Here is a 114,571-nt window from a genome sequence, read left to right as displayed (position 1 = left end):
CCGGCCTACTCCGCCGACGTGGAGGCCGAGTTGGCCGCCATCGCCCCGGGCGAGCAGGTGGTGGTGCGCGGCATGGGCCTCGCCTCCGTCGACCTCGTCGCCCTGCTCACCGAGGGCCGCGGCGGCCGCTTCGAACCCTCCGGGGACGGTCCGGGCCTGCGCTACCGCCCGTCCGGCCGCGAACCGGTGCTCCACCTCGGCTCCCGGCGCGGCGTGCCGTACCACTCCAAGACCGACTACCGGCTCCAGGGGCCGCCCGCGCCGCTGCCCCGGTACTTCGACGCGGCCGCCGTGGACGCCCTGCTCGCCACCGGTCGGCCGCTCGAACTGCGCCGCGACGTCTGGCCGTTGATGGCCAAGGAAGTCGGCTTCGGGCACTACCACGAGCTGTTCCACGCCCACCCCGAGCGCACCGCGCTGCCCTGGCCCGAGTTCCTGGCCCGCTACGACCGGCACGGCTGGTACTCCTCCGAACTCGCCGCCCTCGTCACCGAGGCCGTCCCCGACCCGGCCGACCGGCTCGACTTCGAGCGGCTCGACCACCCCCTGGCCGGGCTCGAACTCGGCTCCGCCGAGGAACTCCAGGCCCACCTGCGGGGCTACATCACCGCCGACGCCGACCGCCGGCGCGACCCGGCGCACAGCGCCGACCTCGGCGCGTTCCTCGCCCTGCTCTCCCTGTTCGGCCGGCTCCCCCGGGTGCTCGCCAGCGGCCGGCTCACCGCCCGCTCGGTCGCCGAGGAGGTGGACGAGTGGTTCTTCGGCTTCTTCAGCTTCCTCGCCTCCGGTCCGCCCGGCTTCCGGCTGCGCCAGCTGCTCGCCCTCTCCGAGGCCGGAGTGGTGCGCTTCCTCGGCGCCGGCGTACGGGTCGAGCGGGACGAGGCCACCGGCACCTGGCGGGCCACCGGCGCCACCGTGCCCGGCCACACCGTCACCGCCACGGCGCTGGTCGAGGGGTACCTGCCGAAGCACGCGCTCTCCCGCACCCTCGACCCCGTCCTGCGCCAACTGCACCGCGCCGGACGGCTCGTGGAGGAGGTGGTCAGCGACGGCGAACACACCCACCGCTCCGGCCTGGTCACCATCGCCCCCGCCGACAGCCGGCTGCTCGACCCCGCCCTCGGCGGCGCCCCGCACCCCCGCCGCACCGCACTCGGCCCGCACACCAGCCTGCGCTCGGCGGCCGCCTTCGCCCGGCCGCGCACCGACGCCCCGGCGTTCCGGCAGAACGACGCCACCGCCCGGGCGCTGCTCCGGGCCCTGGCCGCACTCCCGGCGGCACCGGCGCTGGCGGCGTGACGGTGCGTGCCGCGCGGACGGTGCGGGCGGTGCGGGCGGTGCGCGCGGCGCGGGCCGTCCGTGCGGCGCGGGCGGTGCGCGCTCGGGGGCCGCGCCGCCTCAGGGGCCGAAGATCTCCTCCACCAGGTCCTCGTCCGAGACGTGGTCGGGGGCCTCGAACACCACGTCGGCGGCGCCCTTCAGGCCCATCCCGCGCTCGAACGCGTTGATGCAGCCGCGGGCTTCCTGGTCGGTGGCGAAGTCCCACACCCGCAGCCGCCGGACCAGCACCAGCGCCTCGATCCGGCTCATCCGCGGCGCCCGGCGCCTCACCGGCCCCTTGCGGCCGGCCTGGGCGAGGCGCTGCTGGTAGCCGGCCAGCTGCTGCCAGGCCTGGAGGGTGCTCGGGTGGTGCTCGCCGAACGCGCGGGCGAGGTCGGGCAGCAGCGCGTGCAGCAGCGCCACCGCGCTCTGCAGGTCGCCTCGGTCGGCGTGGTGGACGGCGACGTCGTGCCGCGCCTTCAGGACCCGGCCGTCCAGCGCGCCCCAGACGGCGTGGAGGTCCGGGAGGAGTTCGTTCATCAGCCGGATCGCCGTCACCACCGAGCCGCTCTCGCCGATGCACCACACCAGGTGGTGGCGGGCGCCCAGGGTGTCCGGATCGGTCGCGCCGAGCGCCGCGCGCATGTCCTCCACCAGGGCGGACAGCAGCCGGATCGCGCCGTCCAGGTCCCCGGTCCGGCTGAGGTACCAGGCGAAGTCCCGCCAGGTGCAGAGGGTGTCGCGGTCGGCCGCGCCCAGCGCGGTGACGCACTCCTGGGCGATCGCCTGGAGCTGGATCGCCGCCTCACCGGGTGTCGCGGCCCGGTAGGCGGCCGTACGGCGCTCGCGCAGCCCGGCCCGTACGGCCTCGGCGGACGGCGGGGCGGCGACCACCGGCGGGGTGGTCAACGGCGACAGCACCGACGGCGCGGGCACCACCGGCGCAGCAGGCGGCACCGGCGCAGCAGGCGGCACGGGCGCAGCGGGCGGCACCGGCGCAGCGGGCGGCACCGGCGCAGCGGGCGACACGGGCGCAGCGGGCGGGACGGCCGGAGGTGCCGGCGGCGGGGCCGGGAGCGGCGGCTGCGCCGGGGGCGGCGGCGCCGCCGGTTCCGCCAGCCGCCGCTCGACCGCACGCGCGTCGGCCGGCCGGTCCGCCGGGTCCTTGGCCAGCAGCTCCGCGACCAGCCCCGCCACCTGCGGCGGCAGCCCGAACCGGGCCGGGTCCAGCGGCGCCGGCGGCTCGTTGAGGTGCTGGTACATCAGCACCGGCGTCGAGTCCCCGGTGAACGGCCGTGCTCCGGTGAACAGTTCGACCAGCACGCAGCCGAGCGCGTAGAGGTCGGCCCGCCCGTCCACCCGGCCGCCCGTCCACCGCTCGGGCGCCATGTACGCCGGACTGCCGACGATGGTCCCGGTGGTGGTCAGTCCGCCCGCGCCGGTGTCCAGTTGGGCGATCCCGAAGTCCAGCACCTTCAGGTGCCCGGCGTCGGTGATCATGATGTTGTCCGGCTTGATGTCCCGGTGCACCATGCCCGCGTCGTGCGCGGCCGCCAGCGCGGCGCTGATCTGGCGCCCCCAGCGCAGGCTGAGCGCGGGCTCGGGCACGCCCGCCCGCAGCACCTCGGTCAGGGTGCGGCCGGTGAGCAGCTCCATCACCAGGTAGGTGACCTCCTGGCCGGCGAGCTCGCACTGTCCGAGGTCGTGCACGGTGACGATGTGCGGGTGGGAGAGGTTTCCGGCCGCGCCGGCCTCCCGGACGAAGCGCAGCGCGGCCTTCGCGTGGTCGCCGCCGTGGTGCCCGATGACCTTGACCGCCACCGGCCGTCCCACCCGGGTGTCCTGGGCCCGCCACACCACCCCGAAGCCGCCCTGTCCGAGCTTCTCCCGCAGCTCGTACCGGCCGTCGAGGACGTCACCGACTCGCACGCGCCCCTCCCCTCCCGTCAGGACGTCCGTCCCGTCATGACGCCCAGACTCTACCGACGGCCCTCCCGCCGGCCCGGCCCAGGTGGAAGGATGGGCGCGGGCCCCGCGACGGTGCGGCGGCTCGCACCAGCAGAGCCCGAGGAGCGCAGTCATGGCCAAGCAGGCCCCGCAGAGCGACCCGGCGCAGGACGCCCCCGAGGTGTCCGCGCCCCAGCACGCGGCCGCCGGTCTGCCCGCCGTCGGCCACAGTCTGCGGATGGCCGCCGAGCAGATGGGTGCCCGCCGCACCCTCGCCACCCTGCTGAAGGTCAACCAGCCGAACGGTTTCGACTGCCCCGGCTGCGCCTGGCCCGAGCCGGACCGGACGCACACCGCCGAGTTCTGCGAGAACGGCGCCAAGGCCGTGGCCGAGGAGGCCACCGAGCGCCGGATCCGGGCCGAGTTCTTCGCCGCCCATCCGGTCGCCGAGCTCGCCGAGCGCTCCGGCTACTGGCTCGGCCAGCAGGGCCGGCTCACCCAGCCGATGCTGCTCGACGAGGGCGCCACCCACTACACGCCGGTCTCCTGGGACGACGCCTTCGCGCTGATCGCCGAGGAGTTGCGCGCGCTGGACACCCCGGACGGCGCCGCCTTCTACACCTCCGGCCGCACCAGCAACGAGGCCGCCTTCGCGTACCAGCTGTTCGCCCGGCGCCTGGGCACCAACAACCTGCCGGACTGCTCCAACATGTGCCACGAGTCCTCCGGTTCGGCGCTCACCGAGACGCTCGGCGTCGGCAAGGGCAGCGTGAGCCTCAAGGACCTCTACCAGGCCGACCTGATCATCGTGGCGGGGCAGAACCCGGGCACCAACCACCCCCGGATGCTCTCCGCGCTGGAGCGCGCCAAGCGGGCGGGCGCGACCATCGTCAGCGTGAACCCGCTGCCGGAGGCGGGCCTGGAGCGGTTCAAGAACCCGCAGCACGCGCGCGGGCTGGTCGGCCACGGCACCAAGCTGACCGACCTCTTCCTGCAGATCCGCCTCGGCGGGGACCTCGCGCTGTTCCGCGCGCTCAACCGGATCATCCTGGAGCAGGACGGCGTCGACCGCGCCTTCGTGGCCGAACACTGCCACGGCTTCGAGGAGTTCGAGGAGCAGGCGCTCAAGACCGAGCCCGCGGACGTGCTGGCCGCGACCGGCCTGCCCTGGGAGCAGATCGAGGAGCTGGGCCGCCTGGTGCTGGCCTCCGAGAAGGTGATCGTCTGCTGGGCGATGGGCCTCACCCAGCACAAGCACGCCGTCCCCACCATCCGCGAGGTGGTCAACTTCCTGCTGCTGCGCGGCAACGTGGGCCGCCCGGGCGCCGGGGTCTGCCCGGTGCGCGGGCACAGCAACGTCCAGGGCGACCGGACGATGGGCATCTTCGAGCGGCCGACGGCGGCCTTCCTCGACGCCCTGGGCAGGGAGTTCGCCTTCGAGCCGCCGCGCGCGCACGGCTACGACTCGGTGGACACCATCCGCGCGATGCGCGACGGCAAGGTCAAGGTGTTCTTCGCGATGGGCGGCAACTTCGTCGCCGCCACCCCGGACACCGAGGTCACCGAGGCCGCGATGCGCCGCTGCCGGCTGACCGTGCACGTCTCCACCAAGCTCAACCGCTCGCACGTGGTCACCGGCGCGCGCGCCCTGATCCTGCCCACCCTCGGCCGCACCGACCGGGACGTCACGGCGCACGGCCCCCAGTTCGTGTCGGTCGAGGACTCGATGGGCCAGGTCCACGCCTCCCGCGGCGGCCTGCGCCCGCCCGCGCCCGGCCTGCTCTCCGAGACGGCGATCATCTGCCGCCTGGCCCGTACCGTCCTCGGGCCGCAGGACAGCGTGCCGTGGGAGGACTTCGCCTCCGACTACGACACCCTGCGGGCCCGGATCGCCCGGGTCGTGCCCGGCTTCGAGGACTACAACGAGAAGGTCCGCCGCCCCGGCGGCTTCACCCTCCCGCACGGCCCGCGCGACTCCCGCACCTTCCCGACCGCGACCGGCAAGGCCAACTTCACGGTCAACCCGCTGTGCGCGCCCGAGGTCCCGCCGGGCCGGCTGCTGTTGCAGACGCTGCGCTCCCACGACCAGTACAACACCACGGTCTACGGCCTCGACGACCGCTACCGCGGCATCCGGGGCGGCCGCCGGGTGGTGCTGGTGAACCCGGCCGACGCCGCCGAGCTCGGCCTGGCCGAGGGCCAGTACGTCGACCTGGTGAGCGAGTGGACGGACGGCACCGAGCGCCGCGCCCCGCACTTCCGCGTCGTCCACTACCCCGTGGCCCGCGCGGGCGCCGCGGCCTACTACCCGGAGACCAACGTCCTGGTGCCGCTCGACTCCACGGCCGACATCAGCAACACCCCCACGTCCAAGGCCGTCGTCATCCGCTTCGAACCCGACTCGGGCGGGGGCGGGGAGCGGGCCGAGCGGAACTGACGGGCCGAGCAGCACGGAGGCCGCCCGACGTCCGGGGACGTCGGGCGGTCTCCGCCGTCGGTCAGTGCAGCAGACCGCCCAGCGGCAGCGTCGCCGTGGCGCTGCCCGGGGCCGAGGCGCCGGCCGAGCCCGTGGTGCTCGGCGAGCCCGTGGTGCTCGGGGTGCCGGCGGTGGTCGGCGAGCCCGTGCCGCCGCTCGGGGTCTGGGTCGGGGTGCCGGTCGGGGTCTGAGTCGGCGCCGGCGTCCCGGTCGGGGTGCCGGTCGGGGTCCCGGTGGGCGTGCCGGTCGGGGTCTGGGTCGGGGTGCCCGGGTTGCTCGGAGTGGCGGTGCCGGGGTCGGTGGGCGTGCCGGAGCCCGAGGGCGTGCCGCCCGGCGTCGCCGGGGTGGTCGGCTGCTGGGCCGCCGGGCCGCCCGGGGTGGGCGCGGGCGTGACCTGGTTGGCCGGGCTGGGCGCGATCGGGGTGACGGAGTCCCAGCCCTTCGGCAGGTCCGGCACCTTCCAGGCGCCGCCGGCGTCGTCCGCCGCTCCGTCCGGGTCCGGCCGGACGGCCCCGAGGATCGGCATCGAGCCGATCGGCGAGACCTTGATGAACGCGCCCGGCCGCGGGGCCTGGACGATCAGTCCGCCGCCGAGGTACATCCCGACGTGCGAGGCGTCCTGGAAGTAGATCACCAGGTCACCGGGCCGCAGCTGGTTCAGCGGGACGTGCTGCAGTTGCGCCCACTGCTCCTGGCTGGTGCGCGGGATGGGCTTCCCGGCGTGCAGCCAGGCCTGCGAGGTGAGGCCCGAGCAGTCGTAGGAGTCCGGGCCGGTGCCGCCCCACAGGTACGGCTTCCCGAGCTGCGCCAGCGCGAAGGCGACCGCCGCGCGCCCGGCCAGCGAGGGGGTGCGCTCGCCCTTGCCGAGGGCGCCGGAGGCGAGGAAGGCGAGCTGGGCCTCGTCGGCCTTGGCCTTCTCGAGCTGCTCCAGCTCGGCACGCTGGGCGCCGGTCAGCGAGGAGACCAGCTGCTCGACCGAGGCGAGGTCGGCGGCGACCTTGGCCTTGGCGGCGTCCTGCTGGGCGACCAGCGCCCGGGAGGTGTTGAGCGCCTCCTCGGTCTGCTTCTTCAGCCCGTCCAGCGCGTCCCGGTCCGCCCGGAGCCGGTCCAGGAACTCGGACTGCGATCGGCTGGCGGTGGCGAGCAGCTCGGCGATGGTGACCGCTTCGTACGGGTCCTTGGAGAGCAGCAGTTCGGCGTAGGCGGAGGCGGAGCCGTTGCGGTACTGGGCGGCGGCGAGCTGGGAGGCGATGTCCGTTCCGGCGTCGACCTGCTTCTGCTGCCGGTCCAGTCTGCCCTGGAGGTCGGTGAGCGCGGCCTGCTGCTCGGCGACCTTGGCCACCGCGCCGTTGTACTGCTCGGTGGCGGCCTCGGCGCTCTGGTAGAGCCCGTGCAGCTGGTCGAGCAGCGGCCCGAGGGTGGCCTTGGCCTGGGCCAGTGGGTCCGCTCCGGGCGACACCGCGACGCCCGCTCCCGGATCGGGTGCGGCGTGGGCGGCCTGGGCGGCGGCGGGCAGCGCGAGCGCGGCGGTCGCGAGGACGGCTCCGCACCGCAGGGCCGCCCGCACCCAGGGGCGTACGCCCGTCGACTCCGTCCGCTCTGCAGCCCCGCCCATGGGTGGTCCTCCCCGACCTGTCCTGCCCTGTCGTCGACCCGTGCCGGATCCCGCCGATCCTCCCACGGGTGACCGCGCCGGAAACAGGGCGCACCCGGGCCAGGAGGTTAATTCTCGACCGGGATGTGAGACAGGTCTCAGCAAACGGGGGCGAAACGGGGTTTTCTTCGCGAATGCCCAGCTCAGACCGCCCCTTGCCACCCCCAGGAAAGTTTCCGGACACCCGGCGGCCACCATCGGAACCACGATTCCCGGCCCAGTTCACCTTCCGTTCACTCAGCCACCCTACGGTCACGGCGTCATCAACGTCCGTGCGACAACTACGACGATTGTTTGGGTATGGAACACATCTCGTTCCTGGTAGCCGTTGTGATCATCGCGGCGCTCGCCTTCGACTTCACCAACGGGTTCCACGACACCGCCAACGCGGCCGCCACCGCGATCGCGACCGGGGCCCTTCGTCCGAAGGTCGCGGTCACCATCGCGGCCCTGCTCAACTTCGCCGGTGCGTTCCTGTCCGTGAAGGTCGCCACCACCATCTCCGGCGGCATCGTCAACGAGAAGGCCGGCGTCCATCCCGAGATCATCTTCGCCGCCCTGGCCGGCGCGATCCTCTGGAACCTGCTGACCTGGCTGCGCGGCCTGCCGTCCAGCTCGTCGCACGCCCTGTACGGCGGCCTGATCGGCGCCACGATCGTCGGCGTCGGCATGAACGGCGTCAACTTCGACACCGTGATCACCAAGATCATCATCCCGGCGGTCGCCTCCCCCTTCGTCGCCGGCCTCGCCTCCTGGGGCGCCACCAAGCTGGCGTACGCGATCACCCGCAAGGGCGCCACCGGGACCATCGAGAAGGGCTTCAGGACCGGTCAGGTCTTCTCCTCCTCGCTGATCTCGCTCGCGCACGGCACCAACGACGCCCAGAAGACGATGGGCATCATCACCCTGACCCTGGTCTCCGTCGGCGCCCTGCCGCACGGCGCGCTGCCCCCCACCTGGGTGATCGTCTCGGCCGGCGCCGCGATCGCGCTCGGCACCTACATGGGCGGCTGGCGGATCATCCGCTCGATGGGCAAGGGCCTGGCGGACATCCGCCCGCCGCAGGGCTTCGCCTCCGAGTCGGCCGCCGCCACCGTCATCCTGACCTCCTCGCACATGGGCTTCGGCCTCTCCACCACCCAGGTCTGCTCCGGCGGCATCATGGGCGCGGGCCTCGGCGGCCCGAAGGGCGAGCTGCGCTGGAGCATGGTCCGCCGCATGGTCTACACCTGGGGCCTGACCCTGCCGGCCGCCGCACTGGTCTCCGGCAGCGCCGCCCTGCTGGCCCGCCAGGGCAGCTGGGGCGTGGCCCTGGTCGGCGCGGCGCTGGTGGCCGGTTCGGGCGCGATGTGGATGATCTCCCGCCGCCAGCCGGTCGGCGCGGACAACGTCAACGACGTCGCCGAGGTCACCCCCGTCGAGGTCGCCGCCCCGGCCGGCGCCGCCCCCACCCCCGCCTCGACCACGGTCGCGGCCTGAGCACCGCGGCTGAGGAGCACTCACCATGCACATCAAGTGGAACGCCCTGGCCCAGACCGCCGGCATCAGCTTCGGCGTCACCGTCGCCGTGGTCGCCGTCTTCGCCCTCGGCATGCTGGCGCTGTCCCGCCGTGAGGCCGCGCTGAGCGCCCGCGAGGGCGGGGCCGGCCGGGCCTCCGGCGGCGGGCCCGCCCTGCTGGCCGGCGCGTACGCCTGCTTCGCGCTCTGCGCCGCCGCCGTGGTCTACGGCCTGGTGCTGATCGCCGCGCCGTAGGTCGGCGACGCCGAACGGGCCGGGGAGTGGTCGCCACTCCCCGGCCCGTTCGCGCATCCCGTCCCGACGGCCGCCTCCGCCGACCGGGCGGCCCTCCCGGCGTCAGTCCTCCTGGGTGGTCGGTTCTCCTGGCCGGTCAGTTCTCCTGGGTCGTCTTCAGCGCGGTCTCCCGGATGAACAGCACGGTGACGAAGGACAGCGCCGCGAACGGGGCGGCCCACAGGAAGACGGTGCCGACGCCGTGGCCGAAGGCGTCCGTCACCAGCGGGACGATCGGGGCCGGCAGCTTGGCCAGGTCCGGGATGCCGCCGCCGGCCGCCGCGTGCCCGGCCGGGACGTGCGCCGCGGCCAGGTTCGCCGCCAGGTAGTCGCCGACCTTGGTGGTCATCAGCGCGCCGAGCGCGGAGACGCCCATCGCGCCGCCCATGGTGCGGAAGAAGGTGACGACCGAGCTGGCCGCGCCGAGCTCGTGCCGGGGCACCGTGTTCTGCACCGCGAGCACCAGGTTCTGGCTGGTCAGGCCGAGGCCGATGCCGGTGATCGCCATGTAGACGGAGAGCAGCACGTAGTCGGTGTCGGCCCGGGCGGTGCCGAGCAGTGCGAAGCCGATCGCGAGCAGCGCGGTGCCGGAGACCAGGTAGGCCTTCCACTTGCCGTACTTGGTGATCAGCCGGCCGGCCACCGCCGAGGACAGCGCCAGGCCGATGATCATCGGCAGGGTCATCAGCCCGGCCATGGTCGGGGACTTGGCCCGGGCCAACTGGAAGTACTGACTGAGGAAGGTGGTGGCGCCGTACATCCCGACGCCGACCAGCACGCTGGCGATCGCGGCCAGGGTGACGGTGCGGTACCGGAAGAGGCCCGGCGGGATGATCGGCTCGGCGGCGCGGCGCTCGACCGCGACCGCCAGGGCGCCCAGCAGCAGGCCGCCGCCGACCATGGCCGCGGTCTGCCAGGAGATCCAGGGGTAGTTCTTGCCGGCCAGCGTGATCCAGATCATCAGCAGGCTGACGGCGCCGGTGATGACCAGCGCGCCCACGTAGTCGATCTTCACCCGGCGCTTGACCACGGGCAGCTTGAGGGTGCGCTGCACCACCAGGATCGCGGCCAGCGCGAACGGGATGCCCACGTAGAAGCACCAGCGCCAGCCCAGCCAGGAGGTGTCCACGATGACGCCGCCGATCAGCGGGCCGCCGATGGTGGCGAGGGCGAAGACCGCGCCGAAGTAGCCGCTGTAGCGGCCGCGCTCGCGCGGCGGGACCATCGCGGCCAGGCAGATCTGGCCGAGCGCGACCACACCGCCGGCGCCGATGCCCTGGAGGGCGCGGCAGGCGATCAGCTCACCGGTGTTCTGCGAGAGGCCGGCCAGCGCCGAGGTGGCGATGTAGATCAGCAGGGCGATCTGCAGCAGCAGCTTCTTGCTGGCGAGGTCGGAGAGCTTGCCCCAGATCGGGGTGGAGGCGGTCAGGGTGAGCAGGGCGGCGGTGATCACCCAGGTGTAGGCGGACTGGCCGCCGTGCAGGTCGGTGAGGATGTGCGGCAGGGCGTTGGAGACGACGGTCGACGAGAGCACGGCCACGAACAGGCCGAGCAGCAGGCCGGACAGCGCCTCCATCACCTGCCGGTGGGTCATCGGTCGGTCGTCGACCCCGGTTCGTGCTGTCGATTCGACTGTCACGGTCATCTGGGTCCTTCGGCGGGAGGAGGGGGTACGCGGGCGGCACAAATTCGTTGCCTTAAGCAACCATAATCTCGATGGTTGACTAAGGCAACTTTCTTCAAGCCCCGGCAAAGCCCTCGGCTCCTGCGGCACGCCGTCCGGCGCGCCCTGCGACTCCTGGTGCACCGTGCGTGAGAGTTCGGTCACGCCGACGCGGCCCCGCCGGGCCGGCAGCCCCCTCGCCCTCCACCGCCACCAGGGCTTCTCCGCCGCCGCGGCGCCGGTACCGCCCGGTCGCGACCGGCCCCCGGCGGTGCGGAGGTTGAGGACAGCTCAACTACTTCATAGTATTAAGTATCCGATTTCGCCTGATACGCAAGGAGATGTGGATGACCGCCCCCGGGCAGGGTTTCGTCGCGGAACTGAAGGGCGCGGTCACACCGCGTGCAGCACTGCTGGTGATCGGCGTGCTGCTGCTGCAGCTCGGCTTCATCGCCTCGTACGTCGGAGCGCTGCACCACCCGACCCCCCACAAGCTGTCGATCGCGGTGGTCGCCCCGCCCCAGGTCACGCCGAAGCTGGTGCAGGCCCTCGAATCGGTACCGGACGAGGCCGCCAAGCCCGTCACCGCGCCGGACGCCGAGACGGCCACCCAGCAGATCAAGGACCAGAAGGTCTACGCCGCGCTGGTCGTGAACCCGAACGGCACCGAGGACACCCTGCTGGTCGGCAGCGCCCGCGGCACCTCCGCCGCCAAGGCCGCCGAGAGCATCACCACCGCGCTGGACAAGTCCCAGGGCCGGACGGTCAAGGTCGAGGACGTCGTGCCGCTGGCCAAGGGGGACACCAACGGGCTCACCGCCTTCTACCTGGTCATCGGCTGGTGCGTCGGCGGCTACCTGGTCGCCTCGATCCTCGGCATCAGCGCCGGCTCCAAGCCGGCCAACCTCCACCGCCTGCTGATCCGCCTCGGCGTGCTCGCGCTGTACTCGGTCGGCGCCGGCCTCGGCGGCACGCTCATCGCCGGGCCGATCCTGGACGCGCTGCCCGGTTCCGTCCTGGCCCTGACGGCCATCGGCGCCCTGGTGGTGTTCACGGTCGGCGCCTTCACCATGGCGCTGCAGTGCCTGTTCGGCATCATCGGCATCGGGCTCGCGGTCCTGGTCTTCGTGGTGCTGGGCAACCCGAGCGCCGGCGGCGTCTACCCGGCGCCGATGATGCCGCCGTTCTGGCGGGCGATCGGCTCGCTGATCCCGAACGGCGCCGGCACCAGCGCCACCAAGTCCATCGCCTACTTCGGCTCCACCAACCTCGGGATGCCGATCGCCGTCCTGGTGGTCTGGGCCCTGGTCGGCATCGGCGTCGCCTTCCTGGCCGTGCTGCGCGGCCCGCGCTCCGGCAGCCGCGAGGTCCTGGTGGAGACCACGGCGGCCTGAGCCTCCCGCTCCCGACCCGCGCCCCCGGCCCCGACGGCCGGGGGCGCGGTCGTGCGCGCGCGGGCGGGCTCGGCCCTCAGCCGCCCGTGAGCGGCGCCGGATCGGCGACGATGGCGGGCACCGCGCGGGCCGCCGCGCCTCGGACGTAGGCCGTGCCCGGACCGGGCGCCCCTTGGCCGAAGGAGAACGACGGCACCCGCACGGCGCGCGTGGCCGACGGTGGTCCTCCCTCAGCCGCCCGTGAGCGACGCCGGATCGGCGACGATGGCGCGCACCACGCCGACCGCCGCGCCGAGCAGCGGCCCGCGCCGGCCGAGCTTGGAGACGGTCAGCCGGTCCTCCGCCCACGGCCGCACCGTCACCCGGGCGGCCAGCTCGCGCCGCATCGCCGGCAGCAGCCAAGGGGCCAGCCGGGCGTAGCCGCCGCCGAGCACCACTTCGGCCGGATCCAGCAGGTTGACCCCGCCGGCGGCCGCGATGCCGAGCGCCGCGCCGGCCCCGGCCAGCGCGCTCAGCACCGGCTGGTCCCCGGCCGCGGCGCGTTCGGCCAGCAGCGTCACCCAGTCGCCCTGCGCACCGCCCAGCCCGGCCGCCCGCAGCACCGCCCCCTCGCCCGCGTACTGCTCCAGGCAGCCGCGCGCCCCGCAGGCGCAGCGCGGCCCGTCCGGCCGCACCGGGACGTGGCCGAACTCGCCCGCGTAGCCGCGGGCGCCGCGCAGCAGCCGGCCGCCGACCACGATCGCCGCACCGACCCCGGCCTCGGCGGAGACGTAGAGGAAGTCCTCCGGGCCGTGGTCGAGCCACCGCTGGGCCAGTCCGCCGAGATTGGCCTCGTTGTCCGCCTGGATCGGCAGCTCGGCCAGGCCTTCCCCGGCCGCGCGCAGCGCCGGGCGCAGCTCGGGGCCCAGCGGCACGTCCTGCCAGCCGAGGTTGGCGGCCCGCTGGAGCACCCCGCTGCCGCCGACCAGTCCCGGCACGGCCAGGGACAGCCCGGCCGGGCGCAGGCCCGACTCGGCGACGGCGGAACGCACCAGCCGGGCGAGGTCGGCCATCACGGCGGCGGGCGGGCGGGCCCGGTTGGCGACCTCCTGGCGCCGCCAGGAGCGGACCTCGCCGCGCAGGTCGACCACGCAGGCGCCCAGGTGCCGGACGCCGATCTCGGCGCCGAGGCCGCCCGGTCCGAGCGGGTTGAGGCCGAGCGCGGTGCCGGGGCGGCCGACCTTGCCGCTGGGCGCGGCGGGCCCCTCCTCGACGACCAGTCCGGCGGTGATCAGCTGCTCGGCGAGCGAGGAGACGGCCGCCCTGGTCAGCCCGGTCTCGGCGGCGACCTCGGCGCGCGAGCGCGGGCCGCGCGCGATGACGCCCAGCACCAGGGCCAGGTTCGCCCGGCGCATCCCCTGCTGGCTGGCCGGTCCGGTCCGCCCGGCGTCCGGCTCCCCGCGCATCGCGTTCATGCGCTCCACCTCGTGTCCTGGGGAACGTCCTGCGGGATCCCGGGTGCAGCGTAACCGGGCTCCGGCCCCGGGGGAGGGCCCGGTCGCGCCCGCTCGACGGAGCGGGTGAAGACCCAGCGGCGCATCGCCCAGAAGCGGAAGAGCATCGCGACGAACGTCCCGACGACCATGCCGCTGACGAAGTCGGCGATCTCCTGGGTGAGCGGGCCGACGTACGGCTCGCGCAGGTCCAGGGCGTACCGGGAGAACACCAGCGGCAGGTCGTTGACGCCGATCGCCACCGCGCTGACCAGGAAGAACAGCAGGGCCTCCCGCCCGCGCCCGGCGGCGCGGAAGGCCCAGCTGCGGTTGAGCAGGTAGGAGACGACGGTGGCGAGCACCGTCGCCACCGTCAGGGCGACCACCGGCTTGTGCTCCAGGACGGTGAACTTGAGCTCGAAGTCGACCACCACGGTGAGCACGAAGCAGGCCGCGCCGACCAGCAGGAACTTCACCAGCCGGCGGTGCCGCACCAGGGCCGGGCGCAGCCGGGCCGGCACCCGGGCCAGGACGCGCTGCGTGGGGGACGGCATCTCCGCAGTGTGGCACGGGGAGATGCCGTCGGCCCCACGAGCGCCGAACCGCCCGCGGCGGCGGTTACGCGGCCGCGACCAGCACCTCGGCCGGCTCCAGGGCCAGCTCGAGCACCTCCCGCACGTCCGACACCGGGTGGACGGTGAGCCGCTCCAGCACCTCGGCCGGCACGTCGTCCAGGTCGGCCTCGTTGCGCTTGGGGATGATCACCGTGGTGACCCCGGCCCGGTCGGCGGCGAGCAGCTTCTGCTTCACCCCGCCGATCGGCAGCACCCGCCCGGTCAGCGAGACCTCGCCCGTCATCGCCAGGTCGGTGCGCACCTTGCGGCCGGAGAGCAGCGAGGCCAGCGCCGTGGTCATGGTGATGCCGGCGCTCGGCCCGTCCTTGGGGATGGCCCCGGCCGGGATGTGCAGGTGCACGCCGCGGTCGCGCAGCGAGGTGACCGGCAGTTCCAGCTCGGCGCCGCGCGAGCGCAGGTAGGAGAGCGCGATGTGCGCGGACTCCTTCATCACGTCGCCCAGCTGCCCGGTGAGGGTCAGCCCGGTGCCGCCGGTCTCGGCGTCCGCGAGCGAGGCCTCGATGTAGAGGACGTCGCCGCCGGCGCCGGTGACCGCCAGGCCGGTGGCCACTCCGGGGACGGCGGTGCGCCGCTCGGCGGGCTCCTGGGCGGACTCCGGCACGTGGTGCGGCCGGCCGATCAGGGCGCGCAGGTCCTCCGCGCCGACCGCGGCGGGCAGTTCGCGCTCGCCCAGCTCGGCCTGTGCGGCGATCTTGCGCAGCACCCGGGCGATCGAGCGCTCCAGGTTCCGTACGCCCGCCTCCCGGGTGTACTCCCCGGCGAGCTTGCGCAGCGCCTGCTCCGCCACGGTGACCTGCTCGCTGTCGAGGCCGGCCCGCTCCAGCTGGCGCGGGAGCAGGTGGTCGCGGGCGATGACGACCTTCTCGTCCTCGGTGTAGCCGTCGAGCCGGACCAGCTCCATCCGGTCGAGCAGCGGCTCGGGGATGGCCTCCAGCACGTTGGCGGTGGCGAGGAAGACGACGTCGGAGAGGTCGAGCTCGACCTCCAGGTAGTGGTCCCGGAAGGTATGGTTCTGCGCCGGGTCCAGCACCTCCAGCAGGGCGGCGGCCGGGTCGCCCCGGTAGTCGGAGCCGACCTTGTCGATCTCGTCGAGCAGGACGACCGGGTTCATCGAGCCGGCCTCCTTGATCGCCCGCACCAGACGGCCGGGCAGCGCGCCGACGTAGGTGCGCCGGTGGCCGCGGATCTCGGCCTCGTCCCGGACGCCGCCGAGCGCGACCCGGACGAACCGGCGGCCCATGGCGCGGGCCACCGACTCGCCGAGCGAGGTCTTGCCGACGCCGGGCGGGCCGACCAGCGCCAGCACCGCGCCGCCCCGGCGGCCGCCGACCAGCCCGAGCCCCTGGTCCGCCCGGCGCTTGCGGACGGCCAGGTACTCGACGATCCGCTCCTTGACGTCCGCCAGACCGGCGTGGTCGGCGTCCAGCACGGCGCGGGCGGCGGCGATGTCGTACGCGTCCTCGGTGCGCTCGTTCCAGGGCAGCTCCAGGACGGTGTCCAGCCAGGTGCGGATCCACGAGCCCTCGGGCGACTGGTCGGACGCGCGCTCCAGCTTGTCGACCTCCTTGAGGGCGGCCTCGCGGACCTTCTCGGGCAGCTCCGCGGCCTCCACCCGGGCGCGGTAGTCGCCCTCCTCGTCGGCCGGGTCGCCGTTCAGCTCGGCCAGCTCCTTGCGGACGGCCTCCAGCTGCCGGCGGAGCAGGAACTCCTTCTGCTGCTTGGCCACGCCCTCCTCGACGTCCTTGCGGATGGTGTCGTTGACCTCCTCCTCGGCGAGGTGGTCGCGCAGCAGGGTCAGCGCGTACTCCAGCCGGGTGACCTGGTCGGCCTCCAGCAGCACCTTGAGCTTCTGCTCGGCGGTGACGAAGGGCGCGTAGCCGATGTTGTCGGCGAGCTCGCCGACGCCCTCGATCTGCGCCACCCGGTCGACAATCTGCCAGGCGCCGCGCCTGCGCAGCCACTGGGTGGACAGCGCCTTGTACTCCTTGACCAGCTCGGCGGCCCGCCCGGCCACCGGCATGCCCACCGAGGACTCCCGGAACGGCGTGGTCTCCACCCAGAGGGCGGCGCCCGGGCCGGTGGTGCCGGCCCCGATCCGGACCCGGCGCACGGCGCGCACCAGGGCGGCCGGGTCCCCGTCGGCGAGGCGGCCGACCTGCTCCACCGTGGCCAGCGTGCCGACCGCCGCGTAGGAGCCGTCCACCCGCGGCACCAGCAGGACCTGCGGCTTGCCGGAGCCGTCGGCCGCGGCGCGGGCGGCCTCGACGGCGGCGCGCACCTCCGTGTCCTTCAGGTCCAGCGGAACGACCATGCCCGGGAGCACGACCTCGTCGTCGAGCGGCAGCACGGGCAGGGTGAGCGGAGTGGACGTCGATGCCATGATCTCTCCCCAGTCAGTGAAGTTGAGTCGATGGGACTAAGCCTTCACGGGCGCCGGATGTTCCCGACACTTTGTTCGCCGTGAGCGAACGAGGAGGGCGCCGGACGGGCGACGGGATGCTCCGTCAAAAGTCCGTGCGATGGCCGGCCGGAAGCACCGCCGGGGACCGCAGGAGGAGCCGGCCGAGGGCGCCGTCAAGAACGGGCCCGAGGGGTTCCCCCGAAGGCGGGACCGCTCGCCCGGCGCGCGGTGGACGGGTCCGCGCCAGCGCGCGGAGGACGGCCCGCGGCAACGCACGGTGGACGGGCCGCGCCGGCGCACGGCCGACGGTCCGGGTCAGCGCGCGGCGGACGGCCTCGCCCCGCCGGGCGCGGCGGCGGGGACGGTGGGGACGGCGGGAGCGGGGACGGACGGGGCGGGCCCGGCCGCCGAAGCCGTCCGGGGGCGCGACCGGGGCGGGCGCCGCTCCGCCCCGCGCAGCCAGCGCCACAGCGCCACCCCGGCGAGCACCGCCGCCGGGTGCCCCACGGCGGTGACCACGTCCTTCTCGGCGGCGATCTGCTGGGCGATCATCAGACCCGCACCGCCCAGCGCCAGCACCCGGGCGGGCCGCGGGAGCAGCCCGGACACCGCGCCGAGGCAGGCGAGCACGCCGTAGCTGACCCCGATGTCCAGGTCGCGCATCGCCCCGGGCGCCATCCGCCCGGTCTCCACCGCGGCGATCACCACCCCCTGGGAGAGCAGCGTCGCGGTGACGTGCCCGATCGCGAACACCGCCGCCGCCCGGGCCGACCCCACCCTGCGCTCCAGCGGCGCCAGGGTGAGGGCGAAGCCCCACAGGTAGGGCATCCACACGTCCCCGGCGATCCAGAACCCGCTCAGCGCCAGGGCGCGCAGGGGATGCTGGAGCAGGTTGTGGCCGTCCGAACTGGACGCCTCCCGCAGCCGCTGGACGAGTTCCGGATCGGCCAGGCCCGCGAAGGTCGTGGTGGCGCCCACCACGGCGAGATATCCGAGCGTGAAGGGATTGCCCCGGGGCGTCGGGAGCCGTTCCACCAGCCACTCGAGGACGCCGGTGCGCAGGCCGTGGCGGAGCATTCCGTACGGCGCCCGCGCGAGCGCGTTACGGCCGGCTCCGTCTCGCAGTCCAGCCATGCCGCCTCCGCTCCACGCCCGCAGCCACCGGTCCTCGCCGCAGCCCAACGTACCGGCGCGCGGCTCGGTTTCCTCCGGGCGGGGCGTTGTCGTGCCCACGGTACGTCGAGGTTCTGAAAGGCACCTGGGAAAAGGCCGTGAAGACGGTTGCGGCCGCCACCGGTCCGATTACCGACTTTGGTCCAGACCTTCTGTCGATTAACGCGTCAGTAGGGCCGCTGACCGGCGACTTGGTGTCAACTCCACTGCATACGTACCGTTACGCAGAGAAAATTCGCCGGGTAAGGTATCGGCCCGTGCCCACTCGTGCAGTGGGTCCGAGGGCGACCCGGTGGTCGGCCCACGGGCCGGAAACGTCCGGTCCACCTGCCGGAAATCATCCGCTGTCCGTACGCTGCGAGGTGCGCGGGAGAAGCGGGCGGGGAACCACCCGTCCTCCACTCTCCCGGGCGCGCGACGGGACGGCGGACCCGGCACAGTCCACGACGGAACAAGACTACGAGCGGAGCCCCGCCATCCCCACAGGTGGCCGGCCCGCAGCCCTGGGGGCGGTGGCGTGACCGTGACAGAAATTCAGCAGGACAACCACAACACCGGCGGCGCGGTGAGCAGCCAGCGCAGAGTGCTGGTGGTGGAGGACGAGCCCACGATCGCGGAGTCGATCGCGGCCCGACTGGGCGCGGAGGGCTTCAAGGTCGCCGTGGCCCACGACGGCCCGGGCGCGGTCGACGGATTCCACACCTGGCAGCCGGACCTGGTGGTCCTGGACATCATGCTGCCCGGCTTCGACGGCCTGGAGGTGTGCCGCCGGATCCAGGCGCAGCGCCCGGTGCCGGTGCTGATGCTGACCGCGCGCGACGACGAGACGGACCTGCTGGTCGGCCTCGGCGTGGGCGCCGACGACTACATGACCAAACCGTTCTCCATGCGCGAGCTGGCCGCCCGGGTCAACGTGCTGCTGCGCCGCGTCGAGCGCGCCCAGCAGGCCGCCCGCACGCCCGCGCTCGGCAGCCTGCGCTTCGGCGAGCTGGAGATCGACCACGTGCAGCGCCGGGTCCGGCTGGCCTCGGGCGACGTCCACCTGACGCCGACCGAGTTCGACCTGCTCGCCTGCCTGGCCGCCCAGCCGCGCGCGGTGCTCACCCGCGAACAGCTGCTGGCCGAGGTGTGGGACTGGACCGACGCGTCCGGCACCCGCACCGTCGACAGCCACGTCAAGGCGCTGCGGCGCAAGATCGGCGCCAGCTGGATCCGCACCGTCCACGGTGTCGGGTACGCACTGGAGGCCCCGCTCTCGTAACGGCGGGAGCTTCGGGCGACGGGCCACCGGGGGGCCCGTGTCCCGGGACCGCCCTGCCACCACGCGGGGATCACAAGGGACCAATGACCTTTCCACAGCAACGCAACGGGGACGCCGACGCCGCGCGCCCGCAGACGCTGGCCGTCCGCGCCGCCCGCCGGGTCTGGGCCGACATCCGCCCGCTCGACCCGGTCCGCTCGATCAAGGGCAAGCTCGCCCTGCTGGTGATCGTCTCCGTGTTCCTGGCCACCGGGATGGTGGTCGTGGCGATCCGGTCCGAGACCCAGATCCGGATCATCATGGTCTTCTCCATGATCGCCTCGCTGCTGTTCATGCAGTTCCTCGCGCACGGGCTCACCGCCCCCCTGCGCGAGATGACGGACGCCGCCCGCGCGATGGCCTCCGGCGACTACAGCCGCCGGGTCGAGGTGAACTCGCGCGACGAGATCGGCGAACTGGCGGCCGCCTTCAACGGCATGGCCGCCGACCTGCAGGCCGCCGACCGGCACCGCCGCGAGCTGGTCGCCAACGTCTCGCACGAGCTGCGCACGCCGATCGCCGCGCTGCGCGCCGTGCTGGAGAACGTGGTGGACGGCGTCGTGCAGCCCAACCCCGCGACCCTGGGGGCCGCACTGGAGCAGACCGAGCGGCTCGGCCGCCTGGTCACCCACCTGCTCGACCTCTCCAAGATCGACGACGGCGTGGTCGACCTGGACGCCCGCCCCTTCGAGGTGCGCGAGTTCCTCGACGGCGTGCTGCGCGGCGTCACCGTGGACGGCGCGACGGCCGGCGGGGCCTTCTCCCGGCGCGGCGACGTCCGACTGGCCCTGGAGGTCAGCCCGGCCGGCCTCACCGCGGTGGCGGACCCGGAGCGGCTCCACCAGGTGGTCGCCAACCTGGTCGACAACGCCTGCAAGCACTCCCCGCCCGGGGGCACGGTGACCGTGCGCGCCCGGCCGGAGGGCGAGGAGGGCGGCCTGCTGCTGGAGGTCCAGGACGAGGGCCCCGGCATCCCGCCGGCCGACCGCACCCGGGTGTTCGAGCGGTTCAGCCGCAGCGGCACCGCCACCGCCTCCGGACCGGGCTCCGACGGGGGCACCGGGCTGGGCCTGGCCATCGCCCGCTGGGCGGTGGACCTGCACGGCGGGCGGATCGCCGTGGCCGAGTCCCCGAGCGGCTGCCGGATCGAGGTCCGGCTGCCCGGCCAGCGCTGAGCGGCCGAGGACATTTGTCACAGATCCGACACAGACGCATACGAAGGTCGTCGGATGGTCCAACCGGCCCAATGTCCGGGTTTGTCCCGGTTTGGGGGGCGATCGAGCGCGATCAGTTCCCCTCAGATACGGCTTTCTAACGTACTTTTTCAGCCAATCCGCAGGTCAGGACTGTGATCTGGGCGACGCCTGGGGCCCGGGGACTGCGCGATCACTGGTCAGGGGCGTAGCCTTAATCCCCGCTGTCCAAACATCCCAAAAGGAAGCGGAAGAGGGCGGTTGCCGCCGTGTCGCCACAGTCCCCTGAAACCCCCAACAGCTCGGCAAGCTCCACTGGCTTCGGTCCCAATGAGTGGCTCGTCGATGAGATCTACCAGCAGTACCTCCAGGACCCGAACTCGGTAGACCGAGCCTGGTGGGACTTTTTCGCCGACTACAAGCCCGGTACCGAGGTGACCCCAGTGACCCAGGCCGCGACCCAGGCCGGCCCCACGCCGACCCCTGCCGCTGCCCCCGCGCCCGCCGCTGCTGCTGCTCCGGCCGCACCGGCCCCGGCCGCGCCCGCCGCTCCGGCCCCGGCCGCCGCTCCGCTCGCCGCCGCGCCCGCCGCGCCCCCGGCCCCGAAGGCCGCCGCCGCCCCGGCTCCCGCCGCCGCCCCGGCCGGCCCCGAGCTGGTCCAGCTGCGCGGCCCGGCGAAGGCCGTCGCCACCAACATGGACGCCTCCCTGGAGGTGCCGACCGCGACCTCGGTCCGCGCCGTCCCGGCGAAGCTGTTGATCGACAACCGCATCGTCATCAACAACCACCTGCAGCGCGCCCGCGGCGGCAAGGTCTCCTTCACCCACCTGATCGGCTACGCCCTGGTCCAGGCCATCAAGGCCCACCCGGGGATGAACCACAGCTACAAGGTGGAGGACGGCAAGGCCTTCCTGGTCAAGCCGGAGCACGTCAACCTCGGCCTGGCCATCGACCTGGTCAAGCCCAACGGCGACCGCCAGCTCGTCGTCGCGGCCATCAAGAAGGCCGAGACCCTCGACTTCTTCGGCTTCTGGCAGGCCTACGAGGACATCGTCCGCCGGGCCCGCGCCAACAAGCTGACCATGGACGACTTCACCGGCGTCACGGTCTCGCTGACCAACCCCGGCGGCATCGGCACCGTGCACTCCGTGCCGCGCCTGATGCAGAACCAGGGCACCATCGTCGGCGTCGGCGCCATGGAGTACCCGGCCGAGTTCCAGGGCTCCGCCCCGGAGACGCTCGCCCGCCTCGGCGTCTCCAAGATCATGACGCTGACCTCGACCTACGACCACCGCGTCATCCAGGGCGCGGCGTCCGGCGAGTTCCTGCGCGAGATCCACCGCCTGCTGCTCGGCGAGAACGGCTTCTACGACGAGATCTTCGAGTCGCTGCGGATCCCGTACGAGCCGGTCCGCTGGGCCACCGACGTCGCCACCACCCACGACGACGAGGTCAACAAGACCGCCCGCGTCATGGAGCTGATCCACGCGTACCGCGTGCGCGGCCACCTGATGGCCGACACCGACCCGCTGGAGTACAAGCAGCGCAAGCACCCCGACCTCGACGTCGTCCAGCACGGCCTCACCCTGTGGGACCTGGAGCGCGAGTTCGCGGTCGGCGGCTTCGGCGGCCAGAAGATGATGAAGCTCCGCGACATCCTCGGCCTGCTGCGCAACACCTACTGCCGCACCGTCGGCATCGAGTACATGCACATCCAGGACCCGAAGCAGCGCAAGTGGCTGCAGGACCGTCTGGAGAAGCCGTACACCAAGCCGGAGCGCGAGGAGCAGCTGCGGATCCTCCGCCGCCTCAACTCCGCCGAGGCCTTCGAGACCTTCCTGCAGACCAAGTACGTCGGGCAGAAGCGCTTCTCGCTGGAGGGCGGCGAGTCGCTCATCCCGCTGCTGGACGCCACCATCGACGCCGCCGCCGAGCACCGCCTCGACGAGGCCGTCATCGGCATGGCCCACCGCGGCCGCCTGAACGTGCTGGCCAACATCGTCGGCAAGCCGTACGGCAAGATCTTCGGCGAGTTCGAGGGCAACCTCGACCCGAAGTCGATGCACGGCTCCGGCGACGTCAAGTACCACCTGGGCGCCGAGGGCACCTTCACCGGCCTGGACGGCGAGACCATCAAGGTCTCGCTCGCCGCGAACCCCTCCCACCTGGAGGCCGTGGACCCGGTCGTCGAGGGCATCGCCCGCGCCAAGCAGGACATCCTGGACCAGGGCGGCACCACCTTCCCGGTGCTGCCGATCCAGATCCACGGTGACGCGGCCTTCGCCGGCCAGGGCGTCGTCGCGGAGACCCTGAACATGTCGCAGCTGCGCGGCTACCGCACCGGCGGCACCGTGCACATCGTGGTGAACAACCAGGTCGGCTTCACCGCCGCCCCGGCGTCCTCGCGCTCCTCGATGTACTGCACCGACGTGGCCCGCATGATCGAGGCCCCGATCTTCCACGTGAACGGCGACGACCCGGAGGCCGTGGTCCGCGTCGCGCGGCTCGCCTTCGAGTTCCGCCAGGAGTTCCACAAGGACGTGGTGATCGACCTCATCTGCTACCGCCGCCGCGGTCACAACGAGGCCGACAACCCGTCGTTCACCCAGCCGCTGATGTACGACCTGATCGACAAGAAGCGCTCGGTGCGCAAGCTGTACACCGAGGGCCTGATCGGTCGCGGCGACATCACCATGGAAGAGGCGGAGCAGGCGCTCCAGGACTTCCAGGGCCAGCTGGAGAAGGTCTTCGCCGAGGTCCGCGACGCGGCCCAGGCGCCGGCCGACGCCACCACCGGCAAGCCGGTCGCCGACTTCCCGGTCTCCATCCAGACCGGCATCTCCCAGGAGATGGTCAAGCGGATCGCCGCCTCGCAGGTCAACCTGCCGGACTGGCTGACCGTCCACCCGCGCCTGCTGCCCCAGCTGCAGCGCCGCGCCGCCTCGGTCGAGGACAACACCATCGACTGGGCGATGGGCGAGACCCTCGCCATCGGCTCGCTGCTCATGGAGGGCCACCCGGTCCGCCTGGCCGGCCAGGACAGCCGCCGCGGCACCTTCGGCCAGCGGCACGCCGTCCTGATCGACCGCAAGACCGGCGAGGACTACACCCCGCTGCAGTACCTCACCGAGGACCAGGCCCGCTACACCGTCTACGACAGCCTGCTGTCGGAGTACGCGGCCATGGGCTTCGAGTACGGCTACTCGCTGACCCGCCCGAACGCGCTGGTCATGTGGGAGGCGCAGTTCGGCGACTTCGTCAACGGCGCGCAGACCATGGTCGACGAGTACATCGCCTCCGCCGAGCAGAAGTGGGGCCAGCACTCCGGCGTCACCCTGCTGCTGCCGCACGGCTACGAGGGCCAGGGCCCGGACCACTCGTCCGCCCGCCCGGAGCGCTTCCTCCAGCTGTGCGCCCAGAACAACATGACGGTCGCGATGCCGACCCTGCCGTCGAACTACTTCCACCTGCTGCGCTGGCAGGCGCACAACCCGCACCACAAGCCGCTGGTCGTCTTCACCCCGAAGTCGATGCTGCGTCTGAAGGCCGCGGCGAGTGCGACCGAGGAGTTCCTGTCCGGCTCGTTCCGCCCGGTCATCGGCGACTCCACCGTCGACCCGGCGCAGGTCCGCAAGGTGGTCATCACCGCCGGCAAGTTCTACTACGACCTGGAGGCCGCCCGCGCCGAGCGCGGCGTCACCGACACCGCGATCGTCCGGGTCGAGCGGCTCTACCCGCTGCCGGTGGCCGAGCTCCAGGAGGAGCTGGGCCGCTACGGCGACGACGTCCAGTTCGTCTGGGCGCAGGAGGAGCCGGCCAACCAGGGCGCCTGGCCGTTCATCGCGATGAACCTGGTCGACCACCTGCAGGTCGCCATCGGCCGCAGCGCCGGCGGCTCCCGCCTGCGCCGCGTCGCCCGCACCGCGGCCTCGTCCCCGGCGGTCGGCTCGGCCAAGCGGCACGCCGCCGAGCAGCAGGCGCTGATCGAGGAGGTCTTCGCGCTCTGACGCGCTGAGGCCCGGCACCGCCGACACGCCCGCGGCCCCCTCTCCCGAACCAGGGAGCGGGGGCCGCGGGCGTTCCGCCGTAGGGCCCGGCTCCGTGTCGTGCCCCGGCAAAGGTCGCAGCTCTGCAACCAAACGCCGACCGGCCTGCACGGGTTCCTGACGGATCGATAGGTTATGCCTCGCCGGACCGCCGCCCGGCGCCCGTCCACGCGCCGGCGGCCCGGTCGAACCACCTCACCGCTCATCCCAGGGGGATCACCACATGACCGCCGACACGCCGCACCCCGGCAAGCTCCCGCCGGTCTTCCAGCCGCTCCTTCCGGACGACCCCAGGGAGGTCGGCGGCTACCGGCTGTTCGCCCGCCTGGGCGCCGGCGGCATGGGGCGCGTCTACCTGTCCTACACGCCGGGCGGCCGCCCGGTGGCGCTCAAGGTGGTCCGCCCCGAGTTCGCCGAGGACGGCGAGTTCCGCCGCCGGTTCGCCCAGGAGGTCAGCAACGCCCAGCGGATCCACGGGCTGTACACCGCGCAGGTGATCGACTCCGGCGGCCTGGACTCGGACGCCCCGTGGCTGGTCACCGCGTACGTCCCCGGGCCGTCCCTCCAGCAGGTGGTGCGGGAGCACGGCGCGCTGCCGGTCCGCACCGTGCTGCTGCTGATGGGCGGCATCGCCGAGGCGCTCCAGGCGATCCACAGCGTCGAGGTGGTCCACCGCGATCTCAAGCCCGCCAACGTGCTGGTCGCCGGGGACGGCCCCCGGGTGATCGACTTCGGCATCGCCCGGGCGGCCGACGCGACCGCGCTGACCGGCACCGGCTACCGGATCGGCTCCCCCGCCTTCATGGCCCCCGAGCAGGCGCAGGGCCGGGCGGTCACCCCGGCCACCGACGTCTTCGCGCTGGGCGCCCTGGCCGCGTACGTGGCCGGCGGCACCCCGCCGTTCGGCGACGGGCCGGACACCGCGGTGCTCTACCGGGTGGTGCACGAGGAGCCGGACCTGACGGCCGTCCCGGCGGACCTGCGCGAGCTGGTCCAGCGCTGCCTGGCGAAGTCCCCCGAGGACCGCCCGAAGCCGGCCGAGATCATCCAGGCCGCCCGCAACCACCCGGAGGTCGGCGGCCAGCTCCGGTTCGGCGAGGACTGGCTGCCCCGGCAGGTCAACACCGAGATCACCCGGCGCTCCGACCTGCCCAGGACTCCCCCCACCCCGCTGCCGGCCGCCCCCGCCGTCCCGCCGGCCCCGGCCGCTCCGCCGCAGCCGCTCGGCGCGCCGACCCACCCGGCGACCGTCGCGGCCCAGCCGCCGAAGCAGCCGGCCACGCCCCCGCCCGGCTTCGCCCCGCCGCCGCTCGGCGCGTACGGCGCTCCGCAGCCGCCCACCGAGACGCCGACCGCCCCGGTGCTGCCGACCCCGCCGACCGTCCCGCTCCGGGCGGAGGCGCCGTCCTTCGACACCCCGCCGCCCGGCCCGGTGGTCACCGCCGCCGTCCCGGCACCCGAGCCGGAGCCGCGGCGCCGGGGCGGGGTGTCCTGGAAGGTGCTGCTGACCGTCGCCCTGGTGATGGCGGTCGGCGGCACCGCGGGCGGCGTGGTGCTGGTGAAGAAGCTGGACGACGGCAAGAAGACCGGGAGCAGCAGCGGCACCTCCGCCCAGCAGGGCACCGGCACCCCCGACCCGGTGCCCGTCCAGGGCGGCGGCGCCCTGCCCAGCGCGAGCGCCACCGTCTCGGGCCTCCCGGTGACGGCCGCCCCCTCGAAGTCCGGCCCGGCCACCGTGTCCGCCCCGGCGCGGCCGGTCGGCTACACCCTGCTGCTGGACAAGAAGTCGCTGTCGATCCCGGCCGCCGAGTACTCCTCTGACGCCTACCGGATCGACCTGAACGCGGGCACGGTGGTGCCGCGCAGCGGCTCCAGCGACCTCAAGTGGGGCCTCGGCGTCACCAACACCGGCAGCGGCAGCAAGGCCAACTCCTTCGAGAGCGTCGGGGACGAGAAGTCGGACTTCGCCGTGATCACCGAGGCGACGGTCACGGCCGAGCAGTGCGCCGCCGCTATCGACTCCCGACCGGACACCGACCTGACGTACAACCGGGTCGCGCCCGGCCGCCTGCTCTGCGTCCGCGACCGGGACAGCCGGAACATCGCGATCGCCGCGATCACCACCGCGGACCCGACCACGGGGGCCGCCTCGATGACCATCAGCACCTGGCGGGCCGGCTGACCGGCGGGTCTATCCTGACCGGGTCCATCCCCATCCGACCGGAGCGAACCGTGTACTTCACCGACCGAGGCATCGAGGAGCTGGAGAGCCGGCGCGGCGACGAGGAGGTCACCTTCGAGTGGCTGGCCGAGCGCCTGCGCGAATTCGTCGACCTCAACCCGGACTTCGAGATCCCGGTCGAGCGGCTGGCCACCTGGCTGGCCCGGCTCGACGACGAGGACGACGAGTGACCCGGTGACCGCCGGACGAGGGGCCCGGGAGGCAACCGCCTCCCGGGCCCTTCGCATGCCCTGCCCGGGCGCGGGCGGCCCGGCCCGGAGCCCGCTCCGGCCCGGCTCGGGGGTGTGTTCGGGACGGGTCAGGGGCGGGTCAGGGACGGGTTCAGGGTCGGAACCGCTTGCTTTTCCCGGCACGCGATATATCGTCTTTCAGAGAGAACGCGATACATCGCGATCGCTGAACGGGAGGCGGCAGAGATGAGCCAGTGGACGATCGAGGGGCCCGGCCGGACCACCGTGGCCGAGGAGGTGCGCGCGCTGCACGTGCGCGTCATCGACGGCTCGGTGAACGTGGTCGCGGCGGAGGGCCAGGCCCGTCTGGAGGTCACCGACCTCACGGGCGAGCCGCTGCACGTGACCATGGTGGACGGCGTCCTGACGGTCACCTACAAGGACATCAACAGCTGGGGCGAGTTCGGCGACTGGATCAAGTCGATCGGCTCGGTCCGCAACTTCTTCGACTCCTTCAAGCGCAAGCGCTCCGTCGCGCTGACCGTGACCGTCCCGGCCGGCACCGACGTCAAGGTCGGCACCGTCTCGGCCGACGCCACCGTCACCGGCGTCGACGGCCACGTCTCGGTGCAGAGCGCCAGCGGCGACACCACCCTGGCCGGGCTGACCGGCCGGATCGACGCCAGCACCGTCACCGGTGACGTGGACGCCCAGGCGGTGGGCGGCCGGCTCAAGGTCAACACCGTCTCCGGGCAGCTCACCGTCGTCGCCGGCACCGCCGACAAGGTGCAGGCCAACACCGTCACCGGGGCCGTCACCCTGGACCTCGACGTGGCCGGTGAGACCGACGTCAAGGTCAACACCGTCAGCGGCGCGGTCGTGGTGCGCATCCCCTCGCTGGCCGACGCCACCGTCGAGGCCGGCTCCACCAGCGGCGACGTGTCCAGCACCTTCGACGAGCTCACGATGAGCAGCACCTGGGGCGCCAAGAAGATCTCCGGGCAGCTCGGCGAGGGCCGCGGCAGCCTCAACGTCACCACCGTCTCCGGCGCCGTCACCGTGCTGCGCCGCCCCGACCGCGAGGACGACGAGCCGGCGGTGGCCAAGGAGCTCCCGGCCTCCCCCGGCTCCGACCGGCCCGCCGGGCCCGACCTCACCAAGGAGGCCTGAGATGACCCCCGTGTTCGGCCACGGCCGGCTCCGGCTGTACCTGCTGAAGCTGCTGGACGAAGCCCCGCGCCACGGCTACGAGGTGATCCGCCTGCTGGAGGAGCGCTTCCAGGGCCTGTACGCCCCCTCGGCCGGTACGGTCTACCCGCGCCTGGCCAAGCTGGAGCAGGAGGGGCTGGTCAGCCACAGCACCGAGGGCGGCCGCAAGGTCTACCGGCTGACGGACGCCGGGCGCGCGGAACTCGAGGCCCGCCACGGTGAGTTGGACGAGCTGGAGCTGGAGATCCACGACTCCGTGGCGCAGCTGGCCGGGGCGATCCGGGAGGACGTCCGGGACAGCGCCAAGGACCTGCGCGAGGAGCTGTGGCAGGCCGCCAAGCAGGCCCCCCGGCCCAGGCGCGGCGAGGGCACCGGCGACCCGTGGGCCGGCCCCTGGGGAGACAACGAGTCCTGGCAGCGCGCCAAGGAGGAGTTCGCCGAGTTCAAGCGGCACGCCAAGGAGCAGGCCAAGCGCGCCCGGGAGCAGGAGAAGGCCGCCAAGGCCAAGGCGAGGGCGGCCGAGGAGGAGGCCCGCCGGCTGCGCGAGCAGGCCAGGGCCTCCCGCACCGCGGCCCAGCAGGAGGCGCTGCGGATCAAGCGCCGGGTCGAGCAGCAGGTGCGCGAGCACGCCGCCAAGGGCGACTGGCCGACCGGCCTGGCCGAGGGCCTGGCCGAGCTGACCAAGGGCCTGGCCGGGCTGGCCGACGCCGCGCGCTGGGGCCACCAGAGCACGGAGGAGCCGGACGAGCAGGTCAGGGTGACCCGGATCGACCTCGACAAGGACGCGCCCGCCGGGTCCACCGCGCCGACCGCCCCCGCCGACCTGCCGCCGTGGACGCGCACCGACCCGGCGGGCGACCCGGCCCGGGAACTGGAGCGGCTGCTCGACCGCTTCCGCGACCAGGTCCGCGACGCGGCCCGGGACGGCGGGGTGAGCGCCGAGGGGCTGGCCGAGGCCCGCACGGTGCTCGGCACGGCCGGCGAGCGGCTGAAGCGGCTGCTCGGCTGAGCCGGCGGCCGCCTCGCGCCGCCGGCCCGACGGGCACCACCTGCACCGCCCGGTCGGCCCGGTGCCCCCGCTTCGGGGGCGCCGGGCCGCCGCCGGTTCAGGGGTTGAGCACGATCTTGCCGAAGACGTCGCCCTTGGCCAGCCGGGCGAAGCCCTCCCGGGCCTCGGCCAGCGGCAGCACCGAGTCGATCACCGGACGGACGCCGGTGGTCGCGCACAGCGACAGCAGTCCGGCCAGCTCCTCCTTGGTGCCCATGGTGGAGCCGACCACCTTGAGCTCCAGGAAGAAGATCCGGTTCAGCTCGGTGGCGCTCGGGTTGGGGCCGGAGGTGGCCCCGGAGATCACGATGGTGCCGCCCGGACGCAGCGACTTCACCGAGTGCGACCAGGTCGCGGCGCCGACCGTCTCCATCACCGCGTCCACCCGGGCGGGCAGCCGGGCACCGCTCTCGAAGGCCGCGTCCGCGCCGAGCTCGACCGCCCGGCGGCGCTTGGCCTCGTCCCGGCCGGTGACCCAGACCCGCAGGCCGGCGGCCTTGCCGAGGACGATCAGCGCGGTCGCCACCCCACCGCCGGCGCCCTGCACCAGGACGGTGTCACCGGGCTTGACCCCGGCGTTGGTGAACAGCATCCGGTAGGCCGTCAGCCAGGCCGTGGGCAGGCAGGCGGCCTCCTCGAAGCTCAGTTCGGCGGGCTTGGGCAGCAGGTTCCAGGTGGGCACGGCCACCTGCTGGGCGAAGGTGCCCTGGTAGCGCTCGGTCAGGATGGACCGCGGCTCGTCCGGGCCCACCCCGTGCCCGCTCTGGCCGATCACCGAGTGGATGACCACCTCGTTGCCGTCCTGGTCGACGCCGGCGGCGTCGCACCCGAGGATCATCGGCAGCTTCTCGGCCGGCAGGCCGACCCCGCGCAGCGACCACAGGTCGTGGTGGTTGAGGCTGGCGGACCGGACCGTGACCACGCTCCACCCGGGACGGGCCTGCGGCTCGGGGAGTTCGCCCAGCTCCAGCCCGCTCAGCGGGTCGTCGGCGTCGATACGTGCGGCGTAGGCAGCAAACATGCCCCGGACGATAGCCGGGACGGCCGGAGCCGGGAACCACGCAAAGGTGTGACGCGTGTCCCGGCCCCGGGCCGTTGCCCTGCGGATCCCCCGCCCGGAAGCGGGGTCCAGTCCTCGTCAGGTCGTCAGGTCGTCAGTTCGTGCGTCCGCACGTCACCGGACCGTCAGATCCGCGCCACGCCCTCGGCGCGGGCGGCCTCGGCCACCGCCTTGCTGACCGCCGGGGCGACCCGCTCGTCGAACGGCGAGGGGATGACCTTCTGCGGGGTCAGCTCGTCGGCCACCACGCCGGCCAGCGCCTTGGCGGCGGCCAGCTTCATGCCCTCGGTGATCCGCGAGGCCCGCACCTGGAGGGCGCCCGCGAAGATGCCCGGGAAGGCCAGCACGTTGTTGATCTGGTTCGGGAAGTCGCTGCGCCCGGTGGCCACGACGGCCGCGTACCGGTGCGCCACCTCGGGGTGGATCTCCGGGTTCGGGTTGGCCATCGCGAAGACGAACGCGCCCTCGGCCATGGTCGCCACGACCTCCTCCGGCACGGTGCCGCCGGAGACGCCGATGAACACGTCGGCACCGGCCAGCGCGTCGGCCATCGAGCCCTTGAGGCCGGCGCGGTTGGTCAGCGCGGCGATCTCCGCCTTGACGTCCGTCAGGTCACCGCGGCCCTCGTACACCACGCCCTTGCGGTCGCAGACGGCCACGTCGCCGATGCCCGCCGCCAGCAGCATCTTGGCGATGGCGATGCCGGCCGCGCCGGCGCCGGAGATGACGGCCCGCAGCGAGCCCACCTCACGGCCGGTCACCTCGGCCGCGTTCCACAGGGCCGCGGTGGTGACGATAGCGGTGCCGTGCTGGTCGTCGTGGAAGACCGGGATGTCCAGGGCCTCCTGGAGCCGGCGCTCGATCTCGAAGCAGCGCGGGGCGGAGATGTCCTCCAGGTTGACGCCGCCGAAGGAGGGCGCCAGCCGCACCACGGTCTCGACGATCTCGTCGACCCCGGTGCAGGCCAGCGCGATCGGCACCGCGTCCACGCCGCCGAACTGCTTGAACAGGATGGCCTTGCCCTCCATCACCGGGAGCGAGGCCTCCGGGCCGATGTCCCCGAGGCCCAGCACCGCGGTGCCGTCGGTGACCACCGCGACGGTGTTGGACTTCCAGGTGTAGTCGTTGACCAGCTCCGGCTGCTCGGCGATGGCCGTGCAGACCCGGGCCACGCCGGGGGTGTAGGCCAGGGACAGGTCGTCCGCGTCGCGCACCGGAACGGTCGCCCGGATCTCCATCTTGCCGCCGCGGTGGAGCGCGAAAACGGCGTCGACCGGATCGTCGGTGTCCTGGGTGCTGCTCTGAATGATCTCCGCTGCCACGATGACCTCTTCGTCATTGTTCTGGCGAGGTGCGCGGCCGACGGAGGGCACGACCCGTCCGGAAACCGGAAACCGGGTACGCCGAAGCGGACCCGGGGTCGGGGTCGGGGCGCCCGTCGGGTGGCGCCCTCGGATGAGGGTTTTATGGGGTCTTGTGTTGTCCGCGTAGTGCTACCGGGCCGAGCGTAGGTCGGACCAAGGCATCGCACCTATGCCTTTTCGTCCTCGTCGCGCACCGTTCATCGCCGTGCTGTCGCGTCGACCGGGCCCGGCGTCGGAAGCGGCGGGCCCGCAACGGCAACGGCGTGAACGCACGCACACCCGTAGGAGTGAACGCAGACCCGGAGGGGAGTCGGCACCCCGGATACGGAGCCACGTGATGACTTCCGGTCCTGGGCACCCCGAGCCTGTCGGGGCTCGTCGGCCTGGTTCGAGTGTTCGGGGGTCACCCGGAACGAATTCTGACACACCCGCCGCCGGGCCCGGCAGGCCGGGATGACAGGATCGCTTGTCCGCCGTTCGGCGGGCACCACAGCGACACCCAGGCGACCGCACTACCGCCCACAGGAGCAACATCCATGCCTCACGTCCTCCAGGTCCGCCGTCCGCTCTTCGTCGCAGCCGCACTGGCCGCGGCCGGCGCCCTGCTGCTCACCGGCTGCGCCGGTGACGGGCCGGCCGCCGCGAGCGACCCGGTGAAGGAGCTCCGCGCCAAGCTCCCGAAGGCCCAGCGCTCCGCCGGGGTGCTGCGCATCGGCATGGACGTCAATTACGCGCCGGTGGAGTTCCACGGCCCGGACGGCAAGCCGACCGGGCTCGACCCCGAGCTCGCCGCGGCCCTCGGCCGGATCCTCGACGTGCGGATCGAGTTCGTGGACACCCCGTTCGACAAGCTGATACCGAACCTCCAGGGCAAGCAGTTCGACGTGGCGATGTCCGCGATCAGCGACATCCGCCAGCGCCGCGAGGGCCTGGACGAGAACGGCAAGCAGGTCAACCCGGGCGTGGACTTCGTGGACTACTTCATCGCCGGCACCTCGATCGTCGTCCCGAAGGGCAACCCCAAGGGCATCAGGACCCTGGACGACCTGTGCGGCAAGACCGTCGCCTTCCAGCAGGGCACCACCCAGGACGACATCGCCAGCCGGCAGGTGGCCGTCTGCGCCCGCACCGGGCGCCCGCTGACGGTGCACAAGGTGGAGGACGACACCAAGGCCCTCGCCGAGGTCGCCTCCGGCGCCGCCGCGGCCGGCCTGAACGACTTCCCGGTGGCCGCCTACGCGGCGAAGACCACCGACGGCGGCAACCGCTACGAGGTGACCGGTGCGCAGTCCACCTCCATCCCGTACGGGATCGCGGTGCGCAAGCAGGACACCGACCTGCGGGACGCCGTGTCCAAGGCGGTCGACCAGCTCATCCGCAGCGGCGAGTACGACAAGATCCTCGCGAAGTGGAACGTGGCCGCCGGCGCGGCGCAGAACGCGGTGATCAACGGGGGCATCTGAGCGGTTCCGTCCCGACCGGGGGCGGGCGGCCCCCGGCGGGCCTCCGGGCGGAGTGCGGAGGGGTCTGCATACTTATACGCAGGGTGACAGGGGCACGCGAATCGTCCGAATAGCGGACAGCACGAGCCCTCGTTATCCGATTTTGATCTGGATGAGGGCCACCTGACCGTCGTCAGATGGCAGGATTCCCCCCATCTCGGATCGAGCCGACCACCGGTCGAGGCGGTTCCGGTCGACGTCCACCTCGGCGGAGGGTGGCGGAAGCAGTATCCCGCACCACCCTGGGCGGTCACCTGCGCCCAGGCAACTGCACCACCAGGCATGCCCGTACGACGACGTACAGCGACCTGGCCTCCGTACGGTCCCGTACGACCAGCTGCCCCGGTGCGCCGCTGCCGCGGCGCACTCCGCCCGATTTCTCTCCCCAGGAGGAGATCCCCCTCATGACCGCCCGTACCCAGCGCACCCGCTTCCTCGCGGCCGGCGTGGCTGCCGTGTCCGTCTCCCTGGTGCTGACCGGCTGTGGCAGCAGCAAGTCCTCGACCGGCACCTCCGGCGGCGGCGTGAACGCCAGCGCCACCGTCCCCGCCGTGACCGCCGACCCGTCGCTGGCCGCCGCCGTCCCGGCCGACGTCAAGGCCGCCGGCAAGATCGTGGTCGCCACCGACGCCTCGTACGCGCCCAACGAGTTCAAGGACGAGAAGGGCACCATCATCGGCATGGACGTCGACCTGGCCAACGCCATCGCCAAGAAGCTGGGCCTGACCGCCGACGTCCAGAACGCCACCTTCGACGCGATCATCCCGGGGATCACGGGCAACAAGTACACGATGAGCATGAGCTCCTTCACCGACACGAAGGAGCGCGAGGCCTCGGTCGACATGGTGACCTACTTCAGCGCCGGTACGGGCGCCGCGGTGAAGAAGGGCAACCCGGACAAGATCGACCCCAAGGACCTCTGCGGCAAGAAGGTCGCCGTCCAGACCGGCACCACCCAGGCCTCGGAGATCAAGGACACCATCAACCCCGCCTGCGTCAAGGCCGGCAAGCCCACCGTCCCCAACGACGGCGACAAGTTCGACCTGCAGACCGACGTCACCCAGGCGCTGGTCTCCGGCCGCGACCAGGTCATGCTGGCCGACTCCCCCGTCGTCGACTACGCGATCAAGCAGACCAACGGGCAGCTGGAGAAGGTCGGCGACGTCACCGACACCGCCCCGTACGGCGTCGTGCTGGCCAAGGGCTCGCCGCTGTCCCAGGCCGTCCAGGGCGCCATCCAGTCCCTGATGGCGGACGGCACCTACAAGAGCATCCTGGAGAAGTGGGGCGTGCAGGCGGGCGCGATCGACAAGTCCGTCGTCAACGGCGCAACCAGCTGAACCCGTTGTCCTGAACACAACCCCTGAGGCCACACAGTGAACTCTTCCGACCAGGGGTCGGCGCAGCCGGGACGGCCCGAAACCCTCAAGGCCGTCCCGGTCCGCCACCCCGGACGCTGGGTCGGGGCAGCAGTCGTCGCGGTCCTCGCGGCGATGCTGATCCACGCCCTCACCACGAATCCCCAGTTCCAGTGGGACGTCGTCGGCACGTACCTCTTCGACTCCACGATCCTGCACGGCCTCGGCGTCACCCTCGAGCTGACCTTCCTCTCCATGCTGATCGGCGTCGCGGGCGGCATCGTCCTCGCGATCATGCGCCTTTCGCCGAACCCGGTGCTCTCCAGCACCGCGTGGTTCTACATCTGGGTCTTCCGCGGCACCCCGGTGCTGGTCCAGCTGCTGTTCTGGAACTTCCTGGGCACGCTCTGGGCCGAGATCTCGATCGGCATCCCGTTCGGCCCGACCTTCTGGTCCGAGCCCACCAACCAGGCGATCCCGCTGTTCGTCGCCGCCCTGCTCGGTCTCGGCCTCAACGAGGCCGCCTACATGGCGGAGATCGTCCGCGGCGGCATCCAGTCCGTGCCGCTCGGCCAGACCGAGGCCGCGCACGCACTCGGCATGAGCCAGTTCAACACCATGCGGCGGATCATCCTGCCGCAGGCGATGCGGGTGATCATCCCCCCGACGGGCAACGAGACCATCTCGATGCTGAAGACCACCTCGCTGGTCTCGGCGATCTCGCTGGAGGAGCTGCTCCGAGCCGGGCAGAACATCTACTCGCGCACGTTCCAGACGATCCCGCTGCTGCTCGTCGTCAGCATCTGGTACCTGCTGCTGACCTCGATCCTGACGGTCGTCCAGTACTACATCGAGCGCCACTACGCGCGCGGCGCCAACCGGGTGCTCCCGCCCACGCCGCTGCAGCGACTGCGCCGGCTGTTCGCCGGCAAGCCCGTCCCGCCGGCCAAGGACGACGTGGTCACGGGCCTCGAAGGAGGTGGCCACGTATGACCGACCTGACCAAGCCCCCGGCCGACGGCCGGCCCGCGCCGATGGTCGAGGCGCACGGGGTGCGCAAGTCCTACGGCCTGGTGGAGGTGCTCAAGGGCATCGACCTGGAGGTCAAGAAGGGCGAGGTGTTCGTCCTGGTCGGCCCCTCCGGCTCCGGCAAGTCGACCTTCCTGCGGTGCATCAACCACCTGGAGAAGATCAACGGCGGCCTGCTCTCGGTGGACGGCGAGCTGGTCGGCTACCGGATGAAGGGCGGCCGGCTCCACGAGCTGAAGGACCGCGAGGTCGCCCAGAAGCGCCGCGACATCGGCATGGTGTTCCAGCACTTCAACCTCTTCCCGCACATGACCGCGCTGGAGAACGTCACCGAGGCACCGGTGCAGGTGCGCAAGGAGACCAAGGCCGCCGCGCGGGAACGCGGGATGGCCCTGCTGGAGCGGGTCGGCCTCGCCGACAAGGCGAGGAACTACCCCTCGCAGCTCTCCGGCGGCCAGCAGCAGCGCGTCGCGATCGCCCGCGCGCTGGCCATGAAGCCCAAGCTGATGCTGTTCGACGAGCCGACCTCGGCGCTCGACCCGGAACTCGTCGGCGAGGTGCTGGACGTCATGCGCGGCCTGGCCGAGGAGGGCATGACGATGATCGTCGTGACCCACGAGATGGGCTTCGCCCGCGAGGTCGGCGACGCGCTGGTGTTCATGGACGGCGGGGTGGTGGTCGAGTCCGGCACGCCCCGCGAGGTGCTCACCAACCCCCAGCACGAACGCACCAGGACCTTCCTCTCCAAGGTGCTCTGACCCCGTCCGGTCGGCGCCCGGCAGGAGACCTCCTGCCGGGCGCCGCCGTTTTGCCCGGTTGGGTAATAGGCTGGAAGCAGTCAGCCCGTTACCGAAATCTCTGGAAGGACCGCCGTGGAGCTCGCCTCGTACGCCGATCTCGCCGTTCGGCTGGTGAACACCGAGGAGCCCGAGCGCGGCACCGACACGCTGACCTCCGTGGACGCGGTGCGCGCCCTGTTCTCCGACTCCTCACGGGCCGCCGCGCTCGCCGACGAGTCCGACGTGCCGCGGCTGCGGAGCGTGCGGACCAGGCTCCGCGGGGTGTTCGAGGCCGCCGCCGAGGGGGACGAGGTCCGGGGTGTCGACCTGCTGAACAGCCTGCTGATGGAGTACCCCGTCAGCCCGCTGGTCTCCGGGCACGACTACCTGGACGACGCCGGCCGACCGCGCTGGCACCTGCACCTGGCCGACAACTCGCCGACGGCCACCGCGCACTTCAGCGCCGTCGCCTGCATGGGCCTGGCCGTGCACCTCACGGAGCTGGGCGCCGACCGGCTCGGCATCTGCCAGGCGGCGCCGTGCCGCAACGCCTACCTGGACACCTCCACCAACCGCTCCCGCCGCTACTGCTCGGACCGCTGCGCGACCCGCGCCAACGTGGCCGCCTACCGGGCCCGCAAGCGCCAGGAGGCCGAGGCCGCGCTGCACGCCGGCCAGTAGCGGCCGCCACCGGCGGGCGGCCGGCGACGGCAGGGAAGCCCCCGCGCGGGAGGGCTCAGACGTCCTCGACCCACGCCCCGAGCCGGCGGGCCAGGCCCGGCAGCCGGGCCAGCCGGGGGCTCAGCAGCAGCCGCTCCAGCCGGCGGCCCGGTGCCAGCCAGGCCGGGCTCGGGCGCAGCCGCAGCAGCACCCGGCCGAGCACCAGGTCGTCCGGGACCGGGCCGTAGCTGCGGCTGTCGCTGTCCACCGGCCGGTTGTCGGAGAGCAGCCACCAGCCCTTCGGCCGGCGCTCGGCGGCCCGCTTCACGACCAGCAGGTCCTGCTGGAAGGGGTGGCGGAACAGCACCACCGCGCCGGGCCGGATCCGCGCGCCGTAGCGGACCAGCAGCTGGTCGCCCTCGCGCAGGGTCGGGACCATCGACGGCCCCGAGACGTCGACCAGCCCGAACGGCACCACGCCGGCCCTCGCACCGGCCTCCGGCTCCCTGCTCCGCGCCACGACTCCTCCTCCCGGACGGTCCGGCACCAGTCTGCCGTACGGGACGCCATCCGTTCGGTGTCCGGATTACCCCGGTTCTCCATCCGTCTTTCGCCCTAGGCCCACCGCCCGATCGCGAAACCCGGAGGGCGGAAGGGTAATCTCGGGCACGGGAAGACGATCTAAGGAAGGACTCCCATGTTCTCTCGTCTGTTTGCACCGCGTGCCACCGCCCACGCCCACTGCGACCTGCCCTGCGGCGTGTACGACCCGGCGCAGGCGCGGATCGAGGCCGAGTCGGTCAAGGCCACCCAGGAGAAGTACCAGGCCAACGAGGACCCGCACTTCCGCGCCCGCGCCATCATCATCAAGGAGCAGCGCGCCGAGGCCGTCAAGCACCACATCTCGGTGCTGTGGAGCGACTACTTCAAGGCCCCGCACTTCGAGAAGTACCCGCAGCTGCACAAGCTGATCAACGACACCCTGAAGGCCGCCTCGGCCGCCAAGGCGTCCACCGACCCGGCCACCGGTCAGGCCCTGCTGGACCTGATCGCCGAGGTCGACAAGATCTTCTGGGAGACCAAGCAGGCCTGAGCCTGACGCGTCGACACCCGGCCGCCCCCGTCCGCCCGTCGGACGGGGGCGGTCGTGCGTTCGCTCCCGGTCCGCACCGGGGTCCGCACCCGCTCCGAGCCTGCTCCGGGCCCGAGCCGGGTCCGTGCCCCGCCCCGAGCGCCCCACCCCCGGTAAGGGTTGCCTGCCCTGAGTGGCTGTTATGCTGCCAGGGCGTCCGAGGGGGAAGTCCGGTGCGAATCCGGCGCTGACCCGCAACGGTGAGCGCGGTCCGGGGCACCCCCGCGTCCGCGCCAGTCCGATCGCCCCCGGTCGCTGACCTCCCGACAACTCGCCGTGGACTGCGAGGGGACGGCGCCCGGGCACGCCCCCGGCCGGCGCCCGCCCCGGCGCACCCGCGGCCCGAGGCAAGGCGCGGCCCCACGTGCACCGAAGTTCGCCCGTCCGCCGAATACCCGCCCTCCCGCTCGCCGCGGGCCTGGCCGTCGCCCTGCTGCTGTCACTGGTCTGCGGGGTCGCGCTCGGCGCCTCCGGGATCGGACTCCCCCGGGTGCTGCGGCTGCTGGGCGCCGGGCTGACCGGCGGCCGGCTGGACGCGGCCGAGGCCGCCGGCTACGCGATCGTCTGGGAGATCCGGCTGCCGCGCACCGTGCTGGCCGCGGTGGTCGGCGCCGGCCTGGCCGCCACCGGCGTCGCCGTCCAGGCGCTGGTGCGCAACGCGCTCGCCGACCCGTTCGTCCTCGGCATCTCCTCCGGCGCGGCCGTCGGCGCCAACGCCGTCCTGCTGTTCGGCGCCTTCGCCTCGCTCGGGGTGTGGGCGGTCTCCGCCTCCGCCTTCGGCTCCGCGCTGGTCGCCATGGCACTGGTCTACGTCGCCGCCCGCACCGCGTACGGCCTCACCCCGCTGCGGCTGGTGCTCACCGGAACCGCCCTGTCCTACGGCTTCTCCGCCGCCACCACCCTGATGGTCTTCGCCGCTGACCGCGGCGAGGCCGCCCGGTCCGCCATGATGTGGCTGCTCGGCAGCCTCGGCGGTGCCACCTGGGGCTCGGTGCCCGTCGCCGCCTGCACCGTGCTGGCCGGCCTGGGCCATCTGCTCTGCGCGGCCGGCCGGTTGGACGCGCTCGCGATGGGCGACGAGACCTCCGCCTCGCTCGGCGTGGACCCGGACCGGCTGCGCCGGGAGCTGTTCGCCGTCACCGCCGCCGTCACCGGGACCGTGGTCGCGGTCAGCGGGGCGATCGGCTTCGTCGGGCTGCTGGTGCCGCACCTGGCCCGGATGCTGGTCGGTGCCGCCCACCGCCGGGTGCTGCTGGTGGCGCCGCTCGCCGGGGCCCTGCTACTGGTCTGGGTGGACATCGCCTCGCGCACCCTGCTGGCGCCCGCCGAACTGCCGGTCGGGGTGTTCACCGCGGTGCTCGGGGTCCCGGCCTTCCTGCTGCTGATGCGCCGCCGCGGCCAGGCCCTGGGTGGCCGCTGATGCCGCGCACCGAACCGACCGGGGGCGCCGAGGCGCTGGCCGTCGACGCCGTCACGGTGGAGCTGGCCGGCGCCCGGCTCGTCCACGAGATCAGCCTGGAGGCCGCCGCCGGGCAGGTGGTCGGCCTCGTCGGGCCGAACGGCAGCGGCAAGTCGACCCTGCTGCGCTGCGTCTACCGGGTGCTGCGGCCGGCCGGCGGAGCCGTCCGGCTGGACGGCGACGACCTGCACGCGCTCTCCGCCCGCGAGACGGCCCGGCGGGTGGCCGCGCTGTCCCAGGAGCACTCCGCCGAGTTCGACTTCACGGTGGCCGAGGTGGTCGCCATGGGCCGGCTGCCGCACCGCCGGGGGCTCGGCGGCCCGACCGACGGGGACCGGCTGCGCTGCACCGAGGCGCTGCGCAGGGTCCGGGCCGGCCACCTCGCCGACCGCGGCTTCCTGAGCCTGTCCGGGGGCGAGAAGCAGCGGGTGCTGATCGCCCGCGCGCTCGTCCAGGAGCCGCGGCTGCTGGTGCTGGACGAACCCACCAATCACCTGGACATCGCCCACCAGTTGGAGGTGCTGGCACTCGCCCGGGAGGCCGGTCCCACGGTGCTCACCGCCCTGCACGACCTCAACCTGGCGGCGGGCCACTGCGATCGGCTGTACGTGCTGCGGGCCGGCCGGATCGTCGCCTCCGGCGAGCCCCACGCGGTGCTCCGCCCCGAGCTGCTGGCGGAGGTGTTCGGCGTCCGGGCCACCCCCGTCCGGCATCCGGCGACCGGCGCCCTCCAACTGCTGTTCGACCGCCTGCCCTGACCTGCTCGCGGACCACTCCGATCCGAAGGAAGCGACATGCGTACCAAGGCCGTTGCCGTTGCCGCTGCCACCCTGCTCGCCCTCGGGCTCACCGCCTGCGGCGCCGAGATCGCCCCGGGCCCGGCGGCCGCCGCCTCCGCCCACTACCCGGTGACCGTGGACAACTGCGGGGAGAAGCTCACCTTCTCGCACCGGCCCGCCCGGGTGGTGACCAACGACGTCAACATGGCCGAGCTGATGTTCTCGCTCGGCCTCGCCGACCGGATGGCCGGCTACGTGATGCCGGACGACAAGGGCCGGGTCGACCGGGTGGCCTGGAAGGACGGCTACCAGCAGACCAGTTGGCTCTCCAGGAAGTCGCTCACCAAGGAGATCGCCCTGGACGCCGGGGCCGACCTGGTGTTCGCCGGCTGGCACTACGGCTTCGACGAGGGCAGCGGCGTCACCCCGCAGGCGTTCAAGGCGCTCGGGATCGACTCCTACGTGCTCAGCGAGTCCTGCCGCAGCGGCCGGGGCAGCGAGCGCGGGGTGATGGACCCGCTGGACGCGCTCTACACCGACCTGACCAACCTCGGCGAGATCTTCGACGTCAGGGACCGCGCCGACCGGCTGGTCGCCGACTTCCGGGCGAGCATCGCCGCCGTCCCCCGGCCCGGACGCCGCCCGTCGGTCTTCCTGTACGACAGCGGCCAGGACAAGCCGTACACCGCCGGGAGGTTCGCCGCCGCCGACCGGATCATCGACCGGGCCGGCGGGACCAACATCATGGGCGACCTCGCCGACAGCTGGGTCACCGCGGGCTGGGAGAGCGTGGTGCGGCGCGATCCCGAGGTGATCGTGATCAACGACTACGCGACCCCGAGCGCCGAGGAGAAGCGCGCGTTCCTCAAGTCCTTTCCGCCGCTGGCCGGCGTCTCCGCGATCAGGAACGACCGGATCGTGGTCATGGACTACGCGGACCTGGTCGAGAGCCCGCGCAACCCGGCCGCGATCAGCACCCTGGCCGCCTACCTGCGCACCGTGCCGGCCGGCTGACCGGCGTCCGACCGGCCCGGTCCCACCGGCCCGGTCGCACCCGTCCGGTCGGGCGTACGCTCGGAGTACGAGCCGACGGACCGACCGGAGGAACGAGACCATGACCACCATGGCGGCGCCGTCCGCCTTCGACACCCGGGCGCTGCGCGAGGGCATCGAGCGCTGCGACGCCGACGCCCTGCTGGCGCTGTACGCCGAGGACGCCGAGCTGCGCGTGGTCGACCGCAAGACCCAGCCCAGCCACCCCCTGGTGATGCACGGGCGGGACGAGATCGGCGCGATGCTGAACGACGTCTACGGCCGCGAGATGACCCACAAGCTGGAGCAGGTGGTCGTCCAGGAGGACCACGTCGCCTTCCTGGAGTCCTGCCGCTACCCCGACGGCGTGCGGGTGCTGATGGCCTCGATGGCCGACCTGCGGGACGGCCGGATCGTCGACCAGACCTCGGTCCAGGCCTGGGACGAGCCGGGGGTCGAGCAGTAGGCTCGCGGCATGATCCGCACCGCCGTCGCCACCGACGTCCCCGTCATCCTGACCATGATCCGCGAGCTCGCGGAGTACGAGCGGGCTCCGCAGGAGGCCGTGGCCACCGAGGAGCAGCTCCGCGAGGCACTGTTCGGCCCGAACCCCGCGCTGTTCGGTCTGATAGCCGAGGACGACACCACCGGCGAACCGGTCGGCTTCGCCGTCTGGTTCCTCAACTTCTCGACCTGGCGCGGCTCCCACGGGATCTACCTGGAGGACCTCTACGTCCGCCCGGAGGCCCGCGGCGGCGGCCACGGCAAGGCGCTCCTGCTGGAGCTGGCGCGGATCGCCGTCGAGCGGGGCTACGCGCGGGTGGAGTGGTCGGTCCTGGACTGGAACCAGCCCTCGATCGACTTCTACAAGTCGCTCGGCGCGGTGCCGATGGACGAGTGGACCGTCTACCGGCTCACCGGCGAGGCACTCACCGCCGCCGGCAGTCGTTGACCGTCCGGGACGTCGGGAACCGGCGTCCGGGCAGTCGGCGTCCGAGACGTCGCCGGGCGGACGCCGGGAAGTCGGAAGTCGCCGGACCGGCTGCTGAGTACGGGCAAAGGCCCTGCCACCCAGCGTCGCAATGCCTTACCATGAGTAACTCTCGCACCGGGGTGCGGAGCACACGCAGCGAAGGCGGATCAGCGGCATCGGCGCCCTTCGAGGGGTGGCAAGGCGCCCCTCGACGGGTAGCACAGGTACCAACCAAGCACAGCGCGTCACCCAGGAGGCAAGGGTGTCCCAGATCGACAGCGATCTCGGAGTTCAGGACTTCGTGGAGGTCCGGCTGCCCGCGGCGGGGGCTTACCTCTCCGTGCTGCGAACAGCGACCGCCGGGCTCGCGGCCCGGCTGGACTTCACCCTCGACGAGATCGAGGACCTGCGGATCGCGGTGGACGAGGCCTGCGCCATCCTGCTCCAGCAGGCGGTGCCCGGGTCCGTGCTGTCCTGCGAGTTCCGCCTGGTCGGCGACTCGTTGAAGGTGACGGTCGCGGCTCCCACCACGGACGGCAGGGCGCCCGAGCGGGACACCTTCGCCTGGACGGTGCTCTCCGCGCTGGCCGGCGAGGTCGACTCGTCGGTCGCCGAGGACAACACCGTGTCCATCAGCCTGCACAAGAAGCGCGGCGGGTCCGCCGCCCACTAGCCGGCCCCGAGCAGCACCCTGCAAGGGCCGTCCGCCGCTCCCCCACCGGGGCCCGGCGGGCGGCTCCCGGTACCGCCGCCGTGCGGTACGACCAACGAGACGATGCCGGGGCCCACGGCCCCGGCGCTCCCGGAACGGAACGGGGGAATGGCCGTGAGTGATCTGGACCGTACCGGCCTCGCGACGGCGGGCCCTGCCGTACCGACCCAGGCGAGCGTTCCCGGCCTCGCCGCCAACGACGAAGCGCACCCGAAGGACGCCCACCGGATGAGCCACCCGACCGAGCCGACGTCTGAGCCGACGCCCGCCTCCACACCCCCGCCGGACCCGGCGGACGGGGCCGTGGAGCTGCACGGCGCCGTGCCCGCCCAGGGCTCGCACCGCACCGGCGCCCCGGACCGGGAGGCCGCCCGCGCGCTGTTCGTCCGGCTGTCGGCGCTGCCCGAGGGCTCCCCGGAGCGCGTCGAGCTGCGCAACCAGCTGGTGCGGATGCACATCCCGCTGGTGGAGCACCTGGCCCGGCGCTTCCGCAACCGCGGCGAGCCGCTGGACGACCTGACCCAGGTCGCCACCATCGGGCTGATCAAGTCGGTGGACCGCTTCGACCACGAGCGCGGGGTCGAGTTCTCCACCTACGCGACGCCGACCATCGTCGGGGAGATCAAGCGGCACTTCCGCGACAAGGGGTGGGCGGTGCGCGTCCCGCGCCGCCTCCAGGAGCTGCGGCTGTCGCTGACCACGGCCACCAGCGAGCTCTCCCAGCGGCACGGCCGCTCCCCCACGGTGCACGAGCTGGCCGAGCACCTGGGGATCTCCGAGGAGGACGTCCTGGAGGGTCTGGAGTCCGCGAACGCGTACTCCACGCTGTCCCTGGACGTCCCGGACAGCGACGACGAGTCGCCGGCCGTGGCGGACACCCTGGGCGCCACCGACGAGGCGCTGGAGGGCGTCGAGTACCGCGAGTCGCTCAAGCCGCTGCTGGCCCAACTGCCGCCCCGCGAGCAGAAGATCCTGGTGCTGCGGTTCTTCCGGAACATGACCCAGTCGCAGATCGCCGCCGAGGTGGGGATCTCCCAGATGCACGTGTCCCGGCTGCTGGCGCGGACCCTGGCCCAGCTGCGGGAGAAGCTCCTGGTGGAGGAGTAGGACTGACGGCCGCTCAGCCCGCGCGGGCGCGGCCGTCCGGCACGCTCAGGACCCCGGCGGCCCTGCGCGCTCAGCCCTCGTGCTGGGCGTACAGGGCCGCCGTCGTCTTCGGGTTCAGCAGCGAGCCGATCCCCACCAGGCCGAGCAGGCCCACCACCGCGCCGACCGCGATCATCGCGCCGCCGCTCTGGATCATGTAGTACGCGACCGGCAGGCAGATCGAGTTGGTCAGCACGGCCGGGCTGCGGCCCCAGCGGCGCTCCCTGAGCAGCGCCCGGGCGGCCAGGACGGGCAGCACGCCGAGCAGCACGATGACCAGGCCGCCGAACTCGTTCAGGGCCAGCTGCTTGGCCTGGCCGGACACCGCGGACACCATGTCCGAGACGCCGACGACGGCCAGCGCGACGCCCTCCAGGGCGGTGATGGCGGCGCCCACGGTGAGCGGAACCGGGCGGGCGGATGCGGGTGCGGGGGTTTCTGCGGTCACTCCAGCAGGGTAGCCGCCGGTTGGTACGTACCGACCCGTAGGCTTTCCCCATGCGCGCTCTCCTGGTCGTGAACCACAAGGCCACCACCACCAGTGGCCGCACCAGGGACGTACTGATCCACGCCCTGCGCAGCGACCTCAAGCTGGAGGTCGCGGAGACGCAGTACCGGGGCCACGCGCGCGACCTGGCCCGCGAGGCGGCGCAGGACGGCACCGTCGACCTGGTGGTGGCCCTGGGCGGCGACGGCACGGTCAACGAGGTGGTGAACGGGCTGCTGGCGCACGGCCCGGGCGAGCGGGTCCCGCGACTGGCCGTGGTGCCGGGCGGTTCGACCAATGTGTTCGCCCGCGCGCTGGGCCTGCCCAACGACCCGGTGGAGGCCACCGGCGCCCTGCTGGACGCCCTGGACCGGGGGCGCGAGCGGCCGATCGGGCTGGGCAAGGCGATGACCGAGGGGCTGCCGGACCGCTGGTTCACCTTCACCGCCGGCCTGGGCTTCGACGCCGGGGTGGTCGGCCGGGTCGAGGAGCAGCGCCGGGCCGGGCGGAAGTCCACCCACGCCCTGTACGTCGGGCAGGCGCTCCGGCACTACTTCACCCAGCGTGAGCAACGCCGAAAAGGCCCGGTGACCCTGGAACTACCGGGCCACGAGGCCGTGCCGGGCCTCGTCCTGGCGATAGTCAGCAACACCTCGCCGTGGACGTTCCTCGGCAACCGTCCGGTCTACCCCTCGCCCCTCGCCTCCTTCGACACGGATCTCGACGTCTTCGGCATCACCCTGATGACGGCGTTCGGCACCGCTCGAACGGTCCGTCAGATCCTGCGGTCGCACGCGCCTTCGAGCGACGGCGCCCCACCGGCCGGGCCGTCCGGAAAGCACGTCGTCTCCTATCACGACGTCAGGCACTTCACCTTGGTTTCGCAGGAACCCGCCCCGTTCCAGGTCGACGGGGACCATCTTGGAGACCGGAGGCGGGTCAGTTTCACAGGCGTACGGCGGGCACTGCGTGTGATTGTGTGACCGGAAGCGGGCTTCACCCTTCTTCTCGAACGCACAAGCCCCCTTCACTCCATAGAAGTACTGGCTGTGAGCTAGGCGACACCGAAGAATCAAAAATTCCTCCCCGAAGGGGGTTGTATCCGAGCCCGAGGTTTGCGAACCTCTACATGGCGATCGGGACACATCGCAGCGACGGCACCTCCGGAACCACAGGAGCGCCGACCGCGGGGTGTCCCTCGAATCGCCGAATCCCCCTAGCGCAGACCACCCGGGCCCGGTGGGCCTTTGGTCTCTTTTGCTGTTGTGGGATTCGTGAAAGCGTTCACATTCACAAGCCATTCGATTATGCCGATCGGGCCACCCCCGCGGCAGGAGGAGTTGGACGACCATGGACTGGCGCCACCGCGCTGTCTGCCGCGAAGAGGACCCGGAGCTGTTCTTCCCGATCGGGAACACCGGTCCTGCTCTGCTGCAGATCGAGGAAGCCAAGGCCGTGTGCCGCCGCTGTCCGGTGATGGAGCAGTGCCTCCAGTGGGCGCTCGAGACCGGTCAGGACGCCGGCGTCTGGGGCGGTATGAGCGAGGACGAGCGTCGTGCGATGAAGCGCCGTGCCGCCCGCAACCGCGCCCGCACCGCCTGATCAGCCCCGTCTGGTCACACGCCGTAGCAGCAGCAACAACCGCAGTACCGATCAACACATGATCAAAGGCTTCCCTGCACCTCCTGGTGAAGCCTTCCGCACAAAGGGCCCCGCCTGGCGAGGTCCCGCGACACCCGGGCCGTCCAGCCACTTGATACTGTTCACTTAGAGCAATATCGTGGAGCTGAGGCGCTCACCGTGTGCAACGCACCGGCCAGTGTCGCACCACCCAGAGCCCCCGTTCCGGCCGACTCCCCCCGACGGCCGGAACGGGTTGAGAGGCCCTGTCGACCCACCCCCCCCGGTCGACAGGGCCTCGTTTCTGTTTCCGTCGGGGTCGGCCGTTCGGTCCCCGCCGGCTGCGCGGGGCCCGAGGCGCAGGGCGCGCGGGGTGCGCACCCGGCGCTTCCACTGGGCGCACGCCCCTGCCGCGCACCCGATGCATCAGCGGACGGGGATCTCCAGGACCACCTTGGTCCCGCCATTCGGGCCGGCCACCATGTCGAACGTGCCGCCGAGCTCCCCGGTGGCCAGCGTGCGGACGATCTGCAGACCGAGGTTCCCCGCCGTCTTCGGGTCGAACCCCTCCGGCATGCCCCGGCCGTCGTCCTGGACGGTGATCAGCAGGTACTCCTCCGGCCGGGCGCCGCCGTTCCAACTGTCCGACCAGCCCATCCCGGTCGCCGGGGCCCGGCCGCGCAGGGCGCTCACCTCCAGGTTCCCGGAGGCCGTCGGGCCGAACGCGTGCTCCAGGGCGTTCTGCAGCAGTTCGGTCAGCACCATCGACAGCGGGGTGGCCACCTCGGCGGAGAGGATGCCGAAGCTGCCGGTGCGGCGGGTCGCCACCCGGCCGTCCTGGGACAGCTCCATCACCATCGCCAGCACCCGGTCGGCGATCTCGTCGAAGGCCACCCGCTCGTCCAGCCCCTGGGAGAGCGTCTCGTGCACGATCGCGATCGAACCGACCCGGCGCACCGCCTCGTCCAGCGCGGCCCGGCCGGACTCCGACTCCATCCGGCGGGACTGCAGCCGCAGCAGGGCGGCCACGGTCTGCAGGTTGTTCTTCACCCGGTGGTGGATCTCCCGGATGGTGGCGTCCTTCGTCATCAGCTCGCGGTCACGGCGGCGCAGCTCGGTGACGTCCCGGCAGAGCACCAGCGAACCGGTCAGCGTGCCCTTGGGCTTGAGCGGGATGGCGCGCACGGTCACCACTCCGCCCTGCGCCTCCACCTCGGTCTGCCGGGGCGCCCAGCCGCTGGCCAGCTTCACCAGCGCCTCGTGGACGGCCGAGCGGGACGGCGGCGCGAGGTCGGCGGTGGTCCGGCCGAGGTGGCTGCCCACCAGGTCCGTGGTGAGGCCTAGCCGGTGGTAGGCGGAGAGGGCGTTCGGGCTGGCGTAGGTGACGATGCCGTCCGCGTCCAGCCGGATCAGGCCGTCGCCGACCCGGGGCGCGGCGTCCATGTCGGCCTGCTCGACGCCGGGGAACGGGAAGCTGCCGGCGGCGATCATCTGGGCCAGGTCGGAGGCGCTCTGCAGGTAGGTGAGTTCCAGCCGGCTGGGGGTGCGGACGGTCAGCAGGTTGGTGTTGCGGGCGATCACCCCGAGCACCTTGCCCTCGCGCCGGACGGGGATGGACTCGACCCGGACCGGGACCTCCTCGCGCCACTCCGGGTCGCCCTCGCGCACGATCCGCCCCTCGTCGAAGGCGGCGTCCAGCAGCGGGCGGCGGCCGCGCGGGACGAGGTGGCCGACCATGTCGTCCTGGTAGGAGGTGGGGCCGGTGTTGGGCCGCATCTGCGCCACCGAGACGTAGCGGATGCCGTCCCAGGTGGGGATCCACAGCACCAGGTCCGCGAAGGAGAGGTCGGAGAGCAGCTGCCACTCCGAGACCAGCATGTGGAGCCATTCCACGTCAGCCCCGGTGAGGGTGGTGTGGCGGCGGACGAGTTCGTTCAGCGAGGGCACATGGCGAGCGTAGCGCCGCCGGTCGGGGCCGGGCGCGGCGGACCGGAGGGCGGACCTCCGGAGGCGGGCGGGCCGGGCGAGGGCCCGGCGGGGCCGGGCGGGGGCGGGGACGGCGCGGCTCCGGGGCCGTCCGGGCGGCCAGCAGTTGTTTAGACCAATTTCCGGTCCGGCCTGGACAACTCAGATTGGTCTAGTCCACAATGGAAGGGCACCAAGGAGAGGCCACCGCGCAACCGCCCTGACCGCGCGCGGCCCCTCCTCGGTCGGACACCGCCGAGCGAGGACCCCGCACAGTCCTCGCCCGCTCCCGGTGCCCGACGACAGCTCCGGGCTGCGGTGCCGCACGGGTTGAGGGTCCCGTGTCGGCGCCGTGGCCCGTAGTGCTGTCCGGGGTATTCCTCCCCCACCCCCTTCCCCTTGACCGCGTTCCGCCGCTCAAGCGGCCGGTTCCTCGTCCACAGCCTGTGGACGGGGAACCGGCCGGCGCGCGACGCTCAGTGGGTCTCGGTGACCTTGGCCAGGGCGCGCGGGGCGTCCGGGTCCTGGCCGCGGGCGATGGTCACCTCGTAGGCCAGCTGCTGCAGCGGCAGGATCTCCAGGATCGGCTGGAGCTCCTCGGGCACGCCGGGCGGCAGCGCGAAGCCCGCCGAGGCGGCGTCCACCTGGGCCTGCTGGCCGATCACCACGAGATCCGCACCGCGCCCGCGCAGCCGGTCCAGCACCGGCTGCAGGGCCTCGCCGCCCTTGCCGTCCGGAACGATCGCGATGACCGGGGAGACGTTGTCCACCATGGCCAGCGGACCGTGCAGCAGGTCGGCACCGGAGAACGGGCTGGCCGGGATGTATGTCGTCTCCATCAGCTTGAGCGCCGCCTCGCGGGCCGTCGGGTAACCGTAGCCGCGCGAGGTGATGACCAGGCGCTGGGCGAAGCGGTAGCGCTCGGCCAGCGCCCGCACCTCGGCCTGCCGCTCCAGCACTCCGGCGGCCAGGGCCGGCAGCCCGGCGGCGGCCGACCCGTCCCCGCCGCGCAGGCCCTCGACCAGCAGGTAGAGCGCCAGCAGCTCGGCGGTGTAGGTCTTGGTGGCCGGCAGCGCCTTCTCCGGTCCGGCCAGCACGTCGATGTGGAACTCGGAGACCTCGGCCAGCGGCGAGTCGGGGTTGTTGGTGACGGCGAGGGTGATCGCCCCGGCCTCCCGGGCGGCCTTGGTGGAGGCGACCAGGTCGGGCGAGCCGCCGGACTGGCTGACGGTGACGACCAGGACGTCGGTGAGGTCCGGCTTGGCGCCGTACGCGGTGATGGTGGACATCGAGGTCAGGCCGGCCGGCTTGCCGAGCAGGATCTCGACCAGGTACTTGGCGTAGAGCGCCGCGTTGTCGGACGTGCCGCGCGCGGTCAGTAGGACGAAGCGGGGGCTGCGGGCGGCGATCGCGGCCGCGATCCCGCGGATCTTCGGCGCGCCCTCGTCGAGGATGCGCCGGAGGACGGCCGGCTGCTCGGCCATCTCCGCCGCCATGATCCGGCCGGGGACGGAAACAGTCTGCGGGTCGGACATCTGGGTGTGCCTCCGATGAGATGGGTCGACCCCGTCCGGGCGGTCGCCCGACGGGGACCTCTACGGCGGCGAGTCCGCACACTCGCTGCGGCTTGCTGGCTTGCTGGCTTGCTGGCTTGCTGGCTTGCTGGCGCAATCCTACGAGGGCGCCTGCGGCCGAGCACCCCCGAAGCGCCCGGCCGCACGGTCCTCGCGGCGGCCCGGCGAGGGCGTGCGGCGGCGGGCGGGGCGGCGGGCCGGGCAGTGGCGTTCCGGCGTCAGGACGCGTTGTTGATCAGCTGGTCGATCGCGGCGTCGGCGTCCTTGGTGGCCTGGTCGACGGACTTGCCCTTGAGGATCGCGGCCAGCATGTCGGGGATGATCTTCTGCTTCTCCACCGCGCCCCAGCCGGGGGCCAGCGGGGTGAACCAGGCGTCCGGGACGGCGTTGGCGGCCGCGGCGGTGGTGGCCTTGTTCTTCAGCGGGTTCAGCTGGGTGAGGTTGTTCGGCAGGATGTCCTTGTCGGCCAGCGCCTGCTCGGACTTGGCGCTGGTGAACATCCGGATCCAGTCGGTGGCCGGCCCCGGCTGTGCGGACTTGGCGGTGACCGCGAGGTCGGAGCCACCGATGAAGGTGGGCAGCGGCTTGCCGTCCGGGCCGGGCATGGTGGCCACCTTGACGACGTCCTTGAGGCTCGGGTCGCCGGTGACGGGCGCGGTCACGCTGGCCGCCTCGAAGCCGTTGCCGTAGAAGGCGGCGGCGTGCCCGCGGGCCATCGACTCGAACTGGTTCTGCTCGTTCACCGTCAGGTCGCCCTTGTTGTACTTGCGCACCAGGTCGACGAAGTGGCTGATGCCCTGCTGGGACTTGGGGTCGTGCAGGGTGCCGTGCCAGTTGCCGGAGCTGTCGAACCTGGCGATGCTGCCGCCGTACGCGGCGACGTAGCTCATCGCGGCGTACCAGTACGGGCCGGGCAGGTACAGCGGCGAGAAGGTCCGGTCGGACTTGCTCCGGTCCGCGATCCGGTCCAGTGCGGCCAGCAGGTCGCTCTCCGTCCTCGGGAAGTCCGCGCTGCCGGTGGCCTGCTGGAAGGTGGCGGAGTTGTAGACGGCGACCCGGGCGCCCGCGTAGTACGGCACGCACCACAGCTTGTCCTGGTAGGTGCAGGTGTTGGCGAGCGCCTTGATCCAGCTGTCGGAGTTGTCGAAGGTGGTGCGGTCGACCGCGGCGAGGGCGCCGGACAGCACGTACTTCATGGTCTCGGTGTTGCCGAGCTCGACCACGTCGGGGGCGTTGCCGGCGGCGAGGGCCTTGTCGAGCTTGCCGACCTTGTCGGCCCAGCCCTGGTAGGCGAGCTTGAGGCTGACGCCCGGGTACTTCGCCGCGAACTCGTCGTTGACCCGCTGCACGAGGTCGGGCCAGTTCTTCTGGGCGTCGTCCATCAGCCAGACGGTCACGGTGCCGGTGGCGGACTTCGGATCGGCGGAGGATCCCCTGCCGTCCGCCGAGGGTGAGCCGGACGAGGAACAGGCCGTCAGTCCGGCCGCCAGGGCGGCGATCGCGAGCGACGCGGACACGAGCTGACGCTTCATCACGCCATCCTCCGAGGGTTGTTCAAGAACGGTGGTGCCCGCCGACAGCGTGATTGGCGCCCGCGGCGGAGAGTCCGGGCGGGGCGGCGAAGAGCGTCGAGGAGGGCGCGATACCAGATCCGGCGACGGTCACGTCCCAACCGGATGCATGGACTCTGGCCTAGACCAAGTGCGGTGTCAACGGCCAACAGGCCTTGTCACCAAGGCCGTTGCAGAGCCGTTGTACCGCATGGCGATCAGTCGCCGGGTCGTCACCCTCAGTGGGACTTAAGGGCGATTTAAGCCCCTCTTGAGGGAGCGCCTTCATATCGCTGACGATCACTCAAATCGCCTGCCTCGAAGGGGGAAACGGATCGGGACCGGCCGGACAACGGAACGGGCCCGCCATGCGCCATGCGCATGACGGGCCCGTCCACCGACGCCCCCGGTACCCCGCCGAAGGCGTCGCGTCCGTCGGTTCAGCCGATCGCTCCCGGCTGCCCGGTGAGCACCTCCACGGCCGCCAGCCCGCAGACCCGGGCGGCGCCGTGGGTGGAGATGTGCAGCGCGCCGATCGGCTCCGACTGGGGCAGCCCCATCTCCACCACCGCGGCGTCCGGCCGGGCCGCCACCAGTCGGCCCAGCGCGGCGGACATCCAGGCGTGCCGGTGTGCGTCCCGGACCACCAGCACCAGCCGGCGGTCCTCGGCGCCGGCCACCACCTCGGCGACCAGGGCGTCCAGCAGTTCGGGGGTGGCCTCGGCGGCCGACACCTCGCGGGTGCGGGTGCCGGGGAAGCGGTCGGCCAGCATGCCGGCCACGCCCCAGGGGGTGACGTCGCCGACCGCGATGTTCGGCTCGTCCGAGAACGAGGCCACGTACGGGCGCTCGCTCACCGGCAGCACCTCGCGGCCCGGCGCCCGGACCACCCTCAACGCCCGGCGCGCGGCCCGCAGGCCGACCGCGAGGTCCGGCTCCGCCCGCTCGCCCTGGGCCGAGATCCGGCCCCAGCTGCCCAGCGCCCGGACCCGGTCGGCCGCGTCGGCCAGCCGCTCCTCGGAGAGCCTGCCGGAGCGCACGCCCGCCACGATGGCGTCGCGCAGCATCAGCACCGTCTCCTCGTCGGCCAGCCCGCCGCCGACGCAGATCGCGTCCGCGCCGGCCGCCAGCGCCAGCACGGTGCCCTGCCCCATGCCGAAGGTGTCGGCGATGGCGCCCATCTCGATGGCGTCGCTGACGACCAGTCCCTGGTAGCCGAGGCCGCCGTCGGCCGGGGCGGCGCGCAGCAGGTCGCGCAGCACCGTCGGGCTCAGGGTGGCCGGCAGTTCCGGGTCCAGCGCGGGGATCATGATGTGGGCGGTCATCACGGCCTTGGTGCCGGCCGCGATCGCGGCCTGGAACGGCACCAGGTCACGGGCGCGCAGCACGTCCAGGTCCACGTCGATGACCGGCAGGCCGTGGTGGGAGTCCACGGCGGTGTCGCCGTGGCCGGGGAAGTGCTTGGAGCAGGCGGCCACGCCGGCCGACTGGAGGCCCTCCACCCAGGCGGCGGTGTGCCGGGCGCACAGCTGGGGATCGGCTCCGAAGGAGCGGACGCCGATCACCGGGTTGCGCGGGTTGGAGTTGACGTCGGCGGTGGGCGCCCAGTTGTAGTTGACGCCGGCCGCGGCCAGCGCCCGGCCCAGCTCGCGGGCGACGTCCCGGGTCAGCGCCGGGTCGTCGATCGCGCCGAGCGCGAGGTTGCCGGGCCAGGAGGAGCCGGAGCCCGATTCCAGCCGGGTGACGTCGCCGCTCTCCTCGTCGATGGCGATCAGCAGGTCGGGGTTCTCCGCGCGCAGCGCGCGGGTGAGCGCGGAGAGCTGGTCGAGGTCGACCACGTTGCGGTCGAACAGGGCGACCGAGCCGAGCCCGGCGGCCAGGTGGCGGCGCAGCCACTCCGGCGGTTCGGTGCCGACGAAGCCGGGCTGCAGGACGGTCAGGGCGTCGCGGTGCAGCTGGTCGCTGTCCGGGGCGGTGGGAACGAGGATGCTCACGGTGGCTCAGCCCTTCACGGCGCCGTCGGTCAGACCGCCGACCGCCTTGCGCTGCAGGAAGATGAACAGGATCAGCACGGGGATGGCGAACATCGTGGAGGCGGCCATGGTGGCGCCCCAGTCGTTGCCGAAGGCCGTCTTGAAGGAGGACAGCCACAGCGGGAGGGTCTTGCCCTGCTCCTTGTTCAGCCACAGCACGAGCGGGAACTCGTTCCACGCCGTGATGAAGCCGAACAGCGAGGTGGACATCAGGCCCGGGGCCAGCAGCGGGAAGATCACCTTCACGAAGGCCTGGGTGCGGGTGCAGCCGTCGACCATCGCCGACTCCTCCAGCTCCTTCGGCACCGCGGCGATGAAGCCGCGCAGCGTCCAGATGGTGAAGGGCAGGATCATCATCATGTAGAAGAGGGTCAGCGGCACCAGGCTGTTCAGCAGGTCGTTGTCCCGGGAGATGATGTACGCCCCGACGGTCATGACCTCCCAGGGCGCCATCTGCGCCATCATGATCACCAGGACGAAGGTCTTGCGGCCGCGGAACCTCATCCGCGCGATCGCGAAGGACGCCAGGGTCGCGATCACCAGCGAGATCAGCACCGCGCCGACGGTCACGGTGATGCTGTTGGTGGTGTACGTCCAGAAGTCCGGGGCGTTCACCGCGGTGGTGAAGTGCTGGAAGGTCCCGTCGAAGGGGACGAAGACCGGCGTCTTGCTGATGATGTCGCGGTCCTGCTTGAACGCGGTCGCGATCATCCAGTAGACGGGGAAGATGAAGAAGACGATGAGGACGACCGCGATCACGTTCGGCCAGGTACGTCCGAAGAGAGAGCGCCTCACAGCTCGTCCTCCTGCTTGATCATGATGCGGAAGTAGTACGCCATCAGCACGCCCAGCATCAGGATGGTGAGCACCGCGATCGCGGCGCCGACGCCGTAGTGCTGGCTGCCGGATCCCTCCAGGAAGGCGTGGACGGGCAGGGTCCGGGTGAGCTTCTCGGGGCCGCCGCCGTTGATCGCGTAGACCTGGGTGAAGGACTTGAACACCCAGATGACCTCGAGGAAGGTCGTGGCCAGGAAGAACGGCTTCAGGTTGGGGAAGATCACCGCGCTGAAGATCTTCAGGGAGCCGGCGCCGTCCATCCGGGCGGCCTCGTACAGCTCCCTGGGGATCGTCGTGAGCCCGGCGTACATGTTGAACGCCACGAAGGGGATCGACATCCAGACGATCAGCAGGATGACGACGAAGAAGGTCGAGTACTCGTCGCTCATCCAGTTGTAGTGCGCCATCGAGTGCCAACCGAGCTGGTCCAGGAACCAGTTGACGACACCCCACTGCTCGTCGAACAGCCAGGTGTAGACGGTGGTCGCGGCGACCACCGGCATGGCCCAGGCCATCAGCAGCGCGATCGACAGCGCCAGGCGCATCTTCTTGCCCAGGTGGTTGAGCAGCAGGCCGGTGAGGGTGCCGCCGACCATGATCAGCACCACATTGACCAGGGTGAAGGCGACGGTGCGCCCGGTGACCGACCAGAACTCGGGGTCGGTCAGCTGCTCCTTGTAGTTGTCGAAGCCGGTCCACTCGGTCAGGTGCATGACCAGCTGGCGCCGGTTGAGGTTCTGGAACGACAGCAGGACAGTCTTCAGCAGCGGCCAGCCGAGCAGCAGGATGGTCGCCACGACGGCCGGCAGCAGCAGCAGGTACGGGGCGAGGCGGGAGCCGAGGCCCGGTCCGCCCGCGGATCTGGGGCGCTTCGGCGCGGCGCCCCCGGCTCCGCCGCCGCCGGCGCTGGTGTCATTGCCGGCCACCGCGGCCTCCCCTGGCTCCGGGGACCGCGTCTGCACCCGCTCCGAATGCACAGCCATCGTTCTCACTTCCTCACAACCCGGCCACGACGGACGGGCGTCGCCCACCGGCCCCCCGCCGGGGGCCGGTGAGCGACGCCGCTCGATGCTTACTGCTTCTCGTTGAGCCGCTTGGCGATCTCGTCGTCGTACTTCTTGGCGGTGGCCGCGTAGTCGCCGCCCTGGAGGGCCGCGGTCAGGAAGTCCTTGATCGGGTTCGGCTTGTTCTCGACGCTGGCCCAGTTCGGGGTGTTCGGGGTGATCCCGCCGACCGCGGTGGCCGCCTGGGCGGCCTTCGCGAACTCTCCGGTGAGCTGGCTGTTCAGCGCCGGCTTGTTCGGGATGTTCCCGGCGGCGGCGACCAGGCCCTCGTTCTTGTCGTTGAGGGCGATCTTCAGGAAGTCCTTCGCCATGTCGGTGTTCTTGCTCTGCGAGGCGATCGCGAGGTTCGAGCCACCGATGAAGACGCCGGACGGCTTGTCGGCGGTCTTGCCCGGCAGCGGGAAGAAGCCGATCTTGTCCTTGGCCATGGTCTTCTCGTCCGGCAGCTCCCAGCCGAGCGCGATCATGGTGCCGACGTCGCCCTTGCCGAAGACGTCCTTCTGCTGCGGGGTGGCCTCGTCCTTGTCCTTCGGACCGGTGACCGAGTAGCCCTGCAGCTTCTTGTAGGTCTCGAAGGCCTTCTGCGCCTCGGGCGAGGACAGGCCGCCGACCCACTTGTCGCCGTCCTTCTTGGCGATCTTGCCGCCCTCACCGGTGAGCAGACCGAAGTAGGTGTACCACTCCTGGCCCGGCAGGTAGATCGGGTCGGTGACGCCCGGGGTGGCCTTCAGCTTGTCCAGGTCGGCGTAGAACTCGTCCAGGGTCTTCGGGGCGTCCGTCAGGCCGGCCTTGGCCCAGAGGTCCTTGTTGTAGGCGACCACCCGGTTGGAGACCCACCACGGGGCGGCGTACTGCTTGCCGTCCAGCACCGCGGCCTCGTTCTGGTTGGCGGCCCAGGCGTCGCCGCCCAGGGCGGCCTTGTCCTTGGTGATGTCCAGCAGACCGCCCGAGGCGGCGTAACCGGCGGTCTGGGTGTTGCCCAGCTCCAGGACGTCGACCGAACCCTCGGACAGCGCGGCGGTGATCTTCGGGCCGATGTCGGTCCACTCCTGGGTCTGAAAGTCGACCTTCGAACCCGGGTAGGTGGTCTCGAACTCGGTCTTGACCGCGTCGGTCCAGCCCTTGGGGGCCGAGCCGGTCATGGTCCACACCTTGAGCGTCTTGCCCTTGTACTTGTCGGCGGCCGAGGCGGAGGACGACTTGGAGTCACCGTCCTTCTTGCCGTCCGAGCTGCAAGCCGCCAGACCGACGACCATTGCTGCGACGCCGACCGCCGCGATGAGCTGACGCTTCACGCCATCCTCCTGAGGGATGCCTGGGTTGCCCCCGTCGGGTGGCAGCGGCAGACCCACGCGAAGCGGGAGGAAAGGTGCCGCGGACCCCTTCGAACGGGTGGGGGGATTCATCGTTACCGGCCTAGTGGTGTAGACCAGATGCCTGGAGCTTGGCCTAGACCAATGGGCCTGTCAACGGCTGTTCGACCGATCCCGACCACCCGTTATCAAGCCGACACCGCACATCGTTCAACGCGTGATGAGGTATTCGTTCCGTAGCCATACATGCAACGATGTGACCCGTTAACGATGTGGCGGGGCTGTAAAGGGCTCCGCGAGAAGCGGGAGAACAGGTCCGATGAGCAGCGACGGGGGAACCACCGCCCAGGTCGACGACCCCGAGGTCAACGACCTCCCGACGCCCGGCGCCGACCCGACCGCGCGCGTCCCCAAGTACTACGGCCTCAAGCGCCACCTCCTCCAGCTGACCGAGACCCAGCCCGCCGGCACCCCGGTCCCGCCCGAGCGCGCCCTGGCCGCCCAGTTCGACACCTCGCGCACCACCGTCCGCCAGGCCCTGCAGGAACTGGTCGTCGAGGGCCGGCTGGAGCGCATCCAGGGCAAGGGCACCTTCGTGGCCAAGCCCAAGGTCGCCCAGGCCCTGCAACTCACCTCCTACACCGAGGACATGCGCGCCCAGGGCCTGGAGCCCACCTCCCGGCTGATCGAGATCGGCTACATCACCGCCGACGACCGGCTCGCCCCGCTGCTCGACATCAAGCCCGGCGGCCGGGTGCTGCGGATCGAGCGGCTGCGGCTGGCCAACGGCGACCCGATGGCCATCGAGGTCGCCCACCTGTCCGCCAAGCGCTTCCCCGCCCTGCGGCGCAACCTCGCCAAGCACAACTCGCTGTACGCGGCGCTGCGCGAGGTCTACGGGGTCACCGTGGCCGAGGCGGAGGAGACCATCGAGACCACCCTGGCCGACCCGCGCGAGGCGGGACTGCTCGGCTCCGACCTCGGCCTGCCGATGCTCCAGCTCTCCCGGCACTCCTTCGACGCCGAGGGCGAGCCGGTCGAGTGGGTGCGCTCGATCTACCGCGGCGACCGCTACAAGTTCATCACCCGGCTGAAGCGGCCGGAGTAGGCGACTCCTCCCCCTCACGCCCTTCCACACCTCGGGCACCGGCGCGCGCGCCCTGCGCGCCGGTGCCCGTTCGTGTCCGGATGCCGGGAAGTTGCGCCAATCCCGGTGACATGGATCACTCCATGCTCTAGATTGCGCAGCCGTACTGACTGCCGATCACCGATGGTGCTGCTCGGCGGGCTCACGGGGGTGCGCGACGGCTCCCGGGGCTGCGGCGCCGACGGGGAACCCTCCGGAGCGGAGCCGAAGATGCCGTCTGACCAAGCCCCCACCGAACCTGTCATGCCTAAGCCAGCGGGGCGGCCCGTCCCCGCGGTGACCCCGGAACGGGTGCTGGCCGGGCTCGCCCTGCTCGTGCCGATCGTGGCGATGCTCTGGGTGTCCTCGTACGACAAGAACGACCCGGCGGTGGCCGGGATGCCGTTCTTCTACTGGTACCAGCTGCTCTGGGTGCCGGTCTCGGCGGTGTTCACCGTCGCCGCGTACCTGCTGATCAACCGGGACGAGAAGGCCCGCGCCGCGGCCCGCCGGGGCGGTGCGCGATGAAGGACGTCAACGTGCCGGCCCTCGTGGTCTTCGTGCTGTTCTTCCTCCTGGTCACCGCGATGGGCTTCCTCGCCTCCCGCTGGCGCCGCGCGGACGACGCGGCCCACCTGGACGAGTGGGGCCTGGGCGGACGCAGCTTCGGCACCTGGGTGACGTGGTTCCTGCTCGGCGGCGACCTCTACACCGCGTACACCTTCGTGGCCGTCCCGGCCGCGGTGTACGCGAGCGGCGCGGCGGGCTTCTTCGCGGTGCCGTACACGATCATCGCCTACCCGCTGGTCTTCCTCTTCCTCCCCCGGCTCTGGTCGGTCTCCCGGGTGCACGGCTACGTGACGCCGGCCGACTTCGTCCGCGGCCGGTACGGCTCGCGGCCGCTGTCCCTGGTCGTCGCGCTGACCGGGATCCTGGCCACGATGCCCTACATCGCCCTCCAGCTGGTCGGCATCCAGGCGGTGCTGGACGTGCTGGGCGTCGGCGGCGGCGCGAACGCCAACTGGTTCGTCAAGGACCTGCCGCTGTTCATCGCCTTCGGCGTGCTGGCCGCCTACACCTACTCCTCCGGGCTGCGCGCCCCGGCGCTGATCGCCTTCGTCAAGGACGCCCTGGTCTACATCGTGATCATCGTCGCGGTGGTCTACATCCCGATCCGCCTCGGCGGCTACGGGCACATCTTCAGTGCCGCCGCGGACCACTTCAAGCAGACCAGGGCCGGCTCGCTGACCGTCCCCGACAACAAGCAGTGGACGTACGCGACGCTGGGCCTCGGCTCGGCGATGGCCCTGTTCATGTACCCGCACTCGGTGACCGGCGTGCTGGCCTCCAAGTCCCGCAACACGGTGCGCCGCAACATGGCGATCATGCCCGCCTACTCGCTGATGCTGGGCCTGCTGGCACTGCTCGGCTTCATGGCGATCGCGGCCGGTGTCGGCGGCGGCGTCAAGGGCTTCAACGCCCAGCTCTCGGTGCCGCAGCTGTTCGCGGACATGTTCCCGGACTGGTTCACCGGCGTGGCCTTCGCCGCGATCGGCATCGGCGCGCTGGTGCCCGCCGCGATCATGTCCATCGCCGCGGCCAACCTGTTCACCCGCAACGTCTACAAGGAGTGGCTCAAGCCCGCCGCCACCCCCGCCGACGAGACCCGGATCGCCAAGCTGGTCTCGCTGCTGGTCAAGGTCGGCGCGCTGGTCTTCGTGCTCGGCATGGACAAGCAGGCCGCGATCAACCTCCAGCTGCTGGGCGGCCTGTGGATCCTGCAGACCTTCGTGGCCATCGTCGGCGGCCTGTTCACCCGCTGGTTCCACCACTGGGCGCTGTTCGTCGGCTGGGCGGCCGGCATGGTCTACGGCACCTGGAAGGCCTACGGGATCGCCAGCCCGGCCACCAAGCACTTCGGCGGCAACGCGGCCGAGATCCCCGGGATCGGCGAGATCGGCTACATCGGCCTGACCGCCTTCGCGCTCAACCTGATCGTCGCGGTCGCGCTCACCCTGGTGCTGCGGGTGGTCAAGGCGCCCGACGGCCCGGACGAGACCAAGCCGTCGGACTACAGCGCCGAGGCCGGCGACGACGAGCTCGAGAACGCGCCGGAGCCCGTAGCGGCGCACTGATTGCCGTCGCGCGCGCCCTGTGATCGTGCCGCCTTCTCCGTGAACACTGGAGGAGGCGGCGCGATCATATGTATGAACGGGCGTGCACGCCGGGCACCACCAGACCGGACCGGCGACCGGCCGGAACCTGATCGACCCACGGGGAGCTCGCGGCCATGGCAGAACTCGGCACCACCCTCAACGGCCAGCACCAGTCCACCCAGAGCCCGCACCACCACGTCACCGCCCACCGCCCGGCGGCGGCCACCCGGCTGCCGTCCGTGCTGATCGCCACCCGGCACGGCGAGTCCACCGCCAACGTGGAGTTCCAGCTGGCCGAGGCCGTCGGCGCGCTCAGCGTCCCGATCAGCTGCCGGGACGCCGACATCCCGCTGTCGCTGCGCGGCCGGCAGCAGGCCCAGGCGCTCGGCCGCTGGTGGGCCGCCCTGCCCGGCGCCGACCGCCCGCGCAGCGTCTGGTGCTCGCCGTACGTGCGCACCACCGAGACCGCCCGGATCGCGCTCGCCCAGGCCGCCGGCCTCGGCGCCGTCCCCGTCACCCCGGCCGTCCGCTACGACGAGCGGCTGCGCGACCGCGAACTCGGCATCCTGGAGATGCTGCCGAAGGCCGCCATCGAGGCCAAGCACCCGGAGGAGGCGGCCCGGCGGCGCAAGATGGGCGAGCTGTACTACCGGCCGCCCGGCGGCGAGTCCTGGGCCGACGTAGCTCTGCGGGTGCGCAGCCTGCTGCGGGACCTCTGCGAGGAGGAGGCCGGGCGGCCCGTCCTGCTGGTCGCCCACGACTGCACCGTGCTGATGCTGCGCTACGCGCTGGACCGGCTCACCGAGGCGCAGCTCACCGCGCTCGGGCCGGTGCACAACTGCTCCACCAGCGTGTGGCGGGCCCAGGAGGGGCGGCTGCGGCCGGACGGCTGGAACGCCGTGGACCACCTGGCCGGCTGATCAGCAGGAGTCGGCGAAGCAGCGCCGGTACGCCAGCGGCGTCGTGCCCAGCCGGCGCCCGAAGTGGTGCCGCAGCACGGCCGCGTTGCCGAAGCCGCAGCGCGCGGCGATCACGTCCACCGACTCGGTGGTCGACTCCAGCAGCCGCTGGGCCAGCAGCACCCGCTGCCCCGTCAGCCAGCGGTGCGGGGTGGTGCCGGTCTCCTGCTGGAAGCGCCGGGCGAAGGTGCGCGGCGACATGTGCGCCCGGGCGGCCAGCTGCTCGACGGTGGCCTCCTGGTCGAGGTGGTGGCGCATCCAGTCGAGCAGCGGCGCCAGCGAGTCGCCGTCCCCCTCGGGCAGCGGACGGTTCACGAACTGGGCCTGCCCGCCCTCCCGGTGCGGCGCCACCACCATCCGGCGGGCGATCGCCCGCGCCACCTCGGCCCCCTGCACCTTGCGCACCAGGTGCAGGCAGGCGTCGATGCCCGCCGCCGTACCCGCCGAGGTGATCACCGGGTCGTCGTCCACGTACAGCACGTCCGGCTCGACCACCGTCTTCGGGAACCGCTCGGCCAGCTCCTCGCTGTGCCGCCAGTGGGTCGACGAGCGGCGGCCGTCCAGCAGCCCGGCGGCGCCCAGCACGAAGGCGCCGCTGCAGATGGACAGCACCCGCCCGCCGTTCGCGACCACCCCCCGCAGCGCCTCCAGCAGCGGCTCCGGGTACCGCTCCCGGATCCCCGAGGCCGTCACCACCGCCAGGTCGGCCCCGGCCAGCCGCTCGGGCCCGTACGGGACGTCCACCGCGAAGCCCGAGTGGGTCGCGTGCGGGCCCGGACGGGCGCCGGCCAGCGCGAAGTCGTACCCGGGCAGGCCGTCCGCGGTGCGGTCCAGGCCGAACACCTCACAGGCCACCCCCAGTTCGAAGGGGTGGACCTCCTCCAGCACCACCGCGACGACGTTCTTCAGCATGCCGCCCAGCATGCCCCGCAGGGCCGGGCGCGGGGAAGGCCCGCGGTGGCAGGAATTCGAGGCAAACGGTCATTCCTGCCACTCGCGGGGCCCCGCACCGCCCGGCCACAGTGGTGTCCATGGAACCCGGCACCCTCGCAACCGCACTCGCCCTGGCCGGCGCCGTCGGCGGCTTCGGCCTCCTCGGCGCCATGATCGGCCGCGAACTCTCCCGCAGCACCGCCACCGGCCGCGACAACTACCACCGCCCGGGCGGCTACCCGGCCGACCCCGCCCGCCCCGACCGGCTGTACGGCACCATGCCCGCCGCCTCCCTGCGCCCCTCCGCCGACCCGGCCACCCTCCCGGTCCGCTCCACCCCCGAGATCCGCACCGCCCACGGCTCCGGCACACTGGCCCGATGGACTTCCTCATCCGTCAGGCCCTCCCGCGCGACCTCGAGGACGCCGGCCGGGTCACCGTCGAGGCCTTCGTCGGCGACGGCCACACCCGGCCCACCAGCGACTACGTCGGTCTGCTGCGGGACGCCGGGCGCCGGGCCCGGGAAGCCGAACTCCTGGTCGCCGTCGACGCGTCCGACGAACGGGTCCTCGGCTGCGTGACCTTCGCCGTCGGCGGCACCGCGTGGGCCGACATCGCCACCCCGCAGGAGGGCGAGATCCGGATGCTCGCCACCGCCGCCGCCTCCCGCGGCCGCGGCGTCGGCGAGGCCCTGGTGCGCGCCACCATCGCCCGCAGCCGCGCCCTCGACCTGGCCGGCATGGCCTTCTCCACCCGCCCGCAGATGACCGCCGCGCACCGCGTCTACGAGCGCACGGGCTTCCGGCGCACCCCGGCCCGCGACTGGGCGCCGTACCCGGGGATGGACTTGATGGTCTACACCATGGCGTTCTGACGCCCCGGTGGACGTCACCGGGCACCCCCTCCCCGGTGACCGGCGGACGATCAACAGACGACTTTTGATATAAACCACAGATCAAGACACGTCTTCGACACGTCGCGGAAGTCGATCGACCCCGGGGGGACGCACCACATGGACGACGGGCCCGGTCTCGGCGTGCCCGGAAGCGGCCCCACGCTGCAGGACATGCGCGAGGCACGGGGCATCAAGGCGCCCACCACCAGCCGCTACGCCATTCCCGCACCGGTCCCCGAGCCGCGTGGCCCCCTGCCGCCCTCGGTCCGCTTCACGGCGGTCGACGGGCTGCGCGGCGTCGCGATCGCCTCCGTGCTGCTGTACCACACCGACTGGTTCCAGAACGGCCTGTTCGGCGTGGACGTCTTCTTCGTGCTCTCCGGCTTCCTGGTCAGCCTGGTGCTGATCCGCGAGCTGGACCGCACCGACGGCATCCGGCTCGGCGTCTTCTACCGCCGCCGCGCCAAGCGGCTGCTGCCCGGCCTGCTCGCCACCGTCATCCTGGTGGTCGGGCTGTCCGCCCTGGTCAGTCCGCTACGGGACGTCAAGGACCTGCGCCCGCAGGCCCTCGCCGCACTCGCCCAGATCGCCAACTGGGCGCAGCTCTCCCGCGGTGACGCCTACTGGCAGCACTTCGCCTCGATCGACCCGCTCGCGGCCATGTGGTCGCTCAGCATCACCGAGCAGTTCTACGCGGTCTGGCCGGTGCTGCTGCTGATGATCTTCGGCCTGTGCCGCCGTTCCCTGCGGGCCACCGGCATCGCCACCGCCGTCCTGTTCGTCGCCTCCGCCGCCGTCGCCCCGCTGATGTGGGACGGCGACAACAGCGACCGCCTCTACCTCGGCACCGAGACCCGCGCCGTCGGCTTCGCAGCCGGCGCCACCGCCGCCTTCGGGGTCTACCTGTGGATGCGCCGCCGGGTCCGCGCGACGGCCGCCGACGAAGCGGACGGCGGCCGCCCCCGGCGGGGCCCGTCGGGGGGCGCCGCCCTGCCCACCCTGGTCGGCACCGCGGCCCTCGGCGGCCTGGTCTGGGCCAGCCTGTCGGTCGGCTCGTACCACGAACCGTGGCTCTACCAGGGCGGACTGGCCCTCGTGGCGGCGCTCGCCGCCGTCCTGACCGCCTCGCTCTGCCACGACCGCGGCCCGCTGGTGTGGCTGCTGTCGCTGCCCCCCGTACGGCTCACCGGCACCATCTCCTACAGCCTCTACCTGCTCCACCTGCCGGTGTACTGGCTGCTCCAGCACTACGTCGACGACATATCGCCGCAGAAGCTGCTGCTGATCGGCGCACCGGTCTCCTGGGTGCTGGCCTGGCTGCTGCACACCGCCACCGAGAAGCTGCGGGTGCTGCGCTGGCGCGCCTTCCCGGCCGTTCCGCTGCTGGCCGTCACGGCCGCGGTGGCCACCACCGGCGCCTGGTACCTGCCGGCCTGGGTCACCCACGACATGAAGTCCGGGTCGAGCAGCGAGCCCGTGGTCCTCGTCCTCGGCGACTCCTTCGCCCAGGACCTCGCCACCGGCCTGTACCGGCACGGCGACCGCTACCGGGTGGTCGACGGCGGGATCAGCGGCTGCGGCGTGTTCGACCCGGACAAGGTGCGCACCACCTCCGGGACGGAGTTCGAGACCAGTACGGACTGCCGGAACCGGACGGCCGAGTGGGACCGGCAGCTCGACTCCGCCGCGCCCGAGGCCGTCGTGATCCACCTCGGCTGGGACGCCGCCGAGCAGTACCTGGACGGCACCTGGCTCAACCCCTGCGACGAGGACTACCGCAACCGGTACCGCACCCAGCTCACCCAGGCCGCCGAACAGGTCCGCCGCCGCGCGCCCGGCGCCCAGGTGCTGCTGATGAACGAGCGCGTCGAGAACGGCGCCATCAACAAGACCTGGGGCACCTGCTACAACCAGCAGGTCGGCGACTTCGTGAAGTCCTCCGGCGGCACCGTCACGCTGCTCGACCTGGACACCTTCTACTGCCCGTACGACACCTGCGTCTGGCGGGACAAGGACGGCCACCGGGTCACCCCCGCCAACGACGGGGTGCACCTCACGCCGGCCGGCATGCGGTTCGTGACCCCGTGGCTGGAGAAGCAGATCGCGGACGCGCTGTCCGGGGCCCGGCCGGACCACCCGGGCCCGGAGCCCACCCCGACCCCCGCGGCCACGCCGACCCCGACGGCTACCCCGACCGCCACGCCCAGGGCCGGCCAGACGCCCACGGCGACCACCCGGCCGACAGGCCGGTCCACCCCGGCCAAGCCGACCAGGACGCCGACCGGCCGGGCGACCGCCGGGACCGGCGACCACCCGGCGGAGACGCAGCCGTAGCCCGGCCCCAGCCGTAAGCGGACCGCGGCCGTACCCCGGCTCGAGCCGCCGGCCCGGAACCCTCGGGGACCGCTACTGCTGCGGGACCTCGTACGTCTGCGCGAAGCAGTCGCGGATCGCCTTCTCGGATTCCGGGCGCCCGGCGTAGTCCATCCGCGGGGTGTCCGGGGTGGTCGGCAGGGTGGGGTCGATGCCGAAGTACAGCGACCAGAAGTACAGTCCGCGCAGCTTGCGCTCCTGCGCCACCTGGCAGACCGCGGTGAACCAGGTGGCCTGCACGGCCTCGTTCAGCTCGGTCTTCTTGTAGTACTCGCCGGGCGTCTTGTACGCGCCCTTCTGCGCCGGGATGCCCACCTCGGTGAGCTTGGTGGTGGGCTGGGGGCCCTTGCCGCGCTTGTCCAGCCAGGCGTTCCAACTGGCCTTGAGGTCGGCGATCGGAGCGTCGTCGTCGGCGTTCTTCGCCGGGGGGTAGGCGTCCGCGCCCGTCCCGTCCGCGGGGACCGCTATCGGGCCCTTGGACCAGTTGTCGAAGTTCGCGTCGTATACCAGCTCGCCGTGGAAGGCCTTCCGGGCCTCGTCGATGAGGCCCTGCCAGTGCGGGTCGCCCTCCAGCGAGTTGAACTCGGTGCCGATCGTGAACTCCGCCACCGCGTGGTCCTGCGCGGTCTTCAGGTACGGCGCCAGGAAGGCGGCGTAGCTGGCGAACCAGGCGTCCCGGTCGGTCGGGGCGATGTTGCCGCGCCACTTCAGGGTGTGCACGTAGTCGAACACCTCCTCGTCCATGATCGGACGCACGGTGGTGCGCAGGCCGGCCCGGTGGGCGGCGTCGAGCAGCAGCGCGAGGCGTTCCGGCGTCGGTGAGGTCGGCCGGGCGGCGACGGCGTTCGACTTGGTGCCGGTGGTGTAGTACGGGAACGTCACCGACAGCGAGTTGGCGTTCAGCCCGACCACGTACTTGACGATGCGGTCGACCTTGCCCTGGACGAAGCTGTCCGGGTCCGCCGGGTCGTCCAGCCAGTACACCTGCACGCCCCACTCGGGGCTGCCCTTGGTCCACGGTCGGGCCACCTTGGGGCCGGTGTCCGCGGGGGCCGGCGGCGCGTCCTTGCCGAAGCCCCAGACCCGGCCCTGCTCGGTCGGCGCGCCGGCCCAGTGCACCTCGGTCGGACGCCGGTGGTCGAACCTGATCGGGTGGTCACCCCAGACCACCGGGACGGCGACGGTGATGCCGAGCACCAGGGTCGGCAGGACGAAGATCGCGGGGCGTTTCACAGTCGTGCTTTCCGATCAGGCCGGCTTGGCGATGACGACGAACTTGTTCTCCTCGCGCTTGAGGAACTTGATCAGTCCCCGCAGGCCGCCCCAGCCCTCCAGGAAGGAGAACAGCGGGATGCAGGCCACCACGACGACCGGTTCCCACCACTTGCGCCGGTGGTTGGCCGAGGAGACCACGTTCAGCCGCAGCCCCTCCCAGTAGGTCCAGATCACGTACGCGAAGTTGATCGCCCACAGCAGCACCACCGACTGGGTCACCGGCGAGGTGTTCCAGGTGCCGGTGAACCAGGCGACCATCAGCACCAGGCCGACGTGCTGCAGCGGGCCGAGCACCCAGCTGACCATGCCCATCCCGATGAACAGCCGGTACCGCAACGGGATCGTCTTGTTGAAGCAGAGCGCGACCAGACCCCAGGCCCAGCGCTCGCGCTGCTTGAGGAAGTCCTTGACGCCGGCCGGGGAGGCGCCGTAGCAGCGGCCGTTGAACCAGTCGCTGCGGCCCGGGTAGCGCTGGCAGAAGTTCAACGCCATCTGGGCGTCCTCGACGATGGTCTTCGGCCCGAAGTCCCAGCCGATGGTGGCCTCCACCGAGGAGCGCACGATCAGCAGCTCGCCGTGCACGCCGGCGATGGGGGTACCGGTGCCGGTCATCGCGCGGAAGCGGGCGATGTCGTCGGCCGGGCGGATCGCGTCGGCGAGCCAGGTGAAGGTGGAGACGGCGTTCTCCCGCGGGTAGGTCAGGATGCCCTGGGCCATGTGCTTGGCGTCGTCACCGGCGCGGCGCTGCCGGTTGACGAACTGGGCGACCGCGGCGGCGGTGTCCGGGCCGACGCCGGTGTCGTCGTCCATGTGCAGCACCCAGACGTCGTCCTCGGCCTCGCCCTCCTCGATCCGCAGCTCGTGCGAGTAGTGGTTGGCGCGGGCCTTGAACTTGGTGCCGTTGGCCGTCTCGTACGCCTTCGGCACGGTCACCACCCGGATCAGCGGGTGGCGTTCGGCCAGCTCGTCGATCTTCTCCGCGGCGGCGCAGCCCTCCTCGGTGAGGATGTCCACCCGCATCCACGGGAAGTACGGCGGCAGGTGCTCGACGTACGAGAGCACCGAGCGCTCCAGCGCCGGATAGGTGTCGTGGCGGCCGATGGTCGGCACCAGCACGATCAGGAAGTCGTCCTCGACCGGCGCCGGCGGGGTCATCTTGTCCACCTGGCGCAGCCGCCGGCGGACCATCAGCACGCCCTGGAAGCCGATCAGCACGCCGAACACCGGCATGCCCCACAGGATGGTGATCGCCCAGCCGAGCGGGGTCGGGTTCGGGACGTACGCCCAGAGGGAGAAGGCGAAGATGATCAGGAAGGCGACGTAGAACGGCAGCACCCGGGGCTTCCACGACATCTGTCGCTCGGCGAGCCGGGCGGCCTCCCGGGACGTGGTGAGCACCGTCCGCGCAGGGGCTGTCGTCGTCATGGTCGGAAGTCGTTCCTCGTCTGGTGTCGGTCCGGCCCCGAGGTGGGGCGCGGGTCGTCGGTGAGCGGTCAGGCCTGGGGCGGGCGGTCCGCGGGCGGCGTGTCGGCCGGCGGCGGCACGCCCGGGCCGGGCGCCACCGGTCCGGGGGCCGCCCCGCCCGGGGCGGGACCGGACGGCACGGCGGGCCACTGCTGCTGGGCGACGGTCGGCTGGTACGACGGCGCCGTATGCGTGGGCTGCTGGGCGTACGGCACCGGCTGAGGGGGCTGCGGCTGCGCCGGGGGCCAGCCGGCGGGCTGCTGCTGGGGCTGGGCGTGGGGCTGCTGGGCTGCCACCTGCCGGTGCCAGACGGGCTGGGCCGGCTGCTGCTGCGGCCATCCGGGCTGCGGCTGGCCGTACGGCACGGGCGTCGGCGCCGACGGCACGGTCTGCATGATCGACCAGTGCGGCTCCCCGGCCGGCGCGGCCTCCGGCCGCTCCCCCCGCGCGGAGCGGGCCAGCAGCAGGATCAGCACCGTGGTGACGACCACGCCGATCGCGAAGGTCGCGAGCTTCAGCCAGCCCTCGGTGGTGCCGGTGAACCACTCCCGCTGCGGCCGGTCCAGCAGCGCGCCGGTCAGGCTGCGCACCCGGTTGTAGCCCTCGACGAGCGCCACGCCTGCCGCCACCCCGAGTGCCCAACTGCGCCCGCGCAGCAGCAGGATCCCCGCAACCAGGTACAGCAGACCGTAGTTGAGGCTCCCGGTCTCGGCGGCCACCGAGCTGCCGCCGTAGTAGAAGATGCCCTTGAGGTAGGCGGCGAAGCCGACCTGGCCGAAGCAGTTGTACGCCGCCCAACCGAGCAGCACCGCACCCCAACCGACCGCGAGACCACCGGCCCCGCGTATCGGACGTGTCTGTGCCATCCCCTACCCCCGCCCCTTCGGACCCTCACCCGGCCGTGCACGCAGCCCTCGGTTTCGCCGCCACAGGATGCCACACGCCGCAAGGGACCCGGAATTCCGCCCGTTCGGCGGATCCCGGAGCGTCCCCGGGCGCCCCCGGCGGGATCCGGTGGATCTCAGCGGACGTGCAGCCCGCCCCAGTCGACGGTCCCCCCGAACGAACCCGAGCCGCCGGTGATCGCCAGCGGGCTGTGGTAGGTCGCGTTGACGTCCGCAGCCGCGTTGCGCGGCTGGTCCGGGGCCAGGTTGGCGGCGGTGAGCGACTGCCCCCAGACCGTCCAGATCGTCCAGGGCGTGCGCCGCAGGGTGTCCGGCTGGCGGGCGTTGACGGGGACGGCGAAGGACTCGGCCAGCATCCGCGGCTTGTCGTAGGCGGCGAGTCCGTCGTAGTAGCGCTTGGTCCACACCTCGCCGGTGCCGATCGGGTGCGCCGGGCTGCCGCTGTAGTCGTCGACCCCGACCACGTCGACGTACTGGGCGCCGGGGTAGTAGTCCCAGGGGTCCACGCCCGGGGCGCCGTCCCAGGACACCGGCGTCCAGACGAACAGCAGGTTGTGCAGCCCCCTGGTCTCCACCAGGTACTTGTAGGTGATCCTCCACAGGGCCTGGTAGTCGGCCGGCTTCTGGCCCGCCCACCAGAACCTGCGGGAGCAGTCCTGCACGTTCATCTCGTGGTAGGGGCGCAGCAGCACGGGCACGTCGTGGGCGGCCAGGTACTCCAGGTGGTCGGCCAGGTACGACAGGTCGGTGATCAGCGCCCGGTACTCGGCGGTGTCGTGCGCGGCGTCCACGACCCGGCCGAACCAGCCCGGGTCCTTCGCCGCCGGGGAGTTCGCGCAGAGCACCCGGTCGAAGGACTTGACGTCCGAGCCGGGGTAGGGCTCGTGGAAGGACATGCCGACGATCCCGGCGGGCGCGCCGCCGTTGTCGGGCAGTTCGGTGCTGCTGCCGTCGCAGTTCTGCTGGACGCCGGAGCTGTCGTAGGTGCCGTCGTCGGGGCGCGGGTGGCCGGACCAGACGGCGGCCATCAGGTCGACGGCGTCATCGGTGTACTGCCAGCCGGTCCGGCAGGTGGGCCAGCGGCCGGCGGAGTAGGAGCGCGGGTTGCCCGCGCCCCAGGCGTTCTGGCCGTAGCCGGGGCCGAGGTCGGTCTCCAGGAAGCCCGGCAGCTTCCCGGTGATGTCGGCGGCCTTCTTGTAGTAGTAGCCGACCTGCTTGGTGCCGCGGTAGTCGCCGTACTCGGGGTTGTTGCGCTCGTTGTGCGCCTCGACGTGCTGGCCGATCACCGTCCCGCCGCTCTGCCCGGTACGGGCCTGGCGCTCCAGGTCGGTCAGGAACTGCTCGACGGCGCGGGCGTTCGGTGAGGCCTGCGGGTCCCGGGCGAGGAGGTCCCGGCCCACGTCGGGCGGCAGGGTGCGCCCGGGGGCACCGACCGACACCGGCACCCGCACCGGCTGGGTCCCGTCGACCCGGTCGTCACGGCCCAGCAGCGCGAAGGTGCCCGCGACGACCACGATCCCGGCCGCGGCCAGGACGGCGGACTTGCCGCGCAGGGCATTGGGCAGGGCCACGACCGCTCCTCCGGTTGCTCGCCGGTACCGACCCCCACGGACGCAACCGGAACACGCGTACGAATGACTCCGTGAGAGCCTGCCACACTCCCCCGGTCCCGGCGAACGCTCCTGCCGCACCGGGGGTGTCGGCGCGTCAGCCGGTCGGGGTGGCCGCCGGCGTGCCCTGCGGCGTGCCCTGGGATCCGGGCGTCGCGGAGCCCGCCGCCTTGGCCCGCTGCAGCAGCTGGCCCTTCACGTGCTCGGCGAACCCGGAGGCCGCCGCGCTCGCGGTGGCGTCGGGGGCGTTGCCGCCCTTCGCCGAGCCCTCGACGGTGAAGTAGGCGTACCGGCCCAGGCTGCTGTGGGTGCCGGGGCAGCCGGCGTTGGCGCAGAACGCCGGGGCTCCGGGCGCGGGAAGGCCCTTGAGCTGGCCGGTGAAGTTCTTCATCGCGGTCTCGGCCTGGATCTTGTGGTCGAAGACCGCGGCGCCGACGGTCACCGCGCTGTCGCCGGAGACGTACGTCGCCCGGAGCACCTTCTGGCACCCCTGGTCGCCGAGGACCTTGCCCAGCCCGCCGGTGGTGGAGTTGCCGTCCCAGCAGGGCTGGTCCAGCGAGACCACGGTCCGGATCCAGGTCGCGCCGTTGATCGTCACCTGCGTCGCGGAGAACAGCGCCCCCGCGTCCTGCGGCGCCGGATCGGTGGCGGCCTCCCAGATCGGCTTCGACGGGTCGTCAGCCTGTCCGCCCGGGGTGGCGCTCGACAGACCGGGGGTCGGGCGGCCGGAGGTGGGCGCCGGGGTCGGGCCGCCGCCGGCCTCCTTGGGGCCGTCCTTCTTGCCCAGCAGCACCGCGCCGCCCGCCACCAGGCCGCCCACCACGACGACCGCGGCCACGATGCCGATGACCTTCATCCGGCGCTTGCGCTTGGCGGCGGCCTCGTTGCGGTCCGCCAGCGCCTCCCAGTCCGGCTCGACGCGCTGCGGCGGCACCGGCTGCTGCTGCCACTGGGGGGCGGCGGCCATCGGCTGCACCGGCTGGGGCTGCGGCGGCATCGGCTGCGGGACGGGCTGGGCCTGCGGCACGGGCTGCGGCTGCGCGACCGGCTGCGGCTGCGGCACGGCCTGGGGCTGCGGCTGCGCGACCGGCTGCGGCACCGGCGGAACGGGCTGCGAGAGCGGCTGCGCGGACGGCACCACCGGCCCGTAGGAGGCCGGCGGCGGACCGAAACCGCCGCTCGGCGGCGCCACCGGGCCCGTCCCCGGCGGCTGATGATTCGGTGCGCCCCCCGACCCGGCGGGGGGCGTTCCCTGCGGCCCCTGCCCAGGTACGCCAGTTCCGTCGCTCATGCGCCCAGATCGTAGGGCATCCCCCTGACCGCTGGTCCCCCCGGTGACCGATCCGTATCGAAACCCGGACGGGCGCCGGGCGGAGCCGGCCCTGACGCCGGGTCGGCCGGGCCCGGACACGGTGCGATCGGCTCGGGCGCCGGGGCGGGCGAGGGCCGGGCGCCGGGGCAGGTGGAGACCGGGCACCGGGGGCGGATCAGGGCCGGGCGCCGGGGCGGATCAGGCCCGGCCGAACGCCCGGATCCGGGCCCCGGACGGCCACGAACGGCCACTCGCCCGGTACCGCCGGTCATCGCCCCGACACACCGCGCCGCACAACATCTGGTGCCGCATCACTGAGACACCACTACATGTATGCTCACTCCTGCTGTCGATGCAGGGGAACCCGGTGGGAATCCGGGACTGCCCCGCAGCGGTGTGCGGGCGGCTCCAGCAGCCGTGCCCGCGAGTCCGAGTACCTGCCGGCGGCGTGCGCCACGGCCCTCCCGCAGAGGCCGCGCCAGCACGAGCAGTACCCCTCCGGGCCTCGCGGGCGGGCCGGGGAGACACCGTCGCGCGACGCGCTCCGCGTTCGCGCCGTGCTCCCCTGCCCAGATCGGCCCGGTGCCACCCGATCACCGCCGCCGATCGCCGCCAGGAGAGAGCGCCTTGACCACCGCTGCCTCAGCCACCCTGCCCGCCCAGGGCTCCGGTACCGCCTTCACCGACCCGACGGTCTCCGACCCCGGCGGCGCGCTGCTGCGGCTGCTCACCGACCGCAGCGCCGACCTCACCGAGGTCGACCCCGGCCATGTCGCCGCCGCCGCGCTGCGCGGCCGCCACGCCGGCTCGGACTTCGCCGAGCTGCGCGGGCTGGCCGTGGACGCCGCCGCGTCGATGATCGCCGAGGACCCCCAGTACTCGAAGCTGGCCGCCCGCCTGCTCGCCCTGGAGATCGTGGACGAGGCGAACAGCCAGGGCGCGGTCTCCTTCTCCGCCTCGATCGCCGTCGGCCACGCCGAGGGCCTGATCGGCGACACCACCGCGGCCTTCGTCGCCAAGCACGCCGCCGCCCTGGACGCGCTGATCGACGCCCACGGCGACGACCGCTTCGAGTACTTCGGCCTGCGCACCGTGCAGTCCCGCTACCTGCTGCGCCACCCGATCACCCGCAAGGTCATCGAGACCCCGCAGCACTTCCTGCTCCGCGTCGCCTGCGGCCTGGCGGTCGGCGACTCCGAGCAGTCGGTGCGCGAGGTGGCCGAGCTGTACGGCCTGATGAGCCGCCTGGAGTACCTGACGTCCTCTCCGACGCTCTTCAACTCCGGCACCCGGCACCCGCAGATGTCGAGCTGCTACCTGCTCGACTCCCCGCTGGACAACCTGGACTCGATCTACAACCGCTACGCGCAGATCGCCCGGCTGTCCAAGCACGCCGGCGGCATCGGCCTGTCCTACTCGCGCATCCGCTCGCGCGGCAGCCTGATCCGCGGCACCAACGGCAAGTCCAACGGCATCGTCCCGTTCCTGCGCACCCTCGACTCCTCGGTCGCCGCGGTCAACCAGGGCGGCCGCCGCAAGGGCGCGGCCTGCGTCTACCTGGAGACCTGGCACGCCGACATCGAGGAGTTCCTGGAGCTGCGCGACAACACCGGTGAGGAGGCGCGCCGCACCCACAACCTCAACCTGGCGCACTGGATCCCGGACGAGTTCATGCGCCGGGTCAACGCCAACGAGGACTGGTCGCTGTTCTCCCCGGCCGACATCCCCGAGCTGGTCGACCTGTGGGGCGCCGACTTCGACGAGGCGTACCGCAAGGCCGAGCAGGCCGGCAAGGCCGTGCGCACCATCCCGGCGCAGACCCTCTACGCCCGCATGATGCGCACCCTCGCCCAGACCGGCAACGGCTGGATGACCTTCAAGGACGCCTCCAACCGGGCCGCCAACCAGACCGCGCTGCCGGGCCGCACGGTGCACTCCTCCAACCTGTGCACCGAGATCCTGGAGGTCACGGACGACTCCGAGACCGCCGTCTGCAACCTCGGCTCGGTCAACCTCGGCGCCCACGTCGCCGCCGGCGCCACCGCCGACGACCTGCTGGGCGCGATGGACTGGGAGCGCCTGGACGCCACCGTCCGCACCGCCGTCACCTTCCTCGACCGCGTGGTGGACATCAACTTCTACCCGACGACCGAGGCGGGCACGTCCAACTCCCGCTGGCGCCCGGTCGGCCTCGGCGTGATGGGCCTCCAGGACGTCTTCTTCAAGCTGCGGATCGACTTCGACTCCGCCGAGGCGAAGACCCTCTCCACCCTGATCGCCGAGCGCATCATGCTCACCGCCTACGAGCGCTCCGCCGACCTCGCCGAGCAGCTCGGCCGCCACGAGGCGTACGGCGAGACCCGCGCCGCCCGCGGCGAACTGCACATCGACCACTTCCCGACGGCCGCCCCGCAGTGGGCCGACCGCTGGACGGCCCTGCGCGCCCGCATCGCCGAGACCGGCCTGCGCAACTCGCTGCTGCTCGCGATCGCCCCGACCGCGACCATCGCCTCGATCGCCGGCGTGTACGAGTGCATCGAGCCGCAGGTGTCCAACCTGTTCAAGCGCGAGACGCTGAGCGGCGAGTTCCTGCAGGTCAACCCGTACCTGGTGCGCGAGCTGAAGGAGCTCGGCGTCTGGGACCAGCAGACCCGCGACGCGCTGCGCGACTCCAACGGCTCCGTCCAGGAGTTCAACTGGCTGCCGGCCGAGGTCCGTTCGCTGTACCGGACGGCCTGGGAGCTGCCGCAGCGCGCGCTGATCGACCTGGCCGCGGCCCGCATGCCGTACCTGGACCAGAGCCAGTCGCTGAACCTGTTCATGGCCGCGCCGACCATCGGCAAGCTCAGCTCGATGTACGCGTACGCGTGGAAGGTCGGTCTCAAGACCACCTACTACCTGCGCTCGCGCCCGGCGACCCGCATCGCCCAGGCCGCGTCCGGCACCGCCCGCGCCGCCGCGCCCGTGCCGGTCAACACCCCGACCCTCACCCCGGAGCAGGAAGCCGCCATCGCCTGCTCCCTGGAGAACCCCGAGTCCTGCGAGGCCTGCCAGTGAGCACCCCCGAAGACCGCAAGATGCTGCTCGACCCCGGCTTCGAGCTGACGCTGCGCCCGATGCGCTACCCGTCGTTCTACGACCGGTACCGCGACGCGATCAAGAACACCTGGACCGTCGAGGAGGTGGACCTCCACTCGGACGTCGCCGACCTGGCGAAGCTCAGCGAGGGCGAGCGCCACCTGATCGGCCGGCTGGTCGCGTTCTTCGCGACGGGCGACTCGATCGTCGCGAACAACGTCGTGCTGAGCCTGTACAAGCACATCAACTCCCCGGAGGCACGGCTGTACCTGTCGCGCCAGCTGTTCGAGGAGGCCGTGCACGTCCAGTTCTACCTGACGCTGCTGGACACCTACCTGCCCGACCCGGAGGACCGCGCGGCCGCGTTCGCGGCGGTGGAGAACATCCCCTCCATCGCGCAGAAGGCCAAGTTCTGCTTCAAGTACATGAACGCGGTCGACCACATCGATTCGCTGCAGACGAAGGAGGACAGGCGGGCGTTCCTGCTCAACCTGATCTGCTTCGCGGCGTGCGTCGAGGGCCTGTTCTTCTACGGCGCGTTCGCCTACGTGTACTGGTTCCGCAGCCGGGGCCTGCTGCACGGTCTCGCGACCGGCACCAACTGGGTGTTCCGCGACGAGTCCATGCACATGGACTTCGCCATGTCGGTGGTGGACACGGTCCGCGAGGAGGAGCCCGACCTCTTCGACGACGAGATGGCCAAGCAGGTCACCGAGATGCTGGAGGAGGCCGTCGAGGCCGAGCTCCAGTTCGCCCGCGACCTGTGCGGTGACGGCCTGGCCGGCATGAACACCGAGTCGATGCGCCAGTACCTGGAGGCCGTGGCCGACCAGCGGCTGGCCCGCCTGGGTCTGCCGATCCGCTACGGGTCGACCAACCCGTTCGGGTTCATGGAACTGCAGAACGTCCAGGAGCTGACCAACTTCTTCGAGCGCCGCGTGTCCGCGTACCAGGTGGCCGTCGAGGGCTCGGTCTCCTTCGACGACGACTTCTGAGTCGATATCGTTCAGCGAACAGCGGAGCTGCCGTCACGGCGGCTCCGCTGTTCGGTACCCGGTCTTCAGGAGTAGCCCGGGCATGCCCAAGCTCCGACAGCGTGTGGTCAACGGCCCCTTCGGGCCGATACGGATCAGCCACGACCGCCGGCCGTCCGTCATCGCCCGCGTGCAGGGGGCAGGGATGCCCACCGTCACGGTGGTGCCGGACCGCGAACACGGCGCGATGAACATCAACGGCCAGAACGTGCCGATGAGCCGGACCCGCAACCGCACCCGCACCGCCGTCGTCGGCGACCGGAGCTACGAGCTGAGGGCCACCAGCCTCCGCCGGGCGGAGCTGCGCCGCAACGGAGCGCTCATCGCCCACGCGCGCGGATCGTTCCGTTCGTATTCCCCGGGGAACACCATCCCCGGCCTCGACGCGAGGATCACCTGGTCCCAGGGCGTCGACCCCACGGACGTGGCAGTCGGCCAGGCCATGGTGATCGGCTTCGGCGCCGGTGCCCCGGGAGCGGTCCTGCGGACTGTTTTCTTCTGGGTCGACAACCTCACCTGAGAGAACAGTGGCGCCCCGCACGGCCACAGCCCGTGCGGGGCACCTCTGTTACGTCAGTCGGCCGAAAACTCGCCGGACTTGACCCCAGAGAGGAAGGAATCCCAGGCCTCGGTTGCGAACAGCAGTGCCGGTCCATCCGGGTCCTTCGAGTCACGGACCGGCACGGCGCCCTCCGCTCCTACCGCCACCTCCACACAGTTGCTCTGGGCACCTGAGAAGGAGGACTTTCGCCAGACGAGGTCAACAGCGGCCGCACCCACAGGGATGCTACTCATCGGAATGTCCACCTTTCGCGATGCGCTTGACGAGCGCGACTGATTCCTTGCGCGGCAGGGATTCGGCCAGCGCCCGCCGGAACAGGTTGGAGTACTTGAAGACCTCGCTCGGTTCCTCGATGTAGAGCGTGCTGAGGAGGCTGTCCACGTACACGACGTCCGTCTCAGTGCTCTCAGGGAAGCTCAGGATGACCATCGGTCCGAACAGTGCGGCATGAACGTCCGAGTCCTCCGGCAGCACCTGAACGTTGACGTTCGGCTGATCAGCCATGGTGACCAGGTAGTCGAGCTGTTCCCTCATCACCGCACGCCCACCGATCTGGTGCTTCAGCACGGACTCAGACAGTACGACCCATAGCCGAAGCGGGGATTCGCGCGTCAGTACCGACCGCCGCTCCAACCTGACCTTGGTCAGCCGCTCGACCTGCTCGACGCTGGCATCCTCTATCTGCGCTCGCACCACTGCCCGGGTGTAGTCCTCCGTCTGCAAGAGGCCCGGGATCAGGAAGGTCTCAACACTGTAGGCGTCGGAAGCGTCGGCTTCCAGCGAGATGTAGTCGGCGTACAGCGGCGACAGGGTGTCGGAATACCTGTCCCACCAGCCCCGCAACCGGCCGTCCCTTGACAGGTCTTCCAGTTGTCCGCGTGTCGCTTGGTCCGCAACTCCGTAGAGATCGAGCAGCAGCCTGAGATCTACGAGTCTGATGCCCGATTGCGCCGCCTCGATCCGACTGATCTTGCTCTCAGCGCAAGCCAGTTGCCTCGCCGACTGAGCGATCGTCATCTGCGCCGCGACCCGCATCTCCTTGAGCGTTCGAGCGAGCCGCCGCTGTCGAACTGTCGGGTTCCTGTTCACGGGCACGCTTCGACCTCCCAGCGGTATGTGCGTTGTCAGTCTGCCGTCCTGCGCCTGCGACAACAATCTTTGATCCCTTCCAAAGTAGGGACTTGCACTTTGGAAGTACCCAGCGGCAAGCTACTCAACGTAGTCCGCCGATAGACGGATGGTGATAACAGCGGACTTCCACCGGGCATCCCCATGCCTTCTTCAGCCGCTCTCCGCACACTCCCGAGGTGGCCCCACCATGCCTGAAACCGTCTCCACCACCCCCGCCGAGCAGACCTGCTGGCTGCCCCGGCACCCCAGGTCCCCCCGCGCCGCCCGCCAGGAGCTCCGTTCCTTCCTCCTCCCGCTCCTCGCCGGTGAATCCCTCCTGCACGTCGGCGAGTTGCTGGTCAGCGAACTCGTCACCAACGCCGTGCGGCACGCCCGCACCCCGCGCGGCCGTCTGATCTTCGTCCGCTTCCAGCTCCTCCCCGACCACATCCTCCGCATCGAGGTGCACGACGCCGGCAACGGGAAACCGACCCTGCGCGACGCCACCACGTGCTCCGAGACCGGCCGAGGCCTGCTGCTGCTCCACCAGTTGGCCCAGAGCTGGGGCTGCTCCCCGCGCGCGGGCGGCGTCGGCAAGTTCGTCTGGTGCCACGTCTCCCCCGAGGCGGGCGCCGCGTGAGCAGCGTCCGGGCCGGGATCAGCGGCATCATGCTGCCGACCCTGTTCCCGAGCCTCGACCACGCCCTGCCCGTGCTCTGGGAGCGCGTCCGCGACCTCCCCGTCCGCGAGGCCCATCGGGACTTCATCCGCCTCTGCATCGGCCCGACCGGCGGAGCCGCCGTGGCCAATGGCCTCACCCGCAGCGGCCGCTGGAGCACCACCCTCTACCTCGGCGAGACCCCCCGCTGGACCGCCCATCCCCTCACCATCACGACCCACCGCCCCTGAACTCCCCCGCCTCGGCCCGGCGTTCACGCCGGGCCGAGGCGGCCAAACCACTTTCCCGTTCTCGAAAGATCTTGTCCTTGACCCCGAAGTGCCGGCGGGAAAGGCTACGCATCGACGAGTCTCCCCCTCTGGAGGAACACTTCCATGCTCAAGGGTCACGACTTCAGCCGCCTCTTCGAGACATTCGAACGAACGGCCTTCCGACTCGAAACACTGGCCGTCTACGACGTGGAGGGCGAACGCGAGGAGTTCGCAGACTTCCTCGCGGGCAAGGGACTCCCGCCGGAATGCTCGGACAGTCCCTGGGTTCGCTCCATGACAGACCTGGGCAAGCAGCTGTCCCGGGTGCACGTCCTTCAGTCACCCCTATCGGACTACCTCCGGTACGAGCTGGCGGCCTACGCCGGCAACATCAAAGCCGGCGAGTCCATCGGCATCATCGACACCGCCCGGCAACGCGTGGCAGGGCTCCCCGACCACGACTTCTGGCTCTTCGACGACGCCAAGGTCTACCGGATGCACTACACGCCGGAAGGGCAGTTCCTCGGCGCCGAGCTGCTCCCCGAAGACCGTCTCACCGAGTACCGGCAGTACCGGGACATCGCCCTGGCCAACGCGGTGCCCTTCGGAGACTACACGGCAGCGCAGTGACCTCCCGGAAGTCGCGGTGCTCCCTTCTCGGTGGGCCCTTGCGAGGAGCAAGGGGCCACCCAGAAGCATCGTTGTTGTCGAACCTTTGCACCATTGCTGAAGTTGTTCCAGTTTCCAGTGTTGGAAACGAGAACCGCTTGCCGATGCCTGGTTCCACCCGCGAGCATCGTAGGGACACCCAGCGAGGAGGAAGTTGTGGAGCTGACACGGCTTGTGGGTTCCTGCTCGGACGGCGACTGCCCGACGCTGTACCTGACGGACCGGGGAACCCTGGCTGTACAGGGCGAGCACCTCACCGCGCATGATCTCAGCGTTCCAGATCACGAGACGCTGGTCGAAATTCCCATCGAACTCATTCGAAAGGCCATCCGTGACAACCTCATCTAGGACCCTCGGGGAATGGTTCTCGGAGTTCGGCCGTGAGGCGTTCCGGCTCGAAACGCTTGACGACTACGGCCAGTCCAGCGGCCTGGAGGCCTATCACGCATTCCTCGCAGGCGAAGGACAACCGGAGAGCTTCAAGGCCTCCGCCTGGGTCGAGACCGTGGCCGAGGCCACTCGTTCCGGTAAGCGCATGTACCGGGTGCATGTGCTCGCCCGCCCGCTCACGGACTACCTCCGATTCGAACTCGCATGGGGGTACCACCGGAACATGGCAGCCGGCGAGGAGTTCTTCATCCTCGACACCACGGATCGGGAGCACCCGATTCCCGAGGCGCCTGATTTCTGGCTCTTCGATGACGAGACAGTTGCAGAAATGCACTACGACACCAGCGGAACGTACACCGGAGCCGATTTTCTCACCGGCGACGTGGTCACCCGGTTCAAGGCGTACCGTGACATCGCCATGGCGAGCTCGGTTCCCTTCACGGAATGGTGGGCCGAGCACGGCGAGTGAACAGGACACAGCTCGGGGCAGCGCTACGGGACCTTCGGCGGTCTTCCGGAAAGGAAGCCAAAGCCGTCGCCCGCAGCGCTGTCATGTCTCCGAGCAAGTTAAGCAAGATCGAAACCGGCAAGGTGCCGCCCACCGTGGTGGACGTGGAACGCATCCTTGCCGCCATAGGCGTGTCCGACGAGGTCAAAGCCGAGTACATGGCCGCCGCGCGGGCCGAGTCCACCGAGGCGACGGCCTGGCGCCTGGTGCGGCGTCTCGGCTACCACCGCAAACAGCAGCAGATCAAGGCGCTGGACGACTCGACGCGACTTCTTCGCGTGTTCCAGCCATCGCTCGTTCCCGGGCTGCTTCAGACCCCCGAGTACGTGCGAGCCGTGTTCGCGGGAAAGGACCTCGGTGAGGATCAGTTCGCCCGGACAGTCGAAGCCCGCCTTGCGAGACAACAAGCTCTCTACGATGCCACCAAGACCCTGCAGTTCGTCATCACCGAGTCCGTTCTGCGCTGGCGCCTGGTGCCCGCCGCGATGATGGCCGGGCAGCTGGACCGCATCATCTCGGTTTCCCGTCTCAGCCAGGTCGACATCCGGGTCGTTCCGTTGGCTGCCCCGCAGTCCGACGTGCCGTCGCACTCCTTCGTGATCCGCGACGACCGGATGGTGACGGTCGAGACCGTGCATGTCGAACTGGCGGTCACCGACCCTCGCGACGTCGAGATGTACCTCCGCAAGTTCAAGGGGTTTTCCGACCGTGCCGTGTCCGGCGACGCGATGCGACGCATGCTTGAGGACATTCGAGACGGTTTCTTGGCCGAGCAGGAGGGCTCTCGGTAGTCCGCAATCGTGGGCACGAAACAGGTCGAGCTGGCCGCCCTTCAGCGCACCGCAACGGAACTCCACCGCTTCCTGCCCTGATCCCCGGCGGTCGCTCGACAGTCGTCGCCAGGAAGTCGTCCTCCCGCCTTCGGGAAGCATCTCAAGGTCGCCGAGCCGAGCAGCCGAGCGCAGGAAGTCGACTCCTCCGACTTCCTGCGCCACAACGGTAGTCACGCCTAATTCTTTCGGGAACAGGAAAGCGTGCAGGAAACAGGCCGCGCCTCCCGTAATTTGGTGGCTCCCCGAAACTTTCCCAGGATCCCGGGAGCCACCATGCCCGCCGCGAATTCCGCACAGCCGATCGAAGCGAGCCCGCCACCCCGCCGCCGCCGTACGCATGCGGAACTGATGGCGCTGGTCGACAACAACCCGGTCCGGAAGGACCTCACCACCGGGCGGCTGGTCGAGATCGTGGGCGCGCAGGACGGTCTGGCCCTGGTCCGGCCGCTGTTCGAGCCGGAGGCCCCTCCCCGCCGGGTTCCCGTCGAGCAGCTCACGACCCGTATCAGCCTCTGGGGCTGACTCTCCTCCTCACACGTCCGCCCAAGTCCTGGGCGGGACGGGGCCGTTCCGTGCGGCCCCACCACGACACCGGAAGGTGCAGGCGATGACCGATCTCAACCTGTACGAACTCGACCTCTCCCTCGTCGAGTTCAACCGCGCGTGCGGCGGCAACCAGGGCGGGGGCGACGACGGCGAGTCGTGCGTGACCCTCGGCCTGGTTCAGCCCGGCGTCTACGCTTTCGGCGACAGCAAGCGCCCCGACCGTGCGCCCCTGCTCTTCACCACCGAGGAGCTCACCACCGCCGGGATCGACCCCGCGCGGTTCGGCCTGTCCGTCTGACGCCACCCGACAGCCCCGGCCGCCCGCAGTCCCGTGCGGGCGGCCGGGGCGCGAACCCGTCCGAGGAGAAGCGCAGGTGCACTTCCACGGCTACGAATGGGCAGGTGACGGCCGCCTCCTGGCGAAGGAGCCCGAACGCCGGCCGTCCGACGACGCGGCGTTCCGGCTCTCCGACCTGCCCCCGCTGATGACCGGCTGGTGGCTGCTCCGTCCCGCCTCCCAGATCCGGGGCACCTGGGACACCTTCGCCGAGGCAGCCGACTGGCTCGCCGAACGCTACGCGGAGCACACCCCCGGCGGTGACCCATGGCTCCCGATCGCGACGAGACGCCGACGCGCCGCCGACCAACTGGCCCGCGCCTCCGACGTGGTGTGGTCCCGCTGGCTGTCCGACAGCCACTGGTCCGGTCACTACGTCGTCGCGTGCCCCAACAGGGCCTGGCCGAACATCCGCTGTCCGGCCGAGCACACCATCGCATGACCCGTAGCCCCGCCCGCCCCCGGATCAGGCAGCAGCCGGGAGGGCGACCAGGACACCGGTGAGCCGCTCCGACAGCTCCGACAGCTCCCACAGCCGCCGTGGCCGACGGCTGGGCGAGCGGACCGAGGAGAGCGGGAGCGGCGCCGCCGCTGCACGCCGCCCGTCCGAATGAACTCCCGGGCCGTACCGGCACCGCACCTCCGTACACGACCTGCCTCCGGTTACCGTCCGGCGCACAGCCGAACGAAAGGGGCACCCCGTGACGAGCGGAATCCTCGACTACGAGAGCGACGCCATCGTCCAGTTGATGAGCATGGCGGAGGAGGACTGGACGGAACAGGAGCTCAAGGACGCCCTCCAGCGGGCGATCATGCTGGAGCTGTCCACCATCCCGCCGTACGCCACCGCCCTGTGGTCGATCACCGACCCGGACAACGACAAGTCGGTCCGCCACACCATCCGCGAGATCATCTTCGACGAGATGTCGCACTTCGGGCTGGTCTGCAACATGCTCACCACCATCGGTGGCACGGTCGTCCTCACCGATCCCGCCACCGTCCCCAAGTACCCCGGCGAGTTGCCCGGCGGCGTCAACCCCGGGCTGGAGGTCCACCTCAGCGGGCTGACCCGCGACTCGGCCGCGCTCTTCGCCGGCATCGAGAAGCCCGAGAACCCGCTCGCCTTCGCCGCCGACGGCAACACCATCGGCGCCTTCTACCAGCGCATCGCCAACGTCTTCCCCACCTTCGCCCACCTGATCTCCGGTCAGAACCAGGTCAGCTTCCCGCTCGGATCCGGCCACGGCGCCGGCAACGACATCGTCCCGATGAACACCCTCGACGACGTCCTGAAGGCCATCGACATCATCCAGACCCAGGGCGAGGGCACCACCGCCTCCCCCGACAACCCCTTCCCCGGCTCTCCGGGCGAACTCGCCCACTACTACGCGTTCAAGGAGATCGCCGTCGACAGGAAGCTCGTGAAGGACCCCGCCACGGGGAAGTTCGAGTTCACCGGCCCCGACGTCCCGCTCCCGGACACCTCACCGGTCGCCCGCGTCCCCCGGGGCGGCTGGGCGAACGACCCCGCCAACAAGCCGGACCGGACCACCGCCGGCGTGCTGCACGACTTCAACACCTCCTACAGCGACATGCTGCACGCTCTCGAATCGGCCTGGGGCGGCAACGGCTCCTCACTCTTCGACGCGATCGGGCACATGGGCGTACTGCGCACCAAGGCACAGCAGTTGAACGGCATCAAGCTCCCGTCCGACCCGCGCTTCACCTACGGCCCGGAGTGGCTCTTCGTCCAGTAGGACGGCCGAGGCCCGAGGCCGGTGCGGTCCGCCCGCACCGGCCCCCGCTCACTCCCCCTGGCCGGCACCACCCGCCCGCAACCGCTCGGCGAACGCCCGGGCCGCGGCCAGATCGCTCCCGTCGGGCCGCGCCTTGTTGATGCCGCCGACGAGCTTGAACGGCAGCCAGGTGTCGTAGGCCCGGCAGGAGAAGGTGCCGGTCACCTCGAACCCCTTCCCTTGGAGCTGCCGCACCAACGGCCGGGTGAAGGGGCGGATCCGCAGTTCCGGCAGGCCGCTGGTGGCGAAGACGAACGCCCTGCCGCGCTGCCCCTCCGGGAGCGACCGGACGAAGTCGCGCAGCCGCGTGTGGAACTGCCCCGTGAAGATCCCCGATCCGAACCCCACCAGGTCGTGGTCGGCGAGCTCCGCCGGGTCGATCTGCTCCGGCTCGACGACCCGGGCCGCGAGCACCCGGCCCATGACCTCGGCGATCCTCCGGGTGTTGCCGTGGGACACCGACGCACACACCAGGACGGCCTTCATGACGGTTCTCCTTCCGATCGGTCACTCCTGACAGTGGGACCGGGCAGGGCGCGAGAACGTGACATCGCCCGCGGAGGAACGCCGAAGGCCGGCACGGACAGGGTCCGTACCGGCCTTCGAACAGGAACGACGGGAACGACTACCGTCCTGCCGTCACTCGTTCGGCACGGTGGCGTACTTCGGGGTGCCCTCGGCCATCTGGCGCAGGGCGTCCTTGCGGTCCCGCTTGGACAGCTTGTCGATGTAGAGGGTGCCGTACAGGTGGTCGGTCTCGTGCTGCAGGCAGCGCGCGAAGAAGCCGGTGCCCTCGACCCGGATCGGGTTGCCGTCCTTGTCGACGCCGGTGACGGCGGCGTAGTCCGGGCGCGGCAGCTCGGCGTAGGCGGTCGGGACGGACAGGCAGCCCTCGTTGCCGTCGTCGAGCACCCGGCGGCGGTCCGACGGGTACTCCTCGAGCTTCGGGTTGATGACGTGGCCGATGTGGCGCACGCCCTCGTCGTCCGGGCAGTCGTAGACGAAGACCTTGAGGTCGACACCGATCTGGTTGGCGGCCAGGCCCACGCCCTCCGCGGCGTACATCGACTGGAACATGTCGTCGATCAGCGCGGACAGGTCGGCGTCGAAAGCGGTGACGTCCTTGACCTCGCGGTGCAGCACCGGGTTGCCCACGACGGTGATCGGACGCGCGGTGCCCTTGGAGAGGTCGGGTTCCTCGCCCATCACCTTGACGGGCGCCTCGGGCGCCGCCCCCTCCACGTCGTGCTCCTGCTCGTGGTCGTGCTGCTCCGCCATGTCTTCCGCTTCCATAGATCTCCTACGCGTACCCGACCAGGGTACTCAGCAGACTTCTTCGAGATCCCGGTAAGCCCGGCTCGCGGGGGCGGCCGCGACCCAGCGGTCCAGCAGGGCGCGCACCAGGTGCGCCGGCGCGGCGATCCCGCACTCGCGCTCGACCAGCCAGGACATCCCGGCGGCGCCGCCCTGGCTGAGGTGGCTGAGGTGCCCGGGGTGGGCGGCGTCCCCGTCGTCGTGCGGGTCGTGGTGGGCGACGACGCCGTCGTCCGAGGCCATCCGGCTCTCCGAACAGGCCCGGCACAGCAGCCGCACCGAGGAGGTCCAGTCCTCGGCCGCGTAGCCGGCGTCGGCGACCAGCCGCTCCAGCGCGTCCCGGTCACCGGCGGTGGCGGCCTGCAGCAGGACCACGTAGGTCGGCACCGGCGAGGGCGCCCACAGCTCGATCTCGTCGAACACCGGGTAGGCGACGCCGTCGGTGACCCGCTCGCCGTGCGGGGCGCCGTCGTGCAGCACCACCTCGCCCCAGCGGCGGCCGGAGGAGGGCAGCGGGATGGACAGCACCTCGATCCGGGCCGGGTCGAGGCGCCGGCCCCACACCACCTCGGACTCGCCGTCCGGGGACAGCCGCACCGGGGTGGTGCCGAGGTCGAGGCTGACCGGCCCGTCCACGCCGGGGCCGCCGGGCAGCTTCAGTCCGTACGCCTGCCAGGCGCGGCGGGCCAGCGGCCAGTCCTGGAGGGCGGTGGCGGTGATGCCGAGGTTCCACCAGTCGGGGGCGCCGTGCTCGCGGTCCAGCAGGGCGACGGCGCGCAGGCCGGCCGAGCGGGCCTGCTCCCAGTCGCGGCGGAACTTGTGCAGCAGGGCGAGGTTGAACCAGGAGTCGGACAGCCAGGGCTCCAGGTCGGCGGCCATCACCAGCAGGGCGCCGGCGTCCTCGTAGCGGCCGTCGCCGATCAGCGTGAAGGCCCGGTCGGTCGTCTGCCGCCAGGTGGCGGACGGCCGGTGCCGTGCCCGGTGGAAGATCCTCACGTTCGTCCCTGCCGTCGTCGTCCGCTCAAGTCCCTTGCCGTCCGGGGCCCGTCCGTGCTCGACGGGGTCCGGGTCCCGGTGCTCCGGGTCGGTGTTCCACGCTACGACCGCATCCAACCACGCCCGCCCCCGACCGCGCTCCCCACCGCCGGGGTTGGAGCCCGCCCCTCCCCAGCCTGCCCGGCGGAGCCCGCCGCCTCAACCCCTGGCCGCGGGGGCCCGACCTGGGGCCGAGCAGGCCTCCACCCCGCCCCGGCCCGTTCGGCCGATCCCGCCGGGCGACCGGCTCCGCCCTGCCCGCCCACGGCCCGCCCGGACCCGCCCGGACCCGCCCGGACCCGCCAGGCCCCGAGCGACTCCCCCACGGCCCGGCCCGGGCCCGCTCGGACCCGAGCGAGTCCCCCTTACGGCCCGCCCGGACCCGCCAGGTCTTCGGGCGAGTCCCCTACGCCCCCCGGAGAGCCCTCAGCCCCGGCCCGGTCCGTCGCCCCGACCCGGTCCGCCGACCCGGGCCAGGGCGTCCACCACCCGGGCGTCGTAGACCCGGCCGCGCCCCAGCCGCAGCACTTCCAGCGCCTCCAGCCGCCCCAGCGCCTCGCCGAGGCCCCGGCGGCGGGCCGCCGTCAGCAGGTCGTCGTGGGCGTTGGCGACCCTGATGATCCGGGCGGCGAGCGGCACGGGCCCCTCGCCGCCGACCGGCCCGGCGCAGGGGTCGGCCAGCCGGGCGACCTGCTCGGCGACCTGCCGGGGCACCCCGGTGCGGCTGATCACCTCACTGCCGAGACGGGCGATCCGCTGCTGCTCGGCGCTGGGCAGCAGCGCGGTCGCGCCGTCCGGCACCGGCTCGACCAGGGACAGCTGGCCGACGTCGTGCATCAGCGCCGCGTACTCCAACAGGGCGAGCTCCCGGGTGCCCAGCCCCAGCTCGCGGCCGAGGGCGCACGCCGTGTCCGCGACCCGGCGCGCGTGCCCGTGCGGGGTGTAGCCGGCCACTTCGGTGGCCCGGGCCAGGCTGGCGATGGTCTGCCCGGTGGTGGCCCGCACGGCGGCCGCCCGCCGGAAGGACACCTGGGCGAGCAGCAGCGGGGTGCAGAACAGCGGCAGCGCCCACAGCCCCACCTCGCCGGCGGCGAGGCTGACCAGCATCCCGGTGGCGACGATCGCCGAACCGATGCCGAACAGCGAGCGCAGCTCGTCCTCCAGCGCCGCCGGGAACCGCAGCCCGGAGTCGGGGCCGGCCGCGGCGCACCGCAGCAGCGCCGCCAGGGTGGCGTCGCAGAGCGCGGCCAGCGCGGCGACGGCGGTCAGGAAGGCCCCGTAGGCCGGGCCCTCGGGCGAGAACCGGTCGACCAGGCCGCCGTTGTAGAGCGGCTGGAAGACGGCGGCGGCGAAGCCCACCGCGAGCAGCCGGCGGGCGGCGCCGTCCCGGCGGGCCGGGTCGGCCCAGGGCGGGCGCCGGTGCGGGCGCCCCGGGCGGTGCGGCAGGGCGACGCCGGGCAGCCAGGAGAGCGCCAGGCCGGCCCCGGTCACCGCGACCACCTGGAGCGTCCCGTGCGCGGTCGGTACCCCGCGCAGCGGCCCGAGCAGGGCGTAGGCCAGCGCGCCGGCCGCGCCGATGGGCGCCTGCTCGCGGTCACCCGGAAGGGTGATCCGGACGCATTCGCCCAGCGCGATGAGCGCGGTGAACGCGAGCGCGACGCCCGGCTCCGCGACCCCGCGCAGCGCCACCGCCCCGAGCGCGTACGCCAGCAGGGCGGCGGCGCCCAGGTGCACCGCGCCGGTGGTGCGGCCCCGGACCGCGCGCACGAACGCCCGGCGGCCGCGCGTCGCCCGGGCGGTGCCCGTCCGGCCTGCCCCCGTACGGTCCTTCCCCGCCCGCCTGGCCGCGGTACGGTCCGCACCGGTACGGCCGGACGTCCTGCGGCCGGGAATCCGGCGGCCGGACACCCGGCGGCCGGGGCCGGTGCGGGCGGAGCCGGGCCGCCCCGGGACCCTCACGGCTGCCCGGCCGCGGGGACGGTCCCGCCCTGGGCGGGCACCCGGCCGGGCGCGGCCCGCACCGGTTCTGGCACCCCGAGCGGGATGTCCGGCACGGCCCGCACGCAGTCCTCGGAGTGCACCACCGGCTGCCAGCCGTGCACGGCCAGCGCGTCGATCAGCGCGCGGACCATCACCGGGTCGAACTGGCTGCCCGAGCAGCGCTCCAGCTCGGCCACCGCCTCGGTGACCGGGCGCCCGCGCCGGTAGGAGCGGGTGGAGGTCATCGAGTCGAAGGCGTCGGCGACGGAGATGATCCGGGCGAACTCGGGGATCTGCTCGCCGGCCAGTCCGCTGGGGTAGCCGCGCCCGTCCATCCGCTCGTGGTGGTGGAGGATTCCGGCGTGGGCTTCGCCGAGGAAGTCGATGCCGCGCACCAGCTCGTACCCGTACACCGGGTGGATCTCCACGGCCCGGCGTTCGTCCTCGTCGAGGGGACCGTTTCTGCGCAGGAGTTCGGTGGCCACCCCGAGCTTTCCGACGTCGTGCAGGATCCCGGCGAAGCGCAGGGTGCGCAGCCGCTCGGGCTCCATGCCGAGCTGAGTGGCGATCAGCACCGAGGCCCGGCCGACGCGTTCGCTGTGCCCCCGGGTGTACGCGTCCTTGATCTCCACGGCCTGCACCAACGACTGCACGGTGGCCTGGTGGGCGTCCTGCTCGCGCTGCCCCTGGGCGAACACCCAGGCGGAGATGGACAGCGGCAGCAGGGCCAGCAGCGCGGCGAACGCCCCGTACGGGCCCTGCCAGAGCACCGCGACCATCAGCCCGCCGGCCGCGTGGACCAGCACCGGCAGTCCGCACACCGCGCGGGCGCCGCGCAGCACCACGCCGGCCCCGCGGCCCTCGCTGAGCACCACCATCACGCCCACCACCGCGCCGTTGACCAGGCAGAACACCGCGACGGAGGCGAAGCCGGGCAGCAGCGCGGCCGGGAAGCGGGAGCCGAGGAGGAGCTGGGGGCCGCTCAGCAGGTGGAAGACGACGGAGGAGGCGAAGGCGCACAGCGCGAGCTGGGAGCCGTTGAACAGCTGGCGCCGGCGGCAGCCCAGCCCGGTCGGGCCGCCGAGCAGGGCGGCGGGGGCGGCGACCAGCGCGGCGGCGGCCGGCGGGAGCATCAGCACCCCGGCGAACAGCACCGGGAAGAAGGCGTTCTCCCCGGGCAGGGCGGGTGCGCTCTCGACCGGCGCGGGGCGGCGCAGCAACCGGCGCACGATGCGCAGGCAGGGTGTCGACAGTCCCTGGGCGAGCGACTCCCAGCAGCCGTGCAGGAAGGCCAGCAGGCCGACCTTGGGCCAGTCCACCGGGTGGCCGAGCCAGTGCGGCACCCCGGGGGTCGCGGCTGCGGGCAGCAGCGGCAGCAGGCAGCACAGTGCCGCCACCGGGACGGCCACCAGGTAGCACACCGCCCCTCGCGGCAGGGTCGCGCCTCCACTGTCGGTAGCGATCTCGACCTCCCCGCCGTCCGGACCCCGTGGGGCCCCAGCACGCCGGCGGGACCGGCGGTGAGCGCCCGTCAGGAGGATAGGCCGCCGCCCGGGCGTGAGGACGCATGATCGCGCAATGGCGCAGTTGGCGCACCGCCAACTCACTCGAACGAGTGACGGCGCATGCGGGCACAACGGGGGCGGCCCCGGGAGCACACGCCTCCCGGGGCCGCCGGACTCCCGCATCGGGGCCCGGCCCGTCCTCGCCGACGGACCGGGGGACCACTGGGACCGGGGGACTGCTGCGGCCGGGGCCTACTGCGACCGGCCGACGGCCGTCCCGCCGCGCACCGGCCGGGCGGTCACTCCGCCTGGGCCGTCGCCTCGACCGGCGCACCCGGGCGCGCGGCCCGTTCCTCGCCCGCGTCCTGCTGCCCCGGGTGGGGCGCCGGACGGGCGGACTCGACGTGCACCTCGACCGAGTTCTCCACGGCGACCACCACCTGGTCGCCCCCGCGCTGGCCGGACCGGATCGAGTCGATCCTGGCCAGCACCTTGCTCCGCAGGTCGGCCGGGGTGTCGTCGCAGCCGCAGGAACGCTTGATCAGCGCCTTGATGGCCTGCTCCAGCCCGTACTGCTTCAGACAGGGCGAGCACTCCTCGAAGTGCACGCGCAGCTTGGCGCAGTCCCCCTCGGGCATCTCGTTGTCGAGGAATTCGTAGAGGTGGTCGAGGACCTCGCCACACTCCGTCTCGTGCGGATCGCCGCAGCTCATGAGCCCGAGCCCTTCGCTTCCTGCCCTGCCCCGCTGCCGGCCGGGACGAGCCCGCGCTCACGGGCGTAGTCCTCCAGCATGCCGCGCAGCTGACGGCGGCCGCGGTGCAGCCGGGACATCACCGTACCGATGGGAGTACCCATGATGTCCGCGATCTCCTTGTACGCAAAGCCTTCTACGTCCGCGAGGTACACGGCGATCCGGAACTCCTCCGGAATGGCCTGCAGCGCGTCCTTCACGTCGCTGTCGGGGAGGTGGTCGAGCGCCTGGGTCTCGGCCGAACGCAGACCGGTCGACATGTGCGACTCGGCCCGGGCCAACTGCCAGTCCTCGATCTCCTCCGCCGCGGTGCGCTGCGGCTCCCGCTGCTTCTTGCGGTACGAGTTGATGAACGTGTTGGTGAGGATGCGGTACAGCCAGGCCTTGAGGTTGGTGCCCTCACGGAACTGGTGGAAGGACGCGTACGCCTTGGCGAACGCCTCCTGGAGCAGGTCCTCCGCATCCGCCGGGTTGCGCGTCATGCGCAGCGCCGCGGAGTACATCGGATCCAGGTAGCCCAGGGCGTCGCGCTCGAAGCGCTCCCGCCGGGCCTCCTCGGACTCCTCCGCCGACACCCGGAAGGTGTCCTCGCCGATCGCCTCGGCCAGCTCCTCACCGGTGAGCGCCTCACCCGCAGGCAGGGCCTCGTCCGGGCCCCGGCCCGGCTCGGCCTCGTGCTCGGTCCCGACGACCGGACCCACCTCCTCGGCATGACGGGCACGGCCCACGGTGGGCCGCCCAGAAATGGAGGATATCGGGCTGACGGGCTTCTCGCCCGCGTCGAGCCACTCCGACCAGGAGGGGCCGAACGCCGTGGCGGCCTCGCGCTCCTCAGGCCGTTCGGGGCACGCGATCGAACCCATCTGCCCTGCCTCTCACCGGTGACTGTGCTGACGGAGACGACAACCACGCGAACCGTGCCCGCATTCCCGCCCCCGCGCACCCTTCACTCGCACGAGTGAGCGACGGCGCCGCCCCTCCCCCGGGCCCCGGACAGCGCCCCGACCCCGCCCCGAGCAACGCCCGAACACCACCGTGCACGGCACCACCGCTCACGGCACCGCGCACGGCACGGCTCACACCAGCCGCAGCACCCAGTCCCCCACCGCCGAGCAGATCAGCCCGAGCACCTCCTCCTCCCCCACCCCGGCCCGCTTGGGCACCGCGAACCCGTGACCGCCGTACGGCACGGCCACCAACGCGTGCCCCGGCGGCAGCGCCGGGAACTCCTCCGGCCCGCCGAACGGATCCGCCCCGCCCTGCACCACCAGCGTCGGCAGCCCCGACTCCAGCAGCTCCTGCGCCCGGCTCCGCTCCGGCCTGCCCGGCGGGTGCAGCGGGAACGCCAGCGCCACCACCCCCACCGCCCCGCTGCCCGCGCCCGTACGGCAGGCCACCCGCGCCCCGGCGCTGCGCCCGCCGACCACCAGCGGCAGCCCCTGCCCGGCCAGGTGCTCGGCCACCGGCCGCCAGCCCAGGTCCAGGGTCTTCGGCGCCGGGGCCAGCTTCCGGCCCGCCACCCGCCACGGCTGTTCCACCAGCGCCACGGTGATCCCGCGCGGCGGCAGCCGCTCGGCCAGCGCGACCAGGTCCGGGGCGCCGATCCCGCCGCCCGCGCCGTGCCCGAGCGCCAGCACGGCCCTCGGGGCGGCCGCCCGGTGGTAGGTGACACGGGCCTCGCCCGCCTCGGTGGCGACGAGTTCGGAGGTGGTCATCGCGGCGGCTCCCGGGAAAGGTGGCGAACGTCAGAACAGCGTGGTCTCGTACTCGGCCTCGGCCCACGGCTCCTTGAGCTCCGGGCCGTTGTTGCGGATGTTGCCGACCGCCGGCGACACCGGCGTGGCCAGCAGCGCGCCGGGCGGCGGGGGTATCAGCAGTCGGCGCAGCGCGTCCGGATCGCTCTGCCGCGGGTCCAGCCACTCGTCCCAGGACCGCGGGTCGAGGAACAGCGGCATCCGCTCGTGGATGGGGGCCAGGGCCTCCTCGGCGTCCGTGGTGACGATCGTGAACGTCACCAGCCAGGCCTCGGGGTGCCCCGGCGGCACCGCCCGGTTGCGCCAGAACTCGTACAGTCCGGCCAGCGCCAGCGGCGCCCCGTCCGCCCGGGAGACGAAGTACGGCTTCTTGCGGGCCCGGCCCCGCTCGCCCGGCATCGTCTGCCACTCGTAGTAGCCGTCCACCGGCAGGATGCACCGCCGGGAGGCGAGGGCCTGCCGGTACGCCGGCTTCTCGTGCACCGTGTCGGACCGGGCGTTGATCATCTTCACCGCCGTCCCGGCGGAGTCCGACCACGGCGGCACCAGGCCCCAGCGCAGTGCCCGCAACTGCCGCAGCGGCTCCGGCCGCTCCTTGGACAACCGTTCCAGCACCACGAAAGCGCTGTTGGTCGGTGCCACGTTCCAGTTGGGGGCCGGCGCCTCCTCGGGGTCCCAGTACTCCACGTCGAACAGCTCGACGATGTCCTCGGGCTTGCTGCTGGCTGCGAAGCGACCGCACATGCGGGTCAGCTTGCCATGCCGCCCCTTCTCACCACTTCCTCATCCCACGACCGCAACCGCCCGCTCCCGCCCGCCCGTCCCCGCATGGGAGGCTGCCCCGAACGGCCCAACGGCCCACCCGGCCCGACCCGGCACCCGAACCCGGCCCGGCCCGGCCCAAGGCGGCCGACACGGCCGACAACGGCCGCACGGCCCTACGCAGCGAAACGGAGGCGCGGACCCCCGATGAACACCGACGACCAGAACCTGGGCGCCCTGTGGGACCAGGTCACCGGCACCCAGGCCGCCCCGCCCGGCTGGCTGGTCCTCGCCACCGGCGCCGCCGCCCTGCTCACCGTCCTCGCCCGCCCGCTCTGGCACGTCGCCCGCAACGCCGTCACCATCGCCCACGAAGGCGGCCACGGACTCGCCGCCCTCGCCACCGGCCGCAAGCTCGCCGGCATCCGGCTGCACTCCGACACCTCCGGCCTCACCCTCTCCTACGGCCGCCCCACCGGCCCCGGGATGGTCCTGACCGCCGCCGCCGGCTACACCGCCCCCGCCCTGCTCGGCCTCGGCTGCGCCGCCCTGCTCGCCGCCGACCGGATCACCCTGCTGCTCTGGCTGGCGATCGCCCTCCTGCTGGCCCTGCTCATCCGGGTCCGCAACGCCTACGGCCTGTTCACCGTCCTCGTCGCCGGCGCCGCCTTCTTCCTGGTCTCCTGGTTCGGCAGCGCCCAGGTGCAGGCCGGCTTCGCCTACCTCGGCTGCTGGTTCCTGCTGTTCGGCGCCGTCCGCCCCGTCCTGGAGCTCCAGCACCAGCGCCGGATCGGCTGGGCCCGCGACTCCGACGCCGACCAGCTCGCCCGGCTCACCCACGTCCCCGCCCTCGCCTGGGTCACCGTCTTCCTGCTGGTCGCGCTCGCCAGCCTCGCCCTCGGCGCGACCTGGCTGCTCCAGCCGCTGCACTGACCCGCCCGAGCCCGGCCCGCAGCCGCCACCCCGCGCCCGCCCCGCGCCGAAGCCGCCCCCGACCGGCGCCAAACCTGACCGGCGCCAAACCCGACCGGCACGCCCCGACCGGCGCCAGGCCCGACCGGCACGCCCCGACCGGCGCCAGGCCCGACCGGCGCCAGGCCCGACCGGCACGCCCCGACCGGCACACGCCCCGCCCCGCCCGGACCCGCGCCCCGAACCGGTACCGACCCGCCCGGCCCGCCGCCACGCGCACGGGCGCACCGGCGCGTTCCGCCATGCGGCCACCGACCGGGGCCGTTCCGGTACGGCCCCTAGACTGGCCTCCATGACCGAGACCCTGTGGCCCGCCCCCGTCGCCACCGCCCCCGTCGACGCCACCGTCACCATCCCCGGCTCCAAGTCGGTCACCAACCGGGCCCTGGTGCTGGCGGCCCTCGCCGACGGGCCCGGCTGGGTGCGCCGCCCGCTGCGCAGCCGCGACTCCCAGCTCATGGCCGACGGCCTGCGCGCCCTCGGGGTCACCATCGAGGAGAAGGTCAACAACGACGCCGGCGGCACCGGCGGCGGCGAGGCCTGGCGGGTCATCCCGGCCCCCGCCCTGCACGGCCCCGCCAGCGTCGACGTCGGCAACGCCGGCACCGTCATGCGCTTCCTCCCCCCGCTCGCCGCGCTCGCCGACGGCCCCGTCCACTTCGACGGCGACCCGCGCAGCCACGAGCGCCCCCAGCACGGCGTGATCGACGCGCTGCGCGCGCTCGGCGCCCGCATCGAGGACGGCGGCCGCGGCACCTTCCCGCTCACCGTGCACGGCACCGGCAGCCTCGACGGCGGCCCGGTCGAGCTGGACGCTTCCTCCTCGTCCCAGTTCGTCTCCGCCCTGCTGCTCTCCGGCGCCCGCTACAACCACGGCATCGAGGTCCGGCACGTCGGCGGCCCCGTCCCGTCCCTGCCGCACATCCGGATGACGGTCGAGATGCTGCGCCTGGCCGGGGCCCAGGTCGACGCCCCCGAGGACGGCGGCGAGAAGGACGTCTGGCGGGTCACCCCCGGCGCCCTGATCGGCCGCGACCTGGTCGTCGAGCCGGACCTGTCCAACGCCGCGCCGTTCTTCGCCGCCGCGCTGGTCACCGGCGGCCGGGTCACCGTCCGCGACTGGCCCAGGCACACCAGCCAGCCCGGCGACCAGCTCCGCGAGATCTACACCCGGATGGGCGGCGCCTGCGAGTTCACCGACGAGGGCCTGCAGTTCACCGGCACCGGCCGGATCCACGGCATCGAGGCCGACCTGCACGACGTCGGCGAGCTCACCCCGGTGATCGCCGCCGTCGCCGCCCTGGCGGACTCCGAGTCCCACCTGTACGGCATCGCCCACCTGCGCCTGCACGAGACCGACCGGCTCGCCGCGCTCGCCAAGGAGATCAACGACCTCGGCGGCGACGTCAGCGAGACCGAGGACGGCCTGCGGATCCGCCCGCGCCCGCTGCACGGCGGCGTGTTCCACACCTACGAGGACCACCGGCTGGCCACCGCCGCGGCGGTGCTCGGCCTCGCCGTGCCCGGCGTGGAGGTGGAGAACGTGGCCACCACCGCCAAGACCCTGCCCGACTTCCCCGGGATGTGGGCGGAACTGCTCGGCGGGGCGGCGGCGGACGCCTGAGCGGAGACTTGAGCCATGCGCCGCTACGGCAAGGACGCCGACGAGGACGACATCCGCAACCGCCCCGCCCGCCGGGGTTCCCGGCCGCGGACCCGGATCCGCCCCAAGCACGAGGACGCCGCCGAGGCGATGGTGCTGACCGTCGACCGCGGCCGGCTGACCTGCCTGGTCGACCCGGGGACCAAGCAGGAGCGCCAGGTCGTCGCCATGAAGGCCCGTGAGCTGGGCCGCAAGGGCGTCGTCGTCGGCGACGTCGTCCACCTGGTCGGCGACCTCACCGGCGACGCCGACACGCTCGCCCGGATCGTCCGGGTCGAGGAGCGCAGCTCCGTCCTGCGGCGCACCGCGGACGACGACGACCCGTACGAGCGGATCGTCGTCGCCAACGCCGAGCAGCTGGCCATCGTCACCGCGCTGGCCGACCCCGAGCCCCGCCCCCGGCTGATCGACCGCTGCCTGGTCGCCGCCTACGACGCGGGCATGGAGCCGCTGCTGGTGCTCACCAAGTCCGACCTGGCGCCGGCCGCCCCGCTGCTGGAGTCCTACGCCCCGCTCGGCATCGACTACGTGGTCACCCGCCGGGACGAGCTGGAGACCACCGGCGCCGAGGCGGTCCGCGAGCACCTGCGCGGCCGCTCGACGGTCTTCATCGGCCACTCCGGCGTCGGCAAGACCACCCTGGTGAACGCCCTCGTGCCGGACCGGCAGCGGCAGACCGGTCACGTCAACGCCGTCACCGGACGCGGCCGGCACACCACCGTCTCCGCCCTCGCGCTGCGGCTGCCCCCGCCGCCGGGCGCCAAGGCGGGGTCGAAGAAGGCGCTGAACTCGGGCTGGGTGATCGACACCCCCGGCTTCCGCTCCTTCGGCCTCTCGCACATCGACCCCGCCCGGGTCATCCACGCCTTCCCCGACCTGGAGCCCGGCACCGTCGAGTGCCCGCGCGCCTGCAGCCACGACGAACCGGACTGCGCGCTGGACGCCTGGGTCGCCGAGGGGCACGCGGAGGCCGCCCGGCTCTACTCGCTGCGCCGGCTGCTGGCCAGCAAGGAGTCCCGCGAGGGCGACTGACCGCCGCGCCGCAGGCCCCCTCCCCTCGGGCTTCCTCGGGGCTCGTGGTCCGTTCGAGGTGTCGGAGGGGGTCCGCCTGGTGATCATAGGAAGGTCGGGCCGGCCGCGGTCCGTCCGTCGACCGACAGGGAGGGCACGCGATGGCATGGGCCCTGGTGGTCCTGGCCGGCCTGCTGGAGACCGGCTTCGCGATCAACCTCAAGCTCAGCGAGGGCTTCACCAAGCTCTGGCCCACCATCAGCTTCTGCGTGTTCGCCCTCGGCAGCTTCGGCCTGCTCACCCTCTCCCTGAGGAACCTGCCGGTGGGCCCCGCCTACGCGGTGTGGACGGGCATCGGCGCGGCCGGCACCGCGATCTACGGCATGGTCTTCCTGAACGAGACCACCTCGGTGCTCAAGCTGGTCTCCGTCTCCCTGGTGATCGCCGGCGTCATCGGCCTGCAGCTCAGCGGCACCGCGCACTAGCCGGCCGGCGCCCGGGACGCCCCGGCGGCGCGGCCGGCGGCGCGGGTCTTCGGGGCGGCTCGGCGGGCAGCCCGTCGGGGGTCCATCGGGGCGTCCCGCTCCGCGAGCCCGGCTGTGCCGATCGGGGCGGGCTCGCTAGGGTCTTGGACATGGCCGACTACCACGACGACCTCCGACTCGCCCATGTCCTCGCCGACTCGGCCGACTCGGTCACCCTGGAGCGCTTCCGCGCCCTCGACCTGACGGTCGAGACCAAGCCCGACCTCACGCCGGTCAGCGACGCCGACAAGGCGGCCGAGGAGCTCGTGCGCAGCGTGCTCCAGCGCGCCCGCCCGCGGGACGCGGTCCTCGGCGAGGAGTTCGGCCTGCAGGGCTCGGGCCCGCGCCGCTGGGTGATCGACCCGATCGACGGCACCAAGAACTACATCCGCGGCGTCCCGGTCTGGGCCACCCTGATCGCCCTGCTGGAGGACGGCCCGGACGGCGTCGAGCGCCCGGTGGTCGGCATCGTCTCCGCCCCGGCGCTGCAGCGCCGCTGGTGGGCGGCCAAGGGCCTGGGCGCCTTCGCGGGCCGCAGCCTCGCCAAGGCCTCCCGGATCCACGTGTCGGGCGTCTCCCGGATCGAGGACGCCTCCTTCTCCTACTCCTCCCTCACCGGCTGGGAGGACCGCGGCCGCCTCGACCCGTTCCTGGACCTCACCCGGGCCTGCTGGCGCACGCGCGCCTACGGCGACTTCTGGTCCTACATGATGGTCGCCGAGGGCGCCGTGGACATCGCCGCCGAGCCCGAGCTGTCGCTGTGGGACATGGCCGCGCCGTGCATCGTGGTCGAGGAGGCGGGCGGCCGCTTCACCGGCCTGGACGGCGTCCCCGGCCCCGGCGGCGCCGACGCCGTGGCCACCAACGGCCTGCTGCACGAGGAGACGCTGCGGCGCCTGGCGGTCTGACGCGGGCCGCCGCCCTCCGGAATGGTTGCGGGCCCCTTGACCAGTTCGTGCTGGTCAAGGGGCCCGCCGCTGCATCGGCCCGCTCCTACCGCTCGCGCAGTTCGCGGACCGCCGCCTCCAGCCGCTTGCCGTAGTCGGCGTCGGCCTTGCGGAAGTTGTCGACCGCCCGCTCCACGATGTCCTCGCGGTCGGCGGAGACCTTGGCGATGAAGCCCGCCAGGTTGGCGATCAGGCGCTGCTTCTCCTCCTCGGAGTACAGCCGGTACAGGTCGCCGGCCTGCACGAAGTCGTCGTCCTCGGCGTGCGAGGGCGCCGCGTGGTTGCCGGTGGGGCCGTCGACGGCGGTGGCGGCCCACAGCGGGCGGCCGGTCTGCACCGGGCCGCCGAAGCTGTTCGGCTCGTAGTTCTTCTGCCGGCCGTGGCGGCCGTCGTACAGGTGGCCGTCGCGGCCGTTGGTGCGGGCCTCGGTGGCGCGCGGACGGTTGACCGGCAGGTGGTCGGCGTTGATGCCGACGCGGTAGCGGTGGGCGTCCGCGTAGGCGAACAGGCGGCCCTGGAGCATCTTGTCGGGGGACGGGCCGATGCCGGGCACGAAGTGCGCCGGGGAGAAGACCGACTGCTCGACCTCGGCGAAGACGTTGTCCGGGTTGCGGTTCAGTTCCAGCCGGCCGATCTCGATCGGCGGGTAGTCGGCGTGCGGCCAGACCTTGGTCAGGTCGAAGGGGTTGAAGCGGTAGCCGGCCGCGTCGGCCGCGGGCATGATCTGCACCTGCACCGTCCAGGAGGGGTACTCGCCGCGCTCGATGGATTCGCGCAGGTCCCGCTGGTGGCTGTCCGGGTCCTCGCCGGCGAGCCGGTTGGCCTCGGCCTGGGTGAGGTTGCGGATGCCCTGGTCGGTCTTGAAGTGGTACTTGACCCAGAAGTGCTCGCCGGCCTCGTTCTGCCACTGGTAGGTGTGCGAGCCGTAGCCGTTCATGTGCCGGTAGCTCGCCGGGATGCCGCGGTCGCCGAACAGCCAGGTCACCTGGTGGGTCGACTCGGGCGACAGGCCCCAGAAGTCCCAGACGTTGTCCGCCTCCTGGGATCCGGTGTACGGGTCCCGCTTCTGGGTGTGGATGAAGTCGGGGAACTTGATCGCGTCCTTGATGAAGAACACCGGGGTGTTGTTGCCGACGAGGTCGTAGTTGCCCTCCTCGGTGTAGAACTTCACCGCGAAGCCGCGCGGGTCGCGCACCGCGTCGGCCGAGCCGAGGTTGCCGGCCACGGTGGAGAAGCGCAGGAACACCTCGGTCTGCTTGCCGACCTCGGACAGGAACGCCGCCCGGGTGTACGGCGAGACGTCGGCCGTCACCGTGAAGGTGCCGTAGGCCGCGGCGCCGCGGGCGTGGACCACGCGCTCCGGGATCCGCTCGCGGTTGAAGTGCGCGAGCTTCTCGAACAGCAGCTGGTCCTGGATCAGGGCCGGGCCCCCGACGCCCGCGGTCTCGGTGTTCTGGTTGTCGGCGACGGGGGCACCCGCCTCCGTGGTGAGGGTCGGGCGCAGTTCGTCCTGCGTGGTCATAGCGGGTGCCTCCGAGGGATCCGGTCGTGTGACACGATCCTAACTTGGACTTTGTCCAAGTCAACACTGGAACCAAACTCAGAGCGTGACTTACTCTGGTGCCATGAGCGATCTGCTGGAGAGACTGCGCGGACGCGGCTGGCGGCTCACCTCCCAGCGCCGGGTGGTGGCCGAGGTCCTCGACGGCGAGCACGTCCACCTCACCGCGGACGAGGTGCACGCCCGCGCCACGGCCCGCCTGCCCGAGATCAGCCGCGCCACCGTCTACAACACGCTGGGCGAGCTCGTCGCCCTCGGCGAGGTGCTGGAGGTCGCCACCGACGGCCGCGCCAAGCGCTACGACCCCAACGCCCACCGCGCCCACCAGCACCTGGTCTGCTCCGGCTGCGGCGCCATCCGCGACGTCCACCCGCACGGCGACCCGCTCGCGGCCCTGCCCGCCGCCGAGCGCTTCGGCTTCACCGTCACCACCGCCGAGGTCACCTACCGCGGCCTGTGCCCCGACTGCGGCCCCTGACCGCGCCCGCCGGGCGGCGCTGAGCCCACCCGGCGGCGTTGAACCCACCCGGCGGCGCTGATCCCGCCCGAGGGCGCCGAACCCACCCGGCGGCGCCGAACCCACCCTGCGGCGCCGAACCCGCCGTGCTACGCGCTGAGCTCCGCGTGCAGCGCGCCCAGCAGCCGCCCGGCCCGCTCCGCGACCTCGGCCGGCCCGTAGTCGATCGCCCGCCGGCACCAGTTCTCGGCCTGCACCGGCTCTCCCCGGCGCAGCGCCAGCAGCGCCAGGCGCAGCGCCGCGCGCCCGTGCCCGGCGTCGGCGGCCCGGGTGTACCAGAGCATCGCCTCCGCCTCGCTGTCCTGCCGGGCCAGCAGCAGCCCCAGGTTGAACGCGGCGCTGCGGCTGCCCGCCTCGGCGGCCCGCCGGTACCAGCTCTCGGCGATCTCCAGCGCCCCGCGCTCGGCCGCCCGCACGCCCATCCGCACCTGCGCCCGCCGGTGCCCGGCGTCGGCCGCCACCGCGTACCAGTGCTCGGCCTCGGCGTCGGCGTCCCCGCGCCGGTCCAGCACCGAGGCCAGCCGGAACGCCCCCTCCGCCGAGCCGCCCGCCGCCGCCTGCCGGTAGCGCTCCAGCGCTCCGGCCAGGTTGCCGCGCTGCTCCTGGGCGACGGCCAGTTGCAGCGCCGCCTCGCCGTGGCCCTCGGCCGCGGCCCGCGCGTACCACTCCTGGGCCTGCCGCAGCTCACCGCGCCCGGCGTGCAGCACCCCCAGGTTGAAGGCACCGTCCACGCTGCCGGCCTCGGCGGCCTTGGAGAACCACGGCTCGGCGCCGGCCTCCTCGCCGCGCTGCAGCAGCACCACGGCCAGCGCGTTGCAGGCCTCGCGGTGCCCGGCGTACGCGGCCCGGCGGTACCACTGCTCGGCCTGCTGCTCGCGGCCGGTTCCGGCGCAGAGCAGACCGAGGTTGAAGGCGCCGTTCTGGTCGCCCGCGTCGAGGGCGGTGCGGTACCAGTGCTCGGCCTCCTTGGCCTCGCCCCGGCTCGCGTGCAGCGCGCCCAGCGCGTTGGCGGCGTTGCCGTCGCCGGCCTCGGCGGCCTCCTGCCACCACTCGGCGGCGGCGGCGAGGTCACCGGAGTCGCGCAGCAGGAAGCCCAGCGCGCAGGCGGCCCTCGGCTCGCCGTTCTGGGCGGCCTGGCGGTACCAGCGGGCGGCCTCGTCCAGCAGCGACCGGTCGCTGCGGGCGCGCTCCTCCAGCAGGACGCCCAGGCGCAGCGCGGCGCGGGCGTGGCTGCGGGCGGCGGCGGTGCGGTACCAGGCCTCCGCGGTGTCCTTGTCCCCGGCGGCCTCGCGCATCCGGGCCAGCCGGTAGGCGGCCTCCCGGTGCCCGGCGTCCGCGGAGACCTTGAACCAGCGCTCGGCCCGCACGTCGCGGCGGTGCTCCATCAGGTCGCCCAAGGCGTAGGCGCCGAGCGGGTGGCCGTGGTCGGCGGCGAAGTGCAGCCAGTACTCGGCGGCCTCCTCCTCGCCCTGGTCGCGCAGCTGGAGCCCGAGCGCGTGCGCGGCCGGGGCGCTGCCCGCCACGGCCGCCTGGCGCCACCACTGCCCGGCCTCGGCCCGGTGGCCCTGCTGGTGCAGCAGCACGCCGAGGTTGTTGGCGGCGGCGCGCAGCCCGGCGGCCGCCGCGGCGCGCAGGTAGGGCTCGGCCTCCTCCAGGTCGCCGCGGCGCAGCAGCAGGGTGCCGAGCCGGCAGGCGGCGTCCGCGTCGCCGTCGTCCGCGGCCTGCCGGTGGCGGGCCTCCAGGGCGGCGGACTCGCGGGCGGCCAGCGCGGTCTCGAAGCTGGTCGGGTCCAGGCCGGCCGGGTCCAGCGCGGCGCCGGCCGGCCCGTCGCCGCTCTCACCGCCGCCGTCCGCACCGCCGTACGGGCCGACGGCGGCGGAGAAGTGACGGGTGGACACGTGGACCAGGCTGTCCGGGCCGAAGCCGCCGACCGCAGGGCGTTCGGACAGTCCGCTGGTGCGCTGGGCGGGCAGGGCCCCGGGGCGGCTGTCGGGGTGTTCGGCGCTCTCCGCCCAGGCGTCGGTGTCCGCCTCGACGGCGGCACCCGACTTGGTGCCTGACTTGCCGATCAGCCTCATGCCGACTCCCGCTCCCCCAGAGTGTCGCGGCATCGTGCCCCGGCCCGCGGCCGGAAGGACTCGCGGGAGAGGTGCCGGACCCGACGGCCGGTCAGCAGCCGTGCACCGTCCCCCATGTGTCCCATCGTCGCATCACCCGCTACCCGCGTACACCTGCCCCGGCCGAATTCGGGCGGGGCCCACCCGAAGCCGACGGAATTGCTTCGGCGCTTTGTCGATTTCCCGACACTTCCACCCCACAAACCCCTGTGCCGTCCCCGTTGGCGACGGTCGATAGTACCGGAGCGGTTCCCCCCGCTTCCGGACGGAAACGTCCGCACACGGATACGACAGAGGCCCGGAGGAATGATCCTCCGGGCCTCTGACACCGAGTAGCGGGGACAGGATTTGAACCTGCGACCTCTGGGTTATGAGCCCAGCGAGCTACCGAGCTGCTCCACCCCGCGTCGTTGGCACAACCATAGCACGGACGCGGGGTGGAACCGAAAACGGTTGTCGCAGCTCAGCGGGCCACCGCCGAGCCGCGGCCGCCGCTACGGCTTGGGGCTCGGCGATCCGCCGCCGGGGGCGGGAGTGCCGGTCGGGGCGGGGGCCGGGCTGCCGCCGCGGGCCGCCTCGGCCGCCTTCAGGGCGTCGCCGAGCGCCTTCTGGGCGTTGCCGTACGCCACCCAGTCACCGTTCTTGAACGCGGTCTGGCTGTCGTTGTACGCCTTCTCCGCGTCCGCGAGCGCCTTCTGCAGCTCCGGCGAGATCGTCCCGCCCGGCGCCGGCGTGGCCGGCCCGGTGGGCGAGGGCGTCGGCGTCGTCCCGCCGCCCGGGCTGGACGGCACGGTCGGCGTCGTCGCCGGGGCCGCCCCCGCGAACACCTTCTTCAGCGCGTCCCCCAGGGTGTTCTCGAACGCCACGTTGTCGTCCCCGTACACCGCCAGGACCTTCTGCAGCGTCGGGTACTTGGCGCCGCGCCCGCGCACGTACACCGGCTCGACGTTCAGCAGCCCGCCGCCGACCGGCAGGGTCAGCAGGTTGCCGTACTCCAGCTCCGAGTCCCCGCCGCTCTTCAGCAGCGTGATCTGCGAGGCCACCTCCTGGCGGGAGTTGAACTTCGACTGCACCAGGCCGGGCCCGGGCGCCCCGCTCTCCCCCGTCATCTTCAGGATGCGGATCTTGCCGTAGTCCTCGCCCGGATCCGCGTCCACCGCCATGAACGCCGCCAGGTTCGGCCGCTGGTTCGGCACGAAGGTGCTGGTCAGCGAGAAGCTCGCGGCGCTGGTGTCCGGCATCCGCACCGTCACGTAGTACGGCGGCTGGACCTGCTTGGTGTCACTGGTCGGGTCCACCGGGACCTGCCAGATGTCACTGCCGTTGAAGAAGGAGTTGGCGTCGGTCACGTGGTACTGGCCCAGCAGGTCGCGCTGCACCTTGAACATGTCCTGCGGGTAGCGCAGGTGCGGCAGCAGCGACTGCGGGATGTCCGCCTTCGGCTCGACCGTCCCCGGGAAGGCCTTCATCCAGGTCCTCAGCACCGGGTCCTTCTCGTCCCACTGGTAGAGCTTCACCTCGCCGGTGTAGGCGTCCACCGTGGCCTTGACCGAGTTGCGGATGTAGTTGACCTGGTTGGCGACGGTCAGCAGCTCACCGCGCTGGTTCGTCAGCGAGTCCTTGGTCGCCGCGCCCAGCGTCGTCTTCGAGGAGAACGGAAAGCCGTCCGACGTGGTGTAGCCGTCCAGCACCCACACCACCCGGCCGTCCTGCACCACCGGGTACGGGTCGGCGTCGATCGACAGCCACGGCGCGACCTTCTCCACCCGCTCCTTCGGCGTCCGGTTGTAGATCACCTTCGCGCCGTCGCTGATAGCCCCCGCGTACAGGATCTGCGGCTCGGCGAAGCGCACCGCGTACGCGGCCCGGGTGAGCGGGTTGCTCAGCGAGACCCCGCTGTCCCCCGTGTACGTGTACTCGGCGTTCTGGCCGGTCTTGGGATCGGTGTAGTCGATCTCCTTGTTCGAGCCGCCGACGATCGAGTACGTCGTCGTCTTCTCGCCGTAGTAGATCCGCTGCTCGTAGTCGCCCAGCGAACCGGTCGCCGGCAGGCCCGACTCGGTGAACACCGGCTGGCCGCGGTCGTCGACCTGGTTGCCCTTGGCGACCACCGCGCCGTAGCCGTGGGTGTACTTGAAGTGGTCGTTGATCCAGTTGCGCTGCACCCCGTTGAGGTCCAGCTCGCGCAGGCCGACCACGCTGTCCTGCTTGCCGTCGCCCGTGCCGTAGCGGTCCACGTCCAGGGTGCTCGGGAACGCGTAGTAGTTGCGCTGCTGCTCCAGCGACTGGAACGTCGGCGACACGATGTTCGGGTCCAGCAGCCGGATGTCCGAGACGGTCTGCGCGTCCGGCTTCAGCGCGTCCGCGTTCGTCGAACCCTGCGGGCTGTACTGCGTCGTCTGCGCGTCCGCGATCCCGTACGCCCGGCGCGTGGCGTCGATGTTCTTCTGGATGTACGGCGTCTCTTTGGCCTGCTCGTTCGGCTTGACCTGGAACTGCTGCACGATCGCCGGGTACAGCCCGCCGATCAGCACCGCCGACAGCACCATCAGCCCCAGCCCGATCAGCGCCGGCGCCCAGGTGCGGCGGATCGGCGTCAGGAAGAACAGCACCGCGCAGATGATCGCCACGAAGAACAGGATCGTCTTGGCCGGCAGGAACGCGTTCGCGTCCACGTAGCGCAGCCCCGTCCACCCCGAAACACCCTTGTACGAGCCGGTCTTCACCGCCAGCGCGTACCGGTCCAGCCAGTACGCCACCGCCTTCAGCAGCACGAACACGCCCAGCAGCACCGCCAGGTGCCCCTGCGCGCCCGCGCTGGCCCGCCGGCCCGGGCCCTGCAGCCGCAGCCCGCCGTACAGGTAGTGCACCAGCGCCGAGGTCAGCAGCGAGACGATCACCGCACTGAACGCGAAACCCAGCACGAACTCGTAGAACGGCAGGTCGAAGGCGTAGAACGAGACGTCCATGCCGAACTGGGCGTCCTTCTCACCGAAGGACGTCGCGTTCGTCCACATCAGCCAGGTCCGCCACTGGCCCGACGCCGCCGCGCCCGCCACCAGGCCGATCACCAGCGAGACGCCGATCAGCGCCCACCGCTTGAACGGCGCCAGGCCCGCCCGGTAGCGGTCCAGGCTCTGCTGCTCCACGGACATCGCCGACAGCGGCGGCCGCAGCCGGTGCGCCAGCCACACGTTGAAGCCGACGACCACCGCCATCAGCAGGCCGAAGACCCCGAACAACCCGATCTTCGTCCACAGTTGGGTGGTGAACACCGAGGAGTAGCGCACCGACCTGAACCACAGCCAGTCCGTCCAGAACCCGGCGAACATGACGAACAGCAGGAACAGCACCGCGAGCACGCCCAGGGTCAGCAGGGCGACCCGCGCCCGCCGGGAGGGCGGCCCCACCCTTCGCCGGAAACCCGGCCCTGAGCGTTCCGGCATCTGGAATACCACGGTGGCACCTCAGCTGTGTCGTCTGGGAATCGGTCGGTCGTCAGAGCAACTTAACCAGGCTTCGGCCTAGTTCCCACCGTTAGCAGACGGTTACGACGCTGCTCCCCGACACCGCCGCCACCCTTCCTCCCCATGACCGCGCCCCGCCCCTCGCGCCGCCCGGCCGGGCGCCGCCCGCCCGACCTGTGCGGATGCCGACCGCCCGACGTGTGAGGATTGAGTCATGTCCGACGCGCCTGATCTGAACAACTCCCCCGACGACGTCTCCAAGCTCCCGGCCGCCACCCCCCTCACCCGGGCCGCGCTGGAGATCGACGAGTACGCCGCCACCCTCGGCTGGGACCTCCCGGCCCGGCTGTTCGCCCTGGTGGACAGCGCCGCCCTGCGCAAGGCCGACCCGAGGATCGCCGAACAGCTCGGCCTCGCCGACGGCGACGAGGCCGGCCTCACCCCGGTCGAGCAGGACGAGATCCCGGCCGGCACCGAGCTCGACAAGTTCCTCGGCACCATCGCCTGGCCCGACTCGGTGGCCGGCTGCGCCCTGGTCGTCGAGCGGCTGATGCTGCCGCCGGGCGCCGAGCAGTCCCGTCCGCGGGGCGCCAGCGACGCCCAGCTCGCCGAGTGGGTGGCCAACCACCCCAAGCGCGAGGAGGTGCGGATCACCGCCGCGGTGCTGCGCGACGGCAAGAAGGAGATCGCCCTGCGGCTGCGCTCCAAGGACAGCGCCCGCGAGGTGCTGACCGGCCCGGACCTGGTGCCCGGGCTGACCGACGCGCTGCTGGCCACCTTCTCGTAGCCGTCGCGCGGCCCGTCCCGGCCGGCCGGGTGGCCGGGTGGCCGGGTGGCCGCCCGGGCTACTTGGAGCAGGACGGCAGCGCGGAGGTCTGACCGGAGCGGATCTGCTCCAGCGCCTTCAGCGCGCCGTCCAGCGTGTCCGTCTTGACCAGGGTCAGCCCGGACGGGACGTTCTTGCCCGCCTCGGCGCAGTTCGAGGACGGGGTGAGGAAGTACTGGGCCCCGGCGTCCCGGGCGGCGATCAGCTTCATCGATATCCCGCCGATCGGGCCGACCTTGCCGTCGTCGTCGATGGTGCCGGTGCCGGCGACGAACTTGCCTCCGGTGAGGTCGCCGCCGGGGGTGAGCTTGTCGATGATGCCGAGCGAGAACATCAGCCCGGCGCTGGGGCCGCCGACGTCCTGCAGGCCGATGTCGATCTGGAACGGGTAGGTGTGCCGGATCCCGGTGCCGATGCCGACCACCGCGAGGTCGGCGCGCTCGGCCGGGGCCTTCGGGTCGAGGTCCTTGGCCCGTACGGTCGGGACGGTGACGTCGGTCCTGGCCCCCGGGGTGGCGGTGCCGTCGCCGGAGGTGTCCTTGGCTCGCGGCACCACGGTGAAGACCACCGACTCGCCGGGCTTGTGCTTGGTGACGGCGGTGACCACCTGGTCGACCGAGGAGACGGCGGTGCCGTCCACGGCGACGATCTGGTCGCCCGCGTGCAGCCGGCCCTCGGCGGGGGCACCGGCGGTGACCGACTTGACGATCAGCTCGCTGCCGACCGGGATGTTCAGCTGCTTGAGGGCGGCGGTGCGGGCGCTGTCCTCGGAGGAGGCGAACTCCTCGGCGTTCTGCTTCTTGGCGTCGGCGTCCGACTGCCCCTTGGGGTAGACGTTGTCGTGCGGCACCACCAGCACGTCGTCGCGCAGCCAGCCGACCACCGCGTTGACCAGGCTGGGCTCGTACTTGGCCCCGGTGACCTGGACGGTGGTCATGTTGAGGTGCCCGCTCGTGCGGTACGAGTCGTGCCCGGTGATGGTGATCACCGGCTTGCCGCCCTGGTCGCCGAGCGTGTTGTACGTCGGCCCCGGGCTCATCTCCGTGTACGGCACCTTCATCAGCACCGACACGCAGAGCAGCGCTATGAGCAGCAGGGTGGCAGCGAGCATCGTCGCGGAGCGGCGTGGCATGCCTCGACAGTACGGGACGCGGGTGACGCGGTGCCCGCCGGGCTACTGGCCGGAGCGCTCACCGGGGGCGGCGGTGCCCGCGGTGGTGCGTTCCATCGCGGCCATGAAGCGCCGGTGCTCGGCGAGCGAGGCCGGGTCCCCCGTGGCCCGCGGGGTCCGCTGGGCCCAGCCGGCCCAGACGGCGGCGGCCAGGACGGCGACAACCGGAATGATCAGCCAGGCGAGCGCACCCATGTCAGTACTCCCAGCTCGTCGTGTCTATGAGCAGATTAACCACCCCGGCGGACAACGCGGCCGGCGCCGTCCGGGTTACGGGACGGCCGATCGGCTCACTTCCAGGGAGTATCCGGCGCACCCGTCCGGACCCGTTCGGGTGAGACGACGGCGCGCCTGACCCGAGGGACGCGGTGCGTGTGCGGCCGGTTCCGCCGCCGCCCCGCCGGGAGTCATCCGCCGCGGACCGGGCGGGGGCCGAGCAGAGCAGGGGGCCGAGCGGGGGCCGAGAGGGACCCGAGCGAGAGACCGAGCGGGGACGGCAGGGAGTTCAGCAGCCGTCGGCGCCGACCCACTCCTCCTGGCCGTCGGTGAAGACCTGGTGCTTCCAGATCGGCACCTCGTGCTTGAGGTCGTCGATCAGCTGGCGGGCGGCCGCGAAGGCCTCCCCGCGGTGCGCGCAGGAGACGGCGACGATCACGGCCTTGTCGGTGATCTCCAGCCGGCCCACCCGGTGGACCGCGGCGAGCGCCCTGACCGGGTGGTCGGCGACGACCTTCTCGGCGATCCGGCGCATCTCCTGCTCGGCGGAGGGGTGGCAGCTGTACTCCAGCGCGGCGACCGACTTGCCGCCGTCGTGGTCACGGACCGTCCCGACGAAGACGGTGGTGCCGCCGGCCGCGTCGTCGCCGACCGCCTCGTACACCTCGTCCAGCGAGAGCGGGGTGTCGCGGACCGCGAGCAGGCGGATGGGGTCGTGGTTATCGGACATGACCCCATGATTCCCCATCGGGGCGGGAATCCGGCAAGGGGTTTCCACATCACGATGTGGGAATTTCGCATCGTGACATTCGCGCGTTGAGCTGGCCGGTCGTGCCAGGGCCGGCCTCGACATCACCGTGTCGCCCCGACGTCACCGCGCGCCCTGACGCGCCGCTCCTGACGCGCGCCGCCCTGGACACGCGCCGCTCCTGACGCGCGCCGCCCGGACGCGCGCCCCGGGGTCAGAACCTGCGCCGCTTGCGGGCCCGGCGCACCAGCGCCGCCGTACCGACCAGCGCCACCGTCGCCCCCGCCGCCCCCAGACTGGTCGCGGCCTCCTTGCCGCCCAGCCGCCGCCCGGCCACCGCGTGCTTGCCCGACACCTGGGCCAGCAGCTCCGCCAGCACCTGCTCGTTTGAGAACCCCGGCCGCCACCCCGCCTCGTGCAGCCGACTGCCCGACACCACCCAGGGGTACATCGTGTACGCCAGGTCGCCCGCCGGAGCCGGGGTCAGGCCGAGCCGGTGCAGCCGGGCCGCCGTCCCCAGCGCCAAGGCCGCCGGCAGCTCCATCCGCCGGATCCCCGACAGCCGCTCCACGTCCTCCTGCTCCAGCCAGCCGTCACAGCCGACCGTCACCTCGCCCTCGACCAGGCCCAGCGCCGCGTACTCCAGCGCCGCCGCCAGGTCGTCCACGTGGCAGAACTGCCAGCACGGGCGCGAACCGGCCACCACCAGCAGCCGCGGCGCCTCGAAGTGCCGGGTCAGCACCGTGTCCACTCCGGGGCCCACCACCACGGCCGGGCGCAGCACCGTCACCTGCAGCCCCGGATGGGCCCGCGGCGCCCGCCGGGCCAGCCGCTCGATCTCCAGCAGGTCCCCGACCAGCGAGGCCTCCTCGGTCGCCCGCAGCTCGGAGTCCTCCGCCAGCGGCACCTCGTTGTCGGCCAGCGCCCCGTAGACCATCGCGGACGTGCACAGCACCACCCGGTGCACCCCGGCCGCCGCGGCCGCGGTCAGCACCGTCTGCGCGCCGCGCACGTTGTAGGCGCTGCGGGCCCTCGGGTCGGACTCCATCCCGAAGTCCATCGCCAGGTGCACCACCACGTCCACCCCGGCCAGCCGCTCGGCCACCGCGGGGTCGCGCACGTCCAGCACCCGCCACTGCACGCCCGGAACGTCGCCGCGCCGGTCGTCCACCCCCAGCACCCTGCGCACGTGCGGGGAGGCCACCAGCCGGGCGGCGACCCGCTCGCCCAGCACCCCCGCGGCACCGGTGACGGCCACGGTCAGCGGCCGCCCGCCGTAGGCTGGAGGCGGTGACGCCGTGGTGTCCGACGCGTCCTCTCCTCCGGTCAGCCCAGAGCGAACGTCCGAGGGCGGGGAACTCACCGGCCATCCTCCACGGTTAGCTTATGTGCGTACGGACGTGTGTCACGTACGTCCATCCTGCCCGAGGCGAAGGCCCCGCGGTGCACCCGGCACGGGCCCGCCGCGCGGGAGCCGCTGACGAGTCCCCCGCTCCAGCGGAGCCCCGGGCGGGCAGCACTTCCCGCCCCACCCGTATGACGGCCGACCGGATCGAGGACCCCGTGAGCGACCTTCCCTTCGGATTCGGCGTTCCGCCCGAGGAGCCCGAGGACGGCAAGGCCAAGCCCGACGACGCGCAGAAGAAGAAGGACCAGGGCCCGGCCGGCTCGGGTGACAGCGGCCCGCAGCCCTTCGGCTTCGGGGCCGGCAACCCCTTCGGCGCGATCTTCGGCATGCCCGGCGCCCCGGGCGGCCCCGGCGGCGCCGGCGCCGACAACCCGTTCGCCGCGATGTTCGGCGGCCTCAACCCCGGTGACCTCGGCGCGGCGTTCCAGCAGCTCGGCCAGATGCTGTCCTTCGAGGGCGGCCCCGTGAACTGGGACCTCGCCACCAACATCGCCCGGCAGACCGTCGTCGCCGAACCCGCCGAGGGCAAGAGCAAGGACCGCTCGGTCAGCGCCGCGGAACGCGCCGCCGTCGCCGAGGCCGTCCGCCTCGCCGACCTGTGGCTCGACGGCGTCACCGAGTTCCCCTCCGGCGCCGGCACCGCCGTCGCCTGGAGCCGCGCCGAATGGATCGAGGCCACCCTCCCGGTCTGGAAGGACCTCGTCGACCCCCTCGCCGAACGCGTCGGCAACGCCATGGGCGGCGTCCTGCCCGAGGAGATGCAGGCCATGGCCGGCCCGCTGATGGGCATGATGCGCTCCATGGGCGGCGCCATGTTCGGCACCCAGATCGGCCAGGCCCTCGGCGCGCTCGCCGCCGAGGTCGTCGGCTCCACCGACATCGGCCTGCCGCTCGCCCCGACCGGCAAGGCCGCCCTCCTGCCGCAGAACGTCGCCGAGTTCGGCGAGGGCCTCAACGTGCCCGCCGAGGAGGTCCGGCTCTACCTCGCCCTGCGCGAAGCCGCCCACCAGCGGCTCTTCGCCCACGTGCCGTGGCTGCGCGCCCACCTGCTCGGCGCCGTCGAGGCCTACGCGCGCGGCATCAAGGTCGACACCTCCCGCATGGAGGAACTCGTCGGCCAGCTCGACCCGAGCAACCCCGAGGCCCTCCAGGACGCCCTGGCCGGCGGCCTGCTCCAGCCCGAGGACACCCCCGAGCAGAAGGCCGCGCTCGCCCGCCTGGAAACCGCGCTCGCCCTCGTCGAGGGCTGGGTCGACGCCGTCGTCCACGCGGCCGCCGCGCCCCACCTGCCGCAGGCCGGCGCGCTGCGCGAGACCGTCCGCCGCCGCCGCGCGGCCGGCGGACCGGCCGAGCAGACCTTCGCCACCCTGGTGGGCCTGGAACTGCGCCCCCGCCGCCTGCGCGACGCCTCCCGGCTGTGGGCGCTGCTCGCCGACGCCCGCGGCGTCGAGGGCCGCGACGCCCTCTGGGAGCACCCCGACATGCTGCCCACCGCCGCCGACCTGGACGACCCGGACGCCTTCGTGCACCGCGGTGGCGGCGACGACCTGGAGGGCGGGATCGACTTCGACGCCTTCGACAAGCTGCTGGGCGAGGCCGCGGCCGGCAAGCCCGACCTGACCAAGGGCGACCGGCCCGGGAGCGACCGGTCCGGCACCGACCAGCCGAACACCGACCAGCCGAACACCGACGAGGGCGGCACCGACGGGAAGGGCGAGCCCACCGCATGACCGCCACCAGCACGTCCGCGCCCACCCTGCACGCGGACGCGGTCCGCACCCTGACCGACTGGCGGCCCGCCGAGGAGGACCAGGAACAGCTGCGCCGCGACTACCTGGCCCACCTGGCCGACCAGCCCGAGGGCCTGTACCGCTCCTGCCTGCCCGCCCACATCACGGCGAGCGCGGCGGTCGTCGACCCGGCCGCCGGGCGAGTGCTGCTCACCCTGCACCCCAAGGTCGGCAGGTGGCTGCAGATGGGCGGGCACTGCGAGCCCGGCGATGCCGACCTCGCCTCGGCCGCGCTCCGCGAGGCCGTCGAGGAGTCCGGCATCCCCGACCTGACCCTGCTGCGCGAGAACGGTAGCCCCGTACCGGCCAAGCTGGACCGCCACCTGGTCCGCTGCGCCGGCAAGGACCGGCCGGAGAACACCCACCTGGACGTCCAGTACATCGCGCTGGCCCCCGCCGGAGCGCGGGCACTGATCAGCGAGGAGTCGCTGGACCTTCGCTGGTTCGACTACGACCGGCTGCCGGACCTCACCGACCACTCGGTGCGCGACCTGGTCGCCCGGGCGAGGCGACTGACCGGCTGAGGTGCGACACGGAAAGGGGGCGCAGGCCGACACGGCTCGCGCCCCCTTTTTCGACGCCTCTCACCCGGTGATCCGCCGGTCCGCTCGGCCGTCCCAGCCCCGCCCAGCCAGGCCTCAGGCTCCGCGCACCGCCACCCCGCCGCTCCCGGCCTCAACCGCAGGAGGCCGCCGGATCCCCGCCCGGGGCCCCATGCCGCGCACCCGGGATGTGCGGCAACCGGGCCGCCGAGACCACACCCTCCAGATAACCGCGCGCCCGCTCCGTCCGCGGGTAGGCCTCCAGCAGCGCCCAGAACGCCGGCCCGTGGTCCGGCACCAGCAGATGCGCGAGCTCGTGCAGCAGCACGTAGTCCACCACGTACTCCGGCATCCCCTGGAGCCGGTGCGACAGCCTGATCGTCCCCTCGCTGGGCGTGCACGACCCCCAGCGCGAATTCTGGTTGGTCACCCAGCGGACCTGCACCGGCACGGCCCGACCACCCAGGTAGGCGGCCGACAGCTCCCGCGCCCGAGCCATCAGCGCGTCGTCCCCGAGGATCCGCCGGCGCTCCTGGGCGGCAAGCTTCTCCAGCATCTGCGCGACCCAGCGCTGCTCCTCGGCATGCGACATCCGGGCCGGGATCAGCACCACGGTGCGATCGCCCTCGCGGTAGGCGGAGACGGTACGGCTGCGGCGGGCGCTGCGCCGCACCTCCACCCGGCTGCGGTCGTGCGGATCCGGCGGCACCGCCCCGGTGGGCGGCTGCTGCGGTCTGGGCGGATCCTCGTGCTGCTTCTCGTCCGGGCGCCCGCGTGTGCTCGGCGCCGCCGCCTGGGACCCGGACGCTGCACGGGCACGCCGACGCGACGCCGGTGGACGGGAGTCCCGCTCGGCTGCCATGGCACACGACGTTACCCGGTACCACTGACAGAAGTCCGCTGCCGTGGCCGAAATCTTTCGTGGAGCGATCGGGAACGAAAGGCCGACGGAGGGTGTCCGGGAACCGACCTCCGGGGGGCGGACCAGTTATCCACAGGGCCTGCGAACGGATGGTGTGATCATGCGCCCGGACCTGTGGATAACTTTCAGCACGCGGTCGGCGCCATGGGGCATGCTGCGGTCAGCCGTCCCGAAACGATCGGAAGGGAGATCGCCGTGCGCCTCGCTCTGAAGCCCGCTCTGTCCCGCAGCTGGCGGGACTCCGACACCCTGCAGTTCGGCACCGTCACCCGCTACGCGGGCGTGCTCGACAACGCCGACAAGACCCTCTGCACGTTCCTCGGGCTGGTCGACGGGACGCGCGACCGGCCCGAGCTCCTGGAGGCCGGCGAACGGATCGGCCTCGGTCGCGGCCCCACCGACACCCTGCTGACCGCACTGGAGGAGACCGGGCTGCTGGACGACGCGGAGGCGACCGAGCGCGCACTGTCCCGCTTCCCCCAACCCCACCGGGACCTCCTCGGGCCCGACCTCGCCTCGCTCTCGCTGGTCCACTCCGGCCCGGGCGCCGCACCGGCCGTCCTGACCCGCCGGTCCGGGACCCGCATCGAGGTGCGCGGCGCCGGCCGGGTCGGCGCCGCCGTGGCGGCGGTGCTCGCCGCGGCCGGCACCGGCACCGTCACGGTGGCCGACGGCGGGCGGGTCAAGCCCGGCGACTGCTCGCCCGCGGGTCTGCCGCCCGCCGACATCGGACGGCTGCGTTCCACGGCCGCCCGGGAGGCCGTGCAACGGGCCGCGGGCCGGCCGCTGGTGCCCCTGCCGAGGCGGAAGTCCGACGACCCGCCGCCGGACTTCGTGGTCCTCGCACCCCGGGACGGCAGCGCCGCCTTCGCTGGCGGGACGTACGAGGCCAAGCTGCTGCTCCGGGCCGGAGTGCCGCATCTGTACGTCGGCGTGGTCGAGGAGTTCGGCATCGTCGGGCCGCTGGTCATCCCGGGCCGCTCGGCGTGCGGGCACTGCCTGGTGCTGCGGCGGGAGGACGAGGACGCCGCCTGGCCGCGGCTCCTGGCGCAACTGGCGGACAACGGGCCGGGCCGGCCCCGCACCCCGGCCTGTGACACGGCCCTGGCGACGGTTGTCACCGGACTGGCGGCCCTGCACGCCCAGGTGTTCCTGGACGGCGGCCGACCGCCGAGCGTCGACGGCTGGTGCGAGGTGTCGGCGAGCGAGGGCATGCCGCGCCGCCTGCGGCTGCGGGGACACCCGGACTGCGGCTGCCTCTGGCAGCCGCAGCCGCCGGGCTGAGGCGCCGTCGAGCGAGGTGGAGGGAGGGAGGAGGGAGGAGCGGAAGCTTCCCGGGAGCGGGCACGGCGGCTGCGGGGCTCAGCAGCAGGCCGACCTGGATCCGGAGCAGAGACGGGCGAGCCGCCCGGCCGAGCGAGCCCACGGCCAGGTGAGCTCGTGGCCCAGCACTCCCGGGGCCCAGTGCACGGATGGCCAGGCGCACCCATAGCCAGGTGCCCCACGGCGACGTGCACCCGCGGCCAGGCGCTCCCATGGCCAGGTGCACCCATAGGCCAGGTGCACGGATGGCCAGGCGCGCCCAGAGCCAGGTGCCCCACGGCCCGGGGGCCGCGGGGGGGGGGGGGGGGGGGGGGCGGGGGGGGGGGGGCCCCCCCCGCCCGGGGGGGGGGGGGGGGGGCGGCTCGGGGCGCGGGGGCCGC

The 114,571-nt window shown here is 72.6% G+C and carries 99 protein-coding genes, 1 tRNA gene and 2 riboswitches (1 of these 102 cut by a window edge); of the genes, 56 read left to right on the top strand and 44 right to left on the bottom strand.

All coding sequences use genetic code 11. The features are described 5' to 3' along the window. Positions 1–1,299 carry the 3' portion of an FAD/NAD(P)-binding protein gene (locus ACGF07_RS01720; RefSeq protein ID WP_392894502.1) on the top strand. It extends 630 nt beyond the left edge of the window, so 1,299 of the gene's 1,929 nt are visible here — the last part of the coding sequence; its start codon lies off the left edge, out of view; it ends in the stop codon at positions 1,297–1,299. A gap of 99 nt (positions 1,300–1,398) precedes the next feature. Here ACGF07_RS01720 and ACGF07_RS01715 read toward each other — a convergent pair whose 3' ends face one another. Then, complete coding sequence (locus ACGF07_RS01715) at positions 1,399–3,249, bottom strand: protein kinase (RefSeq protein WP_392894500.1); 1,851 nt, start codon at positions 3,247–3,249, stop codon at positions 1,399–1,401. Between the two features lie 151 nt (positions 3,250–3,400). Here ACGF07_RS01715 and ACGF07_RS01710 point away from each other — a divergent pair, with 151 nt between their 5' ends. Continuing rightward, complete coding sequence (locus tag ACGF07_RS01710) at positions 3,401–5,704, top strand: FdhF/YdeP family oxidoreductase (protein ID WP_392894499.1); 2,304 nt, start codon at positions 3,401–3,403, stop codon at positions 5,702–5,704. Between the two features lie 61 nt (positions 5,705–5,765). Here the strand turns inward: ACGF07_RS01710 and ACGF07_RS01705 are convergent, their stop codons facing one another. Further along, a complete protein-coding gene (locus ACGF07_RS01705; protein WP_392894497.1) occupies positions 5,766–7,358 on the bottom strand; it encodes an NlpC/P60 family protein in 1,593 nt (530 codons plus the stop codon). Positions 7,359–7,697: 339 nt separating this feature from the next. Here ACGF07_RS01705 and ACGF07_RS01700 point away from each other — a divergent pair, with 339 nt between their 5' ends. Both ACGF07_RS01700 and ACGF07_RS01695 read left to right on the top strand, forming a co-directional pair. Continuing rightward, complete coding sequence (locus tag ACGF07_RS01700; RefSeq protein ID WP_392894495.1) at positions 7,698–8,876, top strand: anion permease; 1,179 nt, start codon at positions 7,698–7,700, stop codon at positions 8,874–8,876. 25 nt (positions 8,877–8,901) lie between these two features. Beyond that, positions 8,902–9,150 carry a hypothetical protein gene (locus tag ACGF07_RS01695; RefSeq protein WP_392894493.1) on the top strand — a complete coding sequence of 83 codons (249 nt, stop codon included), beginning with the start codon at positions 8,902–8,904 and terminating at the stop codon, positions 9,148–9,150. Between the two features lie 136 nt (positions 9,151–9,286). Here ACGF07_RS01695 and ACGF07_RS01690 read toward each other — a convergent pair whose 3' ends face one another. Then, positions 9,287–10,783 (bottom strand): MDR family MFS transporter, encoded by a 1,497-nt coding sequence (locus ACGF07_RS01690; protein ID WP_392894492.1) that lies wholly within the window; start codon positions 10,781–10,783, stop codon positions 9,287–9,289. A 416-nt stretch (positions 10,784–11,199) separates the two neighbouring features. Here ACGF07_RS01690 and ACGF07_RS01685 point away from each other — a divergent pair, with 416 nt between their 5' ends. Next, complete coding sequence (locus tag ACGF07_RS01685) at positions 11,200–12,246, top strand: ABC transporter permease (protein WP_350748982.1); 1,047 nt, start codon at positions 11,200–11,202, stop codon at positions 12,244–12,246. A gap of 230 nt (positions 12,247–12,476) precedes the next feature. On the opposite strand, the gene ACGF07_RS01680 is transcribed toward ACGF07_RS01685, so the two are convergent. The 4 genes from ACGF07_RS01680 to ACGF07_RS01665 all read right to left on the bottom strand — a co-directional run bounded on the left by ACGF07_RS01680 (position 12,477) and on the right by ACGF07_RS01665 (position 17,888). Next, positions 12,477–13,700: an ROK family protein gene (locus ACGF07_RS01680; RefSeq protein WP_392894490.1), complete on the bottom strand. Its 1,224-nt coding sequence runs from the start codon at positions 13,698–13,700 to the stop codon at positions 12,477–12,479. Then, positions 13,697–14,272, bottom strand: a complete 576-nt coding sequence (locus ACGF07_RS01675; protein ID WP_392894489.1) for a GtrA family protein — start codon at positions 14,270–14,272, stop codon at positions 13,697–13,699. Before ACGF07_RS01675 ends, ACGF07_RS01680 begins: the two co-directional genes overlap by 4 nt. Before the next feature lie 64 nt (positions 14,273–14,336). Next, a complete protein-coding gene (gene lon, locus ACGF07_RS01670) occupies positions 14,337–16,733 on the bottom strand; it encodes an endopeptidase La (protein WP_392894488.1) in 2,397 nt (798 codons plus the stop codon). 336 nt (positions 16,734–17,069) lie between these two features. Next, positions 17,070–17,888, bottom strand: coding sequence for a rhomboid-like protein (locus ACGF07_RS01665; protein WP_392894486.1), 819 nt, complete (start codon positions 17,886–17,888; stop codon positions 17,070–17,072). A gap of 562 nt (positions 17,889–18,450) precedes the next feature. Between ACGF07_RS01665 and ACGF07_RS01660 the strand changes: the two genes are divergently transcribed. The 7 genes from ACGF07_RS01660 to ACGF07_RS01630 all read left to right on the top strand — a co-directional run bounded on the left by ACGF07_RS01660 (position 18,451) and on the right by ACGF07_RS01630 (position 29,096). Next, positions 18,451–19,188: a response regulator transcription factor gene (locus ACGF07_RS01660; RefSeq protein WP_196949490.1), complete on the top strand. Its 738-nt coding sequence runs from the start codon at positions 18,451–18,453 to the stop codon at positions 19,186–19,188. Between the two features lie 83 nt (positions 19,189–19,271). Beyond that, positions 19,272–20,402: an ATP-binding protein gene (locus tag ACGF07_RS01655; protein ID WP_350744795.1), complete on the top strand. Its 1,131-nt coding sequence runs from the start codon at positions 19,272–19,274 to the stop codon at positions 20,400–20,402. A gap of 287 nt (positions 20,403–20,689) precedes the next feature. Next, positions 20,690–24,427: a multifunctional oxoglutarate decarboxylase/oxoglutarate dehydrogenase thiamine pyrophosphate-binding subunit/dihydrolipoyllysine-residue succinyltransferase subunit gene (locus tag ACGF07_RS01650; RefSeq protein WP_350744797.1), complete on the top strand. Its 3,738-nt coding sequence runs from the start codon at positions 20,690–20,692 to the stop codon at positions 24,425–24,427. A 262-nt stretch (positions 24,428–24,689) separates the two neighbouring features. Beyond that, positions 24,690–26,648 carry a serine/threonine-protein kinase gene (locus ACGF07_RS01645; protein ID WP_392894484.1) on the top strand — a complete coding sequence of 653 codons (1,959 nt, stop codon included), beginning with the start codon at positions 24,690–24,692 and terminating at the stop codon, positions 26,646–26,648. Between the two features lie 50 nt (positions 26,649–26,698). After that, entirely contained in the window at positions 26,699–26,878 is a 180-nt protein-coding gene (locus ACGF07_RS01640) for a DUF6104 family protein (RefSeq protein WP_030235677.1), read from the top strand. Between the two features lie 246 nt (positions 26,879–27,124). Further along, a complete protein-coding gene (locus ACGF07_RS01635) occupies positions 27,125–28,048 on the top strand; it encodes a DUF4097 domain-containing protein (protein WP_392894482.1) in 924 nt (307 codons plus the stop codon). 1 nt (position 28,049) lies between these two features. Beyond that, positions 28,050–29,096: a PadR family transcriptional regulator gene (locus ACGF07_RS01630; RefSeq protein ID WP_392894481.1), complete on the top strand. Its 1,047-nt coding sequence runs from the start codon at positions 28,050–28,052 to the stop codon at positions 29,094–29,096. Positions 29,097–29,193: 97 nt separating this feature from the next. On the opposite strand, the gene ACGF07_RS01625 is transcribed toward ACGF07_RS01630, so the two are convergent. Together ACGF07_RS01625 and ACGF07_RS01620 are read right to left on the bottom strand one after the other, a co-directional pair. Further along, complete coding sequence (locus ACGF07_RS01625) at positions 29,194–30,156, bottom strand: zinc-binding dehydrogenase (protein ID WP_392894479.1); 963 nt, start codon at positions 30,154–30,156, stop codon at positions 29,194–29,196. 164 nt (positions 30,157–30,320) lie between these two features. Continuing rightward, a complete protein-coding gene (locus ACGF07_RS01620; protein ID WP_392894478.1) occupies positions 30,321–31,517 on the bottom strand; it encodes an NADP-dependent malic enzyme in 1,197 nt (398 codons plus the stop codon). Positions 31,518–32,095: 578 nt separating this feature from the next. On the opposite strand from ACGF07_RS01620, the gene ACGF07_RS01615 reads away from it, so the two are divergent. From ACGF07_RS01615 to ACGF07_RS01595, 5 genes are all read left to right on the top strand, one after another. Next, the gene (locus ACGF07_RS01615; protein WP_392894476.1) at positions 32,096–33,022 is read left to right on the top strand and encodes an ABC transporter substrate-binding protein; all 927 of its coding nucleotides are present in this window, start codon (positions 32,096–32,098) and stop codon (positions 33,020–33,022) included. A gap of 443 nt (positions 33,023–33,465) precedes the next feature. After that, positions 33,466–34,401 carry an ABC transporter substrate-binding protein gene (locus ACGF07_RS01610; RefSeq protein ID WP_392894474.1) on the top strand — a complete coding sequence of 312 codons (936 nt, stop codon included), beginning with the start codon at positions 33,466–33,468 and terminating at the stop codon, positions 34,399–34,401. A gap of 36 nt (positions 34,402–34,437) precedes the next feature. Beyond that, positions 34,438–35,412, top strand: coding sequence for an amino acid ABC transporter permease (locus tag ACGF07_RS01605; RefSeq protein WP_350748802.1), 975 nt, complete (start codon positions 34,438–34,440; stop codon positions 35,410–35,412). After that, positions 35,409–36,206: an amino acid ABC transporter ATP-binding protein gene (locus ACGF07_RS01600; RefSeq protein ID WP_350748799.1), complete on the top strand. Its 798-nt coding sequence runs from the start codon at positions 35,409–35,411 to the stop codon at positions 36,204–36,206. Before ACGF07_RS01605 ends, ACGF07_RS01600 begins: the two co-directional genes overlap by 4 nt. Positions 36,207–36,320: 114 nt before the next feature. Beyond that, complete coding sequence (locus ACGF07_RS01595; RefSeq protein ID WP_350747619.1) at positions 36,321–36,908, top strand: CGNR zinc finger domain-containing protein; 588 nt, start codon at positions 36,321–36,323, stop codon at positions 36,906–36,908. A gap of 55 nt (positions 36,909–36,963) precedes the next feature. Here ACGF07_RS01595 and sodX read toward each other — a convergent pair whose 3' ends face one another. Further along, positions 36,964–37,407 carry a nickel-type superoxide dismutase maturation protease gene (sodX, locus tag ACGF07_RS01590; protein WP_392894472.1) on the bottom strand — a complete coding sequence of 148 codons (444 nt, stop codon included), beginning with the start codon at positions 37,405–37,407 and terminating at the stop codon, positions 36,964–36,966. Positions 37,408–37,584: 177 nt separating this feature from the next. Between sodX and sodN the strand changes: the two genes are divergently transcribed. From sodN to ACGF07_RS01550, 8 genes are all read left to right on the top strand, one after another. Next, positions 37,585–37,980, top strand: coding sequence for a superoxide dismutase, Ni (gene sodN / locus ACGF07_RS01585; protein WP_350747625.1), 396 nt, complete (start codon positions 37,585–37,587; stop codon positions 37,978–37,980). Between the two features lie 199 nt (positions 37,981–38,179). Then, positions 38,180–38,267: riboswitch (cobalamin riboswitch) on the top strand. Between the two features lie 116 nt (positions 38,268–38,383). Beyond that, positions 38,384–39,439, top strand: coding sequence for an iron ABC transporter permease (locus ACGF07_RS01580; RefSeq protein WP_350747628.1), 1,056 nt, complete (start codon positions 38,384–38,386; stop codon positions 39,437–39,439). Beyond that, entirely contained in the window at positions 39,439–40,236 is a 798-nt protein-coding gene (locus tag ACGF07_RS01575) for an ABC transporter ATP-binding protein (protein ID WP_392894469.1), read from the top strand. The genes ACGF07_RS01580 and ACGF07_RS01575 overlap by 1 nt, the downstream gene beginning before the upstream one ends. A gap of 36 nt (positions 40,237–40,272) precedes the next feature. After that, positions 40,273–41,271, top strand: a complete 999-nt coding sequence (locus tag ACGF07_RS01570; protein WP_392894467.1) for an ABC transporter substrate-binding protein — start codon at positions 40,273–40,275, stop codon at positions 41,269–41,271. A 100-nt stretch (positions 41,272–41,371) separates the two neighbouring features. Further along, positions 41,372–41,755, top strand: a complete 384-nt coding sequence (locus tag ACGF07_RS01565) for a nuclear transport factor 2 family protein (protein WP_392894466.1) — start codon at positions 41,372–41,374, stop codon at positions 41,753–41,755. Positions 41,756–41,764: 9 nt separating this feature from the next. Further along, a complete protein-coding gene (locus ACGF07_RS01560) occupies positions 41,765–42,241 on the top strand; it encodes a GNAT family N-acetyltransferase (protein ID WP_350747638.1) in 477 nt (158 codons plus the stop codon). Between the two features lie 283 nt (positions 42,242–42,524). Next, entirely contained in the window at positions 42,525–42,935 is a 411-nt protein-coding gene (locus ACGF07_RS01555; protein WP_350747641.1) for an anti-sigma regulatory factor, read from the top strand. A 267-nt stretch (positions 42,936–43,202) separates the two neighbouring features. Further along, positions 43,203–44,081 carry an RNA polymerase sigma factor SigF gene (locus ACGF07_RS01550; RefSeq protein WP_350747650.1) on the top strand — a complete coding sequence of 293 codons (879 nt, stop codon included), beginning with the start codon at positions 43,203–43,205 and terminating at the stop codon, positions 44,079–44,081. A 70-nt stretch (positions 44,082–44,151) separates the two neighbouring features. Here the strand turns inward: ACGF07_RS01550 and ACGF07_RS01545 are convergent, their stop codons facing one another. Then, positions 44,152–44,568: a hypothetical protein gene (locus ACGF07_RS01545; protein WP_392894464.1), complete on the bottom strand. Its 417-nt coding sequence runs from the start codon at positions 44,566–44,568 to the stop codon at positions 44,152–44,154. Between the two features lie 50 nt (positions 44,569–44,618). On the opposite strand from ACGF07_RS01545, the gene ACGF07_RS01540 reads away from it, so the two are divergent. After that, positions 44,619–45,590 carry a diacylglycerol kinase family protein gene (locus ACGF07_RS01540; protein WP_350747647.1) on the top strand — a complete coding sequence of 324 codons (972 nt, stop codon included), beginning with the start codon at positions 44,619–44,621 and terminating at the stop codon, positions 45,588–45,590. A gap of 367 nt (positions 45,591–45,957) precedes the next feature. After that, entirely contained in the window at positions 45,958–46,209 is a 252-nt protein-coding gene (locus tag ACGF07_RS01535) for a WhiB family transcriptional regulator (protein ID WP_014138019.1), read from the top strand. 444 nt (positions 46,210–46,653) lie between these two features. On the opposite strand, the gene ACGF07_RS01530 is transcribed toward ACGF07_RS01535, so the two are convergent. From ACGF07_RS01530 to ACGF07_RS01500, 7 genes are all read right to left on the bottom strand, one after another. Next, a complete protein-coding gene (locus ACGF07_RS01530; protein WP_350748134.1) occupies positions 46,654–48,174 on the bottom strand; it encodes a PAS domain-containing sensor histidine kinase in 1,521 nt (506 codons plus the stop codon). A gap of 494 nt (positions 48,175–48,668) precedes the next feature. Further along, a complete protein-coding gene (locus tag ACGF07_RS01525) occupies positions 48,669–49,727 on the bottom strand; it encodes an SIS domain-containing protein (RefSeq protein ID WP_392894462.1) in 1,059 nt (352 codons plus the stop codon). 257 nt (positions 49,728–49,984) lie between these two features. After that, positions 49,985–51,298: an extracellular solute-binding protein gene (locus ACGF07_RS01520; RefSeq protein WP_392894460.1), complete on the bottom strand. Its 1,314-nt coding sequence runs from the start codon at positions 51,296–51,298 to the stop codon at positions 49,985–49,987. Positions 51,299–51,756: 458 nt separating this feature from the next. Next, positions 51,757–53,310 carry a glycoside hydrolase family 3 protein gene (locus ACGF07_RS01515; protein ID WP_350748142.1) on the bottom strand — a complete coding sequence of 518 codons (1,554 nt, stop codon included), beginning with the start codon at positions 53,308–53,310 and terminating at the stop codon, positions 51,757–51,759. Positions 53,311–53,316: 6 nt separating this feature from the next. Continuing rightward, positions 53,317–54,144 carry a carbohydrate ABC transporter permease gene (locus ACGF07_RS01510; RefSeq protein ID WP_350748145.1) on the bottom strand — a complete coding sequence of 276 codons (828 nt, stop codon included), beginning with the start codon at positions 54,142–54,144 and terminating at the stop codon, positions 53,317–53,319. Continuing rightward, positions 54,141–55,169 (bottom strand): carbohydrate ABC transporter permease, encoded by a 1,029-nt coding sequence (locus tag ACGF07_RS01505; RefSeq protein ID WP_392894459.1) that lies wholly within the window; start codon positions 55,167–55,169, stop codon positions 54,141–54,143. Before ACGF07_RS01505 ends, ACGF07_RS01510 begins: the two co-directional genes overlap by 4 nt. An 89-nt stretch (positions 55,170–55,258) precedes the next feature. Beyond that, positions 55,259–56,545 (bottom strand): extracellular solute-binding protein, encoded by a 1,287-nt coding sequence (locus tag ACGF07_RS01500; protein WP_392894457.1) that lies wholly within the window; start codon positions 56,543–56,545, stop codon positions 55,259–55,261. 337 nt (positions 56,546–56,882) lie between these two features. On the opposite strand from ACGF07_RS01500, the gene ACGF07_RS01495 reads away from it, so the two are divergent. The 4 genes from ACGF07_RS01495 to ACGF07_RS01480 all read left to right on the top strand — a co-directional run bounded on the left by ACGF07_RS01495 (position 56,883) and on the right by ACGF07_RS01480 (position 60,765). Beyond that, positions 56,883–57,671: a GntR family transcriptional regulator gene (locus tag ACGF07_RS01495; protein ID WP_392894456.1), complete on the top strand. Its 789-nt coding sequence runs from the start codon at positions 56,883–56,885 to the stop codon at positions 57,669–57,671. A 282-nt stretch (positions 57,672–57,953) separates the two neighbouring features. Continuing rightward, a complete protein-coding gene (locus tag ACGF07_RS01490; RefSeq protein ID WP_350744130.1) occupies positions 57,954–58,217 on the top strand; it encodes a DUF3311 domain-containing protein in 264 nt (87 codons plus the stop codon). Further along, positions 58,214–59,824 carry a monocarboxylate uptake permease MctP gene (gene mctP / locus ACGF07_RS01485; RefSeq protein WP_392894454.1) on the top strand — a complete coding sequence of 537 codons (1,611 nt, stop codon included), beginning with the start codon at positions 58,214–58,216 and terminating at the stop codon, positions 59,822–59,824. Before ACGF07_RS01490 ends, mctP begins: the two co-directional genes overlap by 4 nt. A gap of 155 nt (positions 59,825–59,979) precedes the next feature. Then, positions 59,980–60,765, top strand: coding sequence for a histidine phosphatase family protein (locus ACGF07_RS01480; protein ID WP_350744132.1), 786 nt, complete (start codon positions 59,980–59,982; stop codon positions 60,763–60,765). On the opposite strand, the gene ACGF07_RS01475 is transcribed toward ACGF07_RS01480, so the two are convergent. Beyond that, positions 60,766–61,716 carry a helix-turn-helix domain-containing protein gene (locus ACGF07_RS01475; protein ID WP_392894452.1) on the bottom strand — a complete coding sequence of 317 codons (951 nt, stop codon included), beginning with the start codon at positions 61,714–61,716 and terminating at the stop codon, positions 60,766–60,768. 400 nt (positions 61,717–62,116) lie between these two features. Between ACGF07_RS01475 and ACGF07_RS01470 the strand changes: the two genes are divergently transcribed. Together ACGF07_RS01470 and ACGF07_RS01465 are read left to right on the top strand one after the other, a co-directional pair. After that, the gene (locus ACGF07_RS01470) at positions 62,117–62,611 is read left to right on the top strand and encodes an N-acetyltransferase (protein WP_350744134.1); all 495 of its coding nucleotides are present in this window, start codon (positions 62,117–62,119) and stop codon (positions 62,609–62,611) included. A 192-nt stretch (positions 62,612–62,803) separates the two neighbouring features. After that, positions 62,804–64,966, top strand: coding sequence for an acyltransferase family protein (locus ACGF07_RS01465; RefSeq protein WP_350744135.1), 2,163 nt, complete (start codon positions 62,804–62,806; stop codon positions 64,964–64,966). Between the two features lie 72 nt (positions 64,967–65,038). On the opposite strand, the gene ACGF07_RS01460 is transcribed toward ACGF07_RS01465, so the two are convergent. From ACGF07_RS01460 to ACGF07_RS01440, 5 genes are all read right to left on the bottom strand, one after another. Next, positions 65,039–66,238 carry a glycoside hydrolase family 113 gene (locus ACGF07_RS01460; protein WP_392894450.1) on the bottom strand — a complete coding sequence of 400 codons (1,200 nt, stop codon included), beginning with the start codon at positions 66,236–66,238 and terminating at the stop codon, positions 65,039–65,041. 15 nt (positions 66,239–66,253) lie between these two features. After that, positions 66,254–67,705, bottom strand: coding sequence for a glycosyltransferase family 2 protein (locus tag ACGF07_RS01455; protein ID WP_392894449.1), 1,452 nt, complete (start codon positions 67,703–67,705; stop codon positions 66,254–66,256). A 68-nt stretch (positions 67,706–67,773) separates the two neighbouring features. Beyond that, entirely contained in the window at positions 67,774–68,610 is an 837-nt protein-coding gene (locus tag ACGF07_RS01450; protein WP_392894447.1) for a hypothetical protein, read from the bottom strand. Between the two features lie 155 nt (positions 68,611–68,765). After that, the gene (locus ACGF07_RS01445) at positions 68,766–70,220 is read right to left on the bottom strand and encodes a glycoside hydrolase family 26 protein (protein ID WP_392894445.1); all 1,455 of its coding nucleotides are present in this window, start codon (positions 70,218–70,220) and stop codon (positions 68,766–68,768) included. A gap of 136 nt (positions 70,221–70,356) precedes the next feature. Further along, entirely contained in the window at positions 70,357–71,451 is a 1,095-nt protein-coding gene (locus tag ACGF07_RS01440) for a hypothetical protein (protein WP_392894443.1), read from the bottom strand. Between the two features lie 446 nt (positions 71,452–71,897). Then, positions 71,898–72,031: riboswitch (cobalamin riboswitch) on the top strand. 191 nt (positions 72,032–72,222) lie between these two features. Between ACGF07_RS01440 and ACGF07_RS01435 the strand changes: the two genes are divergently transcribed. From ACGF07_RS01435 to ACGF07_RS01425, 3 genes are all read left to right on the top strand, one after another. After that, positions 72,223–74,628, top strand: a complete 2,406-nt coding sequence (locus ACGF07_RS01435) for a ribonucleoside-diphosphate reductase subunit alpha (protein ID WP_392894692.1) — start codon at positions 72,223–72,225, stop codon at positions 74,626–74,628. 20 nt (positions 74,629–74,648) lie between these two features. Further along, positions 74,649–75,644, top strand: coding sequence for a ribonucleotide-diphosphate reductase subunit beta (locus ACGF07_RS01430; RefSeq protein ID WP_350744143.1), 996 nt, complete (start codon positions 74,649–74,651; stop codon positions 75,642–75,644). 82 nt (positions 75,645–75,726) lie between these two features. Then, on the top strand, positions 75,727–76,203 hold the full coding sequence (locus ACGF07_RS01425) for a hypothetical protein (protein WP_392894441.1): 477 nt from the start codon (positions 75,727–75,729) through the stop codon (positions 76,201–76,203). A gap of 53 nt (positions 76,204–76,256) precedes the next feature. On the opposite strand, the gene ACGF07_RS01420 is transcribed toward ACGF07_RS01425, so the two are convergent. Continuing rightward, the gene (locus ACGF07_RS01420) at positions 76,257–76,478 is read right to left on the bottom strand and encodes a DUF397 domain-containing protein (RefSeq protein WP_392894440.1); all 222 of its coding nucleotides are present in this window, start codon (positions 76,476–76,478) and stop codon (positions 76,257–76,259) included. Further along, entirely contained in the window at positions 76,471–77,340 is an 870-nt protein-coding gene (locus tag ACGF07_RS01415; protein WP_392894438.1) for a helix-turn-helix domain-containing protein, read from the bottom strand. The genes ACGF07_RS01420 and ACGF07_RS01415 overlap by 8 nt, the downstream gene beginning before the upstream one ends. A 223-nt stretch (positions 77,341–77,563) precedes the next feature. On the opposite strand from ACGF07_RS01415, the gene ACGF07_RS01410 reads away from it, so the two are divergent. From ACGF07_RS01410 to ACGF07_RS01365, 10 genes are all read left to right on the top strand, one after another. Next, positions 77,564–77,995 carry an ATP-binding protein gene (locus ACGF07_RS01410; protein ID WP_392894436.1) on the top strand — a complete coding sequence of 144 codons (432 nt, stop codon included), beginning with the start codon at positions 77,564–77,566 and terminating at the stop codon, positions 77,993–77,995. After that, positions 77,992–78,264, top strand: a complete 273-nt coding sequence (locus ACGF07_RS01405; protein WP_392894434.1) for a hypothetical protein — start codon at positions 77,992–77,994, stop codon at positions 78,262–78,264. Before ACGF07_RS01410 ends, ACGF07_RS01405 begins: the two co-directional genes overlap by 4 nt. Before the next feature lie 144 nt (positions 78,265–78,408). Beyond that, positions 78,409–78,915: a DUF6879 family protein gene (locus ACGF07_RS01400; protein ID WP_392894433.1), complete on the top strand. Its 507-nt coding sequence runs from the start codon at positions 78,409–78,411 to the stop codon at positions 78,913–78,915. Positions 78,916–79,110: 195 nt separating this feature from the next. Continuing rightward, positions 79,111–79,302 (top strand): hypothetical protein, encoded by a 192-nt coding sequence (locus ACGF07_RS01395; protein WP_392894431.1) that lies wholly within the window; start codon positions 79,111–79,113, stop codon positions 79,300–79,302. Continuing rightward, on the top strand, positions 79,286–79,813 hold the full coding sequence (locus tag ACGF07_RS01390) for a DUF6879 family protein (RefSeq protein ID WP_392894430.1): 528 nt from the start codon (positions 79,286–79,288) through the stop codon (positions 79,811–79,813). Before ACGF07_RS01395 ends, ACGF07_RS01390 begins: the two co-directional genes overlap by 17 nt. Beyond that, a complete protein-coding gene (locus ACGF07_RS01385) occupies positions 79,810–80,643 on the top strand; it encodes a helix-turn-helix domain-containing protein (protein ID WP_392894428.1) in 834 nt (277 codons plus the stop codon). Before ACGF07_RS01390 ends, ACGF07_RS01385 begins: the two co-directional genes overlap by 4 nt. A 315-nt stretch (positions 80,644–80,958) precedes the next feature. Beyond that, complete coding sequence (locus ACGF07_RS01380; RefSeq protein ID WP_392894426.1) at positions 80,959–81,207, top strand: hypothetical protein; 249 nt, start codon at positions 80,959–80,961, stop codon at positions 81,205–81,207. Between the two features lie 85 nt (positions 81,208–81,292). Then, positions 81,293–81,529, top strand: coding sequence for a DUF397 domain-containing protein (locus ACGF07_RS01375; RefSeq protein ID WP_392894424.1), 237 nt, complete (start codon positions 81,293–81,295; stop codon positions 81,527–81,529). Between the two features lie 76 nt (positions 81,530–81,605). After that, a complete protein-coding gene (locus ACGF07_RS01370) occupies positions 81,606–82,010 on the top strand; it encodes a hypothetical protein (protein ID WP_392894423.1) in 405 nt (134 codons plus the stop codon). Between the two features lie 259 nt (positions 82,011–82,269). Continuing rightward, positions 82,270–83,325 (top strand): ferritin-like protein, encoded by a 1,056-nt coding sequence (locus tag ACGF07_RS01365; protein ID WP_392894421.1) that lies wholly within the window; start codon positions 82,270–82,272, stop codon positions 83,323–83,325. 48 nt (positions 83,326–83,373) lie between these two features. Here the strand turns inward: ACGF07_RS01365 and ACGF07_RS01360 are convergent, their stop codons facing one another. The 9 genes from ACGF07_RS01360 to ACGF07_RS01320 all read right to left on the bottom strand — a co-directional run bounded on the left by ACGF07_RS01360 (position 83,374) and on the right by ACGF07_RS01320 (position 92,448). Then, on the bottom strand, positions 83,374–83,850 hold the full coding sequence (locus ACGF07_RS01360) for a flavodoxin family protein (RefSeq protein ID WP_392894420.1): 477 nt from the start codon (positions 83,848–83,850) through the stop codon (positions 83,374–83,376). A 153-nt stretch (positions 83,851–84,003) separates the two neighbouring features. Further along, positions 84,004–84,642, bottom strand: a complete 639-nt coding sequence (gene def / locus ACGF07_RS01355; RefSeq protein ID WP_350746922.1) for a peptide deformylase — start codon at positions 84,640–84,642, stop codon at positions 84,004–84,006. A gap of 45 nt (positions 84,643–84,687) precedes the next feature. After that, entirely contained in the window at positions 84,688–85,674 is a 987-nt protein-coding gene (locus ACGF07_RS01350; RefSeq protein WP_350746919.1) for a hypothetical protein, read from the bottom strand. 465 nt (positions 85,675–86,139) lie between these two features. Next, on the bottom strand, positions 86,140–87,480 hold the full coding sequence (locus ACGF07_RS01345; RefSeq protein WP_392894418.1) for an HD-GYP domain-containing protein: 1,341 nt from the start codon (positions 87,478–87,480) through the stop codon (positions 86,140–86,142). 188 nt (positions 87,481–87,668) lie between these two features. After that, positions 87,669–89,114 carry an HD-GYP domain-containing protein gene (locus ACGF07_RS01340; protein ID WP_392894416.1) on the bottom strand — a complete coding sequence of 482 codons (1,446 nt, stop codon included), beginning with the start codon at positions 89,112–89,114 and terminating at the stop codon, positions 87,669–87,671. Between the two features lie 383 nt (positions 89,115–89,497). Next, complete coding sequence (gene rsrA, locus ACGF07_RS01335; RefSeq protein WP_350746908.1) at positions 89,498–89,911, bottom strand: mycothiol system anti-sigma-R factor; 414 nt, start codon at positions 89,909–89,911, stop codon at positions 89,498–89,500. Next, positions 89,908–90,651 (bottom strand): sigma-70 family RNA polymerase sigma factor, encoded by a 744-nt coding sequence (locus tag ACGF07_RS01330; protein ID WP_374199896.1) that lies wholly within the window; start codon positions 90,649–90,651, stop codon positions 89,908–89,910. Before ACGF07_RS01330 ends, rsrA begins: the two co-directional genes overlap by 4 nt. Before the next feature lie 375 nt (positions 90,652–91,026). Continuing rightward, a complete protein-coding gene (locus ACGF07_RS01325; protein ID WP_350746905.1) occupies positions 91,027–91,665 on the bottom strand; it encodes an alpha/beta family hydrolase in 639 nt (212 codons plus the stop codon). Positions 91,666–91,695: 30 nt separating this feature from the next. Continuing rightward, positions 91,696–92,448: an SOS response-associated peptidase gene (locus tag ACGF07_RS01320; RefSeq protein WP_392894414.1), complete on the bottom strand. Its 753-nt coding sequence runs from the start codon at positions 92,446–92,448 to the stop codon at positions 91,696–91,698. A 225-nt stretch (positions 92,449–92,673) separates the two neighbouring features. On the opposite strand from ACGF07_RS01320, the gene ACGF07_RS01315 reads away from it, so the two are divergent. The 5 genes from ACGF07_RS01315 to hisN all read left to right on the top strand — a co-directional run bounded on the left by ACGF07_RS01315 (position 92,674) and on the right by hisN (position 97,544). Beyond that, positions 92,674–93,399, top strand: coding sequence for a M50 family metallopeptidase (locus tag ACGF07_RS01315; protein WP_350746900.1), 726 nt, complete (start codon positions 92,674–92,676; stop codon positions 93,397–93,399). A 331-nt stretch (positions 93,400–93,730) separates the two neighbouring features. Further along, a complete protein-coding gene (aroA, locus tag ACGF07_RS01310) occupies positions 93,731–95,062 on the top strand; it encodes a 3-phosphoshikimate 1-carboxyvinyltransferase (protein ID WP_392894413.1) in 1,332 nt (443 codons plus the stop codon). A gap of 15 nt (positions 95,063–95,077) precedes the next feature. Continuing rightward, complete coding sequence (rsgA, locus tag ACGF07_RS01305) at positions 95,078–96,133, top strand: ribosome small subunit-dependent GTPase A (RefSeq protein WP_392894411.1); 1,056 nt, start codon at positions 95,078–95,080, stop codon at positions 96,131–96,133. Positions 96,134–96,273: 140 nt separating this feature from the next. Beyond that, positions 96,274–96,597 carry a multidrug efflux SMR transporter gene (locus tag ACGF07_RS01300; RefSeq protein ID WP_350748373.1) on the top strand — a complete coding sequence of 108 codons (324 nt, stop codon included), beginning with the start codon at positions 96,274–96,276 and terminating at the stop codon, positions 96,595–96,597. 149 nt (positions 96,598–96,746) lie between these two features. After that, a complete protein-coding gene (gene hisN / locus ACGF07_RS01295; protein WP_392894409.1) occupies positions 96,747–97,544 on the top strand; it encodes a histidinol-phosphatase in 798 nt (265 codons plus the stop codon). An 85-nt stretch (positions 97,545–97,629) separates the two neighbouring features. Here the strand turns inward: hisN and ACGF07_RS01290 are convergent, their stop codons facing one another. Next, positions 97,630–99,105 (bottom strand): catalase, encoded by a 1,476-nt coding sequence (locus ACGF07_RS01290; RefSeq protein WP_392894407.1) that lies wholly within the window; start codon positions 99,103–99,105, stop codon positions 97,630–97,632. Positions 99,106–99,208: 103 nt separating this feature from the next. Between ACGF07_RS01290 and ACGF07_RS01285 the strand changes: the two genes are divergently transcribed. Then, entirely contained in the window at positions 99,209–99,622 is a 414-nt protein-coding gene (locus ACGF07_RS01285) for a Fur family transcriptional regulator (protein WP_392894406.1), read from the top strand. 128 nt (positions 99,623–99,750) lie between these two features. Here ACGF07_RS01285 and ACGF07_RS01280 read toward each other — a convergent pair whose 3' ends face one another. The 3 genes from ACGF07_RS01280 to ACGF07_RS01270 all read right to left on the bottom strand — a co-directional run bounded on the left by ACGF07_RS01280 (position 99,751) and on the right by ACGF07_RS01270 (position 105,224). Beyond that, positions 99,751–101,739 (bottom strand): tetratricopeptide repeat protein, encoded by a 1,989-nt coding sequence (locus ACGF07_RS01280; protein ID WP_350748382.1) that lies wholly within the window; start codon positions 101,737–101,739, stop codon positions 99,751–99,753. A gap of 372 nt (positions 101,740–102,111) precedes the next feature. Further along, positions 102,112–102,185, bottom strand: a tRNA-Met gene (locus tag ACGF07_RS01275). Positions 102,186–102,272: 87 nt separating this feature from the next. Next, entirely contained in the window at positions 102,273–105,224 is a 2,952-nt protein-coding gene (locus ACGF07_RS01270) for a UPF0182 family protein (RefSeq protein ID WP_392894403.1), read from the bottom strand. Between the two features lie 235 nt (positions 105,225–105,459). On the opposite strand from ACGF07_RS01270, the gene ACGF07_RS01265 reads away from it, so the two are divergent. Next, a complete protein-coding gene (locus ACGF07_RS01265; protein WP_350746873.1) occupies positions 105,460–106,032 on the top strand; it encodes a PPA1309 family protein in 573 nt (190 codons plus the stop codon). 58 nt (positions 106,033–106,090) lie between these two features. Here the strand turns inward: ACGF07_RS01265 and ACGF07_RS01260 are convergent, their stop codons facing one another. The 4 genes from ACGF07_RS01260 to ACGF07_RS01245 form a co-directional block, all read right to left on the bottom strand. Continuing rightward, on the bottom strand, positions 106,091–107,203 hold the full coding sequence (locus tag ACGF07_RS01260; protein ID WP_392894401.1) for a PDZ domain-containing protein: 1,113 nt from the start codon (positions 107,201–107,203) through the stop codon (positions 106,091–106,093). Between the two features lie 42 nt (positions 107,204–107,245). Continuing rightward, on the bottom strand, positions 107,246–107,437 hold the full coding sequence (locus ACGF07_RS01255) for a hypothetical protein (protein WP_350746879.1): 192 nt from the start codon (positions 107,435–107,437) through the stop codon (positions 107,246–107,248). Between the two features lie 310 nt (positions 107,438–107,747). Beyond that, on the bottom strand, positions 107,748–108,188 hold the full coding sequence (locus tag ACGF07_RS01250) for a molybdenum cofactor biosynthesis protein MoaE (protein WP_350746881.1): 441 nt from the start codon (positions 108,186–108,188) through the stop codon (positions 107,748–107,750). Positions 108,189–108,420: 232 nt separating this feature from the next. Continuing rightward, positions 108,421–109,569: an NAD-dependent epimerase/dehydratase family protein gene (locus ACGF07_RS01245; protein WP_392894399.1), complete on the bottom strand. Its 1,149-nt coding sequence runs from the start codon at positions 109,567–109,569 to the stop codon at positions 108,421–108,423. A gap of 200 nt (positions 109,570–109,769) precedes the next feature. Here ACGF07_RS01245 and ACGF07_RS01240 point away from each other — a divergent pair, with 200 nt between their 5' ends. Together ACGF07_RS01240 and ACGF07_RS01235 are read left to right on the top strand one after the other, a co-directional pair. Beyond that, positions 109,770–111,344, top strand: a complete 1,575-nt coding sequence (locus ACGF07_RS01240) for a zinc-dependent metalloprotease (protein ID WP_392894397.1) — start codon at positions 109,770–109,772, stop codon at positions 111,342–111,344. Continuing rightward, on the top strand, positions 111,341–111,928 hold the full coding sequence (locus ACGF07_RS01235) for an NUDIX hydrolase (RefSeq protein WP_392894395.1): 588 nt from the start codon (positions 111,341–111,343) through the stop codon (positions 111,926–111,928). Before ACGF07_RS01240 ends, ACGF07_RS01235 begins: the two co-directional genes overlap by 4 nt. Before the next feature lie 151 nt (positions 111,929–112,079). On the opposite strand, the gene ACGF07_RS01230 is transcribed toward ACGF07_RS01235, so the two are convergent. Next, entirely contained in the window at positions 112,080–112,808 is a 729-nt protein-coding gene (locus ACGF07_RS01230) for a M48 family metallopeptidase (RefSeq protein ID WP_392894394.1), read from the bottom strand. A 255-nt stretch (positions 112,809–113,063) separates the two neighbouring features. Here ACGF07_RS01230 and ACGF07_RS01225 point away from each other — a divergent pair, with 255 nt between their 5' ends. After that, complete coding sequence (locus tag ACGF07_RS01225) at positions 113,064–114,152, top strand: ThiF family adenylyltransferase (protein ID WP_392894392.1); 1,089 nt, start codon at positions 113,064–113,066, stop codon at positions 114,150–114,152. Positions 114,153–114,571: the final 419 nt, after the last annotated feature.

Origin of the sequence: Kitasatospora sp. NPDC048194 (genome assembly GCF_043202455.1) — a bacterium.
Lineage (GTDB): Bacteria > Actinomycetota > Actinomycetes > Streptomycetales > Streptomycetaceae > Kitasatospora.
Note: the sequence above shows the minus strand (reverse complement) of the source record. Positions and strands in the feature narration are given on the sequence as shown.

Excerpts from the sequence above, each read along its gene's own strand:
- ACGF07_RS01235 (WP_392894395.1), top strand. The coding sequence starts at position 111,341 with ATGACCGCCACCAGCACGTCCGCGCCCACCCTGCACGCGGACGCGGTC.
- ACGF07_RS01410 (WP_392894436.1), top strand. The coding sequence starts at position 77,564 with ATGCCTGAAACCGTCTCCACCACCCCCGCCGAGCAGACCTGCTGGCTG.
- ACGF07_RS01630 (WP_392894481.1), top strand. The coding sequence starts at position 28,050 with ATGACCCCCGTGTTCGGCCACGGCCGGCTCCGGCTGTACCTGCTGAAG.
- ACGF07_RS01280 (WP_350748382.1), bottom strand. The coding sequence starts at position 101,739 with ATGAGGCTGATCGGCAAGTCAGGCACCAAGTCGGGTGCCGCCGTCGAG.
- ACGF07_RS01655 (WP_350744795.1), top strand. The coding sequence starts at position 19,272 with ATGACCTTTCCACAGCAACGCAACGGGGACGCCGACGCCGCGCGCCCG.
- ACGF07_RS01420 (WP_392894440.1), bottom strand. The coding sequence starts at position 76,478 with ATGAGTAGCATCCCTGTGGGTGCGGCCGCTGTTGACCTCGTCTGGCGA.
- aroA (WP_392894413.1), top strand. The coding sequence starts at position 93,731 with ATGACCGAGACCCTGTGGCCCGCCCCCGTCGCCACCGCCCCCGTCGAC.
- ACGF07_RS01565 (WP_392894466.1), top strand. The coding sequence starts at position 41,372 with ATGACCACCATGGCGGCGCCGTCCGCCTTCGACACCCGGGCGCTGCGC.
- ACGF07_RS01470 (WP_350744134.1), top strand. The coding sequence starts at position 62,117 with ATGGACTTCCTCATCCGTCAGGCCCTCCCGCGCGACCTCGAGGACGCC.
- sodN (WP_350747625.1), top strand. The coding sequence starts at position 37,585 with ATGTTCTCTCGTCTGTTTGCACCGCGTGCCACCGCCCACGCCCACTGC.
- ACGF07_RS01300 (WP_350748373.1), top strand. The coding sequence starts at position 96,274 with ATGGCATGGGCCCTGGTGGTCCTGGCCGGCCTGCTGGAGACCGGCTTC.
- ACGF07_RS01575 (WP_392894469.1), top strand. The coding sequence starts at position 39,439 with ATGCCGCGCACCGAACCGACCGGGGGCGCCGAGGCGCTGGCCGTCGAC.
- ACGF07_RS01360 (WP_392894420.1), bottom strand. The coding sequence starts at position 83,850 with ATGAAGGCCGTCCTGGTGTGTGCGTCGGTGTCCCACGGCAACACCCGG.
- ACGF07_RS01285 (WP_392894406.1), top strand. The coding sequence starts at position 99,209 with ATGAGCGATCTGCTGGAGAGACTGCGCGGACGCGGCTGGCGGCTCACC.
- ACGF07_RS01695 (WP_392894493.1), top strand. The coding sequence starts at position 8,902 with ATGCACATCAAGTGGAACGCCCTGGCCCAGACCGCCGGCATCAGCTTC.
- ACGF07_RS01505 (WP_392894459.1), bottom strand. The coding sequence starts at position 55,169 with ATGGCTGTGCATTCGGAGCGGGTGCAGACGCGGTCCCCGGAGCCAGGG.
- ACGF07_RS01230 (WP_392894394.1), bottom strand. The coding sequence starts at position 112,808 with ATGGCAGCCGAGCGGGACTCCCGTCCACCGGCGTCGCGTCGGCGTGCC.
- ACGF07_RS01540 (WP_350747647.1), top strand. The coding sequence starts at position 44,619 with ATGCGCGCTCTCCTGGTCGTGAACCACAAGGCCACCACCACCAGTGGC.
- ACGF07_RS01600 (WP_350748799.1), top strand. The coding sequence starts at position 35,409 with ATGACCGACCTGACCAAGCCCCCGGCCGACGGCCGGCCCGCGCCGATG.
- ACGF07_RS01320 (WP_392894414.1), bottom strand. The coding sequence starts at position 92,448 with ATGTGCGGTCGCTTCGCAGCCAGCAGCAAGCCCGAGGACATCGTCGAG.
- ACGF07_RS01450 (WP_392894447.1), bottom strand. The coding sequence starts at position 68,610 with ATGGCACAGACACGTCCGATACGCGGGGCCGGTGGTCTCGCGGTCGGT.
- ACGF07_RS01430 (WP_350744143.1), top strand. The coding sequence starts at position 74,649 with ATGCTGCTCGACCCCGGCTTCGAGCTGACGCTGCGCCCGATGCGCTAC.
- rsgA (WP_392894411.1), top strand. The coding sequence starts at position 95,078 with ATGCGCCGCTACGGCAAGGACGCCGACGAGGACGACATCCGCAACCGC.
- ACGF07_RS01675 (WP_392894489.1), bottom strand. The coding sequence starts at position 14,272 with ATGCCGTCCCCCACGCAGCGCGTCCTGGCCCGGGTGCCGGCCCGGCTG.
- ACGF07_RS01260 (WP_392894401.1), bottom strand. The coding sequence starts at position 107,203 with ATGCCACGCCGCTCCGCGACGATGCTCGCTGCCACCCTGCTGCTCATA.
- ACGF07_RS01520 (WP_392894460.1), bottom strand. The coding sequence starts at position 51,298 with ATGAAGCGTCAGCTCGTGTCCGCGTCGCTCGCGATCGCCGCCCTGGCG.
- hisN (WP_392894409.1), top strand. The coding sequence starts at position 96,747 with ATGGCCGACTACCACGACGACCTCCGACTCGCCCATGTCCTCGCCGAC.
- ACGF07_RS01465 (WP_350744135.1), top strand. The coding sequence starts at position 62,804 with ATGCGCGAGGCACGGGGCATCAAGGCGCCCACCACCAGCCGCTACGCC.
- ACGF07_RS01325 (WP_350746905.1), bottom strand. The coding sequence starts at position 91,665 with ATGACCACCTCCGAACTCGTCGCCACCGAGGCGGGCGAGGCCCGTGTC.
- ACGF07_RS01635 (WP_392894482.1), top strand. The coding sequence starts at position 27,125 with ATGAGCCAGTGGACGATCGAGGGGCCCGGCCGGACCACCGTGGCCGAG.
- ACGF07_RS01705 (WP_392894497.1), bottom strand. The coding sequence starts at position 7,358 with ATGGGCGGGGCTGCAGAGCGGACGGAGTCGACGGGCGTACGCCCCTGG.
- ACGF07_RS01610 (WP_392894474.1), top strand. The coding sequence starts at position 33,466 with ATGACCGCCCGTACCCAGCGCACCCGCTTCCTCGCGGCCGGCGTGGCT.
- ACGF07_RS01560 (WP_350747638.1), top strand. The coding sequence starts at position 41,765 with ATGATCCGCACCGCCGTCGCCACCGACGTCCCCGTCATCCTGACCATG.
- ACGF07_RS01375 (WP_392894424.1), top strand. The coding sequence starts at position 81,293 with ATGACCGATCTCAACCTGTACGAACTCGACCTCTCCCTCGTCGAGTTC.
- ACGF07_RS01645 (WP_392894484.1), top strand. The coding sequence starts at position 24,690 with ATGACCGCCGACACGCCGCACCCCGGCAAGCTCCCGCCGGTCTTCCAG.
- ACGF07_RS01615 (WP_392894476.1), top strand. The coding sequence starts at position 32,096 with ATGCCTCACGTCCTCCAGGTCCGCCGTCCGCTCTTCGTCGCAGCCGCA.
- ACGF07_RS01550 (WP_350747650.1), top strand. The coding sequence starts at position 43,203 with ATGAGCCACCCGACCGAGCCGACGTCTGAGCCGACGCCCGCCTCCACA.
- ACGF07_RS01690 (WP_392894492.1), bottom strand. The coding sequence starts at position 10,783 with ATGACCCACCGGCAGGTGATGGAGGCGCTGTCCGGCCTGCTGCTCGGC.
- ACGF07_RS01255 (WP_350746879.1), bottom strand. The coding sequence starts at position 107,437 with ATGGGTGCGCTCGCCTGGCTGATCATTCCGGTTGTCGCCGTCCTGGCC.
- ACGF07_RS01535 (WP_014138019.1), top strand. The coding sequence starts at position 45,958 with ATGGACTGGCGCCACCGCGCTGTCTGCCGCGAAGAGGACCCGGAGCTG.
- ACGF07_RS01570 (WP_392894467.1), top strand. The coding sequence starts at position 40,273 with ATGCGTACCAAGGCCGTTGCCGTTGCCGCTGCCACCCTGCTCGCCCTC.
- ACGF07_RS01265 (WP_350746873.1), top strand. The coding sequence starts at position 105,460 with ATGTCCGACGCGCCTGATCTGAACAACTCCCCCGACGACGTCTCCAAG.
- lon (WP_392894488.1), bottom strand. The coding sequence starts at position 16,733 with ATGGCATCGACGTCCACTCCGCTCACCCTGCCCGTGCTGCCGCTCGAC.
- ACGF07_RS01250 (WP_350746881.1), bottom strand. The coding sequence starts at position 108,188 with ATGTCCGATAACCACGACCCCATCCGCCTGCTCGCGGTCCGCGACACC.
- ACGF07_RS01685 (WP_350748982.1), top strand. The coding sequence starts at position 11,200 with ATGACCGCCCCCGGGCAGGGTTTCGTCGCGGAACTGAAGGGCGCGGTC.
- ACGF07_RS01495 (WP_392894456.1), top strand. The coding sequence starts at position 56,883 with ATGAGCAGCGACGGGGGAACCACCGCCCAGGTCGACGACCCCGAGGTC.
- ACGF07_RS01710 (WP_392894499.1), top strand. The coding sequence starts at position 3,401 with ATGGCCAAGCAGGCCCCGCAGAGCGACCCGGCGCAGGACGCCCCCGAG.
- ACGF07_RS01425 (WP_392894441.1), top strand. The coding sequence starts at position 75,727 with ATGCCCAAGCTCCGACAGCGTGTGGTCAACGGCCCCTTCGGGCCGATA.
- ACGF07_RS01700 (WP_392894495.1), top strand. The coding sequence starts at position 7,698 with ATGGAACACATCTCGTTCCTGGTAGCCGTTGTGATCATCGCGGCGCTC.
- ACGF07_RS01455 (WP_392894449.1), bottom strand. The coding sequence starts at position 67,705 with ATGACGACGACAGCCCCTGCGCGGACGGTGCTCACCACGTCCCGGGAG.
- def (WP_350746922.1), bottom strand. The coding sequence starts at position 84,642 with ATGGCGGAGCAGCACGACCACGAGCAGGAGCACGACGTGGAGGGGGCG.
- mctP (WP_392894454.1), top strand. The coding sequence starts at position 58,214 with ATGAAGGACGTCAACGTGCCGGCCCTCGTGGTCTTCGTGCTGTTCTTC.
- ACGF07_RS01525 (WP_392894462.1), bottom strand. The coding sequence starts at position 49,727 with ATGTCCGACCCGCAGACTGTTTCCGTCCCCGGCCGGATCATGGCGGCG.
- ACGF07_RS01665 (WP_392894486.1), bottom strand. The coding sequence starts at position 17,888 with ATGGCTGGACTGCGAGACGGAGCCGGCCGTAACGCGCTCGCGCGGGCG.
- ACGF07_RS01475 (WP_392894452.1), bottom strand. The coding sequence starts at position 61,716 with ATGCTGAAGAACGTCGTCGCGGTGGTGCTGGAGGAGGTCCACCCCTTC.
- ACGF07_RS01490 (WP_350744130.1), top strand. The coding sequence starts at position 57,954 with ATGCCTAAGCCAGCGGGGCGGCCCGTCCCCGCGGTGACCCCGGAACGG.
- ACGF07_RS01480 (WP_350744132.1), top strand. The coding sequence starts at position 59,980 with ATGGCAGAACTCGGCACCACCCTCAACGGCCAGCACCAGTCCACCCAG.
- ACGF07_RS01290 (WP_392894407.1), bottom strand. The coding sequence starts at position 99,105 with ATGACCACGCAGGACGAACTGCGCCCGACCCTCACCACGGAGGCGGGT.
- ACGF07_RS01680 (WP_392894490.1), bottom strand. The coding sequence starts at position 13,700 with ATGAACGCGATGCGCGGGGAGCCGGACGCCGGGCGGACCGGACCGGCC.
- ACGF07_RS01380 (WP_392894426.1), top strand. The coding sequence starts at position 80,959 with ATGCCCGCCGCGAATTCCGCACAGCCGATCGAAGCGAGCCCGCCACCC.
- ACGF07_RS01315 (WP_350746900.1), top strand. The coding sequence starts at position 92,674 with ATGAACACCGACGACCAGAACCTGGGCGCCCTGTGGGACCAGGTCACC.
- rsrA (WP_350746908.1), bottom strand. The coding sequence starts at position 89,911 with ATGAGCTGCGGCGATCCGCACGAGACGGAGTGTGGCGAGGTCCTCGAC.
- ACGF07_RS01270 (WP_392894403.1), bottom strand. The coding sequence starts at position 105,224 with ATGCCGGAACGCTCAGGGCCGGGTTTCCGGCGAAGGGTGGGGCCGCCC.
- ACGF07_RS01625 (WP_392894479.1), bottom strand. The coding sequence starts at position 30,156 with ATGTTTGCTGCCTACGCCGCACGTATCGACGCCGACGACCCGCTGAGC.
- ACGF07_RS01400 (WP_392894433.1), top strand. The coding sequence starts at position 78,409 with ATGCTCAAGGGTCACGACTTCAGCCGCCTCTTCGAGACATTCGAACGA.